Annotated in this window: 90 protein-coding genes, 1 tRNA gene and 2 rRNA genes; 39 read left to right on the plus strand and 54 right to left on the minus strand. The window is 38.6% G+C overall.

What is annotated here, in order from left to right; all coding sequences use genetic code 11:
• Nucleotides 1-597: 597 nt before the first annotated feature.
• From OW492_RS14270 to OW492_RS14280, 3 genes are all read right to left on the minus strand, one after another.
• The gene (locus tag OW492_RS14270; RefSeq protein ID WP_290040937.1) at nt 598-1,677 is read right to left on the minus strand and encodes a polysaccharide lyase family 7 protein; all 1,080 of its coding nucleotides are present in this window, start codon (nt 1,675-1,677) and stop codon (nt 598-600) included.
• A 315-nt stretch (nt 1,678-1,992) separates the two neighbouring features.
• Complete coding sequence (locus tag OW492_RS14275; RefSeq protein ID WP_113819433.1) at nt 1,993-2,280, minus strand: pyrimidine/purine nucleoside phosphorylase; 288 nt, start codon at nt 2,278-2,280, stop codon at nt 1,993-1,995.
• Between the two features lie 70 nt (nt 2,281-2,350).
• The gene (locus OW492_RS14280) at nt 2,351-4,261 is read right to left on the minus strand and encodes an ABC transporter ATP-binding protein (protein ID WP_290040939.1); all 1,911 of its coding nucleotides are present in this window, start codon (nt 4,259-4,261) and stop codon (nt 2,351-2,353) included.
• 184 nt (nt 4,262-4,445) lie between these two features.
• Between OW492_RS14280 and OW492_RS14285 the strand changes: the two genes are divergently transcribed.
• Together OW492_RS14285 and OW492_RS14290 are read left to right on the plus strand one after the other, a co-directional pair.
• Nucleotides 4,446-4,670, plus strand: coding sequence for a YheV family putative zinc ribbon protein (locus OW492_RS14285; protein WP_290040941.1), 225 nt, complete (start codon nt 4,446-4,448; stop codon nt 4,668-4,670).
• A gap of 12 nt (nt 4,671-4,682) precedes the next feature.
• Nucleotides 4,683-5,195, plus strand: coding sequence for a peptidylprolyl isomerase (locus tag OW492_RS14290; protein ID WP_290040943.1), 513 nt, complete (start codon nt 4,683-4,685; stop codon nt 5,193-5,195).
• A 92-nt stretch (nt 5,196-5,287) separates the two neighbouring features.
• Here the strand turns inward: OW492_RS14290 and OW492_RS14295 are convergent, their stop codons facing one another.
• The 3 genes from OW492_RS14295 to bioH form a co-directional block, all read right to left on the minus strand.
• The gene (locus OW492_RS14295; protein ID WP_290040945.1) at nt 5,288-5,704 is read right to left on the minus strand and encodes a hypothetical protein; all 417 of its coding nucleotides are present in this window, start codon (nt 5,702-5,704) and stop codon (nt 5,288-5,290) included.
• An 11-nt stretch (nt 5,705-5,715) separates the two neighbouring features.
• Nucleotides 5,716-5,991 carry a hypothetical protein gene (locus tag OW492_RS14300; RefSeq protein ID WP_290040947.1) on the minus strand — a complete coding sequence of 92 codons (276 nt, stop codon included), beginning with the start codon at nt 5,989-5,991 and terminating at the stop codon, nt 5,716-5,718.
• Between the two features lie 69 nt (nt 5,992-6,060).
• On the minus strand, nt 6,061-6,861 hold the full coding sequence (gene bioH, locus OW492_RS14305; protein WP_290040949.1) for a pimeloyl-ACP methyl ester esterase BioH: 801 nt from the start codon (nt 6,859-6,861) through the stop codon (nt 6,061-6,063).
• A gap of 30 nt (nt 6,862-6,891) precedes the next feature.
• On the opposite strand from bioH, the gene OW492_RS14310 reads away from it, so the two are divergent.
• Nucleotides 6,892-7,647 carry a phosphoribosyltransferase family protein gene (locus tag OW492_RS14310; protein ID WP_290040950.1) on the plus strand — a complete coding sequence of 252 codons (756 nt, stop codon included), beginning with the start codon at nt 6,892-6,894 and terminating at the stop codon, nt 7,645-7,647.
• Between the two features lie 147 nt (nt 7,648-7,794).
• Nucleotides 7,795-8,376 (plus strand): Fe-S biogenesis protein NfuA, encoded by a 582-nt coding sequence (gene nfuA, locus OW492_RS14315; RefSeq protein ID WP_290040953.1) that lies wholly within the window; start codon nt 7,795-7,797, stop codon nt 8,374-8,376.
• A 6-nt stretch (nt 8,377-8,382) separates the two neighbouring features.
• Here nfuA and yjeH read toward each other — a convergent pair whose 3' ends face one another.
• Complete coding sequence (gene yjeH, locus OW492_RS14320; protein ID WP_290040955.1) at nt 8,383-9,654, minus strand: L-methionine/branched-chain amino acid transporter; 1,272 nt, start codon at nt 9,652-9,654, stop codon at nt 8,383-8,385.
• Nucleotides 9,655-10,061: 407 nt separating this feature from the next.
• Between yjeH and OW492_RS14325 the strand changes: the two genes are divergently transcribed.
• Nucleotides 10,062-11,783, plus strand: a complete 1,722-nt coding sequence (locus tag OW492_RS14325) for a DEAD/DEAH box helicase (RefSeq protein WP_290040957.1) — start codon at nt 10,062-10,064, stop codon at nt 11,781-11,783.
• A gap of 133 nt (nt 11,784-11,916) precedes the next feature.
• On the opposite strand, the gene glmU is transcribed toward OW492_RS14325, so the two are convergent.
• The 4 genes from glmU to OW492_RS14345 form a co-directional block, all read right to left on the minus strand.
• Complete coding sequence (gene glmU, locus OW492_RS14330) at nt 11,917-13,278, minus strand: bifunctional UDP-N-acetylglucosamine diphosphorylase/glucosamine-1-phosphate N-acetyltransferase GlmU (RefSeq protein WP_290040959.1); 1,362 nt, start codon at nt 13,276-13,278, stop codon at nt 11,917-11,919.
• A 216-nt stretch (nt 13,279-13,494) separates the two neighbouring features.
• Nucleotides 13,495-14,223 (minus strand): amino acid ABC transporter ATP-binding protein, encoded by a 729-nt coding sequence (locus OW492_RS14335; protein ID WP_290041074.1) that lies wholly within the window; start codon nt 14,221-14,223, stop codon nt 13,495-13,497.
• Nucleotides 14,224-14,242: 19 nt separating this feature from the next.
• Entirely contained in the window at nt 14,243-15,187 is a 945-nt protein-coding gene (locus OW492_RS14340; protein WP_290040961.1) for an amino acid ABC transporter permease, read from the minus strand.
• Nucleotides 15,188-15,320: 133 nt separating this feature from the next.
• Nucleotides 15,321-16,118: a transporter substrate-binding domain-containing protein gene (locus OW492_RS14345; RefSeq protein WP_290040962.1), complete on the minus strand. Its 798-nt coding sequence runs from the start codon at nt 16,116-16,118 to the stop codon at nt 15,321-15,323.
• A 609-nt stretch (nt 16,119-16,727) separates the two neighbouring features.
• On the opposite strand from OW492_RS14345, the gene nadE reads away from it, so the two are divergent.
• Complete coding sequence (nadE, locus tag OW492_RS14350; protein ID WP_290040964.1) at nt 16,728-17,558, plus strand: ammonia-dependent NAD(+) synthetase; 831 nt, start codon at nt 16,728-16,730, stop codon at nt 17,556-17,558.
• A 223-nt stretch (nt 17,559-17,781) separates the two neighbouring features.
• A complete protein-coding gene (gene asd / locus OW492_RS14355; protein WP_290040966.1) occupies nt 17,782-18,894 on the plus strand; it encodes an aspartate-semialdehyde dehydrogenase in 1,113 nt (370 codons plus the stop codon).
• Between the two features lie 97 nt (nt 18,895-18,991).
• Here the strand turns inward: asd and gpsA are convergent, their stop codons facing one another.
• Genes gpsA through OW492_RS14375 form a run of 4 tightly spaced genes read right to left on the minus strand, consistent with a single transcriptional unit; the run spans nt 18,992 to nt 21,219 of the window.
• Complete coding sequence (gene gpsA / locus OW492_RS14360) at nt 18,992-19,996, minus strand: NAD(P)H-dependent glycerol-3-phosphate dehydrogenase (protein WP_290040968.1); 1,005 nt, start codon at nt 19,994-19,996, stop codon at nt 18,992-18,994.
• Between the two features lie 35 nt (nt 19,997-20,031).
• A complete protein-coding gene (gene secB / locus OW492_RS14365) occupies nt 20,032-20,493 on the minus strand; it encodes a protein-export chaperone SecB (RefSeq protein ID WP_290040970.1) in 462 nt (153 codons plus the stop codon).
• A 40-nt stretch (nt 20,494-20,533) separates the two neighbouring features.
• Nucleotides 20,534-20,782, minus strand: a complete 249-nt coding sequence (gene grxC / locus OW492_RS14370) for a glutaredoxin 3 (RefSeq protein ID WP_290040972.1) — start codon at nt 20,780-20,782, stop codon at nt 20,534-20,536.
• Nucleotides 20,783-20,790: 8 nt separating this feature from the next.
• Complete coding sequence (locus OW492_RS14375) at nt 20,791-21,219, minus strand: rhodanese-like domain-containing protein (protein ID WP_290040974.1); 429 nt, start codon at nt 21,217-21,219, stop codon at nt 20,791-20,793.
• Between the two features lie 227 nt (nt 21,220-21,446).
• Here OW492_RS14375 and gpmM point away from each other — a divergent pair, with 227 nt between their 5' ends.
• The 4 genes from gpmM to panM all read left to right on the plus strand — a co-directional run bounded on the left by gpmM (nt 21,447) and on the right by panM (nt 25,941).
• Nucleotides 21,447-22,976 carry a 2,3-bisphosphoglycerate-independent phosphoglycerate mutase gene (gene gpmM, locus OW492_RS14380; protein WP_290040976.1) on the plus strand — a complete coding sequence of 510 codons (1,530 nt, stop codon included), beginning with the start codon at nt 21,447-21,449 and terminating at the stop codon, nt 22,974-22,976.
• 226 nt (nt 22,977-23,202) lie between these two features.
• Nucleotides 23,203-24,468: a peptidoglycan DD-metalloendopeptidase family protein gene (locus tag OW492_RS14385; RefSeq protein ID WP_290041076.1), complete on the plus strand. Its 1,266-nt coding sequence runs from the start codon at nt 23,203-23,205 to the stop codon at nt 24,466-24,468.
• Between the two features lie 37 nt (nt 24,469-24,505).
• Nucleotides 24,506-25,303 carry a divergent polysaccharide deacetylase family protein gene (locus tag OW492_RS14390; protein WP_290040977.1) on the plus strand — a complete coding sequence of 266 codons (798 nt, stop codon included), beginning with the start codon at nt 24,506-24,508 and terminating at the stop codon, nt 25,301-25,303.
• A gap of 212 nt (nt 25,304-25,515) precedes the next feature.
• Nucleotides 25,516-25,941: an aspartate 1-decarboxylase autocleavage activator PanM gene (panM, locus tag OW492_RS14395; protein ID WP_290040979.1), complete on the plus strand. Its 426-nt coding sequence runs from the start codon at nt 25,516-25,518 to the stop codon at nt 25,939-25,941.
• A gap of 89 nt (nt 25,942-26,030) precedes the next feature.
• Here the strand turns inward: panM and OW492_RS14400 are convergent, their stop codons facing one another.
• The 3 genes from OW492_RS14400 to OW492_RS14410 form a co-directional block, all read right to left on the minus strand.
• Nucleotides 26,031-26,621 (minus strand): DUF4136 domain-containing protein, encoded by a 591-nt coding sequence (locus OW492_RS14400; RefSeq protein WP_290040981.1) that lies wholly within the window; start codon nt 26,619-26,621, stop codon nt 26,031-26,033.
• Nucleotides 26,622-26,630: 9 nt separating this feature from the next.
• A complete protein-coding gene (gene dusA, locus OW492_RS14405; protein WP_290040983.1) occupies nt 26,631-27,605 on the minus strand; it encodes a tRNA dihydrouridine(20/20a) synthase DusA in 975 nt (324 codons plus the stop codon).
• A 561-nt stretch (nt 27,606-28,166) separates the two neighbouring features.
• Nucleotides 28,167-29,753 carry a BCCT family transporter gene (locus OW492_RS14410; protein WP_290040985.1) on the minus strand — a complete coding sequence of 529 codons (1,587 nt, stop codon included), beginning with the start codon at nt 29,751-29,753 and terminating at the stop codon, nt 28,167-28,169.
• A 397-nt stretch (nt 29,754-30,150) separates the two neighbouring features.
• On the opposite strand from OW492_RS14410, the gene folD reads away from it, so the two are divergent.
• Nucleotides 30,151-30,993 carry a bifunctional methylenetetrahydrofolate dehydrogenase/methenyltetrahydrofolate cyclohydrolase FolD gene (folD, locus tag OW492_RS14415; protein ID WP_290040987.1) on the plus strand — a complete coding sequence of 281 codons (843 nt, stop codon included), beginning with the start codon at nt 30,151-30,153 and terminating at the stop codon, nt 30,991-30,993.
• A gap of 72 nt (nt 30,994-31,065) precedes the next feature.
• Here folD and OW492_RS14420 read toward each other — a convergent pair whose 3' ends face one another.
• Nucleotides 31,066-32,100, minus strand: a complete 1,035-nt coding sequence (locus OW492_RS14420) for a LacI family DNA-binding transcriptional regulator (protein ID WP_290040990.1) — start codon at nt 32,098-32,100, stop codon at nt 31,066-31,068.
• A gap of 491 nt (nt 32,101-32,591) precedes the next feature.
• On the opposite strand from OW492_RS14420, the gene OW492_RS14425 reads away from it, so the two are divergent.
• From OW492_RS14425 to purU, 8 genes are all read left to right on the plus strand, one after another.
• Nucleotides 32,592-35,021 carry an FAD-dependent oxidoreductase gene (locus tag OW492_RS14425; protein WP_290040992.1) on the plus strand — a complete coding sequence of 810 codons (2,430 nt, stop codon included), beginning with the start codon at nt 32,592-32,594 and terminating at the stop codon, nt 35,019-35,021.
• A 30-nt stretch (nt 35,022-35,051) separates the two neighbouring features.
• Nucleotides 35,052-36,005: a glycine betaine ABC transporter substrate-binding protein gene (locus OW492_RS14430; RefSeq protein WP_290040994.1), complete on the plus strand. Its 954-nt coding sequence runs from the start codon at nt 35,052-35,054 to the stop codon at nt 36,003-36,005.
• 99 nt (nt 36,006-36,104) lie between these two features.
• Nucleotides 36,105-37,151 (plus strand): betaine/proline/choline family ABC transporter ATP-binding protein, encoded by a 1,047-nt coding sequence (locus tag OW492_RS14435; RefSeq protein ID WP_290040996.1) that lies wholly within the window; start codon nt 36,105-36,107, stop codon nt 37,149-37,151.
• A 1-nt stretch (nt 37,152) separates the two neighbouring features.
• The gene (locus OW492_RS14440) at nt 37,153-38,682 is read left to right on the plus strand and encodes an ABC transporter permease subunit (RefSeq protein ID WP_290040998.1); all 1,530 of its coding nucleotides are present in this window, start codon (nt 37,153-37,155) and stop codon (nt 38,680-38,682) included.
• A gap of 61 nt (nt 38,683-38,743) precedes the next feature.
• Nucleotides 38,744-39,493: an electron transfer flavoprotein subunit beta/FixA family protein gene (locus OW492_RS14445; protein ID WP_290041000.1), complete on the plus strand. Its 750-nt coding sequence runs from the start codon at nt 38,744-38,746 to the stop codon at nt 39,491-39,493.
• Nucleotides 39,493-40,419 carry an FAD-binding protein gene (locus OW492_RS14450; protein ID WP_290041001.1) on the plus strand — a complete coding sequence of 309 codons (927 nt, stop codon included), beginning with the start codon at nt 39,493-39,495 and terminating at the stop codon, nt 40,417-40,419. Before OW492_RS14445 ends, OW492_RS14450 begins: the two co-directional genes overlap by 1 nt.
• Nucleotides 40,420-40,476: 57 nt before the next feature.
• Nucleotides 40,477-42,117 (plus strand): electron transfer flavoprotein-ubiquinone oxidoreductase, encoded by a 1,641-nt coding sequence (locus OW492_RS14455; protein WP_290041078.1) that lies wholly within the window; start codon nt 40,477-40,479, stop codon nt 42,115-42,117.
• Nucleotides 42,118-42,216: 99 nt separating this feature from the next.
• Nucleotides 42,217-43,083, plus strand: coding sequence for a formyltetrahydrofolate deformylase (gene purU, locus OW492_RS14460; RefSeq protein WP_290041003.1), 867 nt, complete (start codon nt 42,217-42,219; stop codon nt 43,081-43,083).
• Between the two features lie 90 nt (nt 43,084-43,173).
• Here the strand turns inward: purU and OW492_RS14465 are convergent, their stop codons facing one another.
• From OW492_RS14465 to OW492_RS14475, 3 genes are all read right to left on the minus strand, one after another.
• Nucleotides 43,174-43,917, minus strand: coding sequence for an acetoacetate decarboxylase (locus tag OW492_RS14465; RefSeq protein ID WP_290041004.1), 744 nt, complete (start codon nt 43,915-43,917; stop codon nt 43,174-43,176).
• Nucleotides 43,918-44,078: 161 nt separating this feature from the next.
• Nucleotides 44,079-46,916 (minus strand): TRAP transporter permease, encoded by a 2,838-nt coding sequence (locus OW492_RS14470; RefSeq protein WP_290041006.1) that lies wholly within the window; start codon nt 46,914-46,916, stop codon nt 44,079-44,081.
• Between the two features lie 273 nt (nt 46,917-47,189).
• The gene (locus tag OW492_RS14475) at nt 47,190-48,155 is read right to left on the minus strand and encodes a TAXI family TRAP transporter solute-binding subunit (RefSeq protein ID WP_290041007.1); all 966 of its coding nucleotides are present in this window, start codon (nt 48,153-48,155) and stop codon (nt 47,190-47,192) included.
• A 391-nt stretch (nt 48,156-48,546) separates the two neighbouring features.
• Here OW492_RS14475 and OW492_RS14480 point away from each other — a divergent pair, with 391 nt between their 5' ends.
• Nucleotides 48,547-49,452 (plus strand): LysR substrate-binding domain-containing protein, encoded by a 906-nt coding sequence (locus OW492_RS14480; RefSeq protein ID WP_290041009.1) that lies wholly within the window; start codon nt 48,547-48,549, stop codon nt 49,450-49,452.
• 13 nt (nt 49,453-49,465) lie between these two features.
• Here OW492_RS14480 and OW492_RS14485 read toward each other — a convergent pair whose 3' ends face one another.
• Both OW492_RS14485 and OW492_RS14490 read right to left on the minus strand, forming a co-directional pair.
• Complete coding sequence (locus tag OW492_RS14485; protein WP_290041011.1) at nt 49,466-50,302, minus strand: 3-keto-5-aminohexanoate cleavage protein; 837 nt, start codon at nt 50,300-50,302, stop codon at nt 49,466-49,468.
• Nucleotides 50,299-51,633 (minus strand): aspartate aminotransferase family protein, encoded by a 1,335-nt coding sequence (locus tag OW492_RS14490; RefSeq protein WP_290041013.1) that lies wholly within the window; start codon nt 51,631-51,633, stop codon nt 50,299-50,301. The genes OW492_RS14485 and OW492_RS14490 overlap by 4 nt, the downstream gene beginning before the upstream one ends.
• 517 nt (nt 51,634-52,150) lie before the next feature.
• Between OW492_RS14490 and OW492_RS14495 the strand changes: the two genes are divergently transcribed.
• A complete protein-coding gene (locus OW492_RS14495; RefSeq protein WP_290041015.1) occupies nt 52,151-54,220 on the plus strand; it encodes a bifunctional metallophosphatase/5'-nucleotidase in 2,070 nt (689 codons plus the stop codon).
• Nucleotides 54,221-54,284: 64 nt separating this feature from the next.
• Here the strand turns inward: OW492_RS14495 and OW492_RS14500 are convergent, their stop codons facing one another.
• From OW492_RS14500 to OW492_RS14525, 6 genes are all read right to left on the minus strand, one after another.
• Nucleotides 54,285-55,616 (minus strand): D-serine ammonia-lyase, encoded by a 1,332-nt coding sequence (locus OW492_RS14500; protein WP_290041017.1) that lies wholly within the window; start codon nt 55,614-55,616, stop codon nt 54,285-54,287.
• A gap of 167 nt (nt 55,617-55,783) precedes the next feature.
• Nucleotides 55,784-56,317: a DUF6436 domain-containing protein gene (locus OW492_RS14505; RefSeq protein ID WP_290041019.1), complete on the minus strand. Its 534-nt coding sequence runs from the start codon at nt 56,315-56,317 to the stop codon at nt 55,784-55,786.
• On the minus strand, nt 56,301-57,776 hold the full coding sequence (locus OW492_RS14510; RefSeq protein WP_290041021.1) for a methyl-accepting chemotaxis protein: 1,476 nt from the start codon (nt 57,774-57,776) through the stop codon (nt 56,301-56,303). Before OW492_RS14510 ends, OW492_RS14505 begins: the two co-directional genes overlap by 17 nt.
• 259 nt (nt 57,777-58,035) lie before the next feature.
• A complete protein-coding gene (gene eat / locus OW492_RS14515; protein ID WP_290041023.1) occupies nt 58,036-59,427 on the minus strand; it encodes an ethanolamine permease in 1,392 nt (463 codons plus the stop codon).
• Nucleotides 59,428-59,514: 87 nt separating this feature from the next.
• Complete coding sequence (eutC, locus tag OW492_RS14520) at nt 59,515-60,366, minus strand: ethanolamine ammonia-lyase subunit EutC (RefSeq protein WP_290041024.1); 852 nt, start codon at nt 60,364-60,366, stop codon at nt 59,515-59,517.
• The gene (locus OW492_RS14525; RefSeq protein ID WP_290041025.1) at nt 60,363-61,763 is read right to left on the minus strand and encodes an ethanolamine ammonia-lyase subunit EutB; all 1,401 of its coding nucleotides are present in this window, start codon (nt 61,761-61,763) and stop codon (nt 60,363-60,365) included. The genes eutC and OW492_RS14525 overlap by 4 nt, the downstream gene beginning before the upstream one ends.
• A 172-nt stretch (nt 61,764-61,935) precedes the next feature.
• On the opposite strand from OW492_RS14525, the gene OW492_RS14530 reads away from it, so the two are divergent.
• Both OW492_RS14530 and OW492_RS14535 read left to right on the plus strand, forming a co-directional pair.
• Nucleotides 61,936-62,982: a helix-turn-helix domain-containing protein gene (locus OW492_RS14530; protein WP_290041027.1), complete on the plus strand. Its 1,047-nt coding sequence runs from the start codon at nt 61,936-61,938 to the stop codon at nt 62,980-62,982.
• A gap of 122 nt (nt 62,983-63,104) precedes the next feature.
• The gene (locus OW492_RS14535) at nt 63,105-63,536 is read left to right on the plus strand and encodes a transcriptional repressor (protein WP_290041028.1); all 432 of its coding nucleotides are present in this window, start codon (nt 63,105-63,107) and stop codon (nt 63,534-63,536) included.
• 130 nt (nt 63,537-63,666) lie between these two features.
• On the opposite strand, the gene polA is transcribed toward OW492_RS14535, so the two are convergent.
• The 6 genes from polA to trxA all read right to left on the minus strand — a co-directional run bounded on the left by polA (nt 63,667) and on the right by trxA (nt 72,585).
• Entirely contained in the window at nt 63,667-66,465 is a 2,799-nt protein-coding gene (gene polA, locus OW492_RS14540; RefSeq protein ID WP_290041029.1) for a DNA polymerase I, read from the minus strand.
• A 516-nt stretch (nt 66,466-66,981) separates the two neighbouring features.
• Nucleotides 66,982-68,091 (minus strand): 1-acyl-sn-glycerol-3-phosphate acyltransferase, encoded by a 1,110-nt coding sequence (locus OW492_RS14545; RefSeq protein ID WP_290041031.1) that lies wholly within the window; start codon nt 68,089-68,091, stop codon nt 66,982-66,984.
• A 213-nt stretch (nt 68,092-68,304) separates the two neighbouring features.
• Complete coding sequence (fre, locus tag OW492_RS14550) at nt 68,305-69,000, minus strand: NAD(P)H-flavin reductase (RefSeq protein ID WP_290041032.1); 696 nt, start codon at nt 68,998-69,000, stop codon at nt 68,305-68,307.
• Nucleotides 69,001-69,062: 62 nt separating this feature from the next.
• Complete coding sequence (gene ubiD, locus OW492_RS14555) at nt 69,063-70,532, minus strand: 4-hydroxy-3-polyprenylbenzoate decarboxylase (RefSeq protein ID WP_290041033.1); 1,470 nt, start codon at nt 70,530-70,532, stop codon at nt 69,063-69,065.
• A 288-nt stretch (nt 70,533-70,820) separates the two neighbouring features.
• A complete protein-coding gene (rho, locus tag OW492_RS14560) occupies nt 70,821-72,089 on the minus strand; it encodes a transcription termination factor Rho (RefSeq protein WP_113818768.1) in 1,269 nt (422 codons plus the stop codon).
• A gap of 169 nt (nt 72,090-72,258) precedes the next feature.
• Nucleotides 72,259-72,585, minus strand: coding sequence for a thioredoxin TrxA (trxA, locus tag OW492_RS14565; RefSeq protein WP_290041034.1), 327 nt, complete (start codon nt 72,583-72,585; stop codon nt 72,259-72,261).
• Between the two features lie 125 nt (nt 72,586-72,710).
• On the opposite strand from trxA, the gene rhlB reads away from it, so the two are divergent.
• From rhlB to OW492_RS14595, 6 genes are all read left to right on the plus strand, one after another.
• On the plus strand, nt 72,711-73,970 hold the full coding sequence (gene rhlB, locus OW492_RS14570; protein ID WP_290041035.1) for an ATP-dependent RNA helicase RhlB: 1,260 nt from the start codon (nt 72,711-72,713) through the stop codon (nt 73,968-73,970).
• Between the two features lies 1 nt (nt 73,971).
• Nucleotides 73,972-74,889 carry a guanosine pentaphosphatase gene (locus tag OW492_RS14575; RefSeq protein ID WP_290041036.1) on the plus strand — a complete coding sequence of 306 codons (918 nt, stop codon included), beginning with the start codon at nt 73,972-73,974 and terminating at the stop codon, nt 74,887-74,889.
• Between the two features lie 68 nt (nt 74,890-74,957).
• The gene (locus tag OW492_RS14580) at nt 74,958-75,578 is read left to right on the plus strand and encodes a DUF4136 domain-containing protein (protein ID WP_290041037.1); all 621 of its coding nucleotides are present in this window, start codon (nt 74,958-74,960) and stop codon (nt 75,576-75,578) included.
• A 517-nt stretch (nt 75,579-76,095) separates the two neighbouring features.
• Nucleotides 76,096-76,914 carry an MIP/aquaporin family protein gene (locus OW492_RS14585; protein ID WP_290041038.1) on the plus strand — a complete coding sequence of 273 codons (819 nt, stop codon included), beginning with the start codon at nt 76,096-76,098 and terminating at the stop codon, nt 76,912-76,914.
• A 66-nt stretch (nt 76,915-76,980) separates the two neighbouring features.
• Complete coding sequence (glpK, locus tag OW492_RS14590; protein WP_290041040.1) at nt 76,981-78,513, plus strand: glycerol kinase GlpK; 1,533 nt, start codon at nt 76,981-76,983, stop codon at nt 78,511-78,513.
• Between the two features lie 183 nt (nt 78,514-78,696).
• Complete coding sequence (locus OW492_RS14595) at nt 78,697-79,485, plus strand: DeoR/GlpR family transcriptional regulator (RefSeq protein ID WP_290041041.1); 789 nt, start codon at nt 78,697-78,699, stop codon at nt 79,483-79,485.
• 218 nt (nt 79,486-79,703) lie between these two features.
• Here OW492_RS14595 and OW492_RS14600 read toward each other — a convergent pair whose 3' ends face one another.
• From OW492_RS14600 to OW492_RS14630, 7 genes are all read right to left on the minus strand, one after another.
• Nucleotides 79,704-80,222 (minus strand): DUF6795 domain-containing protein, encoded by a 519-nt coding sequence (locus tag OW492_RS14600; protein ID WP_290041042.1) that lies wholly within the window; start codon nt 80,220-80,222, stop codon nt 79,704-79,706.
• A 109-nt stretch (nt 80,223-80,331) separates the two neighbouring features.
• Entirely contained in the window at nt 80,332-81,504 is a 1,173-nt protein-coding gene (locus OW492_RS14605; RefSeq protein WP_290041043.1) for a divalent metal cation transporter, read from the minus strand.
• A gap of 232 nt (nt 81,505-81,736) precedes the next feature.
• Nucleotides 81,737-82,756, minus strand: a complete 1,020-nt coding sequence (locus OW492_RS14610; protein ID WP_290041044.1) for a LacI family DNA-binding transcriptional regulator — start codon at nt 82,754-82,756, stop codon at nt 81,737-81,739.
• A 13-nt stretch (nt 82,757-82,769) separates the two neighbouring features.
• Nucleotides 82,770-83,867, minus strand: coding sequence for a sn-glycerol-3-phosphate ABC transporter ATP-binding protein UgpC (ugpC, locus tag OW492_RS14615; RefSeq protein WP_290041045.1), 1,098 nt, complete (start codon nt 83,865-83,867; stop codon nt 82,770-82,772).
• Nucleotides 83,868-83,869: 2 nt separating this feature from the next.
• On the minus strand, nt 83,870-84,832 hold the full coding sequence (locus OW492_RS14620; RefSeq protein WP_290041046.1) for a carbohydrate ABC transporter permease: 963 nt from the start codon (nt 84,830-84,832) through the stop codon (nt 83,870-83,872).
• Nucleotides 84,833-84,837: 5 nt separating this feature from the next.
• Nucleotides 84,838-85,704 carry a sugar ABC transporter permease gene (locus tag OW492_RS14625; protein ID WP_290041047.1) on the minus strand — a complete coding sequence of 289 codons (867 nt, stop codon included), beginning with the start codon at nt 85,702-85,704 and terminating at the stop codon, nt 84,838-84,840.
• Nucleotides 85,705-85,783: 79 nt separating this feature from the next.
• Nucleotides 85,784-87,133, minus strand: coding sequence for an extracellular solute-binding protein (locus tag OW492_RS14630; RefSeq protein WP_290041049.1), 1,350 nt, complete (start codon nt 87,131-87,133; stop codon nt 85,784-85,786).
• A gap of 438 nt (nt 87,134-87,571) precedes the next feature.
• Here OW492_RS14630 and OW492_RS14635 point away from each other — a divergent pair, with 438 nt between their 5' ends.
• Nucleotides 87,572-89,314: a GGDEF domain-containing protein gene (locus OW492_RS14635; RefSeq protein ID WP_290041051.1), complete on the plus strand. Its 1,743-nt coding sequence runs from the start codon at nt 87,572-87,574 to the stop codon at nt 89,312-89,314.
• A gap of 25 nt (nt 89,315-89,339) precedes the next feature.
• Here OW492_RS14635 and OW492_RS14640 read toward each other — a convergent pair whose 3' ends face one another.
• From OW492_RS14640 to OW492_RS14665, 6 genes are all read right to left on the minus strand, one after another.
• Nucleotides 89,340-90,761: an MDR family MFS transporter gene (locus OW492_RS14640; protein WP_290041053.1), complete on the minus strand. Its 1,422-nt coding sequence runs from the start codon at nt 90,759-90,761 to the stop codon at nt 89,340-89,342.
• Nucleotides 90,762-90,970: 209 nt separating this feature from the next.
• Nucleotides 90,971-92,047, minus strand: a complete 1,077-nt coding sequence (glpQ, locus tag OW492_RS14645; protein WP_290041054.1) for a glycerophosphodiester phosphodiesterase — start codon at nt 92,045-92,047, stop codon at nt 90,971-90,973.
• A gap of 51 nt (nt 92,048-92,098) precedes the next feature.
• A complete protein-coding gene (locus tag OW492_RS14650) occupies nt 92,099-92,893 on the minus strand; it encodes an HAD-IIB family hydrolase (RefSeq protein WP_290041056.1) in 795 nt (264 codons plus the stop codon).
• A gap of 72 nt (nt 92,894-92,965) precedes the next feature.
• A complete protein-coding gene (locus tag OW492_RS14655) occupies nt 92,966-94,249 on the minus strand; it encodes a TRAP transporter large permease (protein WP_290041057.1) in 1,284 nt (427 codons plus the stop codon).
• A gap of 8 nt (nt 94,250-94,257) precedes the next feature.
• On the minus strand, nt 94,258-94,734 hold the full coding sequence (locus OW492_RS14660) for a TRAP transporter small permease (RefSeq protein ID WP_290041058.1): 477 nt from the start codon (nt 94,732-94,734) through the stop codon (nt 94,258-94,260).
• A 248-nt stretch (nt 94,735-94,982) separates the two neighbouring features.
• A complete protein-coding gene (locus OW492_RS14665; RefSeq protein ID WP_290041059.1) occupies nt 94,983-96,011 on the minus strand; it encodes a C4-dicarboxylate TRAP transporter substrate-binding protein in 1,029 nt (342 codons plus the stop codon).
• A gap of 311 nt (nt 96,012-96,322) precedes the next feature.
• On the opposite strand from OW492_RS14665, the gene OW492_RS14670 reads away from it, so the two are divergent.
• Complete coding sequence (locus OW492_RS14670; RefSeq protein ID WP_290041060.1) at nt 96,323-97,036, plus strand: glycerophosphodiester phosphodiesterase family protein; 714 nt, start codon at nt 96,323-96,325, stop codon at nt 97,034-97,036.
• On the plus strand, nt 97,033-97,767 hold the full coding sequence (locus OW492_RS14675; protein ID WP_290041062.1) for a DeoR/GlpR family DNA-binding transcription regulator: 735 nt from the start codon (nt 97,033-97,035) through the stop codon (nt 97,765-97,767). The genes OW492_RS14670 and OW492_RS14675 overlap by 4 nt, the downstream gene beginning before the upstream one ends.
• A gap of 334 nt (nt 97,768-98,101) precedes the next feature.
• On the opposite strand, the gene OW492_RS14680 is transcribed toward OW492_RS14675, so the two are convergent.
• Nucleotides 98,102-99,700: a glycerol-3-phosphate dehydrogenase/oxidase gene (locus OW492_RS14680; protein ID WP_290041063.1), complete on the minus strand. Its 1,599-nt coding sequence runs from the start codon at nt 99,698-99,700 to the stop codon at nt 98,102-98,104.
• Between the two features lie 586 nt (nt 99,701-100,286).
• On the opposite strand from OW492_RS14680, the gene betI reads away from it, so the two are divergent.
• The 6 genes from betI (at nt 100,287) to OW492_RS14710 (ending at nt 106,934) form a co-directional block, all read left to right on the plus strand.
• Nucleotides 100,287-100,883, plus strand: coding sequence for a transcriptional regulator BetI (gene betI, locus OW492_RS14685; protein ID WP_290041064.1), 597 nt, complete (start codon nt 100,287-100,289; stop codon nt 100,881-100,883).
• Entirely contained in the window at nt 100,883-102,349 is a 1,467-nt protein-coding gene (gene betB / locus OW492_RS14690) for a betaine-aldehyde dehydrogenase (protein ID WP_290041066.1), read from the plus strand. Before betI ends, betB begins: the two co-directional genes overlap by 1 nt.
• An 8-nt stretch (nt 102,350-102,357) precedes the next feature.
• On the plus strand, nt 102,358-104,055 hold the full coding sequence (betA, locus tag OW492_RS14695; protein WP_290041067.1) for a choline dehydrogenase: 1,698 nt from the start codon (nt 102,358-102,360) through the stop codon (nt 104,053-104,055).
• Nucleotides 104,056-104,315: 260 nt separating this feature from the next.
• Entirely contained in the window at nt 104,316-105,533 is a 1,218-nt protein-coding gene (locus tag OW492_RS14700; RefSeq protein ID WP_290041069.1) for a BCCT family transporter, read from the plus strand.
• Between the two features lie 172 nt (nt 105,534-105,705).
• Nucleotides 105,706-106,185 (plus strand): MarR family transcriptional regulator, encoded by a 480-nt coding sequence (locus tag OW492_RS14705; RefSeq protein ID WP_290041070.1) that lies wholly within the window; start codon nt 105,706-105,708, stop codon nt 106,183-106,185.
• 281 nt (nt 106,186-106,466) lie between these two features.
• Nucleotides 106,467-106,934 carry a DUF1440 domain-containing protein gene (locus tag OW492_RS14710; RefSeq protein WP_290041072.1) on the plus strand — a complete coding sequence of 156 codons (468 nt, stop codon included), beginning with the start codon at nt 106,467-106,469 and terminating at the stop codon, nt 106,932-106,934.
• A gap of 82 nt (nt 106,935-107,016) precedes the next feature.
• Here OW492_RS14710 and OW492_RS14715 read toward each other — a convergent pair whose 3' ends face one another.
• From OW492_RS14715 to rrf (OW492_RS14730), 4 genes are all read right to left on the minus strand, one after another.
• On the minus strand, nt 107,017-108,213 hold the full coding sequence (locus tag OW492_RS14715; protein ID WP_290041073.1) for an aminotransferase class I/II-fold pyridoxal phosphate-dependent enzyme: 1,197 nt from the start codon (nt 108,211-108,213) through the stop codon (nt 107,017-107,019).
• A 254-nt stretch (nt 108,214-108,467) separates the two neighbouring features.
• A tRNA-Thr gene (locus tag OW492_RS14720) sits at nt 108,468-108,543 on the minus strand.
• An 8-nt stretch (nt 108,544-108,551) separates the two neighbouring features.
• Nucleotides 108,552-108,667: ribosomal RNA gene (rrf, locus tag OW492_RS14725) — 5S ribosomal RNA — on the minus strand.
• 72 nt (nt 108,668-108,739) lie between these two features.
• Nucleotides 108,740-108,855, minus strand: a 5S ribosomal RNA gene (gene rrf / locus OW492_RS14730).
• Nucleotides 108,856-109,033 lie beyond the last annotated feature (178 nt).

Consider the following 109,033-nt stretch of genomic DNA (forward strand, 5'->3'; position numbering starts at 1 on the left):
TGTTATTCTGAATTAATGAATTAATTCGTGTGTCACTTCTATTGATGTTGCCTAACAAGTAGGACTTTGATTTTTTTGAAATCACATCAACAATAAGTGCTCACACAGATTGTTTGATTAAATTGTTAAAGAGCGTGCCTTTCGGCTAGGCGGCGTATATTACGCGCCTTTCGAACAATGTCAACGTTAATTTTCAACTTTATTTCGAAGCGAACTTCGAAGCGTTTACTGCGTTTATTTTATTCTCAAACTCGCTGGGTAACTTGCGTTCCGTCCCGTGTCTGTGGGTGCGCATTATAGGGATTAAGATCTCATTGGCAAGCGTTTTATTGTGTTTATTTGCAAAAAAGTGTCTGAGTGTTCAATTAAACAACAAAACGAGTGTATTTCATGCAAAAAACTATAATTTATGCTTCATATGGCGAGATTAATTGAATATTTCTGATCTTAAGATTTTAACTAATTAGTTAATAGAGACTAATAACGCTTGATATATTCATAAATAAGCATGATAAATAATATCTAAACCTATAAAAATATGCCTTTCATACAAATGAAAGGCATTAATAGTTATAAGCCTTAGTTTACTAACCTATTTTATTGGTCCAAAGTTAACTCATAAAAACTAACCTTCGCATAGTCACCGGCATCAATACCATTATTTGTACATTCAGAAGATCCAACATTACATTGGTTATAGTTACCTGCTTTAAAGTACATCCAATCATTTGCATAACCTTCGTCATACTCATTACCTCGATAATGTGGTTTTGATAGATCTATTTGCGCTGTTTTAACTTGTTCATTTGCTTCGCCGATGTTTTTGACAAATGTTAAATGCATAATGTTATTTTCTACATTCACATTATATGAAAAGACTTCACCTAGTTTGATTCCATCTGTTGGATCTGCTGATCCATTACGTAAGTCATAAGCTCCAAATACATTGTGATAGATATCTTTGCGTTTAGAGTAGTTATCTCCGGTTGCATTTATTTCATAACGCCAATACAGAGAACCGTATTGATGATTTGGTAGTTTACGATACACAATTTTTAATGGTTCGTTTTTTGAACCATGAATTTGACCTATTACCGTAGAGAAAGCCCCATTCTTTTCGGCATTACCACTGGTACTCACCCAATCTACTGATAAAGTTGCAGATAACTCACCGCCAATTGAGCCATAAGACGCGGCCTCTGGGTTAGCAGCTATTGCAAAATTGTTTTTTGGATCTTTATATGATTTGGCTAACATCGCACGTAATTCACTTCGAGCATTTTTACTGTTAGGTGTTGTCATCGCTTTATTAGGAGTAGCAAAAACCATGGCACCTGTTGTTGCGTCTGTATAAAACCAATCTGGATGTATATATGGATTAGTGGTACTGCCCAATACTTGTGCAGAAATTTCCATTACTTTACCTGCACGGTTAGGCTTATCATCTTCCATTGGAATATTAATTTTCCATTTAGTCAGATCAAAGTTTTGAGATGGTGTTTTGTTAGGATCTAATTGAGCGATTAATGTCGCTGTATGTGCTGTCGCTGGTAAAGGTGTCGTTGCATTCGCAACTTTTCCTATTTCATAAGTCACTTGGTTATTTGACGTTGGTTCTGTATTTGTACAGCCCACCAGCAAAGTGGCAATAATCGCACTTAAATATACTTTTTTCATTAGAGTACCTGCTTATCTATATTGATAATATTCATGGATAATATCAATCATAATAAGTCTCTGATTACAGGCTTAATATGATTGGTAAATAATTAACAGGGCCAATTTATAATAATATTGTATTATTAATTGTGATCTTCTTGGAAGATATGCGAGACAAGTTGCTAAGCATATAAGTATGAAGTGATTTTTGTTAACTAAGTAGCATTTGCGTCAAACAGGGAAAAACTATCTATTAGTTTAATATTTTTAACAGGCATTAAAAAAGGAGCCTAAGCTCCCTAATGTATTATTGCTCGTTTACCTTAGTAAACTTTATGCCTTGTATAAACAAAGGTAAGCAGTTTGTACAACGACTTTAACGTCAAAGCTTGAATTTGCTTCTACTTCAAATGTTTCACCAGCTTTATAAGTTTTCCATTCAGTTGTATCGACAAGGCGGACTGTGAGGCTACCACTAACTACTGTCATGTATTCATAAGCACTAGTACCGAATGTGTACTCACCAACTTCCATTACACCTACTGTTGCAGGTAATGTTTCACTTTGGAATGCGATTGATTTAACGTTACCATCGAAATATTCATTTGCTTCAAAACTCATTTTAATCCCTTCTTATTTCATTTATTGGTGAATCATTGCGCACAGAGTATGGCGAAGCTACACCTAAAACTCAACCCTCGAATTCAGATTGCAGGGTTTCAATCTGCTCCTGCACATCCATCCAGAGCATTTCATTTTCTTCTAAAAGGTCTTTTACTTCGCCTTGTTCTTTTAATAAGTCAGTCAGCTTTTTTTTGTTTTCTTGCTCATATAGCTCACTTTCACTCAGCTGTTGTTCAATCTCAGTTAAACGTGCTGAAGCACTGTCCATGGCTTTTTCTGCTGTGTTTAATTGTTTTTTGAAAGGCGTTAGTTTTTTACGAAATTCAGCTTCTAATCTTTTTTGATCTTTTCGGTTAGCACTCACTGACACTGCTTTGTCAGCACTTTGCTCTGCTTGCTTTTCTATGCGTTGCTGGTCAGATAACCATTGATGATAATCATCTAGGTCACCAGAAAACGGTTGCACTTTTTTGTCATGTACTAAGTAAAGGTCATCAATAGTAGTACGTAACAAATGGCGATCATGCGATACAACAACCATTGCTCCTTCAAATGCTTGTAATGCAACGGTTAAAGCGTGGCGCATTTCTAAATCTAAGTGGTTAGTTGGCTCATCGAGTAAAAGTAAGTTAGGTTTTTGCCATACTAACAATGCTAAGACTAAACGTGCTTTTTCCCCACCAGAAAATGGGGCAACAAGATCAAAAGCTTTATCGCCTTGAAAACCAAAGCTACCTAAAAAGTTACGCAGAGGTAACTCTTTTTCATCAGGCGCTAAACGTGCTAAATGTTGCATTGGACTTTCATCTAGATGTAAAAACTCTAATTGATGCTGAGCAAAGTAACCAACCTTTGCATTAGTGTTGATCTCTAATTTCCCTGATTTAGGCTTCATTTGATTAGAAAGCAATTTAATCAAAGTCGATTTACCAGCCCCATTACGTCCAAGTAAACCAATACGGCTACCAGGTACCAAGTTGAGCTCGATTTTATCTAAGATCAACAAATCATCATAACCAGCACTAACTTGGTCTAGCGTTAATAAGGGCATAGGTAATGCTTCAGGTTCCCTAAATGAAAAGCTAAATTGGTTATCTACATGTGCAGGTAAGATCTGCTCCATCTTTTCAAGTGCTTTAATACGACTTTGCGCTTGTTTTGCTTTATTAGCTTTATAACGGAACCGATCAATATAGCTCTGCATATGATCCATTTGCGCCTGTTGCTTTTCATAGGAAGATTGTTGCTGTACTAGTTTTTCAGCACGTTGGCGTTCAAAGCTAGTGTAGTTACCTGTGTATTCGAATAATTTATTTTGTTCAATATGGATAATCTTATCAACAATGCTATCGATAAAGTCCCGATCATGGGAGATTAAGATCAAAGTGCCTTGATATTGATGTAACCATTTTTCTAACCAAATGACCGCATCTAAGTCTAAATGGTTGGTAGGTTCATCGAGTAATAATAGGTCTGAAGGGCAAAGTAGTGCTTGTGCTAAGTTAAGACGCATACGCCATCCGCCCGAAAAATCGCTAACAGGGCGGCCTTGAGCTTGCTCGCTAAATCCTAGACCAGCTAATAATTCTGCAGCGCGAGATTCAATAGTATAACCACCCGCATTATCTAATAGAATATGCATTTCTGCTATTTTTGTACCGTCATCAACTTCTTCAGCTTGCTTTAATTTAGCCTGTAACGCACGAAACTCATGGTCTCCGTCAATGACATATTGCAATGCATTCATATCTAACGCAGGTGTTTCCTGTGCAACACTTGCTAAACGCCAATGATGTGGAATCGTCAGCTCGCCTGCATCAACTTGATGCTGTTGCTTAAGTAATGTAAAAAAACTAGATTTCCCACAACCGTTGGCCCCTACTAAACCGACTTTCTGTTTTGGGTTAATTGTTGCACTGGCATTTTCCAGTAGAGGTTTTCCGCCGCGGATAAATTCGATATTAGATGCAACAATCATAAATTCAGAGTCTCAATGTCAATCAGATAAAGTTAGAGCAAGATGATAACGAAATTTGTAATGTTCAGCCATAACTACTAGCCTTTACTTGATAATGCGTTGCTTCAAGTTATTTTAGCAAGCTTTGCATCTGCAACTATCATCAGTATATGATGTCGTACTTTTTGTTAATTGTGATTGAACTATGTCAGTATCTAAAAATAGAAAACGCTTCATCGCCGGAGCGGAATGCCCACAATGTAAGACGATTGATAGTATTGCGTTGACATTAGAAAACGCAGTTGAGACATTAACGTGTGTTAGCTGTGGATACACACAAACGCAAACGCCTAACCAGGCTAAATCAGCAACACGTCAATTTGAACAAATAATTGGTGTTTTTGATCCATCTGAACCCGATAAAGAATAAAGAGAGAAAATAATGAAGATTGAAAAGAACTCAGTAGTTGCCATCCACTTTGGAGTAGCTGAAGTTGACGGTAATGCACTAGATAGCACTGAAAACGGAAGTCCTCTTGAGTTTATTCAAGGTGCACAATACTTAGTACCAGGCTTAGAAAAAGAGCTAGAAGGCAAAGAAGCCGGCTATAAGTTTGACGTAAAACTTGAAGCAGAAGATGCTTACGGTCCTTTCCAAGAAGCATTAGTACAAGAAGTACCACGCTCTTTATTTGAAGGTGTTGATGAAATTGAAGTAGGCATGTCATTCCAAGCTGAAACAGATCAAGGCCCACGTACAGTTGAAGTAACAGCAGTTACTGAAGAAAATGTAAGCATTGATGCAAACCACCCTCTAGCCGGTATGGCACTGCAATTTGTAGGTGAAGTAGTATCAGTTCGTGCAGCAACAGCTGAAGAATTATCTCACGGACATGTTCACAGCCCTAAACCAGAAAGTGATTGTTGTAGCAGCGGTAGTTGTCAAACTCACTAAGCAAATAACACTTATCTGAGTTGATTGAGCGCCATAGTAATATAATTACTATGGCGCTTTTTTATAGAGTGCTATATCTCTTCTAATAACAACTAAACGTTGTAACTCACTGATGGTTGTGGATAAGGCGACACAGCATTTTTATATTTAGCCTGTATAACCGAAATAACCTCATTAAAGTCAGAAATTCCTTTTAATTCAATATCTAATGCTTCGAGCTCATGAGGAGAAAGCTTTAATTTTGCGGCAAAGAAAAAGTTACGTCGTTGTTGGGAGTGTGTTGATTGCTCTTGCTGCCGAGAACTACCCTGCTTATTATCCTGAATAATCTCTCGAGATTGGTACGCTGTTTCTTCCCGCTCTTGTTCTCCACGTATTTTTGCATAAGCGTGAGCTTGTTCTGTTTTAGGAATTGCTGTTTGTAGAAGATTTTCGCGATGCAGACCTTCTGCAGCCTGAGGAAAAGGAGTTGCTATAACAGGAGGAAGCTGAACATTTACATTAACCATAATGGTTAGCGTTAAACAGACACATCAATGAGTGAGCCAACCATGTCGTCTGCCGTAGTGATCACTTTAGCAGCTGATTGAGCTTGAATTTCCGCTAGCTTCATATTCACTAATTCAGTAGTTACCGGACCCGAAACATAACTATGCGCACTTGCCCCTTCTGGGTTTTGCGAAGTACTTTGATGGCTTGTTGTTTGCTTAGCAATACGATCACTGGATTCAGTTATTTGCAGCGACGCTTTATTTAAGCTATTCACACCTGAAGAAAATGCTGAATTTATTTCCATAGAGACCTCCCACTAAAATATACAATTACCAACCATTATGGTTAATTTTTAAGCAAAAATAAAGTTTATTCACTGTTTTTGAGAGCCAATGAACGATATTAAGACCTGATGAAATAAGATAGGTTCACTAATGAATGGCGCATGTGAAGATTGTTGAAAAATAACCTGTTGATTAATCGACGATAACTCGGCTAATTTTTCTTTATTAACCACAGACACTAAATTATCTTGCTCACCTAAAATGGTTAACGAAGGCATAGTCAATTGACTGAATTCCTGTCTCAGGTCCACTTCATCGAGCAGCACTAATCCACCTAATAAAGCAGATGGCTTAGCTCCTATTTGCTCTGACATTAACTGTTTTATCGTTGCGATATCAGTTTTCACAGTATTACTGCCCATAGCGAGCGTAGACAAAAATCGATTTACTGTTTTTTGCGGCTGCTTCGTCACTCCAAGTTTAAAGGCACTAAACACCGACTTTTCAACCCCTTGCCATTGCCCTTCTTCAACAAACTTAAGTGCAGAACAAACCTGAATTAACTTTTCAACGCGCGCTGGATAATGATATGCGATATGAGTAGCAATTAATCCACCTAAAGACCAACCGCACCAAACAGCTTTTTCTGGTAAGTAAGCCAACAAGGTTTCGGCAATATTTTCTAAGGTATAAGCCTCTAACTCTGGCTCGCCAGCAAATCCTGGCAGGTTAACTAAATGCACACAATAATGCTCACTTAATTGCTTAACAACAGGCTCCCAAATAGTACTGTTCACACCCCATCCATGAATCAATACTAAATCTTTACCTGTGCCAAAAGTTTGATAAGCAAAGGGGCCATTCTGTTTCATCTTCTGTTCTATACTCACTCTTACCTCGTTAATTTATAGGTACTTACTATGCTATATTTCCTAACTCGACTTATCAGCGAAAGCCAAGCTTTATTCTCCGCTTGTTTACCCAGTCATTGCCTTATGTGTGGTTTACACAGTGCAGACCAGTTGATTTGTCAGCATTGTAATCAAGCAATATTAACAGAGAGACCTTGTTGTTTACATTGTGGTTATGGTTTGGCACAAACACAAAATGTTTGCGGGGAATGTTTGAAGCACCCCTTTAAATTTAACCGGTTAGTTGCCGTTTCAGGTTATCAAGCGCCTTTTCCAGCGTTAATAAAGAAGCTCAAATACCAGCATCAACTAATATATGGAGATTTATTAGGACTACTATTGGCCAATATAGTTAAACAGAGTTACAGCGAAGACCAACAAAAACAGATTGATTATATACTGCCCGTACCGCTGCATCCTAAAAAGCATCGAATTCGTGGTTTTAACCAAGCTCATTTAATCGCAGATGCACTTTTAAAGCAGCTTCCCCTGCGCGCTAAATTAGTAACTCCCATTGACCGTAATAAAGCAACTACAGCGCAAGAGGGCTTAACCCGTAAACAACGTAACCTAAATCTAAGCAACGCCTTTTCAATGGCTGTTCCTACACTTAATTTACAGGGAAAACATGTTGTTTTGATTGATGATGTAGTAACAACTGGGGCAACTATTAATAGTATTTGTGAGTGTTTACTTAGCGCAGGTGTCAAAAAAGTAGACGTGTGGTGTATTAGTAGAACTGAATTGGGTGATCAAGCTAACTAGCTATATGAATAGATTATCTTTGATAAAATAAGCATCATCGGTTCTATCATATACTTATTATTTTTAGCAATTTTACTGTTTTCATTATTATTATAAGGAATTGTCGTTATAATGCCCAAGTAAATTACTCAAGCATAAAGGTTTAACATGATCGAAATTACTCCAGTTGCACAAGCACACTTTGCAAAATTACTAGCGCCGCAAAAAGAAGGCACTAACATCCGAGTGTTTGTTATCAACCCGGGCACACCAAAAGCAGAGTGTGGTGTATCTTACTGCCCACCAGAAGCAGTTGAAGAGAGCGATACACGTTTAAGCTTTGAAGGTTTTGATGCTTTAGTAGATGAAGTAAGCCTACCTTTCTTAGAAGATGCATTTGTTGATCTAGTAGAAGAAGATACTGGTACACAGTTAACGCTAAAAGCGCCAAATGCTAAAATGCGTAAAGTGAAAGACGATGCACCACTTATTGAACGTGTTGAATACGTTATTCAAGTGCAGATCAACCCACAACTTGCTAGTCACGGCGGTTTTATCAAGTTAATCGAAGTGACTGAAGATCAAGTAGCTATCATCGAATTTGGTGGTGGTTGTAATGGTTGCTCACAAGTAGATTTAACATTAAAAGAAGGCATCGAGAAAGAGCTATTAGAAGAGTTCTCTGGCGAGCTAAATGCAGTGCGTGATGTCACAGAACATGCTCAAGGCGATCACTCTTTCTACAAGTAACCCTGATTAGCTAGCATTAATACGGTTATCTGAAGAATAGATAACCGTATAATAAACGCTTAAGGCAGCTACTAAGCACAACGCAAATAACATCTCCTTCCCCAAAGCAATAAACAATATTAAGCACGTCACACTTGCGATCATAGCTAAATACCTTGCTTTACCTGTTAATAACTTCACGCCAGCAATACCTGCAGCTAAATAAATTAAGATAAATAAACCATTAGCATAAGCAATCAAGTTATCCACCGCTAACTGCATTGAATCTGCAACTAGCAACATACTTAAACAAAGAGCGACTGCAAAGCTTAATCCCCAATAAGCAACCTTATGTGAATTAATGCGTTGAAATGAACTGTGGATCTGTTGTTGTATAGCCATGCTCTGCAATAACCGAGAAAAACCTACAAAATATAAACTAATAGAAATAAAGCAGGTGCAAAAGCCCACTAAATTAACTAATAAATAACCTTTGCTCCCTAAGCTTGCCTCAACAAGGTGCACCACAGAGTTTAAGTTCTTCTCTTGATCACCATAAAACCCCATTTTTAAAAGGCTAATACTAATCAAGGCATACACCACTAGAGCAATAGTAATACCGATAAAAATAGTTAATGGGAAATCACGTTCAGGATGCCTAAAATCATCGGCAATATGCGTAATAGCTTCTATTCCTAAAAAGCACCACAAAATAAAAGTTGCCGTTAGTGCGACTTTACTAACACTAAATTCAGCAGTGGGTAAGGGTAAATTTTGTTGTAACTGCACATCTAAAGAGGCGAATAATAACGTACTGACAATTAGTACACTTAATACCGATTGAATAATAGCAGCAGTCTTTAAGCCTAATAAGTTAATTACAAATACTAAACATAAAATACCAATGGCAATCATTAAGCGGTAATCAACTGCATCGCTCAGTAAATGCATTTCAACTAAGGCATTTTGTAAGAAATTTGCCGCTGTAATGGTGATTACTGGCGTGCCTAAAGCAACTACCCAAATAAATAACCAACTCACTAACCGTCCACTTCTTTCTCCAAACGCTTGCTGCACATAATATGCAGTGCCTCCGGCATGGGGATAAAACTTACCAAGCTGCGCAAAGGTAAAGACGATTGGAGCAATTAACACTCCCATAATCGCCCATGCTAATAATGACCAACTACCTGATACTTGTGAGGCAATAGCAGGAATAATAAAAACACCAGACCCCAGTAAAGCTGACACCAACATAGCAACACCTTGCATTACTGATAATTTTTCTGTTTTTGCCATTATTAACTCATCCTAGTTACACATTACATTTTGCGCACCGTTATAACCTAAGTAATAAGAAAGTTAAATAAAATAAAAATCAAAAGATAAAGCACTTAACATTTAAGATCACAAGATAACCTTCGACATTTCTTATGCTTAGCACAATAATTTTGTAAAAAACGTGCTGTTTGTCAAAATAAAGCGAGCATTTAATACACAAATGCAGTAGAATGCGCCTCCCTCGCAAAATGATCCATCTAAAGCGAAGCAAAATATTCAGAGTAACACCTACTCCGCGATTGATTTCGCGAAAAGTTAATGGACCACGTTTAACAATATTAAGTTGTTAGGCTGATGTAGGTATAGGCTGAATTTAACGCACATTCGAGCAATGTGCAGCATTTTATAAACTCAAGAGGCCACTTATGTCAGAGTCAGAAAACCAAGTAGCAGGACCATCTTTCCAAGATTTAAACTTACCAGAGTCAATCGTAAAAGTTGTTACTGAAATGGGTTACGAATCACCATCTCCAATTCAAGCACAAACTATCCCGCACCTATTAAACGGTGAAGACGTATTAGGTCTTGCACAAACGGGTACAGGTAAAACGGCTGCATTCGCATTACCATTATTAGCTAATATTGATGTGTCTAAAAACCATCCACAAGTATTGGTTTTAGCACCAACACGTGAATTAGCAATCCAAGTAGCAGAAGCATTCCAATCGTACTCACGTCATTTACGTGGCTTCCACGTAATGCCTATCTACGGTGGTCAAAGCTACAATATTCAATTCAAACAATTAGCACGTGGACCACAAGTTGTTGTTGGTACACCTGGTCGTATCATGGACCACCTGAAACGTAAGACGCTAGACCTTTCAAACTTGCAAGCATTAGTATTAGATGAAGCAGATGAAATGTTACGTATGGGTTTCATTGATGACGTAGAAACGATCATGAAAGAGATGCCAGAAAAGCGCCAAACTGCTCTTTTCTCAGCAACGATGCCAGATCAAATTAAACGCATTACTAAGCGTTACATGAATAACCCAACAGAAGTTAAGATTAAAGCTAAAACATCAACGGTTTCAAACATTGAACAAAAATGTTGGATCGTACGTGGTGTAAACAAGCTAGATGCATTAACACGTATGTTAGAAACTGAAGAGTTTGATGGTGTAATCATCTTTGCTCGTACTAAAACAGCAACAGTTGAATTGGCAGAACGTTTAGAAGCTCGCGGTTACCGCAGTGCTGCACTAAACGGTGATATGAACCAACAAACACGTGAACGTGCAATTGCCCGCCTTAAATCAGGTAGCCTAGACATTCTAGTAGCGACTGATGTTGCGGCTCGTGGTCTTGATGTTGAGCGTATCAGCCTAGTAGTAAACTACGATATCCCGACTGATACTGAATCTTACGTTCACCGTATTGGTCGTACTGGTCGTGCTGGCCGTACTGGTAAAGCTATCTTATTTGCTGCGCCACGTGAGCGCCGTTTATTGCAAGCAATTGAACGTGCAACTCGCCAACCAATTACTATCATGGACTTACCAACACGTGACGAGGTTACACAAACACGTATTGATAACTTCCAAAAGCAATTGTTCTCTGTATGTGAAAGTGAAGACTTAACATTCTTCCGTACATTGTTCGAACAAATTCAAAATAACACTGAAATCGATGATTTAGATTTAGCTGCTGCATTATTATTAATGGCACAAAAAGAAAAACCATTACAACCAGTAGAAGAAAAATTCGTTGAGCCACGTAGCAATGATCGTGAATTCTCTCGTGGCGATCGCCCTCGTCGTGATCGTAATGATCGTTCTCGTGGTGACCGTCCAGATCGCAACGATCGTTCACGCAACGAAGACAAGCCACGTGGTCGTGGCCGCCCAACTGACGTTGAACTAGAAATGTTCCGTTTAGATGTAGGTCGTGAGCACGGTGTTCAAGTTAAAAACATCGTAGGTGCAATCGCAAATGAAGCCAACATCAACAGCCGTTTCATTGGTGATATCCGTCTAAACAACGATCACTCTACTATTGAATTACCAAAAGGTATGCCAGCTGAAACACTAACGCATTTAAAAAATGTACAAGTGTGTAAACGCCCATTAAACCTTAAAAAATGCTAATTTATTAAGCATTAACAACAAGGAGGCCTAGGCCTCCTTTTTTGTATCTAAAATTCGCTGTTCTAACTTTTAGACAATAAAAAGGCCGAATATATAAATAACCGACCTTCTTAAAATTTCAATAAATTAAGGCTTACTTTTTCTTAACCGGACGTTTCCAACCGTTAATGTTTCGTTGCTTAGTACGTGCAACACATAGCGCATTATCAGGTACATCATTTACTACTGTCGTACCCGCTCCAGTAGTCGCACCATTACCGATAGTTACTGGTGCAACGAGTTGGCAATCACTGCCCACAAACACATCATTGCCAATAATGGTTTGATGCTTATTCGCACCATCATAATTACAGGTGATCACACCTGCACCAACATTAACACCACTGCCTACTTGGCTATCGCCAATGTAGCTTAGATGCCCACACTTAGTGCCTTCACCTAATGACGATTTTTTCACTTCAACAAAGTTACCAATATGTACTTCGTTGGCAATCACCGTATCAGGACGGATCCGCGCAAATGGCCCAATAGACGCATGCTCACCAATGTTTGCACCTTCAATGATAGAGTTTGCTTTAATCTCGGTATGATCAGCAATCGAACAATTAGTTAAAATACAACCAGCACCAATTTTGACGCCATAACCTAAGCTTACTTTACCTTCAATAATAACGTTGATATCAATATCGACGTCTTGACCACAGGTTAACTCTCCACGTAAATCAAAACGACTTGGGTCACGTAACATCACACCACTCAGCAATAATTGATTAGCTTTGTCAGCTTGATATGCACGTTCTAAGTTAGCCAGTTGCAGGCGATTATTCACACCTTCTACCTCAAATGCATTTTCAGGTTGAACGGTTTCAATAGATAACCCTTCTTGATAAGCCATCTGAATAATATCCGTTAAATAAAACTCACCCGCCGCATTGTCATTTGATAAGGCAGGTAACCAGCGATTCAGAGCATCTGCATCTGCAACTAAAATACCAGTGTTAACTTCATTAATCGCTAATTGCTCAGGGTTAGCATCTTTTTGCTCAACAATACCAACAACTTGACCATTATTGCGCTCGATACGACCATAACCAGTTGGGTCATCCATTTTGATAGTTAATAAACCAATACCACCTGTAGGCTGCACCGCGACTAATTTTGCTAGAGTCGTTTCTGATAATAACGGCACATCACCATAAACAATCAGAATTTTCTCACCTGATTGGAAGTGTGGTTGCGCCATTTGCATTGCGTGCCCCGTTCCTAACTGTTCAGTTTGCTCAATCCAATTTAAGCGTGCATCTTGGATATTTTGTTTCATGATGTCGCCACCATGCCCATATATTAGGTGAATATTATCTGCGCCAATTCCTTTTACCGTATCAATAACATGTTGCACCATCGGCTTGTCAGCAATTTTATGAAGTACTTTAGGTAGGAGAGAACACATGCGAGTGCCTTTGCCAGCAGCAAGAATAACAACACTTAACGACATAATAGAAACCTTAATATCAGAATAATAAAAAAGTTTATTTTAACGGAGTTTTAGATAAGAACGTATAAGAAATGTAAAAGAGTAAAAAATAACCTGAAGTTCATTTGTTATTTTGTGCACTACATGGCTTTAAAAAGCTTCAAATAACAAAATCGCTCTATCACACACAGCAACAAGAGTAAAAGATAGAGCAGATAACGCAGAATGACTTATCACTTATAATATATTTGATAAGAATTTTTGTAATCGAGGATGATTAGCTACTGTACCAAAAATATTCTCAGGAATATCGTCAACCAAAAGTACCCCATCTTCCATAAATAACACCCGATCAGCAACTTCATTAGCAAAACCCATTTCATGTGTTACGACAATCATAGTCATTCCCTCAGCGGCTAATGACTTCATGACATCTAACACTTCCCCGACCATTTCAGGATCAAGCGCTGACGTTGGTTCATCAAATAACATCATGTCCGGCTTCATTGCTAATGCTCTAGCAATCGCAACACGTTGTTGTTGACCGCCCGATAGCTGCGCAGGATAGACGTCCATTTTTTCAGCTAATCCAACACGTTTTAATAAAGTTTGTGCTTCAGCATCTACTTCACTTTTAGGCAATTTAGACACCTTAAGTGGCGCTAGCATGACATTTTCTTTTACCGTCAGATGTGGAAAAAGATTAAAAGATTGGAATACCATACCGACATTTTCACGCAGCTTATTAATGTTGGTACGCTCATCGTACATATTTACACCATCTACAATGATATCGCCATCGGTAATGGTTTCTAGTTGGTTTAAGGTTCTTAGGAATGTTGATTTACCTGACCCAGATGGCCCGATAATCACCACCACTTCTCCACGTTTAATATTAGTGGTCACCTTTTTTAAAGCATGACAATTATTTGGATAAATTTTGTCGACATTAGCGGTAACCACCATGTCATTACCTTTATATGCATTAACCATTATTTGCTAACCTCTTTTCAATACGTTGTATAGCCCAAGATAAAGTTGATGTTAACAATAGATATAAAGCCGCTACCGTAAACCACACTTCAAAAGTAGCAAAACTACCGCTGACGACTTCACGCCCAGCTTTCGTTAAATCGGTAATGGAAATCACCGACACTAATGAAGAATCTTTAATTAAATTAATCAGTTGGCTAGCCATTGGAGGCAGTGTACGTTTGAAAGCTTGTGGTAATATGACATACATCATGGCCTTCGGATAAGTCATCCCTAACGAGCGCGCGGCTTCCATTTGCCCAGGTGAAATAGATTGAATACCAGAACGTAAAATTTCAGCCACATAAGCACCAGTAAATACTGATAAGGCAACAATCCCGGCAGTAAAGCGCTCTAAATCAAATACTGTACCGAGAAAGAAATAAACAATAAAAATCTGCACTAATAACGGCGTACCGCGAATCACTTCAACGTATAATAGAGATAAATTTTTACTAAAAGGATTATTGGAGATACGCATTAATGCTGCCACTAACCCAATAAACAAAGAGAAAAACAATGAGATAACAGAGATTTCCAGAGTGGTTAACAAACCTTCGATTAACACCCCCATTCTAACGTTTTCTTGACGAGCTAATAGATCGCCTTCAAAAATGATATCCCCATCAGACACTAAAATAGTATCAGCATTATTGATAATTCGATCAGGGGCGCCATTATCATAGGTAATGGTCAAGCTATTGTTATTTATGCTAGCGCTACCATCTCCTTGGGCAATAATATCAACGGGAGAAGTATCAACAATGTAAGGTAATACACGATGCCACTGCCAATTATAATTAATCGTTTGCGATGCTGAATAAATTCCAGCAGCAATACCCAAAATAGTAATAGCAAACAATATATGCCATTTAAGCCTGTGTGGTTGTTCTTTCATAAAGTCACCTGGAAAAAGGGAGGGTAAATCAGCGTTAATCGTGCTGATTTTTATCAACTACTTACTGATAATCTTGTTAACAATGAGACCTACTGTTACCTAACAAGTAAATCTCATTATGCTACAACGACACTTATTTAACTTGGCTTAACCAAGCGTCACTGTTGAACCATTTATCGTAAATACGCTGGTAAGAACCATCACCTTTAGTTTGTTTTAAAAAGTTATTTAAAAAGTTCAGCATGTCAGGATCTCCCTGTTTTACTGCCCAACCTAATGGCTCATAAGTAAACGGTTCAAGAATTGCCGATGTTTTACCTTTAGTTTGTGCTGCATAGATAGAGATGAAAGGCATGTCGTAAACCATTGCATCAGCTTTACCATTTACCACTTCTAAAGCCGCATCTGTTTCTGTTTCAAATGCATTGTATTTTGCATTACGTAGCATCTTTTTAACTGACTCTTCTCCAGAGGTACCTAACTTACTTGCCACAATGTAATCAGCACTATTTAAGTCTTTATAACTTAAGATTTTCCCTTTATGTTTTGGGTTTAATAAAATCGCTTGGCCAACAGTAATATAAGGGTCAGCAAAGTTAACACGCATATTACGTTTAGCAGTGATTGTCATACCCGCCATAATTACATGACACTTATTAGTGAGAAGTGCCGGAATAATACCGTCCCACGCAGTATTAACTGGTACATATTTAACGCCCATTTGCTTAGCCATTAATTTACCTAGGTCTACATCAAAGCCTATGTAGTTACCATTTTTTGCCTTCATTTCAAATGGCATATAACCCGCGTCAAAACAGGCTCTTAATTCTCCAGACTCGCTAATATCATCCAAGGTATTAGCCTGTGCAGTTCCCATAGATAGTGCTAATAAAGATGCAGCAGAAGCAAACGTAAACAATTTATTTTTCATACTTGTAATTCCCTCTAGAGTGTCAATATTGTTCAATAGAATAGGCTTAAGGCCTGTATCGCATTTTGTAATAGGTACTCTTCGATACAGCAACAAGCTTGCCAAAAAAACAAGAGCCCCAAAGAAAGAAATAATCAACTGAATATTGTATTAAAAGGAAATATAATTAGGAAAAAACATCAATAAATAGACATAAATTAGCTTAAATACACAAAGCTTTTCTATATTAAATCGCCCTCTCTTAAAAAACGTTCAAAATATCGAACAATAATGTGGCAGGCGCACTTTAAAGGTGCAGACTTTTTCTTCAATTACATAAGCCACCTATATCTATTCAAGCGTACTTTACTCTTAAAAATAACTACCATCATAAAAACCATCAAGCATGCATTAATTATTGTCAGTCAGAATGATCTTCATTAAACAACAGGGCATATAAACTTATAGCAGTGACCAATTCGATAAATGAACATTACTCCTCATAAGTCGACCTGCTTTGATATGCAATAAAGAAGCAGCTATAAAAATAATTATTACTGTAAAAGACTCCTACTTTTTTGCATAATCATTGAGACCAATGCATTCACCTTCAAACTAATGGGCAACCTCATGAAACAAACAATACTAAAAGAGATGTGTGTTGTAGCAGACATCAATGTAGAAAATGAAATTGAACGTCGCGTTAACTTTATTAAAAGCACCTTAAAAAAAGCCTATTGTAAAACACTGGTACTAGGCATCAGTGGCGGTGTTGATTCAAGTACTGCAGGTCGATTATGCCAACTCGCTATAGACCAACTAAACCAACAAGAAAATACCAGCGATTATCAATTTGTTGCCGTTCGTTTACCTTACGCTGTCCAAAAAGATGAAGATGAAGCACAACTTGCTGTGAGCTTTATTCAACCGACTAGCTGTGTCACAGTCAATGTTCAGTCTGGCGCAGACGGTATTCATGAAACGACAGTAGCCGCATTACAAAATAGCCAAGTAAAACTTACTGATAATGCTAATTTTGACTTTGTTAAGGGCAATGTAAAAGCACGCATGCGCATGATTGCACAATATGAAATAGCAGGGTTAACTAATGGTTTAGTAGTCGGTACAGACCATAGTGCTGAAAATATTACAGGCTTCTACACCAAACATGGTGATGGCGCTTGTGATTTAGCTCCACTATTTGGTTTAAGTAAACGTCAAGTGCGAGCATTAGCAAGGCACTTGGGGGCACCAAGTTTGTTAGTTGAAAAAGCACCAACTGCTGACCTTGAAGAAAACCAACCACAACTTGAAGATGAAGTAGCACTGGGTATGACTTATGATCAAATTGATGATTTCTTAGAAGGTAAAGACGTTGCCCCTGAAATAGAAGAGAAATTAATTGCGATTTACCTTCGTACACAGCATAAACGTCAACCTATCCCAACTATTTACGATTAACTCAGGCACTTTTAGCATAATACGCTAAAAAGACTATTTCCAAGTAACAATGACTTACCTTGATGGTTTAATAAAAATTAAGCAATCAAGGTAATTTTCTTGCTTTTTTTTCCTGCAAACCATCAAATCACTAGCCTTGATAATGCCTCTAATGATAGATTCCCTATTCGATTAATGATTAATCGTTCTATTTGAAACTATTAAATTTAAGGAAATATAGACCATGAAAAAAGTGGGTTTAGTTGGTTGGCGCGGTATGGTTGGATCTGTTCTTATGCAAAGAATGCGTGAAGAGAATGATTTTGCAACGATTGAGCCAGTATTTTTCACCACCTCACAAGTTGGTCTTGCATCTCCTGAAGTTGGTAAACCAACTGACACTTTAAAAGATGCGTCTTCAATTGAAGCGCTGTCTGAAATGGATATTATTATTACCTGTCAAGGTGGTGATTACACTAACTCTGTTTACCCGGCACTACGTGAAAGTGGTTGGGATGGTTACTGGATTGATGCAGCTTCTTCATTACGCATGAAAGATGACAGCATCATCGTATTAGACCCAGTAAACAAAGATGTAATCCAACAAGGTTTAACTGATGGTATTAAAACTTACGTGGGCGGTAACTGTACCGTTTCACTAATGTTATTAGCACTAGGTGGTTTATTTGAAGCAGACCTAATCGACTGGGTTGCACCACAAACTTACCAAGCGGCATCAGGTGCTGGTGCACGTAACATGCGTGAATTAATTAGCCAAATGGGTGCAATTGAAGCATCTGTAGCAGACAAACTTGCTGATCCAGCTTCTGCTATTTTAGAAATTGACCAACAAGTTGCAGACTTTATCCGTAGTGATGCATTACCAACAGAACAATTTGGAGCTCCATTAGCGGGCAGCTTAATCCCATGGATTGACGTGCCTATGCCTTCAGGTCAATCTAAAGAAGAGTGGAAAGCACAAGTTGAAGCGAACAAAATCCTAGGTACTAGCGACAAGCAAACACCTATCGATGGCTTATGTGTGCGTATCGGTGCAATGCGTTGTCATAGCCAAGCAATGACTATCAAATTGAAAAAAGATGTATCGGTTGAAGAGATTGAGAAAATCTTAGCGTCTCACAATGAGTGGGTTAAAGTGATTCCAAATGAACGTGAAGCAACAGTTTCTGAATTATCTCCAGCTAAAGTAACAGGCACATTAAGCATTCCTGTAGGTCGTATCCGCAAACTAGCAATGGGCCCTGAATACATCAGTGCATTTACTGTAGGCGACCAACTACTATGGGGTGCTGCAGAGCCACTTCGTCGTATGCTTAACATCTTACAAGAAGCTTAATCTAGGCTTTCCTACCTAGTTTTATTAAGTAATAAAAAAGGCCTCATTGAGGCCTTTTTTGTATCTGCTGACAGACTCGTCCTGAATAAGCTCGAAATTATTCACCTCGTTTACTACGAGACAGTAAATCCATCGCAGCCACATTCACCGCTTTACCTTGATATAAAACGTAATAAATTTGCTCACAGATGGGCATTTCAATATTTACCCGTTTTGCTAGGTTATATACTTCTTCGGTATTGCGGTAACCTTCAACCACTTGACCAATCTCAACCTGCGCTTCATCAATCCCTTTACCTTGGCCTAGGGCTAAGCCAAAACGACGATTACGTGATTGATTATCGGTACAAGTAAGGACGAGATCACCTAATCCAGCCATTCCCATAAAAGAAGACTCAGAAGCACCTAACGCCACACCTAAACGAGTTAACTCAGCTAAACCACGAGTAATTAAGGCAGTACGTGCATTGGCACCAAAACCCAAACCATCGGCTAAGCCTGCGCCAATCGCAATCACATTTTTAACTGCACCGCCAAGTTGTACCGCAACAAAGTCTTCAGACACATAAGTTCTAAAGTTACTAATATTATGAAATAAATCAGCAATATGTTGAGTAAAATCCCTGTCAGACCCAGCAACAGCAACAGCAGTAGGCAACCCTTTAGCCACTTCCATCGCAAAAGTAGGACCTGAAATAACAGCCAGCGGATAATCATCACCAACGATATCGCGAGCGACCTCTTGCAATAAACGACCTGTCTCAGCTTCTAGTCCTTTGGTTGCCCAAGCGATACGATGCTCAGCTCGAAGCAAGGGTTTAACCTGCGACAATACCAAACCAAATACATGGCTAGGCACTACTAATAAAATAGTGTCTGTTGCAGCAATACATTTTGCTAAATCACTTTCAGGGTGCAGCCTACTAGGAAAGGTAACATTAGGCAGAAACGCCTTATTTTCACGATCAGTCTGTAAACGTTCAATATGCTCACTGTTGTGACCCCAAATTAAAGTGTCATGCCCATTACGAGCCAGTGATAAAGCCAATGCAGTACCATAAGAGCCTGCACCTAATACCGAAATAGTCGCTTTCTCAGCCATTAATTACCTACCTAGAATAGTGTCAGCAGCCTGCATTAAGAATTTAATGTTTCAGCTTCTGCTTGCTTACTTGCCATCGCTTGTTGGAATAAAGCATCAAAGTTAACTGGTGCTAAATTCAACTGTGGGAAAGTACCACGAGTAACCATGCTTGATACTGCTTCACGAGCATATGGGAATAAGATATTTGGACAGAATGCATTTAGACAATGTGCTAATTGAGCACCTTCAAGGTCAGATACAGAGAAAATACCTGCTTGTTGTACTTCACATAAGAACGCAACATCTTCTTCGACTTTTGCAGTCGCAGTCAGTGATAATGTTACTTCGTATACACCTTCTTCTAATTTCTTAGCCTGCGTATCGATATCCATTTTAACTTCTGGTGCCCACTCTTTTTTGAAGATTTCTGGTGAATTTGGACATTCAAATGAGATGTCTTTAACGTAAACACGTTGGATATTGAATTCTACTTGCTTGTCTTCTTGTTCTGGCATGATCTTCCCTTAATCTTTAATTAAATTATATTGTTATTGTTTAAGCTAATAATGCATCAAGCTTATCAGCACGCTCTAATGCATACAGTTCATCACAACCGCCGATTGGATTACCATCAATAATGATTTGTGGCACAGTGGTTCCACCAGTGATTTTAGTCATCTCTGGACGTAAAGAACGGTCAGAAACATCAATCTCTTGATATTCAGCTTGTTTACTATCCAATAATTGCTTTGCACGTTGGCAGTATGGGCAATATGGTGTTGTGTACATTGTAATAGCAGCCATAAGTTCTGTTACCTTTTAGTTGTTGGTAAATTCGCAGCTGTCCAGCCACTCATTCCTGAAAATAGGTTATTTACTTGCTCAAAACCAGCTTTAGCTAGTTTATCGCCGGCACCAGAAGAGCGTGTTCCCGTTGCACATACCACTATAATGGGGGTCTGTTTGTTATTTTCAATAGCAGCAAACTTTCCTTCATTAATTTGTGACACAGTTATGTTTTTAGCATTCACGATATGACCTTTCTTAAACTCGTCTGCATTACGCACGTCAACGACGATTGCGTCTTGCTTGTTGATTAATAAAGTCGCTTGTTGTGGGTTAACATTGTTAATCTTGCTTAATTTATTTTTGACTAAGCTATGAATTAACATAACGGCAATAACTACCCATGCTGCGGATAACATCGGGTTATTACTAATAAAATCAATATACTCTTGCATAAGTTGTTTCTTCTTCTCTGTGGATAAATTCGCATCTGAGTATACCCTGTGAAAAACAGAATATCAGCCTTGAGATTTAGAATAATAAATGAAAACGACTTTTTTAGGGCTATTTCGACTTGCTTTGATCTCACGTCGGGCTTTTTCAGTGACAAGACGCACAAATGTTGTAAAATCAAAGTGGAGATAATTTGGACATTATACCAGGACACAATAAGAGGTTTAAAATGACAATGACTAAAAAACCACTAGTTTTATTAATTCTAGATGGCTGGGGAAATCGCCCGGACACACCTGATAACGCAGTATCTAATGCTAAAACACCAGTACTAGACCAACTATGTAAAGACTACGCAAACGGTCTTATTTCTGCGTCAGGTATGGACGTGGGTTTACCAGAGGGTCAAATGGGTAACTCTGAAGTTGGCCATACTAACATCGGTGCAGGTCGTACTGTTTACCAAAGCTTAACTAAAGTAACCAAAGCAATTCAAGATGGCGACTTCTACGAGAACGCAGTTTTTGTAGCAGCAATTGATAAAGCCGTAGCGGCTGACAAAGCAGTACACATAATGGGTCTAGCATCACCAGGTGGTGTTCACTCACACGATGAGCATATCCTCGCAGCTATCGAACTAGCAGCAAAACGTGGTGCTACTAAGATTTTTGTTCACGCATTCTTAGATGGCCGTGATACACCACCACGTAGCGCGAAAGATACACTGTCTAAATACGAAGAAAAATACAAAGAGCTAGGTGTAGGCCGTACCGTTTCTTTAGTAGGTCGTTACTTTGCAATGGACCGTGACAATCGTTGGGATCGTGTTGAAGAAGCGTACAACGTATTAACCGCAGCAAAAGGCGCATACACAGCAGATAGCGCATTAGCAGGCCTTGAAGCCGCTTACGCACGTGATGAGAACGATGAATTCGTAAAAGCGACTGTTATCGGTGAAGCTGCACCAATGAACGAAGGCGATGCAGTATTATTCTTAAACTTCCGTGCTGACCGTGCACGTGAATTAACCTACACATTCACAGATGAAAACTTCAGTGGTTTTGAGCGCGCAGTTGTTCCGAATATCCACTTTGCAACATTGACTGAATACGCTGCAGATATCAAAGCACCTGCGGCTTACCCAAGTGAATCACTAACTAATACACTGGGTGAATGGTTATCGAAGAAAGATAAAACACAACTACGTATTTCTGAAACAGAAAAATACGCACACGTGACTTTCTTCTTTAACGGCGGTGTTGAAGATGAGTTTGAAGGTGAAAAACGTTCACTAATCAGCTCTCCTGCGGTAGCAACTTATGATCTACAACCAGAAATGAGCTCAGCAGAACTAACTGAAAAACTAGTTGGCGCAATTAAGAGCAATGAATATGATGTGATCATTTGTAACTACCCGAATGGCGACATGGTAGGCCACACTGGTGTATTTGAAGCAGCAGTAAAAGCATGTGAAGCAGTTGATACATGTATTGGTGAAGTAGTAAGTGCATTACAAGAAGTGGGCGGTGAATGTCTCATCACAGCTGACCACGGTAATGCAGAGCAAATGATTGACCCTGATACAGGTGGCATCCATACTGCTCATACTAACTTGCCAGTGCCATTTATCTACATGGGCCGTGAAGCGACTATCGCTGAAGGCGGACGTCTATGTGATATCGCACCAACTATGTTATCGCTAATGGGATTAGAAACTCCAACAGAGATGACAGGACAACCAATTATTACTGTTAAGTAAGCTTTGGTTATTGGGTACTCTACCTTTGAGTAGGGTATCCAACTCTCCTTTCTACTAATATCTGCATTTAATTTCATCTAATCTCTATAAATTAATTTCGATTCGCATACAATAAGCCGCCATCTCAATTATTTTTATCTAACTTTATTAACATTTGTAAGTCGTATTCATAATTGATATTTTTAAGAAATTCCCTATTCAAGTTATAAGGCCTAAAATCACAGTGATGTTTAACTTATCTAACGACAGAAAACTAAGTTACTTAGCCTTCATCGCTTTTTTTATCACAGTCCTATTCAGCCAGACAGTTACTGCCGCTAACTTAAATACCATTCAACGCCAAATTAAAGAAAACCAACAAACTAAAGCACAACAAGAAAAACAACAAAAGCAGTTAGAAAATGAATTAGAGAAAAGCGAAAAGGCTGTCGCTAGCATCGCCTTAACCGCAAATCAAACCAAAACAGAAATTGAGCAACAACGCACCGCCTTGGTTAACTTACAAAAAGAGACGAAACAGCTCAACGAAGATAAAGCCATTCAACAATCATTATTACAACAACAATTGGTCAGCGCTTATATGACCGGTGAAAATGACCTAGTAAAACTGATTTTGAATCAAGAGGACTTAAGCAAAGTCGTCCGCGCTAGAAGCTACTACAAGTATCTCAATGATGCTCGCTTGGAAAGCATTGAATCACTGCATGAGACAGAGCAAAAACTACTTAAAAACCAAGAGTCTCAAACAAAAACATTAGCCTCGTTAGAAAAGCTTTACGAGCAACAAAAGCAGAGACAAGCTAGCCTGACAGCAGAAAAAAGTAAGCGAGACAAAGCTCTACAAGCATTAAGAAAAGATATTAACTATCAAAGTAACAAAATTGCAAAACTCAATAATTCAGAGAAAGCACTCCGCGCTCGTCTTAAAAAAGCAGCAGAAGAACGCAAGAGACAACAAATAGCAGCAGCTAAAATAGCGGCTGCAAAAGCTCTTAAAAATAAGAATATTGCCAAGGCGAAGGCACAAGCTGAGGCTGAAGCCGCAACCCAAGCAACAGCAAATAACCAAGCAAATAGACAGACAAAAACCAACTCAAAATTAGCCAGCTTAAAAGGCAAACTGAAATGGCCAATTGAAGGTAAAGTACTACACCGTTTTGGTAGTGCACGTAGTAGCCAAGTGAAGTGGAAAGGTATTGCCATCGCCACTAATGAAGGTGAAAAAGTACGTGCGGTTGCAACAGGCAGAGTATTATTTGCCGGTTACTTTAAAGGTTATGGGATGGTGATAGCATTAGATCATAGTGATAACTACATTACTTTATACGGCTACAACCAGACGCTTTTATACAAAGCAGGCGATGTCGTATTAGAAGGTGATGCTATTGCATTAGCAGGTCACAGTGGTGGCCAAGAGAGAAACACATTGTATTTTGAATTAAGCCATAAAGGCACCGCGGAAGACCCATTACGTTGGTTATCAAGAAGATGATTACGTGCTAACCCTATTAAAAAAACTCAGTAAGTTCGTGCTATATATTGGATTAATCTCCTACTCAACGAGTACCTTAGCAAGTAGTATCGGTAAAATAGCGATCATCATCGATGACATTGGCTATAATCGTCATAATCAAGCTTTCTTGAAATTGCCTAAGGCAATTACTTTTGCGATTCTTCCATTTACTCCCTACTCCACTAAAATCGCAAATTTGGCCCATCAACAAAGTCGTGAAGTACTGCTACATATTCCAATGCAAGCACATAGTCATAATCACCTCCTAGGCAAAGGTGCTTTAATGGAACAAATGACCAAACACAGCTTTCAACACACATTAAGCGGTGCACTAGATGATATTCCTTACGCCATAGGTGTAAACAATCACATGGGTAGTAAGCTCACAGAAGAAACTGTTCCAATGCAATGGACTATGGACCTATTGTCCCAGCACGGATTATTCTTTGTGGATAGCTTGACCAGTGCCAAGAGTGTTGCCGCTAAAACGGCTATTGCAGCAGGTTTACCCGCATTAAAAAGACACATATTTCTCGACAATGTACGCACACCAGAAGCGATGGATAAACAGTTTGATCAAGCCATTAAACATAGCTTAACAACACCCTATACCATTTTAATTGGCCACCCTTATCCGGAAACCCTAAGCTACCTGTCACAACGTTTAGGCGCACCAAATAAAGACTTTCAACTAGTCAAACTCAGCCAGCTGATACCTGAAAAACAGCGTATGATGTTAGACCAGAAAAAAGTACAATATGATCATCAACACTTGCTTTACCCTGAAGTAATACCAATTATATTAAATAAGTGATCTAGATTTTGCGTAGGAAAAATGGCTTAGTGAAAGGCGTAAATTAAACCTTTCGAAGATTAACGCCAGACGTTAACTTCTTTAATGGTTATTCTCTTTACGAAATTTACAACGAAGAAATAAAATTTTTAACAAGCAAAATAGAGCAGTTAATAAGTATGATTGGTATAAACCCCCTAAAAATACAATAAATATATAATAGTGAGCACTGTATGCGATTATCCGTTTTTATTGCTGATACTTTATCAACGCAACTAGTCATCGATTTACAAAAAATTTACGGCAATTACTTGCCAGCCACCTCATTAACCACTGAAGCGATCACCGAGCAATTAAATGACTCAACGTCTCGCTTATTTTTAACTATGTTTAATGAGCGCCATATTGGTGGAGTTAAAGTACAAATTACAGGAACAACAGCCACCCTATCTCAATTACAAATTAGAGATCTGACACGCCGCCGTGGTGTAGGTAAAAACCTATTAACACAAGTTGAAAAACAGCTAAAAGCAGAAGGTGTGGCACAAGTTGAATACGCGTTAACAGAAGTTGATGAATCAGCATTATTAGCAATCCAAGCTTTTCTTGTGAATAGTGATTATCAAGTAAATGATGGGATAGCTATTAAAGCGATCTAAACTTAATTTGTGAGCCTTTAATTAATGCTATTTCAAATACAAAAAAACACACCTAGGTGTGTTTTTTATCAAAATTAAGAAGCTTTTAATTAACGCCCCGCTTCAGGAAAATCACCCAGCATCATACTTAAGATATACTGCATTTGAGTGCCTTTATTTATCGCTTTATCGCGCTCTAATTGAGTAAAGCCTTTAAGTGCAGCTCTCCAATAAATTTTCTTGCCTCGATTATCCAAAGCACTCAACATAAATGCTCCTTTTTTATAGCGAGGGTCTAAGCCTTTTTCCCGCACGGTACCAGGCACCAAGCCAAAACGTTGCTCCACTTGGTTATTGGCAACCACATCATCAGCCGCAAATAAAAAGCCAATCACCATTTCAGCTTGATCAGGGTTATCCACTAATTGATACCCTTTAGTACGCATATACTGTTCTATTTGCTGACGTATATACGGTGTTAACACCAACATAGTCGCTTCTTCTTTGGCTAACACAAAGTTGTAATCATCATCCCAACTGTAAGTCGTAAAGGAAGGAAGCACTTTACTCGGTTTACCGCTACTTACTAAGGTTAGAGGTTCAGGTTCGCTAACCTTTGCCTCTTTTACCACAGGTGTACTAGAACAACCCACTAAAACTAGTTGTACAGCCACTAACAGAAATAATAAACGCTTCTTCATCTTACTTCCTTACTCTTCGTGAACGAATGACGCGGCTTTTTGCATCACTTCAATACCAGAACCTGGAATATGGCCATTTTCACTTAAATGGCGTCGCCACGCACGCGCACCAGGTAAACCTTGAAATAACCCCAACATATGACGAGCAATACGATTTAAATGTACGCCTTGCGCCAACTGCCCTTCAATATAAGGATACATTTTTTCTAAAACTTCAAAACGTGTCAACGGCACTTTATCACAACCAAATAACTGCTGGTCAACCTTACTTAGAATATAAGGGTTAGCATAAACCTCACGCCCTAACATTACACCATCAAGGTGTTGCAGATGAGTTTGACAGTCTTCTAAGGTTTTAATTCCTCCATTAATCGCAATGGTTAACTCTGGAAAATCACGCTTTAATTGGTAAACACGCTCATAATCCAGTGGTGGAATATCACGATTTTGTTTTGGACTTAAGCCGCTCAACCACGCTTTACGTGCATGTACAATAAATGTGTCACAGCCCTGCGCTTTCACTTTTTCAACAAAGTCACATAAAAACTCATAAGAATCTAAATCATCGATACCAATACGGGTTTTAACCGTAACAGGTAAATCACAGGCATCACGCATCGCCTTAACTGCATCTCCGACCAATGCACCTTCTGCCATTAAGCAAGCACCAAAGCGACCATTTTGCACTCGGTCAGAAGGGCAACCGACGTTTAAATTAATCTCATCAAAACCGCGTTCAGCCCCAGCTTTAGCAGCTTGTGCTAAATCTAATGGCGCAGAACCACCTAATTGTAACGCTACTGGATGTTCCGCAGCATCTCTTTGTAAGTAATCGCCCTTACCGTATAAAATCGCCCCCGTAGTCACCATCTCGGTATATAGAAGCGTGTTTTTACTCATTAAACGATGGAAGTAACGGCAGTATTGATCAGTCCAATCAAGCATCGGAGCAATAGAAAAGCGGTTTGTAGGGAAATTTTGCATAAAACACCAAGATTAAAATGAAAGACGATCAATAAGCCAAATCAGAGTGTTATATCATTCACATTAAAGAAGTGATTGCTACTAACCTGCAACTGGCATTAAAAGAATAATTATAACAGAAAACCATTGCTTAAAAACGCCATTTAATCCTTGTGTAAAAGCAGAGGTTTAATACTGAACATTACTATCACAGCCTTTTACCTTTCATCCAAACACAGTCTAGGGACCAAAATCACACTTTTATATGCGTAAAAGTGTATCAAATTACATTTTTCTTCATCTAGGTGGGGCAACAGAATGGGGTTAAAGAGTAATGAAGAGAGCAAGTGGAGATGCCGTCTGTAAAAACTAGATAAAACTTCCTAGTTTTCTATAAACCGAAATCAGTCACCTTGTTATTCAGAGCAATTAGGTTTGAAGCGAATGTAAACATGCGATTATAAGCCATACTAGTACTTAGCTAAACACTCTTTAGTAAAAATAAAAAACGCCCTTGTACTTAGTACAAGGGCGTTTCAATAGACATTAAATAGTTACTCTATTAATGAATAACCACCTTGGTTATTTAACTGGCTTTTCAACTTCAGTTAACATGCCTTTCATTAAGCTTACACAACCAATCAGTAGGATTACTGTAAACGGTAGTGCTGCAATGATAGTGATAGATTGCAGTGCTTGGATAGATTGTGTACCACCGATCCATAGCATCACCATCGCAATTAAACCTGAAATAATGGCCCATACTATTTTTTGCTTCATTGGCACTTCTAATTTACCACCAGCTGTCATGCTATCAATAACGATAGATCCAGAATCTAGAGTGGTTACGAAGAACACGACAATCAGTACAACAGCAATAACAGATAAGATGTCACCAATCGGGTAAGCATCTAACATGTAGAATAAGCTTAGTGACACATCTGTAATGCCTTGCTCTGCCCCTAGTAAACCGACCTTATCGATAATTTGATCAATGGCTACGCCACCAAATACTGACATCCACAATGTAGTGACAACTGTAGGGATGACGAGTACACAAACCAAGAATTCACGGATAGTACGCCCTTTAGAAATACGTGCTACAAACATACCAAAGAACGGTGCGTATGCTACCCACCATGCCCAATAGAACACAGTCCAACCATGTAACCATGAGGTATCATCACGACCTGACGCTTGGCTTAATGGAACGATATTTTTCACGTAACCAACCACTGCTGTTACTAGTGAATCAAGTACAGTAGTGAAGTTTAATACAGCGATTAAACCTAGGAAGATAAAAGCAATCACCATGTTAATGTTACTTAACAGCTTAACTCCGCCGTCCATCCCACGAGTCACCGATAAAATCGCTAAGCCCATGATCAATACAATAATAAACTGTTGTAGATATAAGCTATTTTCAAAACCAAATACATGGCTGATGCCACTCGCAGCTTGTGAACCACCTAAACCTAACGAGGTTGCTAGACCAAACAAGGTTACTAATACCGTCAGTACATCAATCACATCGCCCATCCAACCCCATACTCTATCGCCTAAAATAGGGTAGAACACAGAACGCATCGATAGTGGTAAACCTTTGTTATACACAAAATAAGCAAGGCATAATGCCGTCATGCCGTAGATTGCCCAAGCATGTAATCCCCAATGAAACGCCGTTGCGCCTAATGCAAGTTCACGACCTTCAGGCGTGAAAGGTGCAGCATTCAATGGTGTTCCATACCAGTTTGTATAGAAAGCCGTTGGTTCTGCTACCCCCCAGAAAATTAAACCAATGCCCATACCGGCAGCAAATAACATTGCAATCCATGAAGTGGTTGAATAATCCGTTGTCGCTTTATCTCCACCTAAGCGAATTTTACCTAAAGGGGAGAATGCGATGCCTACTGCAAATAACAGTAAAATATTTGCTCCCCACATAAATAGGAAGTCGAAATTAGATAAAACAGCGCCTTTAATTGAGTCAATTGCAGCTTTTGCATCTGCTGGCTCTAACATTAATAGGGTAACGATAAAAAGAATTGATAAAGCTACTGAAGCAGTAAAAACGGTGTTGTGGACATCAAAGCCCCACTTATTAATATTGTCTTGGCCTACTTGATAATCAGTAGATTCTATACTGTATTTTTTAGATTTAAATTTCATAACTTCTGATATTTACCTACCCACATTAGTAAATAGAAACATCAGCTCCATATTAAATTAATACTTAAATTAGTTATTACGTACCACAAAGAGTGGTAACCAATCACTGTCGTTTTTTATTTTTAGACTATTATGCTTAATAATAAGCGCAGTATTCTAACATAAAAACTATTTGCACAACCGACTATCACAACATACTGATTTAATAGTAAATATACTCTTCTACCCCCAAATACCTGACCATTCTTAGCGCATCCCTGAGTTAAAATTACTGCTGAAACCCCTTTTATTGTTACATATAGGTAAAAATGAATTGCAAATCAGTAGCATTATCTTTTTTTTAAAAAAACATATACTAAATTTTAATTGATTATAAAACCAACAATAAGGAATAAATATGACAGCAAAGTATATTGATGGAAAACTTATTTCCAAAACCGTTCGCTCTGAAGTTGCAGCATTAGTTAAAACACGTGCAGACAATGGTTTATCGATTCCGGGCTTGGCTGTTGTGTTAGTTGGACAAGATCCTGCTTCTCAGGTTTATGTAAATAGTAAACGTAAAGCCTGTGAAGAAGTGGGTTTTACTTCTAAATCATACGATTTACCAGAAACCACCAGCGAAGCAGATTTATTATCGTTAGTTGATGCACTAAATGATGATCCACAGATCAATGGTATTTTGGTGCAATTGCCGTTACCCGAAGGTATCGACACCACTAAAGTCATTGAACGTATTAAACCTGAAAAAGACGTTGATGGTTTTCATCCATACAATGTCGGTCGTCTTTGCCAGCGTATTCCAACATTACGCTCTTGCACGCCAAAAGGAGTGATGACGCTAATGGAGCGTTATGGTATTTCATTAAAAGGAAAACATGCGGTGATTGTTGGCGCGTCAAATATTGTCGGTCGCCCAATGAACATGGAGTTGCTACTAGCAGGTTGCACCACAACAGTTTGTCACCGATTTACCCAAAACTTACAAGGTTTTGTAGAGCAAGCAGATATTTTAGTCGTCGCAGTGGGTAAACCAGGTTTTATCTCAGGAGGTTGGATTAAACAAGGAGCCGTTGTGATCGATGTGGGTATCAACCGTTTGCCATCAGGTAAGTTAGTAGGAGATGTAGAGTTCGATATTGCAGAGCAAAGAGCGAGCTTTATTACACCCGTACCCGGTGGTGTTGGTCCAATGACAGTGGCAACTTTAATTGAAAATACTCTATTGGCTTGCCAATAACCCCTTATTATTCAAACCATCAAGTCAAAAATATTAACTTGATGGTTTTACTACCACTAACAATCAATAGGGTTAAGATTTAGGTGGCGGCGCGCAAGACTCTCTCACCACTAACTCTGTTGTTAACGGTTGAGGCAAGGGAATATCTTCTCCATTTAATCGAGAAACTAAGTATTTAGCAGCAAGCATCCCCATCTGTTCCTGCGGCGTTCTAATAGTCGTTAACCTAGGAGTAATATTGGAGGCTAATGCCATGTCATCAAAACCAACGATCGACACTTCTTCTGGCACTTTAACCCCCATACTTTTCGCTTCAAAAATCACACCATAAGCAAAAGGTTCTGATCCACAGATAATGGCAGTAGGTTTATTAGCACGTGACATTAATAAACGAAAAGCTTCACGCCCCTCTTCAATGCCAAATTTAGCTTGTAATAAATAGTCATCAGATAAAGTCAGGTTTTCTTTTTCCAGTGTAGCTCTTACCCCTAACAAACGATTTAAAGCTCGATCATTATGCTCAGTGAAACCTGAAATCATCGCAAATTTAGTATGCCCAAGGTGTAATAAGTAACGAGTAAGATCCGCTGCGGCGGCTTGATTATTAAATCCAATACAAGGGTGTTCTCGATTTTCATCCACAGCCCAAGTCAATACATAAGGAATGTCTTTTGCCTTGAGTAAATCATAAAGACTTTTATCTCGAGATTGACCAACTAATATCAACGCATCCATTCCATGCGAGACCATTTGCGTAATATGCTCATACTCTTTTTCTGGATTGTAGTTATTAGATGCCAACATCATATTGTAACCAGCAGTAGAAATTTGGTTTTGAAACACCTCTATAGTGCGGCCAAACAAGCTACTATCCAAAGAGGGAATCACTGCCCCTATCATTCTTGAACGCTTCGACGCTAATGTGCGCGCTGCGGCATGTGGAACATAATTCAACTGTTTAATAGCCGCATCTATTTTTTGTTTAGTTCGGTCACTCACCACTGCGGGATCATTCAAATAACGCGACACAGTCACTGACGCAACACCCGCTGCAATTGCGACATCTTTCATAGTCGGATCACCCATCAAATTGCTATGCGCTTTCATATCATCCTCAATATTTTTTTATGGCTAACCAACAACATGTGACAAGGTCGAAATAATAAGTCACAGCCTAACGCTCCCCGGCGCCATGCCTTGTTGTTGTTCAACAACGTAAACTAATTATATCACAAAATAAGCAAGCACTATTTTTATCATAACCCCCTATATATCTAATGTTAAAGAGATAGCCTCATTATTGATCATGGTCAATCATGGAGCGTTTTTTGGTCAAAACGTCACCAAAACTGTGCGTAACGGATCATTTATGTGATTTTATTCTTTATTTTTTTAAACTCACTTATCAGCTTAAGCTCATGTAAATCGGGCTTTAAAAATATTTTATCAATGAATTTAAAAAATCGGCACCAAGCTTGCAAAACACTAAAAATGGAAGCGCATTCATTTTGATTTTAATTAAGCTGAATCATCGTATTTGCCATGAACCTTACAAACAGAAACAAGAAAATTGATACCCATACTTTAGGAGAGTGTTTATGAAATCGCATTACAAAGTTATCGTTATTGGTGGTGGTATTGGAGGATGTAGTACGCTTTATCATCTAACCCAAGAAGGATGTACAGATGTAGCCTTAATTGAACGTAATGAATTAACATCAGGAACCACGTGGCATTCAGCAGCTCAAGTAACAAACTTTGGTGCAACACAGACGATGGTTGGCCTAAAAAGCCACAGTATTCAGCTTTATAAAAAACTAGCAGCCGATCCAGAGAACCCAATTAACTACCATCATGCATCAGGTGGTATTCGCCTAGCATCGACTCAAGAACACCTTGATGGTTACAACCACTTCATTTCCCTAGCTAAAGGCATGGGTGTTGATTTTGAATTATTGAGCCCTGTTGAATGTGCCAAACGTCACCCATTAATCGAAACACATGAATTAGTTGGTGGACTTTGGGATCCGCTAGATGGTGATATCGATCCAGCACAATTAACTCAAGCATTAGCACGTGAAGCGCGTAAGGCAGGTGCTGAAATATTCCGCCATAACCCGGTAGAAGATATTCACCAAAAAGAAGATGGTACTTGGGTGCTGCAAACTAAAAATGGCGAAGTAAGCTGTGACAAACTAGTTAATGCCGGTGGTTACCGTGTTAACGAGCTAGGTAAAATGTTAGGTATTGAGTACCCCGTTATCTCAATGGAACACATGTACTTCTTAACGGAGGCTATTCCAGAAATTGAAGCGTTCGGTAAGCGTGTCCCGCTACTTCGTGACCCACTAGATGACTTCTACAGCCGTCAAGAGAAGAACGGTTTATTAGTAGGTATTTATGAACAACGCTGTAAAACATGGGGGATGGATGGTATTGACCCTAACTTCGTAAATGCACTTTGTCCTGATGACTTAGACCGTTGTTTAGATAACATGGAACGTGTATTTGAACGTATGCCATGTTTAGAAAGAACTGGTATCCACAGTATTGTAAATGGCCCAATCACTTACTCTGCAGATGGTAATCCTCTGGTTGGTAAAACACCTGGTTTTGATAACCTTTACTCAATCATCGGCTTACGTGCTGGTTTAGGTGAAGGTGGTGGTCACGGTAAAATCCTAGCTGAAATCATCGTGCACGGTGAATCTGAATGGGATACATGGTGTATTGACCCAGCTCGATTTACATCACATGCCAACACTGAGTTTACTGCTTTAAAATCTATTGAAGATTACCAAAACGAATTTCGCTTCCACATGCCACATGAAGCACGTCCAGCCGGTCGTTTAGCTAAAACAACACCTATTTATACAACACTAAAAATGCAACACGCTGAATTTGGTGTAGTGAATGGTTGGGAGCGTGCGATGTTCTTTAAACCTGATGCAGATTACAAATTTGAACATAGCTTCCGGTTTACTGACACAGACAAGAAAATCGTGGCGAAAGAAGTGAAAGGTGTCACTGAAAACGTCGGTATCATGGAAGTAAATGGTTTCAATCGCTTTGAAATTAAAGGCCCTAAAGCAGCGGAATGGTTAGACAGCCTAATGTGTTCAAATATTCCCAAAACGGTAGGTCGTATCGGTCTTTGTTACTTTTTAACTGAAAAAGGTAACGTATTAGGTGAAGCAACGATTGCCAAGCTATCTGAAGATACTTTCTGGTATGGCTCTGCAGCCGCTGCCGAATACAAAGATATGGACTGGTTACGTTCACACCTACCTGACGAAGGTGTTGAAATCACTTCATTAACTAACACTCACACTATTCTATCGGTAACAGGTCCTAAATCACGTGACTTAATCGCTAGTTTATCTCCTCGTACAGATTGGTCTAACGAAGCTTTCCCATGGTTAACCACTAAATCGGTATACATAGGTCATGCACAAGCACAAGCACTGCGCGTGAGCTTCAGTGGTGAATTAGGTTGGGAGCTACATGTTCCAAACGAGCAATTACTACTAGCACATACACTATTAACTGAAGCAGGTGTTGACTACGGCCTTATTCCATTCGGTTCAATGGCACTAGAATCTATGCGTCTTGAGAAGGGCTACCGTCATTGGAAAGCCGATTTAATCACCGAATTTGACCCATTTGAAAGTGCACTAGATCGCTTCACTAAAATCAATAAAGAAGCAAACTTCCCAGGTAAAGCGGCACTACTTGCTAAGCAAGGCCAACCGATGCGTAAAAAGTTTGTAACCATCACTGTTGATTGTGATATCGCAGCGGCACACCCTGGTGACTCTATCTGTGTTGATGGAAAAGTAGTCGGTACCGTGACATCTGCTGCTTATGGTTACCGTGTAGAAAAGAACATTGTACTTGGCTTTATTGACCCAGCTTATGCGGATGAAGGAAGCGAAGTAGATGTAGAAATCATAGGGACACCTTACCCAGCTGTTGTAGTGAGTGATTGTCTTTACGATCCAAAGAACGAAAAAGTGAGAAGTAAATAACTTAAATCAAACTATAACATGGAGAGTAATATGAAAAGGGTAACAAAATTATGCTTAGCAATATCACTAGGTTTAACGGGCGTTTCAGCACAATCAGCTGACCTTGTTTTAGGGGTGCCAAGTTGGCCATCAGCTGGGGTTACTTCGAATGTAATTAAAATCGTACTGGAAGAAAACTTAGGCTTAGATGTCGGTATGCAAAGCGGTACCAACCCCATTATTTGGGAAGCAATGGACCGAGGTTCAATGCAACTTCATCCTGAAGTTTGGTTACCCAATCAACAAAATCTCTACCAGAAGTATGTGGTTGAAAACGGCACTGTTGTGAAAAATCAACATAGTGTTGAAGCTAAACAAGGGCTGTGTATTACTAAGGAGATGTCAGATAAATACGATATTAAATCGATTTACGATCTGACTGATCCTGATAAATCAGCCTTATTAGATAGCGATGGCGATGGTGAAGGTGAGATTTGGGCTGGTGAACCTGGTGCAGCTTCAACTACTGTCGAAATAATCCGCGCTAAAAGCTATGGCTATGACCAAACTATTAAGTTAGTACAAGTGGATATTCCTGTTAACTTTGCTTCACTTGATGCAGCAGTGAAAGCCAAGAAACCTTATGTTTTCTCTTGTTACACACCACACTATGTCTTTGCTTTGTATGACATTGTGTTCTTAACAGAGCCAAAACATAACGACGCGACATGGAAAACAATCCAACCAACAAACGATCCAGATTGGTTAGCAAAATCCAATGCTGACTCAGGATGGCCAGTCACTTATGTGCAAATGCACTATGCAAAATCATTAGAAAAAGATCAGCCAGAAGCAGCTGAAATCTTGAAAAACTTCTCAATCACCTCTGACATTATGAGCGAATGGAGTTTTTCGGTGGTTGTTGGGAAAAAGTCACCAGCTAATGTTGCTGCAGAATGGGTCAAGAATAATCAAGATATCGTCAACACTTGGTTGGGCCTATAACACCGAGTTGAACAATGAGCTTCCCTTGCCTTTTTACCAGGAAAGGGAGTGCTCGAATGATTCATATTTCTAAAACCTTAACAATAGGTACGGCTTAGTATGACAACAGATGTAATTCAATTAGAAAATGTATGGAAAATATTTGGTGATAGAGCCGAAGAAGCAATGGAAGCAGTCAAAAGTGAAGGCTTAGATAAAGCCACTGTCCTTGAACGATTTGGTTGTGTAGTCGGTATTGCAGATGTTTCATTCAAAGTAGCTCGTAGTGAGATTTTTTGCATTATGGGGCTTTCAGGTAGTGGCAAGTCCACACTTATCCGCCACCTTAACCGCTTAATTGAACCTTCAGCAGGTCTGGTTAAAGTACTCGACCAAGATATGTCTGCATTATCACCTAATGCACTACGAGAAACTCGTGCTAAAGATATAGGTATGGTATTTCAGCACATGGCCTTATTACCACACCGTACGGTTGCTGATAACGTAGCATTTCCGTTGGAAGTACAAGGGTTGCCTAAAGCACAACGTTGGGAAACCTCATTACACGCTTTATCACTGGTTAACTTAACCGGTTATGAATATCGACTGCCTCATCAACTATCCGGTGGTATGCAGCAACGTGTTGGTTTAGCCCGAGCACTAGCTAGCGACCCAGAAGTGTTATTGATGGATGAACCCTTTAGTGCACTCGACCCATTAATCCGCCATGAATTACAAAACCAATTCGTACAACTAACTAAAAACTTACAAAAAACCACCGTATTCATTACCCATGATTTAGACGAAGCGATCCGCATTGGTGACCGTATTGCCATCATGAAAGATGGATGCTTGATTCAAATAGGCACACCAGAAGAGATTGTGATGCAACCTGCAGACGAATATGTCGCAGACTTTGTAAAAGGCATCTCTAACCTCAAATTAATCAATGCTCATTCCATTATGCTAGCGATTAACGATACGACATTACCTAGTTCCATTGATAAAACAGCCGCACTGCGTGCAGATGAAAATACTAGCCTAGAAGCATTAATCGACCTCTCTGTCACCACTACATTACCTATCATAGTTACTAATGATACGGGTCAAGATATAGGTGTGATCAGCAAAGATACCCTGCTTAAAGGCATTAAGGGAGAAGAATAATATGAATACTCAACAAACAGCTTCGCTTAACCAAGTCGATTATACGCAACCCATTAAACACTTTACTCAACGTCAAAGTAGTTATTATCAAGGGCACTTTACTAAGATTCAAACAGACACTCGTTTGCATATCTCTTTTAACTTTTTTGCCGCTTTATTTGGACCGCTATGGGCAGCTTCACGCAGTGTGTGGGGATTCTTTTGGGTGAGTGCGATTGCTATTTTAATCTCATCCATTTTACTTGGCCAAGGCCTCTGGGGCGAAGCGGGAGGCGGTAAACTTGCTCAAGCAGACCGTTTGTTTGCTAAGTCTCAAGAGATGGCCACCAAAGGACAAGCCGCACTAAACAATGGAGAAGCCAACGCTAACGCTTTTTTTCGTAACTCCGATAATCTAAGAAGAGCCGCAGAAAAAGCAGTACTCGCTGCTGAAGAGAATGCCAAAGGCGCTAGTCAAAACGCTATCTATGGAGGCTTACTACTATTTGTTGTCTTCCTTATCCAAGGTTTTACTGCCAATGCTGTTTACGAGAAACAATATTGCCGCTGGCGACAAGACTCTGCGGTAGGTAGCGGCTTCCATAGCAAAGCACTATTATGTGGTATCGCTATTCTTGCCTTTATTTACCCATTAACGCTGTATCGTTTTATTTCAGCAGAGCAAATCAGCTGGTTAGTGGAGTTTCCTTCGGATAAAGCAATTTTCAACACCACAGCCAATTGGCTTAATTCGATGTTTGACTTCCTAGCACTTAATGGTGCGAATTTCTTTGATGCTATTACACAACTGATTAACCTCTTTTTAGATGTAATTGAAACTGTGTTAGTAGGGACACCCTGGCCTGTGATCATGATGCTAATAGTATTTATGTCATGGCGTATATCTGGGATAAAAGCTGCTTTCTATACCGCTATTGCTCTATCTTACTTAGCGTTTTTTGGTTACTGGGAAAAGAGTATGGCGACCATCTCTTTATTAGGTGCTGCTGCGGTGATTTGTGTTGTTGTTGGTGTGCCACTCGGAGTGTTGTGTGCCAAAAACAAAACTATCGATTCAATTACTAAACCTGCACTGGATTTCATGCAAACCATGCCGGCCTTTGTTTACCTGATTCCGATCATTGCATTCTTCGGAACAGGCAAACCACCGGGAGTGTTAGCGACCATTATTTTCGGTATGCCACCAGTAGTACGTTTAACGACATTAGGTATCCAACAAGTTCCCGCCTCGATTGTTGAGGGTGCATTAGCCTTTGGTTGTTCACGTAAAAAGTTATTACTGGATGTCGAACTACCATTAGCAAAATCAAGTATTTTGGCTGGTATTAACCAAACTATTTTAATGTGTTTATCAATGGTGGTTATCGCCTCATTGATCGGTGCAGAAGGCTTAGGGACAGATGTCCTACAAGCATTACAGTTTGCAGCAAAAGGACAAGGTTTATTAGCGGGTTTAGCGATTCTATTTTGCGCGATTATGATTGACCGTATCATTCAGGGTCTATTTAAACCCAAGGAAAAAACAGAATAACCAGTAATAAAAATTACTACATTTTAATTAGCACTTATGCACAACAGATAGAAGGTAAGTTATGAAAATATTAATTATGGTAAAACGAGTAACCGATCCAAACGTCACTATTAGACCTAATATGGATAGTAGTAATGTTGACCTAACTAACGTAAAAATGGCAATGAACCCTTTCTGTGAAATTGCTACAGAAGAAGCAATTCGCTTAAAAGAAGCAGGAATTGCTTCGGAAGTTATCGTTCTGTCTATTGGGGATAAGCAATCTCAAGATCAAATCAGAACATCCTTAGCAATGGGTGCTGACCGAGGCATTTTAATTGAAACTGACGCAACGTTAGAGCCACTTAATATCGCTAAGCTAGCAGCTAAAGTTATTGAAGAAGAAGAGATTGATCTCGTGTTACTGGGTAAACAATCCAGTGATAAAGACAACAACCAAACAGGACAAATGCTAGCTGCAATCAAAGATTGGGGACAAGCAACCTTCGCCTCTAAATTATACATTAGCAATGAAAAAGCGACCGTAACACGTGAAGTTGATACCGGCTTACAAACTATCGAGCTGACTTTACCTGCCATTGTGACCTGTGACTTACGCTTAAACACACCTCGCTTTGCTTCTTTACCTAATATTATGAAAGCAAAACGTAAACCATTAGTGATTAAGCCTATTGAAGAGTTTGGCCTAGATTTAACACCGCGCTTTAAAATGTTAAATGTAGAGTCTCCACAAGTACGCGAAGCTGGCGATATTTTAGGCTCTGTTGATGAGCTACTTGAGAAACTAAAAACAACAGAAGGAGTACTATAATGACTATTTTAATTATCGCAGAGCACGACAACAGCAGTCTAAAAGAGATCACTCTGAATACGATCACAGCCGCAACACAGATTGGTGGTGATATCGACCTATTAATCGCGGGCGAAGATTGTGCGGCAGCGGCAGAAGCAGCCGCTAAAATCAGTGGCGTAACACGTGTTTTAGTAGCAGACCAAGCTTGTTATAACGGCCAGTTAGCTGAAAATATGGCGGCACTCATTATGTCAATGGCCAGCAACTATAGTCATATACTTGCGCCTTCAACTGCGAATGGTAAAAACGTATTACCGCGCGTAGCAGCAAAACTCGATGTCTCTGTTTTATCGGATATCATTTCCGTTGAAAGTCCAGATACCTTCAAGCGCTCTATTTATGCCGGTAATATCATTGCTACTTTACAATCTCTTGATCCAATTAAACTACTCACTGTACGCGGTACTTCATTTTCTCCTGCAGAACAAAATGGAAGCGCATTCATAAAGGTAGTAGATGGTGCCTTTGATGAAGCATTATCACTGTTTATTAACAACGACTCTGTGGTGAATGAACGCCCAGAATTAACCTCTGCCAAAATCGTTATTTCTGGTGGTCGTGGTATGCAAAACGGTGAGAACTTCTCGATGTTAGAAAAGGTGGCTGACAAGGTCGGTGCAGCCGTAGGTGCAACACGCGCAGCGGTGGATGCAGGCTTTGTACCGAATGATATGCAAGTGGGTCAAACCGGTAAAATTGTTGCCCCTGATTTATATATTGCTGTTGGTATCTCTGGTGCAATTCAACATTTAGCAGGGATGAAGGAGTCTAAGGTGATTGTTGCTATCAATAAAGATCCTGAAGCACCTATTTTCCAAGTAGCTGATTATGGGATTGTGTCTGATCTATTCGACACATTACCAGAACTAGAAAATGCCCTATAAGCGTTAACTATATATCTATTAATTATTAAATAAAGGAGACCAACAATGCGTGAATCAATGGAATTTGATGTCGTTATCGTTGGTGCAGGACCGGCAGGTCTCTCTACGGCCTGTCGATTAATGCAACAATCACAGAAAGAAGAGCGTGAATTAACCGTCTGCGTCATTGAAAAAGGCTCAGAAGTGGGCGCACATATCTTTTCTGGGGCTGTATTTGAAACACGAGCATTAGATGAGATATTTCCAGATTGGAAAGAGCGTGGTGCCCCACTCAATACACCTGTGACGAGTGATGAAATTTACCTATTAAAGAATGCTGAAAAGGCACAAAAGCTACCAAATAGTTTAGTGCCTAAAACCATGCATAACGAAGGTAACTACATTATCAGTGTAGGCAACCTATGCCGTTGGTTAGCAGAACAAGCAGAAGAGCTAGGTGTTGAAGTATTCCCAGGTTTCCCAGCTGCTGAAATATTATATGGCGATGATGGTGAAGTAAAAGGTGTTATCACTGGAGATATGGGCATTGATGCCAAAGGTGAGCAAAAAGCCGATTACATGCCAGGCATGGAGTTACATGGTAAATACACTATTTTCTCGGAAGGGTGTCGTGGTCATTTAGGTAAACAACTGATCAATAAATATCAGCTTGATAGCGAGTCTGATACACAGCATTACGGTATTGGTCTTAAAGAGCTGTGGGAAATTGAGCCAAGTAAGCATAAACCAGGATTAGTAGTACATGGTGCAGGTTGGCCATTAACTAAAGAAACTAGTGGCGGCTCTTTCCTTTATCACGCAGAAAATAACCAAGTGATGGTTGGGATTGTGATTGATTTAAGTTATTCAAATCCTTTCATCAGCCCTTTTGATGAACTGCAGCGTATGAAGCATCACCCTATTTTTAAAGACACATTAGAAGGTGGTACTCGTATCTCCTACGGTGCACGTGCTATTGCAAAAGGTGGGTTAAATTCTTTACCTAAAATGCACTTTCCAGGTGGGTTATTAATAGGTTGTGATGCTGGCACCTTAAATTTTGCCAAGATAAAAGGCACACATACAGCAATGAAGAGCGGCATCTTAGCAGCAGAAAGTATTTTTACCGCAATCAGCAGTGAAATAACTGTTAGCAATGAGTTAAGTTCATTTACCGAGGCCTTTAAAACCTCTTGGTTACATGAAGAGTTACACCAAACACGTAACTTTGGACCTGCAATGCATAAGTTTGGTACTTACATGGGCGGTGCATTCAATTATTTAGATCAAAACTGGTTCAAAGGAAAACTACCTTTTACTCTACATGATACTAAACCTGACCACGAACAACTTAAGCCTGCAGCAGAGTGTACTGATATTGCTTACCCTAAACCTGATAACAAAATCAGCTTTGATAAGCTTTCTTCGGTGTTTATATCCAATACCAACCATGAAGAAGATCAGCCCTGCCATCTCAAGTTAAAGAGTGAAGTAATTCCTGTAGAAAAGAACCTTGCATTATTTGCTGGTCCAGAAGCACGTTTTTGTCCTGCAGGTGTTTATGAGTTTGTTGAAAACCCAGAAAACCAACAACAGCAATTACAAATCAATGCACAGAACTGTTTGCACTGTAAAACATGCGATATCAAAGACCCAACTCAAAATATTACTTGGCAAGTTCCTGAAGGATTAGGAGGCCCTAGTTACCCGAATATGTAGTGTGAATTAATCGGCAGTGAACCAGATCAAAACATGTTTCATCGCCATCAACTAATAGCGTAACGCTTCTATTGAAGCTCAATATATAAGGCATGAACAATGGCAACTGAAAAACCAAAAGAGTTTATTTTTACTGCGACTTGCACAGCAAGCAGCAACATAGTGGCATCGGTCACGTCGTTTTTATCAGAACGTGGCTGTTATTTAAGTGAGTTATCTCAATTTGATGACCCTACAACTAAACGCTTTTTCATGCGTACCGTAGGGTATATTGAATCAGGCGATCACACCTTTGAAGATCTCAGCAAAGAGTTTCCAGAAGTTGCCGAAAAATTCGATATGGATTGGAAACTAGAGCCTGCCGATAAACCGTGTAAAGTACTATTAATGGTGAGTAAATTCGACCATTGTTTAGCCGACCTTTTATACCGCTTACACAAAGGTGAAATCAATATGGAAGTGACAGCAATTGTCTCTAACCATAAAGATTTACGGCCTATGGCAGAGCGTGAAGGGATCCGTTTTATCTACTTACCTGTAACCAAGGACAACAAACCAGAACAAGAAAAAGCGTTGATGGAAATTGTTGAAGAAACGGGCACAGAGCTAGTAGTATTAGCACGTTATATGCAAATTTTATCCAATGAACTCTGTGATCAATTAGCTGGCCGAGCGATTAATATTCACCACTCTTTCTTACCTGGTTTTAAAGGTGGGAAACCTTATCATCAAGCACATGAACGCGGTGTGAAACTGATTGGTGCAACAGCTCACTATGTGACTTCTGACCTTGATGAAGGCCCTATTATCGAACAATCAGTACAAAATGTTGACCACACCTTTTCACCAGAATCACTAGTCGCTGTTGGTCGTACAACTGAAACTGTAGCCTTAGCAAAAGCGGTGAAGCTGCACACTCAAAGTCGTACTTTCGTATACGGTAATAAAACAGTTATTTTCCGTTAAAACTTCTTAACCATCGGTGTTATTACTCGTACTCTAGACATTAATAACACCGATTTTCGTTTCAAATAACTACATTTAACTCGATAGTATTTAATAGTCAATTTGATAATCAACAACCACTTCACCCCAACTTAACGTGAGGTCAGCGATAATATGGTGCGCACTAAGCACTTTCTTCACAGGTAACTCTGCCATTGGTGCTAAGGCATGATTAAACAACTCTAACGCACCTGGCCCTGACCATGCCTCTTTCACGATAACATCTTGCATATGATACTTAACTAATTGCGTAATCAGCGGAGTGTTATCTACATTAGGAATAATTTTTAATAGGTAACCCGGCTCAGTTTCCATGCTCTGTTTTACTTGTTCAAGATCCATGGCATGCCATTTGTAGGGCATAGTCGCTCTGGCTATTTCACATTTGCCAAAAAATACTCGTCCTAAAACACAGTCTGAATCGTACAATAACTCTGGTTGTGCATACTTTTTAGGAAAGCCCCAAATTTCACGACCCGCAGCAATAGCTGGGAAGTTATTTAAATACATTTGATGAACATACTGTCCTGGTTGCCCGTTTAAGGTAACAGGAATAATCTGACCAGACTCTGTGAATGAGCCAAACCCTCTAAAGTCTTCCATCTTAATCACTTCAAACTTAACGATCGGCTGGTCGAATTTCAAAGGCTCAGGTACAACGCCATCCAATGCACTGCGGTCGGTTTCATAAGTCACAATAAAGAACTCCCTATTGATACATCGTACTTTATCTGGTCCTACTGTTGGCGCTGTAGCGGGCATCGAGGTAAGTTGTTTAATTTTATCAAAATTCATTGTTTTTTCGGCCTGTCTTAGTATCGAAAATAAAGGTGTATTGTTATGTGTTTAATCTAGGCTGACAAAGGAATTAAAAGACAGGGGTATAACTTTATGGAATGCAAAAAAATACCGCGTTTACAGAGTAAACGCGGTATTAAATTAGGAACACTTAAAGGTTAAGCATTTACTGTTTGTGTGTTGTCTGAATGCGCCTCAGCGGCATCATTGATGTCACGACGTTTACGTTGTAATCTCATGATAATAAACAATAATAATAGCGCTGGTACATAGAACCATTGTTTAGCAGGGCGCACTACTGGCACACCTACATCGACAATAATTTGGTCAAAATCAAAGCCGACTTTTTCAGCAGTACTATCAAAACCAATACCATCAACCATGATTGAACCATCTTCCTGTGGAAGTAGCTCTAAACCATAGTTTTCTAGACGCTCTTGGCCTGTTTCACCTTCACCAACCAGCATTAACATGGTCAGTGTCACTGGGTCACCCACATCATTTTGGCCGTTAACTAATACACGTAACTCAGTCCCCGGATCAACCTCTTCCATCACATTGACTAACTCAGTACCAGCACGCTCATCATAAGGAGGGATCACATAGTCCATCCAGAAACCTGGACGGAATAACGTGAATGCAATAATCAATAGTGCAAATGATTCCCACAGTTTTGATTTAGCGATAAAGTAACCTTGTGTACCTGCGGTAAATATCAACATCGCCATGGTGGCGGTAATAAATATCGCTATCCCTTCTAAGAAGGTCACATCCATTAACAATAAATCGGTGTTAAAGATGAATAGGAATGGCAATAAAGCGGTACGCAATGAGTAGAAGAAGGCAACAAAACCAGTCTTAATTGGATCCCCCCCCGATACCGCTGCCGCCGCAAAGGATGCTAAGCCTACCGGAGGTGTTACATCAGCCATGATCCCGAAATAAAACACAAACATGTGTACTGCAATCAGTGGCACGATCAACCCATTTTGTTGGCCTAAACTAACAATCACAGGTGCTAATAAAGACGATACAACAATATAGTTTGCGGTAGTCGGTAAGCCCATACCTAGAATAAGGCTGAGAATACCTGTCCAAACTAAGATCAACATGATCTGTCCCATGGACAAGAATTCAACCAAGGCAGCCAGTTTTAAACCAATACCCGTTTGTGATACCGCACCAACAATAATACCGGCAGCAGCTGTTGCGATAGCAATACCGATCATATTTCTTGCACCAGTGATCATACCGTCAATCAACTCACTAAAGCCTTGTTTTACCATACCTGATGTTGATTTTTTACGGAAGAAAGCAAATAGGTGACGTTGTGTTAATAGAATGAAAATCATCAGAGAAGTAGCATAGAATGCAGATAACCCTGGTGATTTACGTTCGATCATTAGGCACCAAATTAATACCACAACAGGCAATAAGAAGTGCAATCCAGACTTCACCGTTGGGCCTGTCTCAGGCAAGCTAAGTACTGGCGAATTAGGATCGTCCATAACTAAATCAGGGTAAGCGGAGCTGATTTTTACCAATACAACATAGGTTATTGCAACTAATGCAGCCACTACCCAGAATAGTAAATCAGGAGCAACAAAAGACTTCAACAAGCTAACTACAAAGAACAAACCAAAGGCACCAATGACTAAGTTACCTAATACAATTGCACCGGTAGAAATAGTGTTAGCTAACTTATCTTCACTGGCCTTTGCTTTGAGCTTTTTAAATACTAGGTACTGAATAGCAATAACCGCTAATACTAAACCTAAACGAGCTTCAGTCGTTGCTAATGCCTCATACAACTCAGATAAGTAAAAAGCACCACCAGCTAATGCAATGATAGGTAACAGTGTCATTGCCCAAGAGATTAATACGTCTTTAGCCGTTTTAACTTCACCTTCACGTGTTAAACCTTTCATATTTAACTTCATCGCTTCTAAATGCACGATATAAACCAATGCAATATAAGAGATGATAGCCGGTAAGAAAGCATGTTTTACTACGTCAAAGTAAGGAATATTCACATATTCCACCATTAAGAACGCCGCCGCTCCCATTACTGGAGGCATGATTTGACCATTAACCGATGAAGCAACTTCTACAGCGCCAGCCTTTTCAGAAGAGAAACCAACACGTTTCATCATCGGAATTGTAAAGGTACCTGTGGTTACTACGTTAGCAATCGAAGAACCAGAAATAAGCCCAGTCATACCCGATGCAACTACTGCTGCTTTTGCAGGACCACCACGTAGATGGCCCATTAAAGAGAAAGCAACTTTAATGAAGTAGTTACCTGCGCCCGCACGATCTAATAACGCACCAAACAGTACAAATAAGAATACAAGGTCCGTTGATACCCCTAGCGCAATACCAAATACGCCTTCAGAAAATAGCCATTGATGGTCCATAACACCACCAAATGTTGAACCTTTCCAAGCAATCAACTCAGGTGCATAAGGCCCTAAGAAGGTATAACCTAAGAAAATCATAGCAACCACCATCAATGGTGGACCTAAGGCACGTCTAGTGGCTTCTAGTAAAGTCAGCATTCCCACAATAGCCACACCGATATCCACAGGATTAGGCGCACTTGGGCGGTCGCTTAAGCGAATGCCAAAAATACTATCCACTAACATGGAATCAGCAATAAATGGATACAAAGCACAAAGGCTGGCAATGATCGCTAATCCCCAATCAGCCATTGGTACTTTGCTGCGTGAAGAAGCTTTAAAAGCTGGATAAGCAAGGAAGGCTAAGAAGATAGCAAACCCTAAATGGATTGATCTTGCTTCCCCACTTGAGAATACACCCCAACCAAATAAGAAAGGCAGAGGAGATGCGATCCAAACTTGGAATATAGACCAAGTTAACGCCACACCCGCCATCAATTTAACTATCTTTTGATTGGTTGGATTTCTTCCTCCGGTATCGGTGGAAGCGACGAGATCTTGTAATTCCTCATCATTCATTAGTGTTTTTTCAGTCATCAGAAAATTTCCTATTGATACGCATGACAATGCGATCTTGTGTTACTAGAGATCATTCTAAAAATGCGTAATTGATGCTTTAGATTATCTATATTGATATCCACTATAATCGGTAAAACTACACCGCTTACAGTTGAGATATACCGAAATTACTTATTGAATTGCAATCACTTTTTTAGTTTATTGATAGTAAGTAGTTTTGGTATATCTGCTTTTTTAAAAACAAAAAAGCGGAAGTATAACTACTCCCGCTCTATTTAGCTAAGGGTTAGATTACATCCAACCTTTTTCTTTGTAGTAACGAATCGCGCCTTCATGAAGTGGAGCAGATAGATTTTTAGTGATCATATCGCTTTCTTTCAGGTTAGCAAATGCAGGGTGCATCTTCTTGAAACGTTTAAAGTTTTCAAATACAGCTTTCACCATTTGGTAAACTGTTTCTGAATCTGTTTTAGTTGAGCTAACAAACGTAGCCGCTACACCAAATGTTGCTGTATCAGTGTCAGTACCTTTGTACATGCCTGCTGGAATACTTGTCATTGCGTAGTATGGATTATCAGACGCTAACTTTTGAGCAACGTCATTATCAACAGGTACCAATACTGCATCACAAGAAGTGGTTGCTTCTTTGATTGAACCATTCGGATGACCAGCAACGAACACGATTGCATCGACTTTACCGTCACATAGTGCAGCCGCTTGCTCTGAAGATTTAAGTTCAGACGCAACAGCGAAATCACTCATTTCCCAGCCCATTTTGCTCATCAATACTTCCATCGTACCGCGTTGGCCTGAACCTGGGTTACCTACGTTTACTTTTTTGCCCTTTAGATCGTCAAAGCTTTTAATACCGGCATCTGCACGAGCAACCACTGTGAACGGTTCTGCATATACAGAGAATACAGAGCGTAATTCTTTAAATGCACCTGCAGGGAATTGCTCTGGCGCAGTACCGTTGTATGCATGGAACTGCCAATCTGATTGAGCAACACCCATATCAAGATCGCCAGATTTTAGACCGTTAATGTTAGTTACTGAACCACCTGTTTTGTGAGTACAGTTAATTTCGTGCTCAGCTGTACCACGGTTTACTAGACGACAAATAGCACCACCTACTTGATAATAAACACCCGTTTGACCACCAGTACCAATTACTACGTGTTTAGTTTCTGCAATTGCAGAACTTGCCATGAATGTTGCGCCTACAGCCGCTGCCATTGCTAATTTTTTTAAAAACATATTTAACTTCCTTTTAGATTTATTTCGGTGGTACTTTCCTATATAGACAAGCAAGAATCAAGCCTATAGAGGAAAATATGTGGACTCTCAAGTCCTTACAGAAAGGGCTGTATTAAACTCAAACACATTGCTTATTAAACAACCACTTACATGTTCTTTTTTGGTGCGTTAATTTTATTTTCGCACCATTTTAGAGCTAACTGCCTGCCACTTTTATTTTGGTTTTGCGATGCACCAATCATGTTTATGAATACTTACTTTATAATGGTGATGATTTATGGCCTTTATCGCTTTAAATTCATACAGGTAATACTGAAACAAACTACAAATTACTTGCTTAAATAATGCTGAAAAGCTTAACTATAACCTCAACTAATTTAGGAGAAACTCCGTGCTTAATGAAACCACTTTACCCTCAATAAAAGCATTACGTACTTTTGTGGCGGTGGCCGATAACATGAGTTTTTCAAAAGCAGCACAAGCGCTTTTTGTTAGCCAAGGCGCAGTGAGTAAAAATATCTCCTCCTTAGAAAAACAACTTGGGCAACCGCTATTCAATCGACGTTTAAACGGCATTGAATTAACCAGTGCAGGTGAACAATATCTACCTAAAATCATTGAAGCACTGGAAATTATTCAATATACGACTGAAAGCTTAGTTTTGATCGATCAAGTGGAAGAAGTTTTATCATTAAATGTCACTCCTTCTTTTGCTAGCTTATGGTTAATTCCACATATACAACAATTTTATGATCTCAATAAAAATATTCGCGTCAGAATAAAAACCGGTGATGGCATTATCAAAAAGACCAATGGAGAAAGTGATATCGCCATTCGTTGTTTATCGGTGTCGGCTCATTATGAAAATGCCACACTATTAAGAAGAGAAAAGCTAGTGTTAGTCGCTTCACCTCAATTGTTGGCTAGTAACCCCATTAATACAATACAAGATGTGCAGCACTTTGATGCTATTTTCCATATCACTCGACCACGTTTATGGGAGCAATTTAAGAAACAAAATCAGTTAACCTTTAGCAGTAATTATAGTTGTACTGGCTTTGAACATTTTTACATGTCTTTAGAAGCGGCAAAAGGCGGATTAGGATTAGCACTTTTGCCTGACTTTATGGTGCATAAATCTTTAGTGAGTGGTGAACTCATTAACCCACTTAATATCAGTATGGATACGGATTATGCTTATTATGCTTTTATACCAAGCTACCGACTCTCCTCTCGAAAGATTTATGAGTTTAAACAATGGATCACCGCCAATTTAGGTCAAAATATCGATTTATAATCCCATTAACTTATTATTGAGAGCGCAAAATTTGACGAAAACTATCAGCGTTATGCAAGTCGATATTTAATAAGCTACTCACTACCTTAATATCGATAATTTGTTGTGCATTACTGTCGGCAATCTCACCTTTACTATTGAAATGATTATTTTCAAAACCGACACGAACATCCCCCCCCATCAACATGGCACTGACCAAGCATTGTTGCTCTTCAGGACCAAATGCACAGGTTGCCCAGCGCGTTTTTACTGTTAATAATTGCTCGTTCAGAAAAGGTGCAAGATCAGTAGCTGAAGAACGTAATTGCTTATGATAACGTCCCAACACTAATAAAATATGGTGGTTTTTACTGGGCAGAACCCCTTGTTTGATCAATGAAAAATAGCGTTGTACATCTTCTACCGAGTACAGAATATATTGAGCAATGATGCCACTCTCTTCTACCCAATGAAAAAACTGCTGCGCAACCGACAAATATGAGTCATTGGGAATTAACTCTTTCAGAGCAAAGGAGGCAGCTTCGGGTAGCGTCTCTTTGATTAACAACATTTGTTGTTCTGGTTGATATTGCCCAACCGCTTCAGTGGTTAATTGTACAATAATCGACTCACCAACAGCTTGCTTAACCGCTGTTAAGGTCTTGATATTGTCATTTATCTCTAAAGAATGCAGGCCATTTTTATCACGCGCATGTAGATGCACCATGGCAGCACCGGCATCGCGACAAGCAATGACATCCTGTACAATTTGCTCGACTGTGATAGGTACTGCAGGATGATCTTGCCGCGTTTTACGTGCGCCATTGGGCGCAACAATAATCGCAGCTTTATGCACTTGTTCAATGATCATAATGCCCAACCTTGTGCTGCTTCGATCAGCGCTGCTTTCAATTTGCTCACCAACTCATCAAGCTGTTCATCATTAATGATAAATGGCGGAGCTAATAGAATATGGTGCCCTGCACGGCCATTAATGGTACCAGCCATTGGGTAACACATTAACCCGTGTTTCATGGCCAACTTCTTCACTACTTTATTCGCTTCAGTGGTTGCAGGTAATGGCATCTTGCTCTGTTTATCGGCCACCAGCTCAATACCAATAAATAGCCCTCGCCCTCTTATGTCGCCAACATAAGATAAAGACAGCAAAGCTTCTTTTAACTTAGCGCGTAGTTTTTTACCTTGCTCCTGTACTTTATCTAACAAGCTTTCCGACACTATGGTCTGTATTGTTGCTAATGCAGCGGCACAAGCAACAGGATGTGCCATAAACGTATGCCCATGCTGAAAAAATCCACTACCATTGGCAATGGCGTCGTAAATTTTGCTACTGATCACCACACCACCAATAGGCTGATAGCCTGCTCCTAAACCTTTTGCAACGGTCACTAAATCAGGGACAATGTTATCTTGTTCAAAAGCATAAAAGGTACCTGTTCGACCAATACCACACATTACTTCATCAAGTATAAGCAGCACATCGTATTTATCACAAATTTCCCGGATACGTTGAAAGTACCCTTCCGTTGCAGGTAATGCACCAGCTGTCGCCCCCACTACTGGTTCAGCAACAAAAGCCATTACATTCTCAGCACCAAGATTTAATATTTCAGTTTCTAACTCATTTGCAACACGCAAAGAGTAATCTAACTCAGATTCATTGGCTTGTTGGTCACGGTATGCATAACAAGGTGCGATATGTTTTACTTCTGAAAGTAATGGAGTAAATTTCTCTCTGCGCCATTCGTTTCCACCCACGGCTAAAGCACCTAAGGTATTACCATGATAGCTTTGACGTCTAGCAATAAACTGCGTTTTACTCGGCTTACCAATTTCCACAAAATACTGACGAGCCATTTTTAACGCTGACTCAACAGCTTCGGATCCACCACTAACAAAGTAAACATGGTTTAACGGCTCTGGTGCTAAATCGGTTAACAGTTTAGCTAAATCTTCACTTGGTTGATTGGTAAAAAAACCTGTATGAGCAAAAGGAATAGATTCAACCTGTTCAATCATTGCTTGTTTTACTGCAGCATGGCTATGCCCTAAGTTTGAAACTGCAGCCCCTCCACAACCATCTAAATACTGCTTGCCCTGTTGGTCGAATAAGTAAATACCATTACCACCAGTAACGATTGGAAGTTCAGAGTGACAGTGGCGATGCAGAATGTGCGTCATGTAGCTAACCTTTTATAAAATATCAATTAAGAAAGCCTGATAATTATATTTTTTAGGTTGCTTTACAAAGGAATTAAAATCCACGGGTATGAAAAACAGGAATAATGCTTAAGCGAGCTGGGCTCAGCTCCACATGTTAGTCGATAATATGTGTTTTACGTTTTAGACATAAAAATATGATAAAACTGCAATAAAACTACAACAATCGCTTGTAATCATGCTCCCCAATATTTTTGTCTTCACTGTCATTATTTAAATAAGCCCCTACTGGGTAGAAGAATGAATGCAATAGTTATATTTTAAAAAAATGTTATTTGTGACCTCTGATTGATTAACAATTAAACAAGCGATCAGGTCAATAAATAGTCATTTAGAGTTAAAAATATACATTTTTTTAAAAAAATTGATGCATATTTCACAAAGTGAAGGTAATTTAAATAACAGGTTGACTGGATGGTCAACTAAATGGAATGAATATTAACAATATACTTACATTAAATTTACTAGGGAAAGAGCAATGCAACAGCCATATTTTAAGAAACGTTACCTATCACAAATTGTTACCTCTGTTTTAATCGCTGCATCACTCACAGCTTGTAATACCGATAGTAGTGATGATGAGCAAACTACTGATACCACAAATTATACGTTACAACTATTACATATGGCCGATATGGATGGCTCAAACGCGACAGCGCTAGACAACGCTGGTAACTTTGCAAGTAACGTGGATGCATTACGCGACCAATACCCAGATAACACGCTATTTTTAAGCTCAGGCGATAACTATATCCCTGGTGTACGTTATGTAGCAGGTAGTGATGAGTCAATGACCAATGTTGACGGCATCAACGTACCGGGTAATGGTAGAGCTGATATCGCAATGGTTAATGCAATGGGCTTACAAGCTTCAGCTGTAGGTAACCATGACCTAGATGGCGGTACTGAAGAATTTGCGTCAATTATTGCCGTAGATGACTCTTACCCTGGGGCACAATTTCCATACCTAAGCTCAAACATGATTTTTGCTGACGATGAAAATACTGCACCATTAGTCGTTGAAGATGGTTTAATCGCAAGTGAAATTCCTAACAGCTTAGCGTCATATACGATTATCGAAGTGGATGGTGAACAAATCGGTATTGTTGGTGCTACAACACCAACAAATGAAATTATTACCGATACCGGTGATATTACGGTTCTTCCTGCGAGTGACGATACAGCTGATCTTGCGGTATTAATACAAGCAAAAGTGGATGAACTAACCGCACTGGGTATTAACAAAGTTATTCTACTAGCACACATGCAAAGTATCTCTATCGAAGAAGAGCTAGCAACGCTACTAACTGACGTCGATATCATTGTCGCAGGTGGTTCAAATACACTACTTGCCGATAGTACAGACCGTTTATGGGATGGTGATACCGCTGCTGGAGAATACCCTGAGTTATTTGAAGATGCCGACGGTAACGATGTAGCCTTAGTGAATGTTGATGGTGACTACAAATACCTAGGTCGCTTAGTGGTTGAGTTTGATGATAATGGCAACATTATCGTAGATTCAATTGATGAAGATGTTAGTGGTTCATACATTAGTGATGAAACAATGGTGACGTCATTATCTGGTGAAGCAAATACAGATGTTGATAACATTGTTGATGCAGTGAATGACGTGATTATTGAATCTGAAAGTAATATTGTAGGTCATACTGACGTATTCATAAATGGTCTTCGTGCCTCGGTTCGCTCTGAAGAAACTAACCTAGGTAATCTAACCGCTGAAGCTAATCTTTGGTATGCAAACCTCATTGACGGTATCGATACGCAAATTTCTATCAAAAATGGTGGTGGTATTCGTGCCGAGATTGGTTACGCAGCTTACCCTGCAGGTTCAACAAGCGCTGAAGATCTAGAGTATTACCCGCCAGCTGCTTACCCTAACGCAGGTAAAGAAGAAGGTGATATTTCACAATACGATTTACAAACAGCTTTATCATTCAACAATGATTTAACAGTATTAGATCTAACCGCAGCACAGTTAAAAGAGATTGCAGAACATGCTGTATCTGATGTTACTGGTGGTCGTTTTCCACAAATCTCTGGTATGTCTTTAACCTACGATGAAACACAAACTGCACGTGAATTTAGTACGGTTACTGATGATGATGGTGTAACAACCTTAACGCAAACGGTTGAAGGTGAGCGTATTCAAGAGCTAGCTGTTGATACTAACGGTGATGGTGAATATAACTACACTGTGGTTTCTGGTGGTGAGTTAGTAGATGAAGATAGTATGACATTCTCAGTAATGACACTTACTTACATCGCAGAAGGTGGTGATGGTTACCCATTCCCATGTACAGCAGCAGGCGCAGATTGTAGTGAGTTAAATACAGATCTTAGTGACATCATGACAACTGAAGATCCAGGTAACTCAAGCTTTGCAGATACAGGTACAGAGCAAGATGCACTAGCTGAATACTTATTATACCTATATCCAGATGCTGATAATGCATACAACGAAGCTGATAGTATTGCAGATGAAACAGTGACTGATGAACGCATTATTCGTAGTGAATCACTATAAGTAATAGTTAACTAATCACACATTAACAAACCGCCTAGAACAGGCGGTTTTTTTATATCTAAAATTAGCTAATGGCTTTATTCAGATAGGATTTCATCTCTTGAGGGGGCACCATACTGCCGCCAGTGGCCCATATTAAATGCGTTGCATTGGCCATTTTATGCTTATCTAAGTTTAATCTTTGTAAATACTCAATGTTTGCAGACACTATCATCGGACCAATCACACCCGCGACCGCTGAAGGCTCTAGTTGTAAACCTTCTAAACGATCCATCTTTTCTAGGTAGTTATACATAGTTTGATCGGACAAAGTGTAATAGCCATCTATTAACCCCTGCATTGAACGTCCAACAAAACCAGATGCACGCCCTACAGCTAAACCATCGGCAGCGGTTATATTATCAATACCAATATCTTGCACCGAGATTTGATCATGCAACCCAGTATACACTCCTAATAACATACAAGGAGAATGTGTCGGCTCTGCAAAAATACAATGTACATGCTCCCCAAAAGCAACCTTTAACCCAAATGCAACACCGCCCGGCCCACCACCAACACCACAAGGTAGATAAACAAACAATGGGTGGTCTTGATCGACTTTAACTCCCAACTCAATAAACTGTTGCAATAAACGCTGACCTGCAACCGAGTAACCTAAAAACAATGTTTGCGAATTTTCATCGTCGATAAAGAAACAACTAGCATCCTGCTCAGCTTCTTTTCTCCCCTGCGCCACCGCAACACCATAATCTTGCTCATACTCGACAACATTAACACCATGCGCTCGTAACTTGTCTTTTTTCCATTGCCGTGCATCAGCAGACATATGAACAGAAACAGAGAAACCTAACTTAGCACTAATAATGCCAATGGATACCCCTAAATTACCAGTGGAGCCAACAGCAATGCGGTATTGGCTAAAGAACTGCTGAAAGGATTCAGAATACAACTTTCCATAATCATCCCCCTCTTCTAACAACCCTGCTTGTATCGCTAGTTTTTCAGCATGAGTTAAAACTTCATAGATACCACCACGTGCTTTAATAGAGCCTGCAATAGGTAAGTGACTATCCTTCTTCAACATCAATCGTCCAGATAAAGATTGTCCATAATCAAGCTGTAATTGCTTCTTCATCTTTGCGATTTCAACCACTTCAGATTCAATAATGCCGTTGCTTTTTACTGTATCAGGAAAAGCTTGCGTCAAATAAGGTGCAAATCTTGTGAGTCGCTCACTGGCTTCCTGTATATCTTGCTTACCTAGACCAACTTGCTTTATTCCTTGTTCAACTGAGGTAATTTTAGGGTTGAACCAACTAGTTGGTTGTAATGCTATTAGCATTTTTAATAGAGGATAGTTATCAATCAAGTTATCTATATTCAATTTATTCACTGTGAGCCTTAAACATAACTAATTTATATGAGCAATTAATGAGGGTTAAAAGCTGTTTTTGAACGTCTTTACTTTTAGATGCTAGACATCAACATCATGACTGATTAATAAAAAGCTGCAATCTAATTAAAGACTAGCGCTTTTTTGTAGCGATGTTGAAGATTTATCTAAATGTGGCAATAGCAGCCGCTAGTATCATTAACAATCAAACTTGAACTATAACCTTTTGCATAATTACCTAATACCGTTTCCACGTAACCATTAGAAGCGCTACATGCTAAACCAGCAGAATAAGGGCCAAAATAAAGTAAATTTCGCTGGTTATTAGTAATTAAAATGGCAGGAGTGGAAGGAACTAATGCCGCTAATTTTTCTGAGACAACCACATTAATAACCTTAAAACCTTCAATAGCAGCTCGTTGATTAATTTCACCTTTATGATTATCGCTATATTGAGTGCATGAACAACCTTGGCTAGTGAAGTGAACAATTGTATCGCTTAAATCACGTCCTTTTAGCTGCTCTATCTCGCTTATTTTCTGCATTAATGAAATGGGATCTGCATCCGTTAGCTTCTGTTGGGGATCAAAGTCAGCTAAACGACCACTAATAAAATAGATAGCTGCAGCAATAGTTAAAACTAACCATATACCGCAGATAATGTAGTGAGTCGCTGTAACCTTACTATTTGAAGCGTGCAATGTTTGACTCTAATAATAAAACAGATTGAGAAATCTTAGCGGCTTCTTGCGCTAAGATTTCCACTTTGGCTGTATCACCTTTACTCAGTAGACTTACTCTTTCGGTACTCTGGGCAATATCGTTAGTTGCCACTGATTGCTCCTCTACTGCCGCAGCCACTGAATCTGCAATATCACTAGATAATGAGGCTAAGTCTGTAGCATGAGCAATCTTATTATTAGCTTTGGCTGCTACTTCAATCACTAACTCTACAGCACTAAGACATTGAGCCATTGATTGTGTCGATGATTGTGAGTGGTTTACTAACTTAGACAAAGTTTCATTTACTCTGGTTGTACTATCTTTTGTGCGATTTGCTAATGCTCTGACCTCATCAGCAACGACAGCAAACCCTCTCCCCTGTTCACCCGCTCGAGCAGCTTCTATTGCTGCATTTAAAGCGAGTAAGTTCGTTTGATCAGCGATACCAGTAATCTCAGACAAGACATTAGCAATCACATCACTTGAATTAGCCAACGCAGTGATTTCTACGCTAGTTTTATTAAGTGAGTCAGTGAGTTCGCTATTTTTAACATTAATCTCTTCGATGTGTTGATTTGCAGCTTGTGCAGATTCAGAGACTTCTTTCATTTGAGTACTTAATTGTGATGCATCCTGTGCAATTGATCCGACCGTCACAGCCATCTCTTCTACAGAAGAAGCAATATTCTCAGTTTCGGCTTGCCTATTAGTAGCAGAAATTTCGAGTTCCGTTTTCGCAGATGTTAAATTGTTTGAGTTAACAATAAATTCATTGGCCTGAGTTTTTACGCTGCTTACTACGTTATCAAGTACTGATAAAAGATCGTTAAATCCGCCTAAAATATTATTGCCACGACTATCTGTGCGTACTTTTAAATCAAGTGATTGATCATTCATGGTTAACAGCTGAGTTACCCTTGCTAGCTCAACCCCTACTCGACTATCATCATATAATACTTTGGCAATATAGCCTGCAATAATAGCTTCAATTACCGCATAAACGGCATGAATGATCACCGTCGAAAAAAACAATCTATCTTGGTCAAAAATGTATATATTGGCACCGTTAACTTGCATAAAGTAAAATGATAAATGATGTACTGCGACTAATAAGGTAGCTGAAATAAAGACTTTCCAATCACTAAAAATAATCAATATTGCCATTAAGATAAAAATCTCAAAATGTACTTCAATCAAGCCATTCATTTGATGAATATGCAAACAAGCAAAAACCATCGCAGCTAAAGCAGAAACGTGCTTAGTTAATGCAGCATCTGGAATACTTTTACATAGCCATAATGGTACCAACATAGCAGGCAAACCTATTAATATAGCCTCTAAGTAAGTCCCATATATAAAAGCCATTGCAATGGATTCAATGAATAATAATATCAAAATTCTTGAAAAAACTTGGTTTACTCTATTTACTTTATTCATTGTTTTACCTTACTTATATCGATCTATTTTTATAATTTTTATTATGGTGAAAAAGAGCGGAACCATACGGGAAAAAATGAGGTATAGATCATTTAAGTGCAAAAAATCACCTTGTTTTGATGAAATTTACCACAAAAGAATACCTATTTATAATTACTTTATAATAAGTAAAGGTGAAAATAGAGAGGCTGAGCACAGAAAGGTCAAAAAAACCCACCAAGAGTGGTGGGTTTTTAATATTAAAGCAATATGAGGAACATTAACTAGCTATTAATTCATCTTCAGCTTGTGATAACAGCGCGAACTCTTCTTCTGCTGATTTAGCCACTAAGTTATTTCGACCAATGAATGTGTAATAAAGCATACCAATCACAAATAATACTAGCGTGAAATAGAAGGCTCTTACATCGTAAGCATAAACACCAGTTAATGCGACTAGTGATAATACAAACGAGATGCCTGACGTTACCACACCACCAGGTGTTTTATATGGACGAGCTAAACCAGGTTGGTTGATACGCAATAAAATGTGGCTACCTGACATCATTGCATAGGAAACCGTTGCACCAACAACCGCCATTGAAAGCATTAAGTCACCTTCACCTGTTAACGATAATAAGAATCCTAAAATACCAGGGAAAATAAGTGAGCGGACAGGCACTTTACGTTTACTAGTTAATGATAGACTTTGTGGTAAGTAACCAGCACGAGAAAGTGCAAAGACTAAACGACTATAACCGTAGATAATTGAGAAGAATGAAGCAATCAAACCCGCTAAACCTAATACATTTACCATAGTTGCAATATTTGGGTTACCTGTCATTTTTAACGCATCAACTAACGGTACTGCGCTACCAGCAGTCACTTGTGCACCAGCAGCACCAGCCACTAATACTACGACTAATATTGCAGTGAATAATAAGAAGATCATCGCTGCGATAATCCCTTTCGGTACATCTTTCGCTGGATCTTTTGCTTCTTCAGCAGCTAATGGTACACCTTCCACAGCAAGAAATAACCACATAGCAAACGGTAATGCAGCCCAAACACCGTAATACCCCATTGGTAGGAAGTCAGTCCCGCCAATTAATGGTTCAATATCAAATAAGTTATCAACATTGAATTCAGGTAATAACACCACACCAGTGGCAATAATCGCTAATACTGCTAACGCACTGATCACCATCATCACTTTTAACGCTTCACCAGCCCCAAAGATATGGATACCGATAAATACTAAATAGAACAATGCGTAAACAATCGGCCCGTCAAAACCTAATAACTCGTTTACCGATGATCCGATAAAAATAACAATTGCAGCAGGTGCAAGTGTATATTCAATCAAAACAGCTAACCCGGTAAGGTAACCACCAGCAGGCCCCATTGCTTGGCGTGCAAAACTATAACCACCACCTGCAGCAGGTATCGCAGCAGACATTTCAGCCAAAGATAACACCAGCGTTAAATACATCACGCCCATTAATACCGCAGCAATAACAAAACCGCCCCATCCCGCTTGCGCTATACCAAAGTTCCACCCAGCAAAGTCCCCTGAGATAACATATGAAATCCCCAGACCAGCAAGCAAAATCCAACCGGCTGCTCCCTTTTTCAATTGCCTTTGAGCTAGGTATTCTTGATTAGTAGACATAGTAGTTCCCTTCTTATAGTAATTAAGTTGTTGTTAATTGATTATTATTTATTTTTATAAATGATTGTTTTTATTATCTTTATCGTTTTATGACAAATTGGTTAAACTAAAATGCTGTGTGTGCTCTGTTTCTAACAATGAATCTTCAGATCGATCTTTTAAATTCACTCCCGTTAAAGACAGGCGACGTGATTCATTAAGTAAATAGATACTCTTATGCACAGCAGCCTGATATTTCAGCCCTTCAGGCCGTATATTAGAAATGCAATTACGCATTGAATCTTCCATGCCTCGTTGTGCTCCCCAAGTTAAGTACAACCCCATACTGTCAGGTGAACTTAATCCAGGGCGCTCACCAATCAGCAACACCACTTGTTTGGCATTCAACGCTTCACATACATCATCTCCCACTGCAACTCTCCCTTGTTGCACCACACAGATAGGAGCAATTTTCAGCTGTTTAGGAAATTCTTCTTGTAAGCGGCTAATGAACAATTCAACAAAAGTTTTGGCATGATGACTAATTGCATAGGAAGAAAGCCCATCAGCAAGCACAAACACTAGGTCATATGCTTCACCATTCAAGGCTTCTAAGCGTTCAATTGAAGGTCTATCTAACTGACGACCTAGATCAGGGCGTTGAAGGTATTCCATACGATCAGTTGCTTTGCTATGTAAGCGTTGTATTGGTAAGTAAGGGCTCAGTACTTGTGATTGTTCAAATTGCTCTGATAATTTATCCACATCAAGCGGTACATGAACGGCATCAATTGCTTGTGCATGAGAAAGTTGAAAACGTAATAGCTCAGAGGTTGGTAAACTAGTACCTGCGCGCCCTAAACCAATACGAGCGTCGGTGAATTGACGTAATTTAGCCCAAGGGTCTTGGTGTACGCTATGGGGCTGTTTTACCTGCTCTGTTGAATTAGGTTTGCTCATGACAACTCCTTAATCAGGTTCAGTGGTTTTGCAAAGCTATCTGGCAACGTAGAGCTTAGCTGAGTAGCATTATTTTCAGGCGAGATTTGCATCTTTTTAAGCCACAGATCAAACTCAGGTGCTGGGCGTAAGCCTAATGCTTGGCGGGCATACAAGGCATCATGAAAAGAGGTCGTCTGGTAGTTCAACATAATGTCATCAGAGCCAGGGATGCCCATAATGAAAGAACATTCAGCAACGCCTAATAAGGTCAATAAATTGTCCATATCATTTTGGTCTGCATAAGCATGATTGGTATAACAGATATCACACCCCATCGGTAAACCTAATAGTTTTCCGCAAAAATGGTCTTCCAATCCTGCACGGATAATCTGCTTACCATCGAACAAGTATTCAGGGCCAATAAAACCAACCACTGTATTAACTAATAATGGCTTAAATTTACGCGCAACTGCATAAGCGCGAGTTTCACAGGTTTGCTGATCGACACCATGATGACCATTTGCAGACAACGCACTACCTTGCCCAGTCTCAAAATACATCACGTTATCACCTACAGTGCCGCGCTTGAGTTCTAGTGCTGCTTGATGCGCTTCATCTAACACATTGAGATTAACACCAAAGCCTTGATTGGTTGCTTCAGTGCCACCAATTGATTGGAAAACCAGATCAACAGGTGCACCTAGCTCGATTGCTTCGATAGTATTCGTAACATGCGTTAATACACAGGACTGTGTTGGGATCTCATAATGTTGAATAACATCATCCATTAGCTTCATTAGCTTCACCGCCTGTGAAACACTATCGGTCGCTGGATTAATGCCTAATACAGCATCACCATTACCGTACATCAAACCATCAAAAATAGTCGCTGCAATACCACTTACATCATCAGTGGGGTGATTAGGTTGTAAACGTGTAGACAGATGACCAGGCAAGCCAATGGTATTTCTAAATTTAGTAATGATATTGCATTTTTTCGCCACCAAAATTAGATCTTGATTACGCATTATTTTACTTACCGCAGCGACCATTTCAGGGGTTAAACCAGCGCGGATACGGGTAAAGTCAATTTCAGTTGTCGTTTCTTGCAATAACCAATTCCGAAAGTCACCTACTGTGAGGTGTGATATTTCAGAAAAAGCCGCAGCATCATGCTCATCGATAATTAATCGGGTTATTTCATCTTTTTCATAAGGGATAAGCGTTTCTTGAAGAAATGTTTTTAATGGTAACTCAGCCAATAACATTTGTGCGACAGCACGCTGCTCTGCAGAAAGCGCTGCTACTCCAGCCAATTGGTCACCAGATCGCATTGGAGAAGCTTTAGCCATTAAATCTGCTAAACTCTCAAATTGATAAAGGTGACTACCAAGCTGATAGCGATAATTAGACATTTCTAGTACCTCAAAATAAAATTAGGCGCGAACTTTGCGCTCAATATAAACAGGTAACTGCGAAGAGTGTTCCAATTAAATAACGCAATTGCGCAACAATAAAAGTTGTTTAAAAACAAATAATTGAAATAATTATGCATCAAATTAATGCACTGTAATAGGAGGCGGTAAAATGGCAAATTCAAAGCAGCACCAAGTTAATACTTCCGTTGCACTAGAGCGGTGCAAATCCTTTACTTTTGATGTTAACCAACAAGCTGAAAGCTTACGACAATGGGAACAACGCTATAATCAGCATAGCAATGGTATATTTAGTGGTTATTTAGATGAGTTGAAGTTACAAGGCATTCATTTTTTTGAAGAGTTTACTAACCGTACCTTACAACAGCAGTGCTGTGTTAAGCATGATAATTTATGGTTAGGATTTTCTTTACAAACACAGCGCCCTAAAATCAATAACAGTGACGTATTAGCAGGGCAAATAATGACTCGCCCTTCAGGGATTGAATTTGAGTTAATTACCCCACCTGATTTCCATATTTATGGGTTGGTGATCAATAAGCATAGCTTAGACACTGAGATGATTGGGGCAGATTACGATCTTTGGCAAAATAAAAGTACACACTTACAAGTATCCAAGCCTACGTCTTATGTTAGTTATGAACTAGCCAAATTAATCAGCTTGTTATTAGGTAATAGCAATTCCCCTATGGGGAGCACTCACTTACTTAAAGATTCAGATCCTTTAAGATTAAATCATTTAACACCTTTGATCTCTTCAAAAGTGGCAGATCTCTTAATGCAAACAGAATATCAGCATCATAATCTCAGCGTGTCTCAGCAAACCACACAACGAGTGATCACTGATATCACTGAGTATATTCAAGAAACAGGTAACTACCCTCTTACCATTACTGAATTATGCCAAATCAGCAATATCAGTCGCCGAGCGTTACAATACTGTTTTGAACAGGGCCTTGGTATCTCCCCCATTCAATACATAAGGGATTGTCGTTTAAACGAGATAAGAAGAATTTTATTAAGTGAAGATAACCAGCATAGTATTACAGACCTTGCGTTGAACTTTGGTTTTTTCCATATCAGTACTTTTAATGCTTATTACAAAGGATTATTTGGAGAAACCCCAACACAAACAATCCAACGTGCAAGCCATTACCACCACCCCGTGATTAGCCAAACACCACCGATAGTATTATAAATAAAGCCTAAGCACTTCATTCTTAAAAAGATAAGTAGGTCAATTAACATTCGAATTGAGTACTTTAATCTGCCAACGCTATGTTATTATAATGACTAATTTTATTGATAGAAGTAGTTATTATGTCTCATCCTTTGCTCGCTCGTGCCATCGAAATTTGTAAATCGAACAATGTACGCTTTACCCCTGTTCGCCAACAAGTATTTACTTTAATGGCAGAGCACCAAGGGGCTATTAGCGCCTACGAATTATTAGAGCAGCTACAAAAAACCGACAGTAAAGCAAAGCCACCCACAATTTATCGTGCACTAGAGTTTTTATTAGAGAACCATTTTATCCATCGAATTGAATCTTTGAATGCTTATTTGATGTGTTGTCACCTAGGTTGCGAACATCCAATGCAGTTATTGATTTGTGATAAATGTAAATGCGTGATTGAATTGAGCGATCCAATTATTGATGACGCATTCTCAAGTAAAGCATCGCAATTTGGATTTAATATCACTAATAAAGTATTAGAAGCGCACGGTGTATGTGAGCGTTGTATCTCATAAAGCAAAAAACCCTCAATATACGGATACATATTGAGGGAAACAGGGAAGACTTTATAAAATCGCTATCTTCATTAATTAGTCATGACAATTTATAATTAGTTCATAAATTATGCAAAGCTAATTTGTTTGTTTAATGAGCTTCATCCCAATTATCACCAACATCAGCATCGGCAATCAGTGGTACATCTAACTTAGCTGCATTAGCCATAATTGTTTGAATCTCTTTTGTATAAGATTCTACAGACTCTTCTTTAATCGCAAAGACTAATTCATCGTGTACTTGCATCAGAATTTGCACGCTGCCTTGTGGCTTCTGTTTTACCCACTCTGCCATGTCGATCATCGCTTTTTTGATGATATCGGCAGCCGTTCCCTGCATCGGTGCATTAATCGCCGCACGTTCAGCTGCTTTCTTTAGCATACCGTTTTTAGCATTGATATTAGGCAACTGTAATCGACGACCAAAAATAGTTTCTACATAAGCTTTTTCATTCGCTAGTAAACGCGTATCTTCCATATAAGTTAATACAGCCGGGTAACGACTGAAGTAACGATCCATGTATGTTTGTGCTTCTTGACGGCCAATATTTAATTGCTTAGCTAAACCAAAGGCACTCATACCGTAAATTAAACCAAAGTTAATCGCTTTAGCGCTTCGACGTTGATCAACAGTCACATCATCAAGTGCAACAGAGAAAACTTCAGCGGCCGTTGCTTTATGGATATCTTTACCTGTTGAGAATGCCGTTAATAAACCTGCGTCTTGCGACAAATGCGCCATAATACGTAATTCAATTTGACTGTAATCGGCAGCTACAATTTTATAACCAGGTTGTGCAATAAAGGCTTGGCGAATACGACGACCTTCACTGCTACGAATTGGAATATTTTGTAGGTTTGGATCGCTTGATGATAAACGACCTGTCACCGTGACCGCCTGATGGTATGAAGTATGAAGACGACCTGTCTCTTCGTTAACCATTAGTGGTAACTTATCAGTATATGTTGATTTTAGTTTACTTAATCCACGATGCTCAATAATTAACTTAGGCAAAGGGTAAGTAAGTGCCAACTCTTGCAATACTTCTTCCGCCGTAGAAGGCGCACCTTTTGGTGTTTTCTTAATCACCGGTATATTTAATTCTTCAAACAAAATCGTTTGTAGTTGTTTTGGCGAGCTTAAATTAAACGGTTTACCTGCTTCTTCGTATGCTAGCTCTTCTAACTCTAATAAACGCTTCGCAATTTCATTGCTTTGTACTTTTAATAACTCACTGTCGATTTCAACACCGCCTCTTTCAATATCTGAAAGTACAGTTAATAGCGGCATCTCAATCTCATTCAATACTGTTAATAACTCAGGTGTTTCCTGTAAGCGACTTTGTAATTCGAGGTGAAGACGTAACGTAATATCAGCATCTTCAGCAGCATAAGGAGCTGCTTCTTTAATCGAAATTTGATTAAAGGTAAGTTGTTTTTTACCTTTACCGGCAATATATTCAAAGCTAATGCATTTATGGCCTAAATATTTTAGTGCTAAGGTATCCATATCATGCTTGCCAGTGCTATCTAACACATAAGATTCCAGCATAGTATCAAAGGCAATGCCACCCAAGGTAATACCATGATTTAGTAATACACTGCGGTCATATTTTAAATTTTGACCTACTTTTTTATATTCATCTGATGACAAAACTGGCTCTAATAAGGCGAGAGTCTCTGTCAAATCTAACTGTGCAGGTGCATCAATATAGTCATGTGTTAATGGCAGGTATGCCGCTTCAATGATTGGATCAGCTTCTTCACCTACATTGGTTTGAATAGCAAAGGATAAACCAACAATCTTAGCTTGCATGTAATCTAGGCTGGTTGTTTCAGTATCAAAGGCGAAGATATCAGCTTGTTTTAATTTCTTAATCCACTGCAATAATTGCCCTTTGGTGTAGATAGTTTTATAGCTATCACGGTCAACCATTGATTTTGCAGCAACAAATGCAGGGTTCACTTGGCTTTCTTGCCCAGAAGAAGCTTTAGCCACTAAATTATCACCAGATAATAAGGATGCTAACCAACGTTTAAATTCTAATTTTCCAAATAGTTTAATCAGTTCATCAGTATCTTGTGGAGTTGGTTTGAAGTCGTCGTAACCCACTTCCAATTCGACATCTAACTTAATTGTCGCTAGTTGATATGATAAACGAGCCATTGCTTCGTTTTCTTGCATCTTTTTAGCCATGGTTTTACTACCACGGAAACCTAATGGTGCCAGTTTATCTAAGTTTTCATAGATGCTATCCATGTTGCCTAGACCTTGTAACATCGCTAAAGCGGTTTTTTCACCAACCCCTGGTACACCAGGTATGTTATCGACTTTATCACCCATTAACGCTAAAAAGTCGATGATCATTTCTGGTGGAATACCAAATTTTTCATTAACACCTGGTACATCAAGTACAGTATTAGTCATTGTATTAATCAAATAAGTGTTTTCATCAACTAACTGCGCCATGTCCTTATCGCCAGTGCTGATTAAGGTTTTAATGCCTTTTTGGCTAGCCTGTAACGCCAGTGTACCAATGACGTCATCGGCTTCTACGCCGGGTACCGTTAAAATAGGTAAACCCATCGCTTTAATCACAGCATGTAAAGGCTCTATTTGACTACGTAAATCATCTGGCATACTAGGTCTGTTGGCTTTGTACTCAACATACATGTCATCACGAAAGGTTTTTCCTTTAGCATCAAAGACAACCACAATATGTGTTGGGCTAAATTGCTTTAACAAGCTTTGTAGCATGTTCACTACGCCATATACAGCACCAGTAGCTTCACCAGCTGAGTTGGTTAAATGTGGGGGAGAGAAAAATGCACGATATAAATACGAAGAGCCGTCAACCAGCACAAAAGGATTTTCAGGAACTACAGCCATAGATAACTACCAATCAAATAAAACGGGTAGATAGTATACCTATCACACTTAAAAATAGTGACCTCGTTTTTGTATAATCTGAAATTATACTCATTTGATTAAATGTATGAGCTACATTTTTCGCAGAAAAAATAGTTGAATTGATATAAATCACATCTCTATTTACGAAATTTATAATATAGGGTGGGTTGTTTTTAAGTAGAAGAATCGATCAACCTGTGTGTAGAACCGACATTCACCAATAAAAATACATTAATCGCTAAATACAAAAAATAAATAGTAGCCTACGAGGTGGCTAAAAGGTAAGTGGACATTCACTTTCGCTGTATAAACATCTGTGGATAACTCTGTTAATTATTTTATTTAAAATTTGACGTATAACAAAAAATAATTATTAATACTTAAATTTCAAATAGATGCAAATGACAGACACGCAAAAAAGGCACATTTAACGTTTTTGTAAATGTGCATAACAAAAAGAATATATACCTAATTCAGTTTAATTTAGTCGCTATTTTAGCTAGTAAAATGACCAACAGGGTTAGCGTACATCTTCAGTACTGTTTCCTGTAATTCCGGTGGAATTGCTTGAATACGCGCTTTAAAAGCTGCTATATCTTGTGCCGACAGGTTATCTACATCTTGTTGCGCTGCAATTAAGTTAGATGGGTGTAGGAAATAGTTTTGGTAGATTTGCTTATCAATCTCTTCAGCCACTTGATCGGCATTTTCGAAGTTACCACTCAAAGGCTGACCAAATGCAACATGTACGTGCCCTTTCTGGCCAACAATACCACTTACAATACTTTCAATATCTTCAAATTGACTTTTATTGTATTGACCTGATTCAGAAAGCTCATATAACTCACGTGCTTTTTGTTGATCGCATGGGTCTAACTCATAAGAAACCGCAACCGGCACAATGTTTAATGACTTAATGTACTCATCAAAAGGTATTTTTTGCTTTTTACCATTAACATAAAACATTTTAATGATCGCAGGATCGGTTTTATCAAAACCATCCTTTGCTCTTCCCTCTTTCTGGGCAATCCAAATGCTACTATCAAATTTTAACGAAGTACTGATGTAATCAGATAAGGTCGATAATGACTTCATCATTTCACGTACCCCCGTCACAGAACGTTTTACGATAAAACTTTTATTCATGCGCATCAGGTCTGATACAAAAGGTTTACTTAATAAGTTATCGCCGATTGCAATACGTACCGTGTGGAAGTTTTCAGTGAACAGTGCCCAGTTAACAAAAGACGGGTCCATTGCGATATCACGATGATTAGACACAAATAAATAATTTTGTTCTGGATCTAATTTTTCTAAGCCAGAATAAGTGAATTTAGTGGTCGTAGAATCAATCATGTGTTGCATATAAACACCGACTACTTTTTGCATTTTATCAATGCTGTCTATGCTTCCCCATTTGTATAGGAAATAACGACGTAACAAAGGCTTAAGCACAAATCCTAAACATTTTGATAACTTAGGAAAACGGAAGCTTAATATAGCATCCATAAATTCTTCGCTATTAATGACACGCTTGATAGCTGGTTGTATCTCTTGGTCATTGTAGGGACGAATATCACTAAATTTATCAATGTTAGTTGGCATATTATGATTCTCTAGAAAATGGATGGCGCATTTTACATGCTTTTAGGCATAACAGCGAGGAGATTTAAACGAATATACGGCTATTGTTGCTTGTTTTATAACCTAAATCAGGCCTATTGCACGCTTTGGAAGTTTAGTTTGATCCATCAATACTAATAATATCAGCTTATTACCCCACCTACTTTGTATTAGGTAGGGTAAAATAAAAGATGACTAGATAAAAGCAAAGGCATCGCCGTAGATATTATCGATCACTGCACCGCGTTTAATAAAGTCTTCACGCGCGACTTTAGCCATTTCAAAACGGCCTACAATGTAGATATCAAACTCAGAGAGATCTTCGAATTCATCTAATACGGCTTGGTGTACATAACCATGTTTACCCAGCCAATCTTCTTCAGGCAACTCCACTACAGGATGGAAATGGATATTGTTGTGCTCTTCAGACCAGCTTTTTGCTTGGTCTTCAAAATAGAAATGAGAGTACTCTTTAACCCCCCAGTACAGATAAACAGGGTTTTCTAAATTTGACTCTACAATCTGCTCTAGAATTGATTTCACGTAAGAGAATCCTGTTCCGCCAGCCATTAAAATAATAGGGCGAGTAGACTCTTCACGTAAATAAGCCGCGCCGTTAGCGATTTCGACGTCTAAAGACTCACCAGACTGCATTTTTTCAACAACTTGCATCGCATATTTGTTATCAGGTGTGGCACCAATATGTAGCTCAATCAACTCACTTGATGGTGTGTTTGCAATAGAAAAATGACGTTTGTCACCTTCTCCCATGATCACTGATACATATTGTCCCGCTTTAAAAGAAACAGCTTTCGTAGGGGCTAAAAATATACGGTATAAAAACGCATTTAACTTCTCGATTGAAGCAACATTACAGGTAACTTGTGGCATTCTTTTCTCTTTTATTATTGGCTAACAATATCTAACAGGCCGATGGCTTCATTAAGGTCACATTATGACAAAATATCTAGGTCATTCCAAAGACCATCTATTTTTTCTTTAACGTCTTTATCCATAACGATGGGGACACCCCATTCGCGCGTGGTTTCACCTGGCCATTTATTGGTGGCATCTAAGCCCATTTTTGAGCCTAATCCTGATACAGGGGAAGCAAAGTCCAAATAATCGATCGGTGTATTATCCACTAATGTGGTATCACGACTTGGATCCATACGAGTAGTAATTGCCCAAATCACGTCGTTCCAGTCGCGTACATTAACATCATCGTCACACACAATAATAAATTTAGTATACATAAACTGACGCAAGAACGACCAAATACCCAACATTACACGCTTAGCGTGACCCGGGTAACTCTTCTTCATAGACACAACCGCCATACGGTATGAGCAACCTTCTGGGGGCAAATAAAAGTCTACAATTTCAGGGAACTGTTTTTTAATGATCGGTACGAAAACTTCATTTAATGCTACACCTAAAATAGCCGGTTCATCAGGTGGACGGCCAGTATAAGTGCTATGGTAAATAGGGTCTTTTCGAGTCGTGACATGAGTGACTGTCATCACTTGGAAATCATCGACTTCATTGTAATAGCCAGTATGATCTCCGTAAGGCCCTTCAGGTGCTTCTTCACCCGGCATTAAATAACCTTCTAAGATGATTTCAGCGGTAGCCGGTACATCTAAATCATTGCTTAACCCCGTTGCTACTTTAGTTCTTGAACCACGTAATAAACCAGCAAATGCATATTCAGATAATGTGTCTGGTACCGGTGTCACTGCGCCAAGAATCGTTGCTGGATCGGCCCCCAATGCAACGCTTACAGGGAATGGTTTACCTGGGTTTGCTTCTTGCCACTCACGGTAATCAATCGCGCCACCACGGTGCGATAACCAACGCATAATAATTTTATTTTTAGCAATTAATTGCTGACGGTATATGCCTAGGTTTTGGCGTTTTTTGTAAGGACCACGAGTAATAGTCAGCCCCCACGTAATCAAGGGAGCTACATCTCCAGGCCAACACTTCATGATCGGTAGTTTGGTTAAATCAACGTCATCACCTTCCATCACTACTTCCTGACACGCAGGTGATTTAACGCGTTTAGTAGGCATATTAAGAACTTGTTTGAAGATTGGTAGCTTTTCCCACATTGCCTTCACGCCTTTAGGTGGCTCAGGCTCTTTTAAATAGGCTAACCACTCACCCACTTCACGTAGTTCACTCACCTTTTCTTTGCCCATCGCTAGGGCAACTCGTTCAGGTGTACCAAATAAATTGGTTAACACTGGAGTCTCGTGACCTTTCGGGTTTTCAAATAATAAAGCAGGTCCGCCAGCACGCAATGTGCGATCAGAGATTTCAGTCATCTCTAAATTAGGGTCAATCTCTTGGCTAATGCGTTTTAATAGCCCTTTTTCTTCTAGTTGATTTAAAAAATCACGCAAATCATCAAACTTCATTTTACCTACTTAACCTCCATTCTGGATAATGAAAGCATCTCTATATTTAAAAGCATAAAGTTATATTATTTATACAGTGCTGTAAGTTTTGCTTATCCAGACTGAGGTCACTATACCAATCATTCTGATTAAGTATTTAATTTTACTTATAAAATAACTTATCTCTAAACCAAAATATGCTTCATGTAATATCTTATTATTACGTGGGAAAAAATACTTTAGTTCAACTATTTAAGATAAAAAAAACGCTACCTAAGTAGCGTTGTTGTTTTATTTTATCGCCTAAAACTATTTAGCTTTTTGATTCTTCATTGCTTCAAAGAAGTCATCATTTGTTTTACTTAAACCCAGCTTATCAATCATGAATTCAGTGGCGCCGATTTCACCCATTGGATGAACAATCTTACGTAAAATCCACATACGCTGTAGTTCATCAGCTTTTGTTAGCAACTCTTCACGACGCGTGCCTGAACGAGTAATATCAATCGCAGGGTAAACACGCTTTTCAGCTAATTTACGATTTAAGTGGATCTCTGAGTTACCTGTACCTTTAAATTCTTCATAGATAACTTCATCCATTTTAGAACCAGTATCGATAAGTGCTGTTGCTAAGATTGTTAAACTACCACCCTCTTCAACATTACGTGCAGCACCAAAGAAACGCTTAGGACGATGTAATGCATTCGCATCAACACCACCGGTTAGTACTTTACCTGAACTTGGAATAACAGTGTTATAAGCACGTGCTAAACGGGTAATCGAGTCCAGTAAGATGATCACATCTTTTTTGTGCTCAACTAAACGTTTTGCTTTCTCAATGACCATTTCGGCTACTTGAACGTGACGATTAGCAGGTTCATCAAACGTAGAGGCAACCACTTCACCGCGCACTAGACGACGCATTTCTGTTACTTCTTCCGGACGCTCATCGATTAACAGTACGATAAGTTCTGCTTCAGGGTGGTTAATTGAAATACTTTGCGCAATGTTTTGTAATAACATTGTTTTACCGGCTTTTGGTGGTGCAACGATTAGACCACGTTGACCTTTGCCGATAGGAGAGACTAAATCAAGAATACGTGCTGTAATATCTTCAGTACTACCACTACCGTTTTCTAAACGTAAACGCTCATCAGGGTGAATTGGCGTTAAGTTTTCAAATAAGATTTTATTACGAGAGTTTTCAGGTTTGTTAAAGTTTACTTGCATAATTTTTAATAATGCAAAGTAACGCTCTCCTTCTTTAGGTGGTCTGATTTTACCTTCTACACTATCACCCGTACGTAAATTAAAACGACGGATTTGACTAGGTGAAATGTAAATATCATCAGGGCCAGCTAAATAAGAACTGTCTGAGCTACGCAAAAAGCCAAAACCATCTTGTAGAATCTCTAAAACACCAGCACCGAAAATATCAGCACCACTTTTAGCATGGGCTTTCAATATTGCGAAGATAATATCTTGTTTTCTTAGACGGGCTAAATTTTCAAGCCCCATGGTACTTCCAAGCTCAACAAGCTCAGATACGGGAGTATTTTTTAATTCGGTTAGATTCATAATTGTTTTTGATGTTTTTTAAATTTGGGATAAAGGGTAGATAACGTGTTTGGATAGCGTAAATTCTGAATTGCTCATAATTTGAGCGTAAAGGTAACATTAATAATTGAAGCTGTCCAGAATGAAGATGAAGTGTTCTGCACTTAACCTTCATTCTGATAATAAATGATTAAACGTTAGCGTCTAAAAATTCAGTAAGTTGTGATTTTGAAAGTGCGCCGACTTTAGTCGCAGCAACTTTACCATCTTTAAATAGTAATAAAGTTGGAATACCACGGATACCAAATTTTGGTGGTGTATCGCTGTTTTGGTCGATGTTTAGTTTACCAACAGTCACTTTACCTGCGTATTCAACCGCTACTTCACTTAAGATCGGTGCGATCATTTTACAAGGTCCACACCACTCAGCCCAAAAGTCTACTAATACAGGACCAGATGCATTAACTACGTCAGCATCAAAACTTGCATCACTTAACGTTACGATATTTTCGCTCATTTTTCTCTCCAGAAAGGAATTTATTAATAGAAAGCTACTATAACATGCTCACCACTAAAATATATTTTTTGATATTTGAATCGATCTCAATATTTATTGCAAGTATAAACTGCTATGCTCTGCAAATGAATAAAACACACCTAACTCAAACAAAATTTTCAGACTTGCCTCTAGAGCCAAGTCTACTTTCAGGTTTAACCGCTAAAGGGTTCGAATACTGTACACCTATTCAAGCGCTGTCACTGCCAATTACCTTACAAGGTAAAGATATTGCAGGGCAAGCTCAAACAGGTACCGGTAAAACCTTGGCGTTTCTACCTGCCGTATTCCATCACCTATTGGTTAACAAAGCACCTGAAAACCGCCGTAAGAACCAACCTAGGGCTATTATTTTAGCACCTACTCGAGAGCTTGCGATTCAGATTCATAAAGATGCAATGTCATTAGCAGACTCAACATCTTTGCGCCTTGGTTTAGCTTATGGGGGCGAAAAAGTTGAAATTCAACAGAATAAACTAGAAAAAGGCGTTGATATTTTAATTGGTACTTGTGGTCGTATCATTGATTTCGCAAAACAAGGCGTTATCAATCTAGAATCGATTCAAGCTGTTGTCCTAGATGAGGCTGATCGTATGTTCGATTTAGGCTTTATTAAAGATATACGTTACCTATTCCGCCGCATGCCAGCGGCAGATCAACGACTTAATCTATTATTCTCTGCGACCTTATCTCATAAAGTACAAGAGCTTGCTTTTGAACATATGAACAACCCTGAACATGTGCAAATTGAACCTGAAGTAATGACTTCAGCCAATATCACAGAAGAACTTTTTTACCCATCAAATGAAGATAAAATGTTGTTATTACTTAGTTTGATGGAAGATGAATGGCCAGAAAAAGCGATTGTATTTGCTAACACTAAACATGCTTGTGAAAAAGTATGGGGTTATCTTGCTGGTGATGGTCACCGCGCAGGATTATTAACCGGTGATGTGCCACAAAAGAAACGTGAACAAATCTTGCAGCAGTTTACTGAAGGTCAAATCGACATTTTAATTGCTACTGATGTTGCTGCACGCGGATTGCATATTCCAAAAGTATCTCATGTATTCAATTTTGATCTACCTGATGACTGTGAAGATTACGTTCATCGTATCGGTCGAACCGGTCGAGCAGGCGAAAAAGGGTTAGCAATTAGCTTAGCTTGTGAAAAATATGTATTTAATTTGCCTTCTATTGAAGAATATATTAAACATACTATTCCAGTGAGCGAATACGACAAAGATTCCCTATTAGACTCTTTACCAGTTATGAAAGTCACTAAATATAAAGTACATTCGAATAACAACCGTAAAGATAACTACCATAGGTCGCATAAAAAATAATATGACAGCAGCACGTTACACCATTATTGATTTAGGCTCTAACAGCTTCCATATGCTCACGGTCAGTAAGCAAGGAAATGGTTTTAACGTTGTTTCAAAACATAAGCAAAAAGTACGTTTAGCTGCTGGTTTAAATGGCGATAAACAACTTGATCAAACAACAATGCAAAGAGGATGGGCTTGCCTAGAAAACTTTAGATTGTTGTTAGACCAAATCAAGCCAGTTACTGTGCTGATCACAGCCACTGCAGCCCTAAGAATTGCGGTTAATAGTGAAGAATTTATTAAAGTAGCTGAAAAAATTCTTGGTCACCCTATTAATCTAATTTCTGGCGTACAAGAAGCTAAAACGATCTTTAAGGGCGTTTCCTACACGGAACAAACTGACAAAAAACTATTAGTAATAGATATTGGTGGAGCTAGTACTGAATTGGTATTAGGGCAAGGTAATCATGTTCATATTGCTAATAGCTTGAATATTGGCTGTGTCACCTGGTTAAGCCATTATTTCGCAGATCAGCAACTCAATAAATACAATTTCAACAACGCCATCAATGCAGCTCGACAAGTTATCTCAACAGTTAAAACTCAATACAGTGCATTTGATTGGGAGTTAACCTTAGGTGCTTCGGGGACCATTCAAGCAGTTAATGAAGTGAATCAAGCACAACAACTCAGCGATTCACTATCCTTTGAATTATTACAACAAATTAAACAACAGTGCATTGCCTGTAAAACCATAGAGCAACTTGATATTGTAGGCTTAGAAGCCTCTAGAGCGCCTGTTTTTACCAGTGGATTAGCAATACTAATAGCACTCTTCGAATCATTGAACATTCAACAGATGCAACTGTCTAATGGTGCATTAAGGGAAGGTTTAATTAGCATGATGTTTAATAATCAAAGCGAATTTAATTAATTCAGACAAAACCTTTTCGATACCAGATAAATCAGCACTTAACCGTTGTATTATGTAAGGGTATGAAAATGAAACAGCTCAAGCTCACTACTTTATTAACACTGATCATGCTAATCAGCGCTTGTAGTACCTATAGCGTTGACACCACTCGTACCACTTTTTATCAAGAGCAATTTTCAACCACAGGCAATATCTATATCACTTCTGCTCAAGGTCTCCCAACAAACTCCCTAGAACTTATTAGCTATAAGCAAAAATTAGCAGATAAATTAAATAATGTAGGTTATGAGGTGGTTATAGACAAAGCGCAAGCAGACTATATTGCCACTTTTGATTATGGTATTGATGAAGGCGATACGTATTTTGTTACCGTACCCGTTATTCGTACTCATTCAAGGTTAATGCACCGAGGCAAGTTTGCTCGCTTACACCACAAAGATCGCCATAAAAAGATTAATAACGCTACAAGCAATATTATAACCACCTACAACCGTGTACTGGCATTAGATATCAGTAGTACGCAAGCAGATACTAGAATATATGAATCTCAAGTTAGAAGTATAGGTGAGTGTGAAATCATGGCTGGTGTATTTGACCAGTTATTAGAGGCGATGTTTACTGACTTTCCTGGCGAAAACGGGAAAATAAGAAAAGCTGACATTCCATATCAAGGGCAATGTGATGAATAACCCCTACTGCCCCTAGAGCACCACTCTACATTTAAAGCTGTTTTCAGAGCTGATGATGAGATTTATAACAGTAAAAGATGTTGTTACTAACCATAACCAACGAACATAAAACTCACCAAAACATCTAAATATGTAAAAAACGCTCTCTTTCACAAGAAAATAAACGCCCTAATCATCATCTATAACGAAAGTAATATTTTCTTTAATGAAAAGTTAATCATTGATATAACATTTAACTTACCCATAAAAAATTAATCATACAATATGACTAAAATGCATCTATTTAATTGATAAATAAGAAATATAAAGAGAAATAATTTAATAAAAAGTGTTACAGCCTTTTTACCCTCCCAAACAAAAAACATGATCTAACCAACCAAAAAAAGCTCGATTTAAAACAAAATGAGAGCGAACGCTCATAATAAATCTATTTTTGTAGTAAAAATGTTAATGATAAGTATCTTTGTGCACATTAAAACGCAGATCGTTAATTATCAAATAACAAAAGGAATGCAAAATGAGTAAACAACATTCATTAATGGGGCAGTGTCTCGCTGAGTTTATTGGCACCGCAATATTAATCTTTTTTGGTGTTGGTTGTGTAGCCGCATTAGTATTAGCTGGCGCAAACTTTGGTCAATGGGAAATTAGTATTATGTGGGGAATGGGGGTTGCTATCGCGATCTACTGTACTGCAGGTGTTTCTGGCGCGCATATTAACCCGGCTGTTACCATTGCACTTGCGTTATTTCATGGGTTTAACAAACAAAAAGTATTGCCGTACATTATATCGCAGTTACTCGGTGCATTCTGCTCTGCTGCTTTAGTGTACGCATTATATAGTAACCTATTTAGTGATTATGAGATCGCTCATAACTTTGTAAGAAGTAGTCAGGAAGCCCTATCCACCGCAGGAATTTTTTCTACCTACCCACATCCATCAATTTCTTTAGTCACGGCATTTTTTGTTGAGTTTGTTATAACAACAGTTCTTATTTTCGCGATTTTAGCATTGGGAGATGAAAATAATGGTGCACCTCGTGGCCCATTAAACCCAGTATTAATCGGTGTATTAATTGCCGTTATTGGTGGTTCATTAGGCCCTCTAACTGGTTTTGCTATGAATCCTGCTCGAGATTTTGGTCCTAAATTATTTGCTTATTTAGCAGGTTGGGACTTTGCACTAACAGGTGCAAGAGAGATTCCATACTTCATCGTACCAATTGTTGCACCTATTTTAGGAGCCTGCTTTGGTGCATGGGTTTACCCGAAAGTTATTTCACCATACCTGCCAGAAGAAGGCTTTGGTTGCACTATTCCAAATGAGTGTGATTAAAAAATACAAATATGCCAATTTCAGTAACGGCACATATTCAGATTAAATAGTAAAAAGGAAAATATAATGACAGACAAACAATATATCGTTGCTTTAGACCAAGGTACTACCAGCTCTCGTGCAGTAATTCTTGATCACGAAGCGAATATCATTAGTGTTTCTCAACGTGAATTTACACAAATTTACCCCCATTCTGGCTGGGTTGAGCATGACCCTATGGAGATTTATGCAACACAAAGTTCTGTATTAACCGAGTCTTTAGCAAAAGCGAGTATTCGTAGTGACCAAGTAGCAGCTATCGGTATTACTAATCAACGTGAAACCACTATTGTTTGGAATAAAGAAACGGGCAAGCCGGTTTATAACGCCATTGTTTGGCAGTGTCGCCGTACAGCAAGCATTTGTGAGGAGCTGAAAGAGCGCGAAGGCTTAGAAGACTATGTCCGTGAAAATACAGGTTTAATGCTAGACCCATATTTTTCAGGCACTAAAGTAAAATGGATCTTAGACAACGTCGAAGGTGCACGTGAAGATGCTGAAGCAGGTAAGTTATTATTTGGCACCGTAGATACCTGGTTGATCTGGAAAATGACGCAAGGACGCGTACATGTTACGGATTACACTAACGCTTCTCGTACCATGTTATTTAATATCAACACACTACAATGGGATGAAAAACTGCTTGCAGAACTAGGTATTCCAGCATCTATGATGGCTGAGGTAAAAAGTTCTTCTGAGGTTTACGGTAAAACTAATATTGGTGGTGTTGGCGGTACGCGTATTCCTATTGCAGGTATAGCAGGTGATCAACAAGCTGCATTATACGGGCATATGTGTGTAGAAAAGGGCCAAGCCAAAAATACCTATGGAACAGGCTGCTTCCTATTAATGAATACAGGTAAAGAGAAAATAACCTCAACACATGGCCTGCTCACTACTTTGGCTTGTGGTCCGAAAGGTGAAGCAACTTACGCATTAGAAGGTGCAGTATTCATGGGGGGAGCATCAATTCAATGGTTACGCGATGAGATGAAAATACTCTCTGATGCTAAAGACTCTGAATACTTTGCGACTAAGGTTGGATCGTCAAATGGGGTATATGTTGTTCCAGCCTTTACTGGTTTAGGTGCGCCATATTGGAACCCTTATGCGCGCGGTACAATCGTTGGTTTAACACGTGGTACTAGTGCAAATCATATTATACGTGCAACATTAGAGAGTATTGCTTACCAAACTCGTGACGTATTAGATGCGATGCAAGCAGATGCAAATATGGAACTAGCTTCACTACGTGTTGATGGTGGTGCAGTAGCCAATAATTTCTTAATGCAATTCCAATCAGATGTACTGAATACGACAGTGGAACGCCCAGCAGTTACTGAAGTAACGGCTCTCGGTGCCGCATACTTGGCTGGTATTGCAGTGGGTTATTGGAGCAGTCTAGATGAACTACAAAACAAAGCTGTTATTGAACACTCTTTTGAACCCGTTGCCGTACAAGAAAAACGTGAACAGCGTTACAATGGCTGGAAGCGCGCAGTAAAATGTGCCACGGTATGGGCAGATCTTCATAATGAAGATAACGAAGATACACCTTAATCAATTCAAACAATAACCTCCATTAAAGAGCGCCTCGAGCGCTCTTTTGTTATCAATACTTCAACATTATTGTCTATTTGTCTCTCATTCGAACGTAAAACACTCATTACACTTGCTATTCCTAATGTGCACACAGTAAACTGTTTTTTATAAATTTAGCCATGAGCGCAGGAGTGAGGTTCAATGAAACAGACAACAAGACATCAAGAGATCGTTAATTTAGTACAAAAGAATGGCTATGTAAGTACTGAAAGTCTTGTTGAACACTTTAATGTCAGCCCACAAACCATTCGTCGAGATCTCAATGAACTCGCCGATGAAAATAAAATCCGCAGACACCATGGTGGAGCAACAACACAACAAAGCTCAGTCAATACTTCTTACAACGACCGAAAAGAACGTCAATCCCATGTTAAAGATGCCATCGCCCAAGCATTAGTAAAATATATCCCAGATGGTGCAACTCTGTTTATAGATATCGGAACCACACCTGAATATATAGCGAAAGAACTGGTTAAAAACCATAAAGGCTTACGCATTGTTACGAATAATATCAACGTCGCGAGTATTTTAATGACCAACGATGATTTTAAAGTAATTCTAGCCGGTGGCGAAGTACGCAATAGAGATGGCGGTATTGTCGGAGAAGCTACGTTAGACTTTATCAAACAGTTCCGTTTGGACTTTGGCATTATCGGTATTAGTGGTATTGATTATGATGGTTCATTATTAGACTTTGATTATCATGAAGTACGTGTGAAACAAGCGATCATTGAAAATAGCCGTAGTGTATTCCTTGCTGTTGACCATACTAAATTTGGCCGCAACGCCATGGTTAACTTAGGTAATATAAGTGAATTAGACATGTTAATCACAGACTTAACGCCACCTAATGAAATTATTAGCATATTAAAAGAACATAACATTCCATTAGAGGTTATTAATAGCCAAAGCACTGAACAAGCTGATTAATGATGATTATTCACGTAACGATAACTTTTTAAAATATTTAATCGTCTAAGACTCATATATCTCACTTGATGCAGATGAAACTAAAGTAAGTTTATCTGCACATACAAGAAAATGACGAAACAAACTAGTCGTTGATTTAAGTTCAGTGCAGCAAGCGAAAGTCACAGGGCAATATTACCCCCCATTTATATTTACCCCACACACATTATCCAAAAGCTTCAGTTCATATTACATAATGTATGAATAACTATCTTATGCTCAGGATTCTCTTGCACAGGCACATCATAAGTCTTTGCGCTGTTGGCGACGTCACACCGTAACTCAGATAATTTACCTTTTAAGGTTAATGAATGCTGGTTGCCATTATAAAATAGCTTAGCTAACCATAGCGTAAATTCGTTTTCTCCTGGCTTGCCCAAGTAAATATGTTGCATCAGTGAGTCATTACCAAACATACTTGATGGTGTTGAAGTTCGAATGGTAGAAGCAGGAAAGGTAAATTTTCCGTGCTGATCAGTTACTGTTTGATCTAAGTGGCGACCATCATAATATAGCTCTCTATAAACAGTTTTACCGACAACTACTTTACCAGTATCTAACAATTGACCTTGTATAGGGGGCGATAATAAAAAAGTTTCCCGACTAAAAAAACCAAAAATATCCGTACACGCAGAAACACTAAAAACCAATAATAAAATGCTAATAACACTGAATAAACTCTGTTTTATTAAAGTCATAATATTTCCGATTAGATGAAAAAGAGAGTCATTGGTATAATATTTCTACCATAAAAAATGCCGCGCAATGCGGCATTTTTAAAACGGCTAAAAATACAAAGCGAACTGTTTAACAAAACTTCCAAATCAAAAAGGCTAAAGCAAATCCCACCAAATAGATCATACCTAACCAAGTCAGCCCTTGTAAGAATTTCCCATGTTGAATACTAGGCTCAGATTTCACTAATCTAAAGTTAAGCCAAGCAAACACTGGAGTAGTAATAAAGGCTAACGTCATCGCAAAGGTCAACATAGGCGCTAATGCAGATTTAAAGAATAATACGATAGTCATACCAGCTAGAGATTGTATTAGTAACCAGATATTTAAACTGTGCTTAGACTGTTTAAAGCCTAGTAGCTTATGCGATTCATTCAAAGTACGTGAATAACCATCTAATACCGTAATCGTCGTACCAAACAAACATAAGAAGGCAATCATTGATACTAAAGGACGAGACCATTCCCCAATGGTTAATGCGTACATATCAATCAAGCGCTGTGCAAAGGCCACACCACCAAGCACCGTACCGCTGGTCTGTCCATACTGTACTAACACACCTAAACCAAAGAATACTAACGCCAATACTGCAGTTAGCCAATAACCAACATTAAAATCTAACAAGCCTTGCTGCTTAGTAATCACCTGTTGTTTTTGTTTTGCTTTTAACCAAAGAGAACTCAATGCAGAAACTTCAATCGGTGCTGGCATCCACCCCATTAATGCGACCATAAAACCTAACATAGCAAGCTTATAAGGTGATGGCCCTTCGTAATCAGCGGGTGTCATTGGGCCATTATTAAAAGCGACAATAAAAGCAGCTACCGTCGTAATCGTTAATACGACCATGATCACTTTAGCAACATTATCTAATGCTTTAAAATGACCAAATAATAGAATCATTAAACATACACCTAGTATTAACCAACATAATAAGGTCACTGACACATTAACCGGTAAAGCGTAATGCAGTAGGCTCGCTGTTAGTAATAATACCCCCGCCGTACTCACAACGGCAGCAAGAACATTCAAAGCAGCAAAACAATAAAAGTACCAAGGCCCTTTATTTTTATAACCTTCGATTAAGTTATTACCCGTCGCTAATGTATATTCAACTCCGAAACGGAAAAAAGGGTATTTCAGCACATTAACAGCAACAACTAACCACAGTAATTGCCAGCCAAAAATAGCACCTGCTTGTGTAGATGCAACAAGGTGTGAACCACCAATTGAAGCAGTGGCCATTAATATTCCGGGGCCAAACGCATTTAAGCGCGATTTTATACTTGGTACGACATCATTCATTTATTTAAACTCGAATTAGGATATTTTTGTGGTCGGTTAACATACATAATTAATGGTCAATAAAAAAGCAAAAAGAGTGACTTTCGAAGGATTAATAGACTTTTAATCACCAAATCACTATTACTTTAAAAAAACTGATATTTCAAAGGCTAAAGTGCACTTATAAAAGTGACTAAGAGGTTGGATTATTTTTTATCACATCTGACTCACGGATAATAATGGAGGCCTCATACCAATTTTGAATGGTGAAGTTTTGAACCTCCAGTTGATTCAATATCAACTTACTCATTTGTTCGCCAACTCCATGAGTATCATAATCAAGCGTGGTAATTGAGGGGTTGGTATATTGGCTATGTTCGTAATTGCCATAACCAGCAATCGCAATATCCACACCGGGCTGGTACCCCTGCTTTTCGCAAGCAACTATCGCGCCGAATGCCATTGCATCATCAGCGCATAGTATGCAAGTTGGAGGTGTGGCTAAGGCCATTAATTGTTCCGTCATCTCAATGGCATCTCGTTCAGTAAGTTCACCATGCAATAAATAGTGTTTATCAACCGTCAGAGCGGCTTCTTGCATCGCTTTTAAATACCCCTGTTGACGAGCCGTCGCCAACGTAAACTGCAGCGGAGCATTAAGAAAAGCAATACGTTGATGCCCAGCCTTAATTTGACGTTTTGTTAATTGGTAAAAGGCATGTTGGTTATCCACATCAACAAATTGGTCATCTTGATAACCAGGCTCATAACCTAAACAAACATAGGGAAAACCATGCACCTTTAACAAGGTAATACGTGGATCGTTGTGGCGAGTTCTCACAACAAACAAACCATCCACTAAACCACTAGTAATAAAATCTACATAGACTTTCTGTTCGTCTTGAGTCGGAGAAATAGTCGTCACAATCAATTGATACCCCTGCTTTATCAATAGCTCAGAGGCACTAGCTAACACTTTTGAAAAAGCCGATGACACAAACATTCGTGCATTCGCAGGTAAAATAATACCAATATTCTTAGAGCGACCAGAGGCTAATCGTTGAGCTGTAGGGTTGGCTTTGTAACCGAGTATTTTAGCCGCTTCTAGTACCTTTAAGCGGGTATCAAAGTTAACGTCCTTATAACCATTTAGCGCTCTTGAAACCGTTGACTTAGAGAGCCCTAAATAATCTGCTAGTTGCTTAATAGACATTTCTTATCCATACCTATAAGCGCAGATCAGTTTCATTATCAAACAACAAAACACGAGATAGTTCAACAATCAAATCAACATAGTCACCACGTTGAAAGTCTGAACGTAAATCCAACCTTGCTTTCACCGCACCACCAGCGAGGTTAAATAATATTTCTTTATCAAAGCCCATAGGTTCTATTAAATCAATTTGTAGCTGATTAAAATTAAAGGTGCCATCTGTTTCAGGAAATAACCGGCTATCGTTAAAGAAATCAGGTCGAATACCTACTTTCACCGGCAATCCTTGCTCATTAATAACCCCTTGCAAAGCGACATTGGACAATTGCTTTCTAGGTAAACGGTAATTACCTATCTGTAAATGATCATTAAATAACCTCCCCTCAATAATATTCATAGAAGGAGAACCAATAAATTGTGCAACAAACACATTAGCAGGATTTAAATACACCTCCATTGGCGTGCCGGCTTGGGCAATATAGCCATCATGCAATACCACCACTTTATCCGCTAAGGTCATCGCCTCTACTTGATCATGAGTTACATAGACACTCGTGCGTCCGAATTTATTATGTATTTTGCCTATTTCTGTACGCATATGACTACGCAGTTTCGAATCTAAATTCGACAAAGGTTCATCAAACAGAAATAGATCAGCTTCACGGATAATCGCTCGCCCCATGGCAACACGTTGACGCTGACCACCAGATAAGTCAGCAGGTTTACGCTCTAGCAGTTCTTCGAGTTGTAACATCTCAGAGACTTCTGTTAAGCGTCGCTCAATATCATCGTTTTCCACCTTTAATCGACGCAGTGCAAAGATAATATTCTCTTTCACTGATTTATGTGGGTATAAAGCATAGTTTTGAAAAACCATCGCAATATTACGGTGTTGTGGCTCAATATCGTTCACCACTCTATCTCCAATGACAATATCGCCAGAAGTGGCTTGCTCTAAACCAGCAATCATCCTCAATGTAGTTGACTTACCACAGCCCGATGGGCCAACTAACACCACAAACTCACCATCCTCAATACTTAAATCAATGCCTTTAACTACAGCAGTATCACCGAAGCTTTTTACAATATTCTTTAATTTAATCGCAGCCATAATTACCCTTTAACCCCGCCATCTGTTTTGCCGCCTTTCATAAAGCGAGATGCGAATAGAAAACAAATTACAATCGGAGCCAGCGTCAACATAGAGGCCGCCATAATACGATCCCAAATTGCATTTTTTGATACAAATAGCTCTTGCAGAGCCAGTGGTAAAGTGTGAAATTCTGGATATTGTTTTAAAAATACTGAAGCAAATAAATATTCATTCCAACCAATGATAAAACAATAAATAAATACCGTAGCCAACATAGGCAAGGATAACGGTAACACCACCTTAATGATCGCTTCTTTACGAGAGCAACCATCCATCATCGCAGCCTCTTCAAGTGCAAAGGGAATGCCACGGAAATAGTTACCCAACATATACATACCCACAGGAAGTGTTTGTACAATGTAAATAAGAAACAAACAAAAGGCACTACCCCACAAAGAAGAAGCAAGCCCAACATTCATCGCCATTTGATAAAGTGGCACCATCAACAACACGCCACCCACCATATACACAAATAACACCGAGCGCTGTATTACGACTTGCCCCTTGAAACGTAATCGACTAATTGAATAAGCCCCCATCACAGAAAAAACTAAAGAGAAACTAGCCGCACCAACGGAAAATATCACGCTATTTAACATGTACTTCCCAAAGGGGAATAGGTTATCGTTAGCTGTATATTTAGCGGCAATCGCCTGCTTTTTCTCTGCTGATAACTTAGGGTTGTTGAGTATCTTTTGAATCGCCGCCGGTATTTCTACCTCCTCTGCTTCAGTTAATCCTAATAACTCCTTATAAGCATCCCAATTAATACTTTGTGGAATCAACGAAGGGTTTCCCCAATCATATTGATGCTTTAATGAAGTCGACAAAATTTGTGCAAAAGGCAATAAGCTAAAGCTCACTAACAAAACGATAGCTAAAGCAAATCCAATGCGTCCTTTAATAGTTTTTTTTCCCAACATAATTGTTACCACTTCATTATTTTTTTAATATAGAACCAAATAAAGATGGACAGCACACCTAACTGAATAACAGATGTCGCTGCGGCTAACCCTTGATCAATAACGCCAGTAAAAGCTTGGTAATAAGTAAAGATAGGTAGGGTTTCTACATTCGGGGCCAATAGGTAAACGTCTTCAAAACGATTTAAATTCCAAATTAAGCGCAACAACACCACTGTCGCTAAAACAAAATAAAGCTCAGGTAAAGTCACATGAAAAAAGCGCCCCACTGGACCATACCCATCAATGGCAGCGGCTTCATATTGATCTCGTGAAATGGACACCAACTTAGATAAAATAAGTAAGTAAGCAATCGGAGCATGTTTCCAAATATCAAATAACACCACCACCCACAACGCAGAATCTGGGTCACCAATTAAATTACTCCGCTCACTCCACAAGCCTAACAGATCAACCAACAGATAATTAACGACACCAGAGATAGGATCAAACAAAAACTGCCAACCAAATACGACTGAGATAACAGGCGCTACATAGGGCAACATAATCGCCGCATTTACTAAACCTCTGCCCATAAAAGGATCACGCAGCAATAATGCCATTGCTAGCCCGAGTAATGTGGTGCCCACTACAGTTCCCAATAGATACAAGCTAGTGGTAGCAATAGCACTATAATAATCAGCATTAGATAACAGCTTTATATAATTTTCCAAGCCAACAAAAGTTTTAGATCCATTTAATTGCACATCGAAAAAGCTTAAATACACGTTGTACATCAATGGGTATAAAATGAGCAATCCCAAAATCACAATCGTTGGTGCCACTAATTTCCAACCAAACCTGGCTTCAGCACGCTCTAATGGTGTCATCATCTCTCCTTACCCGCGTCATCAGGTACCGTGTACTTACTGTTGACAATAATCACACGGTAAATGAATTAAATGCGCACTGTTACTTAGCGATCACCGTTTGCATCTGTTTTTCAGCCCAGTCTAAGACACTTTGTGTTGGTTCATTTTCTATCGCAGCACGGTAAATCATGCGAGGAATAATCTGTTTTGCAAAGATTTCACCGGATTTAGGAAAGGTCTTACCATCGACGACTGAGAAATTTTTAATGCTATCAAAGCCAGCTACAATCTCTTTAATGGATTGCTTACCGTACTGTGCAAAAATGCCTTTAGGATCATTGAGGAATTCATCGGTTTCAGCGATATCGCGCAGCATAGGTAAATGCCCACCTACGGCCATATGTGAGTAAGCAACGACTTGGTCTTTTTCATTCATATATTGAATAAAGGCTTTAGTCGCTTTAACCTCTTCTTGGTTATCGTTTTTCATCATGGTGAAGCCAACTAAGGTGCCAAATGACGACGGCGATGTATTTGTAATCGTGGTCGCTAAACGAGTATTTTTTGCTAAATTAGGGTCAAAGGCTGCGCCTTTTAAGTCTTTAAAGTTCTCAGAACTCAATGAACTCGCTGCCGCTTCCGCTAGGGCAATATCATCTAATATATAAGAAGAATAAAAGAACATCGCTAACTTACCTTGCAGATAATAGTCACGTGCGCGCCAACTTTGTGGGCCAGGGGGATTGTATTGAGCTAAGTTTGTATAAAAATCTAATACTTCTTTTTGCGCTTCAGAATTAAAAATCAATTCGCCATCTTTATTAAACTGACCTGCATCATTGGATAAAGCAAATTGCGTATAACACTGCTCAGCATAGTTATCTGCCTTAGTACCAATTAAAATGCCATATTGATTTTCGCTGGGTTTATAGAAGTACTTTGCTGCCGCTTCAATGGCTTCCCAAGTTGTCGGTGGAGCAAGCCCCGCTTCTTTAAACCAATCAGCACGATACCAAATTCCCTGTACCCAACCACTGTAGGGAACCGACACATACTCGTTCAACGCAGCACTTTCTACTAACTTCAATGCACCCGCATAAAAACGTTGTTTACCTAATGTTTGAATTAACTCAGTGCTCGACTTTGCATCTACAATGCCCTCTTCTGCAAATGCTAAAGACAAATCAGAGCCCACCTCAATCATATCAGGCAAGGTATCGGAAGCTGCCGCTGCCGCAATCTGTTTAGGCATATCGTTTTCATCAACCGCAATTACCTTCACATCAATACCAGGATTTAATGCCTCAAAGACATCAGCCATGATCTCGATAGTTTGAAGACGGTCTGATTGTGTTTGTGTAGTCCAATACTCCACTGTTGTTGCACTGGCTAAATTACAAAAGGGTAAGCTTGCAGCAACAAGTCCGATGCTTAATCTATTGATTTTCATTGTTCTTTCCTCATTTGATAATAACGTTAAAAGCTGTTTAATCGCGTCGGAGTCAACTCAAAAAATCACTTTTATTTGAGTAATTTTATTTATTTAATTCAGTCTACCTCAAATGCCATTGGTTATTATTTGAACTAAGTCTCGTTATCTAGCATGATCAAAACCGGTTTTGATCATTGTGCGGTTGGTCACTATTTGTTCAAATCAATGTAATATTGTGATGTCAGGTAGGAATCGAAATTGAATACAGGTCAGCTTAAATCTACTTCACTCGATTTATTAAAAATTAATAGCAGCATTTTTAATAAAGAATTATTAAATACATAGGCATACATTTAAAAGAAACAGAAAATTTTACTTTATCAATTGATACTGTAATATCAAACCACCCCTAAATGAGTAAAAACAACATGAAACCAAGTAACATTTTTAAGCATTATGTCGATAACTAATTTGTTAAATAATAAGATCAGCTTAAAAGCATTTAACATTGTTGCTTTCATTAGCCTTTTTATCATTGTGTTCTCAGGCCTTTACTATCAGTATATGGCGGCCAATCAAAGCACCTCAGAAAATTTTATAAATGACAATTACAACCAATCATTAGAAATAAAAGAAAAGTTCAGAACCATATTCGATAAATTAGAATATGAATTCATCCAAGCTGAAGCTGAAAATATTAAAAAGCTTGACCAACTATCTGAGATAGTTGCAAATCAAAAATCGAATTTTGATCTACAAAAAACAGTGACAGAGCTAAATAAGAATGTGACGTTTGGGCGATATGATGTTGCAATCATTAATCAAGATTACATCATTGAACAAGCTTCAATTAAACAAGAGATTGGCTTAGATTTAGGGCAATTTAAAGATGTAAAAACACTCTTCAACAGCCTATTCGATAACAAAATTAAGCTTAATATTTCTTCCCCAAAAATAGACCTTAACGCTAAGTTAAAAAGGTATTTACTGAAGCTATCTGAGGATCAAAAATATATACTTCAAGTTGGCTTTTCTCTAGATTACATAGATGAAATACACACACAATTACATTACTTAAACACTGAAAGCAGCGCCATTAAATTATATTTAGCTACCGAATTTTTTATACAACAAATCAATGCTCAACCTGCAGATGTAAATTCCAAAAATGAAGAATTTAAAAATTTGACTGCTTCCACAAAAGCATTTTTATTAGACCTGAATAATGCGCTAAACAATCCTGAAATAGAAGACCTGGCAAACCAAGATAGAAAACAGGTGAACCTGAATAAATCTTTGGCAAAAATAGTACCTCTAAATGAACAACTAATGAGCTTTGTAGATGAAGCACAAAATACAATTAATTTTTACTCTGCAACAGGAGCTCTATTCGGAGAAGAAAGTGCGACATTATTGTTTATTAAAACAACATTCTCTTTAGCCCCATTAAATAATAGCCTAAGGAATAACCTCAACACTTTTTTATTCATCAGTGTTTTAGTTTTGTTAGTACTAATATTCTTTGAGTTATTTAAAAAGAGAGAAATAACATCAAAATTATCATCAATAAGCCACATGATAAAAAATAACAAGATGATAGACAATAAAACATCTCGAATTAAAGATATCAGTATTTTAATAAAAAGTTACAACGAAATGCTCGCAAGATTAAATCAACAAATAGCCGTAAACAAAGAGCTGTCTTATATTGATACTTTGACAGGGGTAAAAAATAGAAGAGCTTACGATGAAAAAATACAAGAACTTATTTCATTATATCAAAGATATGATACTACTTTTTCTATCGGTCTATTTGATGCAGATAACTTTAAGCAGATAAATGATAATCACGGGCATAGCTATGGTGACATCGTGTTAAAAGATATTGCTAAACAGTTGCAAACTAACAAAAGAGAAGGTGATTTAGTGTTCAGAATAGGCGGTGAAGAGTTTATTGTGATCCTGCCAAATACTAACCTACTGAACAGTCAAAATGTGCTTGATAAAATGCGAACAGAGATTAGAAAAAATCTAACTTATCAAGAAGAAATGAAGATCACTGTAAGTATTGGTTTAACTGAAGTAACCAAACAAGATGATAAAGACTCACTATTTAAGAGGGTCGATAAATTCTTATATATTGCCAAGAAGAGAGGTAAAAACCAAGTCTCTCATGACCACAATAGTCCAAACAATTAAAACTACACAATCGGGCTAGTTACTATTAATCATTGCTCAGTGTAACAAGCGGTGCTCGCGCCGCATTTAACGCTGCTAGAGCAGCAATCACAGCAGCAACGTAAAAGCTAGTTTGAAAGGCCGCCACAACTGGTTCATGAGGCCCATTACGCAGAGTTTCAATACTGGTATTATGGTCAAATCCAGGCAATAACGTATAGATCAATACACCGAATAATGCAGTACCTGTCGCCGCACCTAAATTACGACTTAACGAAGCTAACGCTGTCACCGTGCCGACATTACTTTTACCTGCCACGGTCTGAATCACTAACTGTGTTGTAGGCATCACTGTCCCAAAACCAATACCACAAAGCATCCCCAGGAAACCGATTAAGACAGGCTCTGGTGGTAAACTACCTAATGCAATAAAACCTAATGAAGACAGCGACATACCAATTACAGGTATCCATTTAGGCACGCCCGTTTTAGACATAATGCGACCACTACATAATGCCCCAAATATTTGCCCCCCGGTTAACGGTAATAATAATAAACCTGAAGTGGCTGCATTGGTTTTTAAGCCCAACTGTAAATAAATTGGTAAAAAGAAAATTAGCGCAAACATGCACGAAGCAAATAATAATGAGCTGATTAAAGGAATATAAATGGCTCGATCCACCAGCAAATGATTAGGTAAAAATGGCGTTGCATGGCGGCATTGATTACGATAAAAAATGCCTCCTAGAACCACAAAGATCAACCAATAAAGCGCACTAGTTAACGAAATCCATTGGAAGTCTTGCCCCCCTACCGAAGCCCAATATAAAAACACGGTACACAATAGCGGAAACACCGTTAACCCAACCCAATCGATAGGTTTATTTCTATGCTCTAGAATAGGTTTAGGAGTAAGGCAAAGTAAACGCCAAGCGGCGATCATCGCTAAGGGGATATTTGCCCAAAACAGCCAGTGCCAAGTATAGTGAGTCACTACTAACCCACCAATGACAGGTCCACCAATACTGGCACAAGCAAACATAGAGGCAAAGTAGCCTTGATATTTTGCACGTTGCCTTGGTGGAATAAGCTCTGCAATCAACGCTTGTGAAAGGCTCATTAAACCACCACCACCTAAACCTTGGATAACTCGTCCCATTATCAGCTCAGGCATATCAGTGGCTAATGCACCTACTACCGAGCCAATACAAAAAATACCTAATGCCCAAACCAACACATTACGACGACCATATCGATCACCCAACCAACCGTAAATAGGCACAGAGGCAACCGTTGCCAATAAATAACCAATAGCAATCCATGATGACAAATGTAACTGACCAAGATCAGCGACAATACTAGGTGTAGCGGTGGCAAGAATAGTTTGATCAACAGCCGCCAAAAACATCGGTAGGAAGACCGCAGAAAAGAAGATCAGGAAAGCCTGGCGGGTAAGTGCTGTGCTCATAGGTTAACTAATGGATAAGGTTGAGATAAGAACAACATGGCGATGACTCATAGTTGATAAAATAATAAGTAAATGATGGCAGAATCTCAAAACACATCAACCTATTTATTTTTAATATAAACAGTTCTTTTGATAACTTGAATTGATTTTATAAGTAAGTAAAGCATAGCAATGCTCTGCAAAAGCATTGCTAGTTTAATAAATAGAAACTAACCTTCAGTTGTTTTTAAAAAATTAACAGCACGATCTGGGAAGTCGGTAAATACTCCATCTACATTCGCTTTATAGAAAAAGATATTTAAAAAATCTTCAAAATCTTTTGCGTATTCAGGGACATGACCTTCATCTATTCTGAACGTATAAGGATGCACTTTCATGCCCGCTTCATGTGCATTTTCAACTAAAGGAGTAAAAATAAGTTCTCCCTGTGTAGAATCAGGAGAAACCACCATTGGGTACCAAGGCCCTACACCATCAGCATATTGAGCAATCAGTTTCATTCCACCAGACTGATACATCCAATCGTAGTTATAGTCTTGAGCTTTACCGTCGATATATTCCTTGGTTTCTCCCCAACTTGTTTCTGCCATTAGCTGAATAAGTTTAATATCCATATTTCGTTGAGGTAATAACTCATTTTTAATACGCTTCAATTCATTAACGTCGAAAGACTGCAAATAAGCTAAATCAGATTTTTTAGTGTAACCATATTGCTTAAATACATCTAACACAGCACTACTGATGTCCTTCCCTTCATGGCGATGGAACCAAGGAGCTTTAACTTCAACATAGATACCTACATCGTGGCCAGTACTAGTATTAAGCCCTTGAATCATTTCTATTTCATCTTGTAGCGTGTGCACTTTAAAGTGAGATTGCCAAAGCGGGAAACGTTTTGGATAAATAGCTGTTTTCTTACCTTCTTTAATAGTAAAAGCTTCAGTCATATCCAATTTTTTAATTTCTGCTAAAGTAAAGTCGATCGCATAGTAGCGCCCATCTTCACGCTTGCGGTTTGGAAAAATATCAGCAACGTTAGTGACTCGATCTAAGTAATGATCATGTAATACCACCAGCGCATCATCTTTGGTCATAACAACGTCTTGCTCAATGTAATCTGCCCCCATAGCGTAAGCCATTGACTTAGCTGACATGGAATGCTCAGGCAAATAACCACTTGCACCTCGGTGAGCTACGACTATTTTTTCTGCGTATGCACTATTAGCTAAGGGTATTGCAATTAAAGCCGTCACTAACCATTTTTTTAAGTTTCGTAATTGAATCATGATGTTGTTGTTCCTTGTCTTAAAACCAATAAAAAATAAACCCGTAAACGTTTAACTATCATCTTTTACATCTAACAAAAGTTTAGAGAACTCAGCAAAACCATAACCACCAGGCTCTGACATTACAACTTTGGGATGGTGTTTAAGCTTACTCCAGTAATTTTTAACATTAGCAACTCCAACACTTTTTGATAAACTGGCAAACATAAGCTCATCATTTAATGAATCCCCGATATAACAGGCTTCCTTTATTATCTGTGCGTTAGATAGCCCTTTTTCTTGTAAAAAACTAAATGACGTCGCTTTTTTTGAATGCTCTCCATACCAACTATTAATATGAATAGAACTTGCCGTAGCATTTGCTCCTAAAGCTCTGATTTTATAAATAACTTCCGTAATAACATCAGGAGAAACAGGTTGTCGATTTTGTCCAATATCAATGGCAACTTCACATAGACGATAAGATTGATCTAAGGTTAAATTTAACTCTGGATAATCAGCCAAAATTTCCATTATTTGTTGTTTTAATATGGATTGCTTTTCAACAATAACAGACATTGATTCGCTTGAATTAACGGTCAAAAATCCATTTTTTTTCTCCATAATAAATGCTCCATTTTCACCAATTACGGCATCAACTGGCCAAAGTTGTGCGATATGATCACACCATCCTGCACATGCACCAGTCACAGCAACGACGTTCAAACCAGCCTGTTGCAATGCAGACAAAGCGATTAATGTTTCTGGTGGTAACTGACCATGCCAAGTTAATGTATCGTCAACATCAGTCAGTACCCATTGCACGTCTTTCCATTCATTAGTTAAAGTATTTTTTGGTAATTTCATCATATCTCTTAATATCTATGGGCCTTATCTGTTTGTATTTAATGATTAAGTAAATACAAACAGATGATCAACTTATAGCAAGTTAGGTAAAAACATCACTAAACCTTCTGAATAAGTTAACAGCATTAATACAACTAATAATGCGAATAGAAGTGGCAACACCTCTCGAACAAAATCCAACAGTTTTACTTTCAGTATCGAACAAACCGTAAACATCATCGAACCGAACGGTGGGGTTACTCCACCAATCATAATATTAACAATCACGATAATGCCGAAGTGAACGGGATTAACACCAAGGTTCAGTACAGCAGGTAAGAGTAATGGCGTTAAAATGATCATTGCCGCCCCACCTTCAATGAACATACCAACAATTAATAACAATAAGTTGATTAGCATTAATAGAACGAGCTTGTTGTCAGTAACTAAAATTAGCGCAGAAGCTACATTCTGGGGAATCTGCTCCAAAGTCATGTAGTAGCCAAAAATCAGCGCTCCGATGATAATAAACATGACACTACTGGTACCTTGGATTGTCTCTTTGAAAATGGCAGGGAAATGGCTAATTTTTAATTCACGATAAACAAACAGCCCAATAATGGCACACAATAAAACAGCAATCGCACCAGCTTCAGTCGGTGTAAATAACCCAAAACGCATCCCTAAAATAATGCCAAATGGGATTAATAAAGCAGGAACAGCTTTACCTAAATAATGCAGACGTTCTTTAGTGGGTGCCGCTTCAGTTCTTGACGGTGCGTAGTTACGTCTCCTAGCAATGATTGCAATCGTCACCATTAAAGATAACGCCATCATAAAGGCAGGTACATAACCAGCGATAAACATTTCATGCACCGAAACATTAGCTAATAACGCGTAAATAATAAGATTAATACCCGGTGGGATCACAGGGCTAATACTTGATGAAGCTGCGGTTATTGCAGCCGTAAACGGTAAGTCATAGCCACGTTTGGTCATTTCAGGGGCAAGTATTTTAGATTGCATTGCGGCATCTGCATTAGCTGAACCAGAAATTCCGCCCATTAACGTACTTAATGCAACGTTCACATGCGCAAGCCCACCAGTTTTATGGCCAATTAATGAATCTGCAAATGACAGCAAACTTCGACTTATCCCTGAATAATTCATGACAGAGCCCACCATAATAAAGAAGGGTATCGCCAATAATGGAAAAGATGAGGCAGACGAAATAAAACGCTGCATGACTAAGCTAACTGGGATCGAGGTATTAATAAATAAAAAATAAACCAACGAAGAAGCGATTAATGAAAATGCGATGGGTACGTTTAGTAAAAACAAAACGAACAACATAATAATTGGAAGATAGATTTCCACGGTGTCACCTATATAGTATTGGGTTGCTTTTTAAACAGCTGTTTTAAATCACTTCGGATGAAATTTACGGTATGAATCGTCATCAAAGAGAAACACAGAAACAACACACCGTTAATCGTAAAGTAAGACATGCCCATCACAGGGGAAACTTTATTTGATAGCATCATGTAATCGAAACTTAAGTAAGCAAGAATCGAATTAATTGCTAACAAGAATGATAAAACGACAAGATTAAATGGGACTTTTGCTTTTTCAGGTAATAATGCGATAACAACATCAACCCCCATATGTAACTTATGTTTGTAACACGAGCTAATACCAAAATAGACTGACCAAATAAAACAGATAACGGCCAGTTCTTCGCTCCATGGCACAACAAAACCAAACCCATAACGAAGGAATACATTAATAATTACCATCAAAATGGTAATGGATATTGCAATCGATGCGAATATCTCTTCAAAATTTTTAATTAAGAAGCCCATGACTTCTCCTACTTATTAACTAATTGATATAATAATTGTTCTACCAGACACACTTGCCTCAGTATAAAAGGCAATAAAATAGCCAACTTATACCTTCAAAATACGACAGTTAAAGACTCATTATTGAAGCAATCGCGAATGGTGTGGTGAAATTTTAGTCATATTTATTTAACGTTAAAAAATAACTGCTTTATTGAAATCACAATAAAGCAGTTACCTAATAGTACTTTTTAAAACGGATATATTACTTACTCAGCAGCACGAATTTTTTCAAGTTCCGCACCAATTCGGCTACGAATATCATCGCTCCATGCTGGGAATTGGTTATAAACATCAGCGGTTAATTTACTGAATTCAGCACTATCTACTTCGTTAAATTTAACGCCTAGATCTTGTAGCTTTTGAGTGTATTCAGTATCTAACTTAACTAATTCAGTGGTGTTTGAAATCGCCCCCGCCGCTAGCTCTTCATTAATAATTTGCTGTTGTTCAGGTGTAAATTTATCCCAAACTTTAGGTGAGATATAAATACCTACTGTGCCTAAGAAATGTTTAGTTAATGACATGTTTTTAGCGACTTCATACATTTTAGTTGAGTACATAGTCAAAATTGAACCTTCAAGGCCATCAACAACACCTTGTTGAACACCTGCGTAGGTTTCAGGGAAAGGTAATGATGCAGGCGCAGCGCCCATCGACGTTAATGTGCTAATGAATAACTGACTACCAGGAACACGAATACGCATACCTGCCATATCTGCAGAGTTTTTAATTTCTTTATTCGTAATCATATGACGGAAGCCAAACATGTAATCAGCGTTTAAAACTTTAATCCCTTTCTTTTCAACTTCAGCAGTTAAATCAGCGACTAACTGAGTATCCATCATTGCTAGGTATTCATCGTAAGAGTTATATAGCATTGGACCCGCTAATGCAGCGAAGTCAGGAACATAATCTCCAAGGTAACTTAAATCTTCAACAGCAATCCAATCAGCACCATTAACAACTTGCTCAAGGTTATCTTTATATACTGGTAATTGGCCACCAGGATAAACTTTGATGTTCACACCACCTTCTGTACGCTCACGAATTTTATCAGTCACTTTAATTAGCTCTTGCGTTAACAATTCGTTTTGAGTAAATACCAAACTCATATTGATATCGATTGGCTCAACTGTTTTTGCAGCCTCTGCGCCTTTCGTTGTATCTGCAGGTTTTTCGCCACAACCAACAAGCAGTGCAACAGCTGTTAATACGGTTCCGATTACCTTTATCATAAATAGTACCTTTGTTTGTAAAGTTAGCTTTAATAAATAAGTTCGTTTATTAGAACAAAAAAATAGTGAAATAAGCTGTATGTTCTTTTTGTTGAACTATACAAATTATTCATATGAACATTATTAGAATCATATGAAAATCATTATCGTGCAAATAGTAGGTTACAAAAATGTAGACCAGAACGTACTAATACCAATGAATTGTTAAATTTATATGACAATCCATTATATTTTTAGGTCTTTTATATTTTCTAAAATACATTATCATTAACAAAGTAATTAACGTTCAAATGAACATCACAGGTAAATTTATGATTGCAGGTCATCGTGGTGCAGCTTCATTAGCACCAGAAAATACATTATCAGGTTTTAAAAAAGCACTGCAATCTGGTGCTAAATGGATTGAGTTAGACACACAACTTAGCGCAGATAAAACGCCAGTCATCTTCCATGACGAAACAGTGGATCGTTGTACAAACGGTGAAGGTTTAGTGGCTGATTTCACATTGAGTCAATTACAAGCATTGGATGCCGGAAGTTGGTTTTCAGAAGCATTTATTGGTGAGCAAATTATATCGCTTGAACATACTTTGTTATTCTTTATGGAGAATGACTTGAGTATGAACCTGGAGATTAAAATTCACCACTCACACCAAGTGGAGCCGCTGGTAGATGAGATTGCAAAAGTTTTAGCGAAGGTAAACTTTCCGAATGAAAAACTTATTTTGTCTAGCTTTTCTGAATTAGCGCTCACACACTGTCATCAAGTTATGCCAGAAATTCGTTTAGGTTACATTACCGAACATGATCCATTAATTACATTGGAAAAACTAAAACCACTTAACCTATATAGCGTACATCTTGATCATAAAATATTAGAACAAACGATGGCAAAAAAAATCACAGATTCAGGACTGAAACTAATTATTTGGACGCTTAATGATGTAACACAAGCTGATAAATTTAGATCTTGGGGCGTAGACCTCATTATTACCGATAAGCCAGATGTATTTATTAACGCATGATAAAACTTAATGCTCGCCAACAAAATATTCTATTGCGTTTACGTAAAAAGGAAGATGTTCAGATAGAAACGCTGTCTGAGCATTTTCAAGTGACCACGCAAACTATCCGCAGGGATGTTAATCAACTTTGTAAAGCAGGGTATGCTCGACGTATTCATGGTGGTGTAGGCCTACCAGCACAATTGACTAATAGCAGTTATCAATATCGCAGTGATATACAATTTGATGTAAAAGATAAAATAGCCAAAAGAGTTGCTAATGCTATTCCTGATGGCTCAACCATTATGATGGGAATAGGCACAACCGTGACACGTATTGCCTATTATTTAAAAGCCAAACACAGAGTGATCACTAATAACCTACAGGTTGTTCGAATTCTAGAAATGAATCCAGATATTGAAGTTTACATAGCAGGTGGGCTATTTAGATCGCAGCAACAAGATGTTGTTGGTAATAATGTCACAACATTTTTCAATAATTTTGAAGCAGATATTGGCATATTAGGCTGTGCAGGAGTTACTAGTAGTCACTCAGCAATGGAACATGAAACCGATGAAGCAGAAATATCAAGATGCATTGTAAAAAACTCACGACAAACATGGTTAGTAGCCGATGCAACTAAATGGACGATTTCCGCCTCGGTGAAAGTCGCTGCACTATCTGAATTTGATCAGATTTATAGTAATCATACTGACCTTCCATCAGAGCTTTCATTAGTATCTATAAAATAAAGTTTTTTACCTGATATAGAAGCAGTTAACATCAAAGCACTTGCCATGACATATCGTTAGTAAGTAAGAGTAACATTAAAAGTGAAATAGAATTGGTATTGTAAATCGAAGAAAAAGCTAGAAGCGTTCTTAATAGATTGTTGAAAGGTGCCGTGTAGCTATCAATGTTATTTATTGATATCAATTTAACCATTATAATTACTCTAACGATCAAACGAGCATAAGGAAAGTGATACAAACATTTTTTCCTAGGTAGACACCGCTTATTTGATACTGTTTCTAGGTACAAATAATCAATAAGCGACGTTACCTATTATATGCAATTAAAATTGGTTTAATTACGGAATTCATCTATTTTTTGTTGCGCATCACCACCGAACAAACGCTTACTTACTGCTTCCAACCCTTCTGCATTATCTAAGAGCTCTTTGCGAATAACTAATGTTGCTTTTGAGCGTCGACGAAGTAAATCATCAAGGTTAACAATCATTTCATTATCAGCAACCCAGTCAATCTCAGCCCATGTGAACTCCGTATGTTCAAGCGCAAGGTTGGCTTTAGTGGGATCCTGCTTAATTGCTTCTAATAAAACAAATGCATCCTCGCCATAACGACGCCAGAAACGGCTAGATAAGGGCTCAAGCGCACCTTTTGGTGTTAGCTTATCAATATTGAATTGCTTAATCTCACTCATAAACTTGTCTTTAACCTGCTCAGCAGGCTCGCCATACCAAAGCGCATTAGATCTATTCATTGGAATCGATAAATCTTCGACAATATCAGCAATTTCATCACCTACATTAATACAATCAGTCAATTTACCACCAAAAATACTAATATGCTTATCTGTCTTATTAACATCAATGGCATGTTTACGTGATAGTGCAACCCAATCAGCAACGCCCTCTTCAGCTTCAATAGCTAATGGTCTAACACCACATCTTTCAGCAATAATGTCATCTTTAGTTAATGGTTTTTCTAAATCTAATAAAGCATTCGCATTATCAAGAATGAATTGACGATCTTCATCAGTCACTGATGTTTGATGGCTTTCAACCTGGTTATCTGTTGTACCAATACAGGTTTTAGAGCCCATTGGTAACACAAAGAACAAACGCCCATCACTGGCAAAAAAAGCTAATACGCGATGCTCTTTCGAAATACGATCAACTGTTAAATGTACACCCTTAGAAAATAAGTGATGGTGCGATGTTTTCTGTTTAGTGCTTTTATTAACTTGGTCAACTAATGGACCACAAGCGTTTATTAGGGTTTTCGCTTTAATAGTAAATGTTTGATCGTTGGTTTTATCTTTTGCTTGTATAACCCATCGATTATTTTCACGCACAGCGTTAACTGACTCTACATAGTTTGCAACAATCGCTGACTTTTTTGCAGCAGCAGTAATAAAGTTAAATACAAAGCGCGAATCGTTATCTTTTAAGAAAGCATCTGAGTATTCGAAACCCGCTTGTGCGCCAGTAACTTTAATACTTGGTTCAAGCTGTTTAATCGTATTACGAGTCAGGTATTTAGGCGCCATAGTGAATAAACGACCGAATAACCAATAAGCTAACGTGCCCATAAACACAAACCACACAGGGAAACGAAAACCTTTTTGAATAGTGGTTAAGAAACGAACCTCAGTTACTGATGAGGGGTAATGTTTCATTAAATTATTACGGCTTTTACAGAGTTTATTAACTAACCGATATTCATGGCTTTCTAAGTATTTAATACCGCCCCATGCGAGATTCGAAGAATTAGAGCTCGTTGCTCCTGCAAAATCTCCTTTATCGATTAGTCCAACTTTAACCCCCTTAGCAGCCAAAGATGCAGCAGCAACAGCACCATTGATGCCACCACCTAAAATAAGGACATCTAACTCTTCTTCAGCTAGTTGTTTAATATTGTTCGTTCTATTGAGGCTCATTTCGTAATCCTTTGAAAAAATGTTCGATAACGCACTTAATGTTCAGATTAGAGCATAAATATCTTTCAATTAACACCGTAATTAACAATTTAATACTCCTATTGAGCATTAATGAATAAAAAATAGATTTAAGTTCAATAATTGACATTGGATGACGTATTTTCGAATGATCTACACCGTATTAGTGTATGCGCTATCAAATACACCTATCTTCAATGGAAAGACTGTCCCCTTGAACATAATCGGCATAAGCAGCAATTAAATATAACTTTCTTTAAATTAATTAAGTAAACATCCATTTTTGACAATTCGCCCACTCAAAATAGTTTTCAACAAAACTAATTTAACTTATCGATATCTGATTACATTTTATTTACAAATAGCCCTAAAACCCCAATAAACACAACAATTCAGGCTAAAACTTGTTAAGTGTTGAATATAACTGACCCAATATTAAGCAAGCAATGATCCTATCAGGCTTACAAATATCACTTGATAGTTAGCACTCTAATCATTAGTATATTAATTGATTGTTCAATCAATCTATTATTTAGAGATTTGTTTTGTATTAAAAAGGAACTGAGTAATGGCAAGACCACCAATGAAAGAAGTTCGACAACAAGAACTTATTGATGCCACATTAATTTCAGTTGAACGCTATGGATTACAACATACAACGATTAATACCATCAGCGCTATTGCAGGCATGTCTTCAGGCATCATCAGTCATTACTTTGGTGGGAAACAAGGATTAATCGAAGCCACGCTTAGGTATTTAATCGATCAATTAAAACAAGCTTTATTAACTAAAATAAACAATCAACCCTTATCTGCGGAAACCCGCTTACAGGTTGTTGTTGATGCAAATTTTACTGAATTACAGCGCTCTAATGCAGCAACCAAAACTTGGTTAAGCTTTTGGTCTCAAGCAATGCATGACCCAGGATTAGCCAGATTACAACACATCAATAACAAGCGTTTGTACAGTAATTTGCTTTACCCCTTTAAAAAATTATTGCCCAAAAATGAGGCAATCGATGCCGCAAAACAAACTGCTGCAATCATTGACGGTTTTTGGTTACGAAGCGCATTAAGTGCTTCTCCAGAAGAAGAATTCAAACAAGCTCAAACTTTATCTAAAGCCTTTATCAATACTGTGCTTAAACAGTACGGAGAGAAATAATGTCATCATTAAACGTTTATCAAAATTATATTCATGGTCAATATATCGCTAACGACAGCGGTGAAACTTTTGAAGTGATTAACCCAGCAACTGGCGAAGTCAGTTACCTTGTTGAAACTGCAACTGAAGCAGTACAAAAAGCTGCAATTGAAAGTGCTAAAAAAGGCTTCGCTGTTTGGTCTGCAATGACACCAATGGAACGTAGCCGCATTTTGCTTAAAGCGGTTGCTTTATTACGAGAGCGTAATGATGAGCTAGCTGAAGGTGAAGTACTAGATACAGGTAAACCATGGCAAGAAGCATCTGAGGTTGACGTTGTCACGGGTGCAGATTCAATTGAATTTTTTGCCGGCCTTGCGCCAAGTATTGAAGGTAACCAACAGCCTGTTGGTGATGACTTTTACTATACCCGCCGTGAACCACTTGGCATTTGTGCAGGCATTGGTGCTTGGAACTATCCAATACAAATCGCATGTTGGAAAGCTGCACCTGCTTTAGCCTGCGGTAATGCAATGATTTTTAAACCATCAGAAGAAACGCCTCGTGGTGCAATGCGTCTAGCGGAAATTTTTACTGAAGCTGGTGTGCCTGATGGTGTCTTCAATGTTGTTCAAGGCGATGGTCGTGTTGGTGCATGGTTAACTAATGATCCAGATATTGCGAAAGTTTCTTTCACAGGTGAAGTCGGTACTGGTAAGAAAGTCATGAGTTCAGCTGCGACTTCATTAAAAGAAGTGACCATGGAACTAGGCGGTAAATCGCCTTTAATCATCTTTAATGATGCAGATATCGATAATGCTGTTTCTGCAGCAATGTTAGGTAACTTCTATACCCAAGGTGAAATTTGCACTAATGGTACGCGTGTTTTTGTTCAAAAAGATATCTATCCCGAGTTTATTAAACGTCTAAAGTCTCGCATTGAACAAAATATTATCTGTGGCGATCCAATGAACCCTGATACTAACTTTGGCGCTTTAATTTCTAAAGATCATCAGCAAAAAGTATTGGATTACATTGAAATAGGTAAAAAAGAGGGAGCAACCTTATTAACTGGCGGGAACGCATTACAACCAAGTAACGCTCCTAATGGTTTTTTTGTTGCCCCCACAGTATTCACTGATTGTGATGATCAGATGACGATTGTAAAAGAAGAAATTTTTGGCCCTGTTATGTCCGTATTAACTTTCTCAGAAGAAGAGGAAGTGGTTGAACGTGCCAATGACACACATTTAGGGTTGGCCGCAGCCGTATTCACACAAGACATCACTCGCGCTCATCGTGTAATACATCAAATACAAGCAGGAATCTGTTGGATCAATGCTTACGGGGCTTCACCTTCTGAAATGCCAGTAGGTGGCTACAAAATGTCTGGTATCGGTCGAGAGAACGGTAGTGAAACACTCAAAGCATATACTCAAATTAAAGCTGTCTACGTTGGTATGCAAACATTAGAAAGCCCATTTTAAGGAATATGATGACTTCAAATTTAAATAATAAAGCAGATTATGATTATATTATCGTTGGTGCAGGTAGCGCAGGTTGTGTATTAGCAAACCGTCTCTCAGAAGATACTAACAACAAAGTTTTGTTGTTAGAGACTGGTGGCAGCGATAAAAGTATATTCATTCAAATGCCAACAGCACTATCCATCCCAATGAATACCAAAAAGTATGCATGGCAATTTGAAACACAACCTGAACCATTTTTAAATAATCGTCGTATGCATTGTCCTCGCGGTAAGGTACTAGGAGGTTCATCATCAATCAACGGTATGGTTTATGTACGTGGACATGCCCGTGACTTTGATGAATGGCAGCAAGCAGGTGCTAATAATTGGGATTATGCACATTGTTTACCTTACTTTAAAAAAGCAGAAACATGGGCGTTTGGCGGTAATGAATACCGAGGTAATAATGGTCCTCTTGCTGTTAACAATGGTAACAACATGCAAAACCCTCTATATCAAGCTTTTGTTAATGCGGGTGTTGATGCAGGCTACTTAGCAACTGAAGATTATAATGCAGAGCAGCAAGAAGGCTTCGGCCCTATGCACATGACTGTTAAAAACGGTGTTCGTTGGTCTACTGCAAATGCTTATTTACGTCCAGCCATGAAGCGCAGCAATCTAACCGTTGTTACACACGCTTTGGTGCACAAAGTACTGTTAGAAAATAAAAAAGCAGTGGGTGTACGTTATCAAGTTAAAGATAAAGTCATTGATGTTTTATCTAACAAAGAAGTATTACTAAGCGCAGGCTCTATTGGTTCCCCTCATTTATTACAATTATCGGGTATTGGTAGGGCTGAAACACTTAAAGCAGCGGGTATTGAGCAACATCATGAATTACCTGGTGTCGGTGAAAATTTGCAGGATCACCTTGAATTTTACTTTCAATTCAAATGCCTTAAACCAATTTCACTAAACGGTAAACTTGATCCATTGAATAAATTATTGATAGGTACGCGATGGATCCTCAATAAGTCTGGATTAGGTGCAACTAACCATTTTGAATCGTGTGGATTTATTCGCTCTAAAAAAAGCATAGAGTGGCCAGATCTACAATATCACTTTCTCCCAGCAGCAATGCGTTATGACGGGAAAGAAGCTTTTGCTGGGCATGGTTTCCAAGTACATATTGGACATAACAAACCAAAAAGTCGCGGTTCAGTAAAAGTTGTCTCAAATGACCCCATGACAGCTCCTGAAATTCAATTTAATTACTTAGCGCATCAAGATGATATTGAAGGCTTCAGAGCTTGTGTTCGATTAACACGTGAAATCATTAATCAACCAGCTTTAGATGAGTATCGAGGTGAAGAAATTCAACCAGGTTTAGCGATACAAACAGACCAAGAGATTGATGAGTTTGTAAGAAGCTCTGTAGAAAGTGCTTACCATCCTTCTTGTTCGTGCAAAATGGGTGAAGATGATATGGCAGTAGTTAACTCAGAAACGAAAGTGCACGGTATTGATGCGCTACGCGTTGTTGATTCATCTATCTTTCCTACCATTCCTAATGGCAACTTAAACTCACCCACTATCATGGTTGCAGAGCGAGCGGCAGATATTATTTTAGGAAACAAAATGCTGGCTCCTAACCTATCAAATGTCGCTATTGCTGACGATTGGCAAAACACTCAACGCTTCGCTGCACCGAAACGACAAAACTAATTAATGACAAATACTTGTCATAAGCATAATGGTGCATTGCTCTCAGGAGTTTTGTGCCGTTAAAAATAGGTAATCAGCCAGCCTCATCAACACAAAATGGCTTTATAAACTACGTTATTTTTCAGGGTTTAAATATCGTTTACTACACGATACTTAAGGTTTGAGGGCAAGATTGTCTTAAAAATAATGGCGTAGTGTTTTAAAACATAAAACAAGGAATTATATATGTTTATCAACACCAACCATTGGGAGGCCAAATAATGACTCTTTGGCTATCTACTGGTATTTTATTCGTATTTGCAGCAATTGCTTTTATCCTATATCGCTGGGGTAATATGCAATGTATCGGTGTAACACCAGTACGCAAATTCACTTTCATCGCGATCTTATTTACATCAGGTTTAGATGTTGGTCTGATCATGTTCCCGCTTACCGAGTTTGCTGGTTATGCTGATTTAGCAACGAGCCCTGAATATGGCTTTACCAACCCTTTGTCTATTGAATTTGGTTTCTGGGCTTTCTTAATTTGGGCATTTTACTTTGTAACCTGTTTTTACTTTTGTGTCATTGAACCAAGAGTGAAGTTCTTCGAAGTACCGCTGATTAAATTTATCAACAATGTAGTAATTATCGGAACCTGTGCTTTTACTGCTTATTTACTATTGACCAACCTACCTTGGTATTTACCAGGCATAGGTGATGGTGAAACGATTGTCGGTAGCTTCTATTTAATCGTATTCCTAGCAATTGCAACAGCCGTTTATTCAAGTACAAGTATTCGTTACGTTCGAATCTTGAGTTTAGGTAGTAGCTGGTTATTTTTTGCGTTGATTATTATAATGTGGGCTGGGGCGTTCTTATCTGATAATTCAAGTGTCGGTGAATTCTTTACGACATTTGGCTTGTTAGGTGACTATTTTGCAAACTTGCACCATTTTGTATTACCGCTAAATGATTACCATGAGTTTTATCTTTACTGGTGGTTCGCTTGGAGCATCATGATTGGTCAATTCACTTCCCGTTTTGTTAGTGGCATGAAAACATACCAAGTATTAGGTGCGATGATGATCTTCCCATCAATCCCCATCGCCATTTGGTTTACTGTTCTTTACTACTACAGTGCAAATAGTATCCCTACGGCAGGTTTCTACAACCTTGCTATGGTAATTGTTGGCATAACGTTTGTGATTAACTCATTAGATTCACTAGTACGCCTATACACAGATAACTTAAACTTAACGGTACAACGTTTTGGTAAAGTACCTTATATTATTGGTAACATTGTTTTATTAAGTGGTTTAACACTATTGTTCAAACTAAACTTCTTACAAATTCAGTGGGTTGGTGCGCTAGCTATCGGATTAATATTAGGTTGTTTTGGTTACATGCTATTAACTCATTACCGTAAAGTAGCCAATATTGAACGTTCCCCTAAAGAGAACAAAATCGACTTTACCAAAATAGAATTAATGGATTAAACAAGACAGCTAATAAGAGTATATGAAGTAGATGTAGTCTTTAATATCCTCAACTTAAGCTATTCGATAAAAAGCAGAATAACGGTCCCCCGTTATTCTGCTTTTTTATGATTTTAAACATGAGACGTATGATTTTTTTTGTTATCCTACGCAAAAAATTGAGGTGAGAATTATGGAAAAACAAGAACAACTATTAATTTCGTTACGCCGGGTGATCAGGGCGATCAGTATACACTCACGTCAATTAAACAAAGAATCAGGCTTAACAGGCCCACAATTGTTAGTTATGCAAAAAATTGATCAACTCGATGCACCTCTAGCAAAACAAATTGCTCAAGAGATAACATTGAGTGCTGCAACTGTCACCACAATTCTTGATAGACTTGAAAAGCGCAACTTTATTATTAGAACGCGCAGCAAAACAGATAAACGCAAGGTCCACTTATCATTAAGTGAAGCAGGTAAAGAAGTCCTAAGTTCATCGCCAAAACCGTTACAAGAACATTTTATAAAACGTTATAAGAACCTTGATGAATGGGAGCAAAGCCAACTGCTTTCTGCTGTAGAACGCATTGCCTCAATGATGGACGCCACTGAATTAGATGCTGCACCAGTATTATTAGTTGGCAAGATACAAGACACAGAGACCTAAACCCTACATTTAAAAAATGTAGGGTTGTAATGACTTCTACATATTTTTCTCATAATAAGATTGTATTTAATAACTCATTAATGCTGACCTCTATAACCTTCTATTCCTATACTTAGTTAAATAAAATAGACGGATTTTTTACTAAATAAATTTGTCATATAAAAGTTCAGACAGATAAAACGATACGCTTGCCGTAAGATATGATTAAGTGCTGACATTGGCACGATTAATATCACTTATTAGTCAGACTCTAACATAACAATAATAAAATGAGGTTTAACATGAAAAAGTACCTATACGCTGCATGGACAGGTTTTGTAGGTGGTAACGTATCAAGCTTTGTAAAATGGGGAACAGAAAACCCTATGCCACCAAGAACGCCAGACAGAGCAATTCCTCCAGCAGAAATGTTAAGTGACTTAGGTTTTAACATTCAAAATATGACTTACACTTATTCAGAGCATGTTGTTAACTGGGGTATTGCAGGTGTTCATCACCTATTCTCTATCTTTTTTGCAATGCTTTACTGTGTACTTGCAGAACGTTGTCCCAAAATAACGTTATGGCAGGGGGTTGGGTTTGGTATATTATTAACAATCCTTTTCCACGGCATTACCTTACCTGTGTTTGGTTGGGCACCTGCAATATGGGATCTACCGATAAATGAACTTGTTTCTGAAACATTAGGACATATTTTATGGATGTGGGTGATTGAAGTTTTCCGTCAATATATGATGAAAAAGGCATAGTACTTACACTAAATACCGTTTACACCAAGACCAGTCACTTATGTTACTGGTCTTTTTATATAACTCTTTTACTTCACCAGCCTCAAACTTTAGCCACTGCCAGTTCGACCTGTTTATTTATAATCTTGGCGACAGTAATACAATCTTCGATAGTAAAAGTAAGTGGAATGCGAATATCAATTAACGTAGATAAAATGCGCTCTGTCGTCTCTAGGCTAGTTTTATCATTAAGGTAATGCCAACTATCATATTTACTGGTGTAACCATTTGGCTCGCTGTCTCCAAACCATTTTATAGAAACCCCTTGCGCTTCACATTCCTTAATAAGTAATGGAAAACGAGCAGAAGATAAAGAAGGTATAAAAAACTGTATAGAACTAGCCACAAACTTCTCTTTGGTATTTCTCGCTATTAACACAATATTATTGCTCGCTTTAAAAATATCACTCATTGCATAATATCTATCATTCCAAGCCCTACACTTTTTATCGAGCAGCTCAAGTTGTGGTAGTAATACCGCAGCTCTTAGGTTATCCATACGCCCACTATAATTAGGAGTTGTATACTTAACGGCATCAAAGGCCTGTTTATCTGGTGCTGCGTAGTGTTTATCATAAAGCATATAAGAACCTGAGTAGATAATAGCTTTTGTAATAACGTCGCTGTGAGGCGTAATTAATAACCCGCCTTCACCTGAATTCATATGTTTATAGGTTTGTGTACTAAAACATGCAACATCACCAAAACTTCCACTCATCCTATCGTTCCATTTAGCTCCCATAGTATGAGCACAATCTTCTATTAGTAATAAATTGAAGTTTTTACAGATTTCCATCACTCGATCCATATCTGAAATATGTCCGCGCATATGAGAAAGCAATAAGTATTTAGCGCCGCTTAAGCGCGCTTTATTTTCTAAATCATCCAAATCAATACAAAGTTGATCGTCAATATCGACTAAAACAGGAATACCGCCGGCATTATCTATCGCACCGGGAACAGGAGCTAGAGTAAAAGTATTACAAAGGACTTTGTCACCTTCTTTAATACCCAATGCTTTTAAAGCAATATGCAAAGCATAACCACAGGAAGCACAAGCTAAGCAATTATCAACACACATATATTCACTGAATGCTAACTCAAGTTGATCAGTTAAACTCTTTTCACCAGGATTAACGTTATAACGATGTAACCTGCCTGACTTCATTATCTCTATTGCCGCTTTTATTCCTTCATCAGGAATCGCTTCCTGTTGAGTAAAAGATTTAGTAAAAGTCACTATAAAGCTCTCCATTCATCCATAAAATGTATTTATCACCATGAATATTGACAGTAACACATCAAACTCATTACTCATTAGCGCCAATAGCTGCAATTAATAGAGCCACTGAAAAATCAGAAACAACAATACAAATTTATTAAAAAAGGGATAGAAAATGATAAATAAAGGGGGAATAGCAAAAGAAATATATTATTGGGAGTATAAACAAAAGTTTAAAAATGTAAGGATTTTAATATGAGGTAAACCATAAATGGTGCTGATAGGCGGATTTGAACCGCCGACCTCACCCTTACCAAGGGTGCGCTCTACCAACTGAGCCATATCAGCAAAAGAGGATCTGATAATGACCTACTTTCACATGGGGAGGCCCCACACTATCATCGGCGCAACTGCGTTTCACTTCTGAGTTCGGCAAGGGATCAGGTGGTACCACAGCGCTATTATTATCAGAAAAAAGCGTTTATTTATAACGTATTATAAATATTAAAACCCCAGCCATTGAGACTGGGGTTTTGAATTAGGCGCTTGGCGATGACCTACTTTCACATGGGGAGACCCCACACTATCATCGGCGCAGCTGCGTTTCACTTCTGAGTTCGGCAAGGGATCAGGTGGTACCACAGCGCTATGGCCGCCAAGCATAAAATTTAATTAGGAAAGTGATAATCTAATGTTCTTTAGTCGTTCTGTATAATCGTAGCAGTTATGTAAATACGCTATCACAAGCGTTATATTTTAATGTCTTCTTTGACACTCTTGGTTAACAGCAACACTACTTAGGTGTTGTATGGTTAAGCCTCACGGGTAATTAGTACAA

Origin of the sequence: Psychromonas sp. 14N.309.X.WAT.B.A12, assembly GCF_030397575.1 — a bacterium.
Taxonomy (GTDB): Bacteria; Pseudomonadota; Gammaproteobacteria; order Enterobacterales; family Psychromonadaceae; genus Psychromonas.

Coding starts and splice junctions, on each gene's coding strand:
- OW492_RS14270 (WP_290040937.1), bottom strand. CDS start 1,677: ATGAAAAAAGTATATTTAAGTGCGATTATTGCCACTTTGCTGGTGGGC.
- OW492_RS14275 (WP_113819433.1), bottom strand. CDS start 2,280: ATGAGTTTTGAAGCAAATGAATATTTCGATGGTAACGTTAAATCAATC.
- OW492_RS14280 (WP_290040939.1), bottom strand. CDS start 4,261: ATGATTGTTGCATCTAATATCGAATTTATCCGCGGCGGAAAACCTCTA.
- OW492_RS14285 (WP_290040941.1), top strand. CDS start 4,446: ATGTCAGTATCTAAAAATAGAAAACGCTTCATCGCCGGAGCGGAATGC.
- OW492_RS14290 (WP_290040943.1), top strand. CDS start 4,683: ATGAAGATTGAAAAGAACTCAGTAGTTGCCATCCACTTTGGAGTAGCT.
- OW492_RS14295 (WP_290040945.1), bottom strand. CDS start 5,704: ATGGTTAATGTAAATGTTCAGCTTCCTCCTGTTATAGCAACTCCTTTT.
- OW492_RS14300 (WP_290040947.1), bottom strand. CDS start 5,991: ATGGAAATAAATTCAGCATTTTCTTCAGGTGTGAATAGCTTAAATAAA.
- OW492_RS14310 (WP_290040950.1), top strand. CDS start 6,892: ATGCTATATTTCCTAACTCGACTTATCAGCGAAAGCCAAGCTTTATTC.
- nfuA (WP_290040953.1), top strand. CDS start 7,795: ATGATCGAAATTACTCCAGTTGCACAAGCACACTTTGCAAAATTACTA.
- yjeH (WP_290040955.1), bottom strand. CDS start 9,654: ATGGCAAAAACAGAAAAATTATCAGTAATGCAAGGTGTTGCTATGTTG.
- OW492_RS14325 (WP_290040957.1), top strand. CDS start 10,062: ATGTCAGAGTCAGAAAACCAAGTAGCAGGACCATCTTTCCAAGATTTA.
- glmU (WP_290040959.1), bottom strand. CDS start 13,278: ATGTCGTTAAGTGTTGTTATTCTTGCTGCTGGCAAAGGCACTCGCATG.
- OW492_RS14335 (WP_290041074.1), bottom strand. CDS start 14,223: ATGGTGGTTACCGCTAATGTCGACAAAATTTATCCAAATAATTGTCAT.
- OW492_RS14340 (WP_290040961.1), bottom strand. CDS start 15,187: ATGAAAGAACAACCACACAGGCTTAAATGGCATATATTGTTTGCTATT.
- OW492_RS14345 (WP_290040962.1), bottom strand. CDS start 16,118: ATGAAAAATAAATTGTTTACGTTTGCTTCTGCTGCATCTTTATTAGCA.
- nadE (WP_290040964.1), top strand. CDS start 16,728: ATGAAACAAACAATACTAAAAGAGATGTGTGTTGTAGCAGACATCAAT.
- asd (WP_290040966.1), top strand. CDS start 17,782: ATGAAAAAAGTGGGTTTAGTTGGTTGGCGCGGTATGGTTGGATCTGTT.
- gpsA (WP_290040968.1), bottom strand. CDS start 19,996: ATGGCTGAGAAAGCGACTATTTCGGTATTAGGTGCAGGCTCTTATGGT.
- secB (WP_290040970.1), bottom strand. CDS start 20,493: ATGCCAGAACAAGAAGACAAGCAAGTAGAATTCAATATCCAACGTGTT.
- grxC (WP_290040972.1), bottom strand. CDS start 20,782: ATGGCTGCTATTACAATGTACACAACACCATATTGCCCATACTGCCAA.
- OW492_RS14375 (WP_290040974.1), bottom strand. CDS start 21,219: ATGCAAGAGTATATTGATTTTATTAGTAATAACCCGATGTTATCCGCA.
- gpmM (WP_290040976.1), top strand. CDS start 21,447: ATGACAATGACTAAAAAACCACTAGTTTTATTAATTCTAGATGGCTGG.
- OW492_RS14385 (WP_290041076.1), top strand. CDS start 23,203: ATGTTTAACTTATCTAACGACAGAAAACTAAGTTACTTAGCCTTCATC.
- panM (WP_290040979.1), top strand. CDS start 25,516: ATGCGATTATCCGTTTTTATTGCTGATACTTTATCAACGCAACTAGTC.
- OW492_RS14400 (WP_290040981.1), bottom strand. CDS start 26,621: ATGAAGAAGCGTTTATTATTTCTGTTAGTGGCTGTACAACTAGTTTTA.
- dusA (WP_290040983.1), bottom strand. CDS start 27,605: ATGCAAAATTTCCCTACAAACCGCTTTTCTATTGCTCCGATGCTTGAT.
- OW492_RS14410 (WP_290040985.1), bottom strand. CDS start 29,753: ATGAAATTTAAATCTAAAAAATACAGTATAGAATCTACTGATTATCAA.
- folD (WP_290040987.1), top strand. CDS start 30,151: ATGACAGCAAAGTATATTGATGGAAAACTTATTTCCAAAACCGTTCGC.
- OW492_RS14420 (WP_290040990.1), bottom strand. CDS start 32,100: ATGAAAGCGCATAGCAATTTGATGGGTGATCCGACTATGAAAGATGTC.
- OW492_RS14425 (WP_290040992.1), top strand. CDS start 32,592: ATGAAATCGCATTACAAAGTTATCGTTATTGGTGGTGGTATTGGAGGA.
- OW492_RS14430 (WP_290040994.1), top strand. CDS start 35,052: ATGAAAAGGGTAACAAAATTATGCTTAGCAATATCACTAGGTTTAACG.
- OW492_RS14435 (WP_290040996.1), top strand. CDS start 36,105: ATGACAACAGATGTAATTCAATTAGAAAATGTATGGAAAATATTTGGT.
- OW492_RS14440 (WP_290040998.1), top strand. CDS start 37,153: ATGAATACTCAACAAACAGCTTCGCTTAACCAAGTCGATTATACGCAA.
- OW492_RS14445 (WP_290041000.1), top strand. CDS start 38,744: ATGAAAATATTAATTATGGTAAAACGAGTAACCGATCCAAACGTCACT.
- OW492_RS14450 (WP_290041001.1), top strand. CDS start 39,493: ATGACTATTTTAATTATCGCAGAGCACGACAACAGCAGTCTAAAAGAG.
- OW492_RS14455 (WP_290041078.1), top strand. CDS start 40,477: ATGGAATTTGATGTCGTTATCGTTGGTGCAGGACCGGCAGGTCTCTCT.
- purU (WP_290041003.1), top strand. CDS start 42,217: ATGGCAACTGAAAAACCAAAAGAGTTTATTTTTACTGCGACTTGCACA.
- OW492_RS14465 (WP_290041004.1), bottom strand. CDS start 43,917: ATGAATTTTGATAAAATTAAACAACTTACCTCGATGCCCGCTACAGCG.
- OW492_RS14470 (WP_290041006.1), bottom strand. CDS start 46,916: ATGACTGAAAAAACACTAATGAATGATGAGGAATTACAAGATCTCGTC.
- OW492_RS14475 (WP_290041007.1), bottom strand. CDS start 48,155: ATGTTTTTAAAAAAATTAGCAATGGCAGCGGCTGTAGGCGCAACATTC.
- OW492_RS14485 (WP_290041011.1), bottom strand. CDS start 50,302: ATGATCATTGAACAAGTGCATAAAGCTGCGATTATTGTTGCGCCCAAT.
- OW492_RS14490 (WP_290041013.1), bottom strand. CDS start 51,633: ATGACGCACATTCTGCATCGCCACTGTCACTCTGAACTTCCAATCGTT.
- OW492_RS14495 (WP_290041015.1), top strand. CDS start 52,151: ATGCAACAGCCATATTTTAAGAAACGTTACCTATCACAAATTGTTACC.
- OW492_RS14510 (WP_290041021.1), bottom strand. CDS start 57,776: ATGAATAAAGTAAATAGAGTAAACCAAGTTTTTTCAAGAATTTTGATA.
- eat (WP_290041023.1), bottom strand. CDS start 59,427: ATGTCTACTAATCAAGAATACCTAGCTCAAAGGCAATTGAAAAAGGGA.
- eutC (WP_290041024.1), bottom strand. CDS start 60,366: ATGAGCAAACCTAATTCAACAGAGCAGGTAAAACAGCCCCATAGCGTA.
- OW492_RS14525 (WP_290041025.1), bottom strand. CDS start 61,763: ATGTCTAATTATCGCTATCAGCTTGGTAGTCACCTTTATCAATTTGAG.
- OW492_RS14530 (WP_290041027.1), top strand. CDS start 61,936: ATGGCAAATTCAAAGCAGCACCAAGTTAATACTTCCGTTGCACTAGAG.
- OW492_RS14535 (WP_290041028.1), top strand. CDS start 63,105: ATGTCTCATCCTTTGCTCGCTCGTGCCATCGAAATTTGTAAATCGAAC.
- polA (WP_290041029.1), bottom strand. CDS start 66,465: ATGGCTGTAGTTCCTGAAAATCCTTTTGTGCTGGTTGACGGCTCTTCG.
- OW492_RS14545 (WP_290041031.1), bottom strand. CDS start 68,091: ATGCCAACTAACATTGATAAATTTAGTGATATTCGTCCCTACAATGAC.
- fre (WP_290041032.1), bottom strand. CDS start 69,000: ATGCCACAAGTTACCTGTAATGTTGCTTCAATCGAGAAGTTAAATGCG.
- ubiD (WP_290041033.1), bottom strand. CDS start 70,532: ATGAAGTTTGATGATTTGCGTGATTTTTTAAATCAACTAGAAGAAAAA.
- rho (WP_113818768.1), bottom strand. CDS start 72,089: ATGAATCTAACCGAATTAAAAAATACTCCCGTATCTGAGCTTGTTGAG.
- trxA (WP_290041034.1), bottom strand. CDS start 72,585: ATGAGCGAAAATATCGTAACGTTAAGTGATGCAAGTTTTGATGCTGAC.
- rhlB (WP_290041035.1), top strand. CDS start 72,711: ATGAATAAAACACACCTAACTCAAACAAAATTTTCAGACTTGCCTCTA.
- OW492_RS14575 (WP_290041036.1), top strand. CDS start 73,972: ATGACAGCAGCACGTTACACCATTATTGATTTAGGCTCTAACAGCTTC.
- OW492_RS14580 (WP_290041037.1), top strand. CDS start 74,958: ATGAAACAGCTCAAGCTCACTACTTTATTAACACTGATCATGCTAATC.
- OW492_RS14585 (WP_290041038.1), top strand. CDS start 76,096: ATGAGTAAACAACATTCATTAATGGGGCAGTGTCTCGCTGAGTTTATT.
- glpK (WP_290041040.1), top strand. CDS start 76,981: ATGACAGACAAACAATATATCGTTGCTTTAGACCAAGGTACTACCAGC.
- OW492_RS14595 (WP_290041041.1), top strand. CDS start 78,697: ATGAAACAGACAACAAGACATCAAGAGATCGTTAATTTAGTACAAAAG.
- OW492_RS14600 (WP_290041042.1), bottom strand. CDS start 80,222: ATGACTTTAATAAAACAGAGTTTATTCAGTGTTATTAGCATTTTATTA.
- OW492_RS14605 (WP_290041043.1), bottom strand. CDS start 81,504: ATGGCCACTGCTTCAATTGGTGGTTCACACCTTGTTGCATCTACACAA.
- OW492_RS14610 (WP_290041044.1), bottom strand. CDS start 82,756: ATGTCTATTAAGCAACTAGCAGATTATTTAGGGCTCTCTAAGTCAACG.
- ugpC (WP_290041045.1), bottom strand. CDS start 83,867: ATGGCTGCGATTAAATTAAAGAATATTGTAAAAAGCTTCGGTGATACT.
- OW492_RS14620 (WP_290041046.1), bottom strand. CDS start 84,832: ATGTTGGGAAAAAAAACTATTAAAGGACGCATTGGATTTGCTTTAGCT.
- OW492_RS14625 (WP_290041047.1), bottom strand. CDS start 85,704: ATGATGACACCATTAGAGCGTGCTGAAGCCAGGTTTGGTTGGAAATTA.
- OW492_RS14630 (WP_290041049.1), bottom strand. CDS start 87,133: ATGAAAATCAATAGATTAAGCATCGGACTTGTTGCTGCAAGCTTACCC.
- OW492_RS14635 (WP_290041051.1), top strand. CDS start 87,572: ATGTCGATAACTAATTTGTTAAATAATAAGATCAGCTTAAAAGCATTT.
- OW492_RS14640 (WP_290041053.1), bottom strand. CDS start 90,761: ATGAGCACAGCACTTACCCGCCAGGCTTTCCTGATCTTCTTTTCTGCG.
- glpQ (WP_290041054.1), bottom strand. CDS start 92,047: ATGATTCAATTACGAAACTTAAAAAAATGGTTAGTGACGGCTTTAATT.
- OW492_RS14650 (WP_290041056.1), bottom strand. CDS start 92,893: ATGAAATTACCAAAAAATACTTTAACTAATGAATGGAAAGACGTGCAA.
- OW492_RS14660 (WP_290041058.1), bottom strand. CDS start 94,734: ATGGGCTTCTTAATTAAAAATTTTGAAGAGATATTCGCATCGATTGCA.
- OW492_RS14665 (WP_290041059.1), bottom strand. CDS start 96,011: ATGATAAAGGTAATCGGAACCGTATTAACAGCTGTTGCACTGCTTGTT.
- OW492_RS14670 (WP_290041060.1), top strand. CDS start 96,323: ATGATTGCAGGTCATCGTGGTGCAGCTTCATTAGCACCAGAAAATACA.
- OW492_RS14675 (WP_290041062.1), top strand. CDS start 97,033: ATGATAAAACTTAATGCTCGCCAACAAAATATTCTATTGCGTTTACGT.
- OW492_RS14680 (WP_290041063.1), bottom strand. CDS start 99,700: ATGAGCCTCAATAGAACGAACAATATTAAACAACTAGCTGAAGAAGAG.
- betI (WP_290041064.1), top strand. CDS start 100,287: ATGGCAAGACCACCAATGAAAGAAGTTCGACAACAAGAACTTATTGAT.
- betB (WP_290041066.1), top strand. CDS start 100,883: ATGTCATCATTAAACGTTTATCAAAATTATATTCATGGTCAATATATC.
- betA (WP_290041067.1), top strand. CDS start 102,358: ATGACTTCAAATTTAAATAATAAAGCAGATTATGATTATATTATCGTT.
- OW492_RS14700 (WP_290041069.1), top strand. CDS start 104,316: ATGACTCTTTGGCTATCTACTGGTATTTTATTCGTATTTGCAGCAATT.
- OW492_RS14705 (WP_290041070.1), top strand. CDS start 105,706: ATGGAAAAACAAGAACAACTATTAATTTCGTTACGCCGGGTGATCAGG.
- OW492_RS14710 (WP_290041072.1), top strand. CDS start 106,467: ATGAAAAAGTACCTATACGCTGCATGGACAGGTTTTGTAGGTGGTAAC.